The 114564-nt window shown below is 66.5% G+C and carries 108 protein-coding genes (2 of these 108 only partly in view); 59 read left to right on the forward strand and 49 right to left on the reverse strand.

The window, feature by feature from the left end; genetic code table 11:
- Window positions 1-230, forward strand: the end of a protein-coding gene (locus AUL30_RS19185) for a capsular polysaccharide export protein, LipB/KpsS family (protein WP_083507628.1). Its footprint begins 2098 nt before the window's first position; the window shows 230 of its 2328 coding nt (coding positions 2099-2328); the start codon falls outside the window, past its left edge; it ends in the stop codon at window positions 228-230.
- Between the two features lie 408 nt (window positions 231-638).
- Here AUL30_RS19185 and AUL30_RS02845 read toward each other — a convergent pair whose 3' ends face one another.
- From AUL30_RS02845 to AUL30_RS02870, 6 genes are all read right to left on the reverse strand, one after another.
- Window positions 639-1649, reverse strand: a complete 1011-nt coding sequence (locus AUL30_RS02845) for a KpsF/GutQ family sugar-phosphate isomerase (RefSeq protein WP_062226298.1) — start codon at window positions 1647-1649, stop codon at window positions 639-641.
- Window positions 1646-2386 (reverse strand): 3-deoxy-manno-octulosonate cytidylyltransferase, encoded by a 741-nt coding sequence (locus AUL30_RS02850; RefSeq protein WP_062226299.1) that lies wholly within the window; start codon window positions 2384-2386, stop codon window positions 1646-1648. Before AUL30_RS02850 ends, AUL30_RS02845 begins: the two co-directional genes overlap by 4 nt.
- A complete protein-coding gene (kdsA, locus tag AUL30_RS02855; RefSeq protein ID WP_062226300.1) occupies window positions 2383-3210 on the reverse strand; it encodes a 3-deoxy-8-phosphooctulonate synthase in 828 nt (275 codons plus the stop codon). Before kdsA ends, AUL30_RS02850 begins: the two co-directional genes overlap by 4 nt.
- 246 nt (window positions 3211-3456) lie before the next feature.
- Window positions 3457-3744: a hypothetical protein gene (locus tag AUL30_RS02860; protein ID WP_062226301.1), complete on the reverse strand. Its 288-nt coding sequence runs from the start codon at window positions 3742-3744 to the stop codon at window positions 3457-3459.
- Between the two features lie 51 nt (window positions 3745-3795).
- Entirely contained in the window at window positions 3796-4494 is a 699-nt protein-coding gene (locus tag AUL30_RS02865; protein ID WP_062226302.1) for an outer membrane protein, read from the reverse strand.
- A 129-nt stretch (window positions 4495-4623) separates the two neighbouring features.
- On the reverse strand, window positions 4624-5835 hold the full coding sequence (locus tag AUL30_RS02870; RefSeq protein WP_083507629.1) for a polysaccharide biosynthesis/export family protein: 1212 nt from the start codon (window positions 5833-5835) through the stop codon (window positions 4624-4626).
- Between the two features lie 322 nt (window positions 5836-6157).
- Between AUL30_RS02870 and AUL30_RS02880 the strand changes: the two genes are divergently transcribed.
- The 4 genes from AUL30_RS02880 to AUL30_RS02895 are packed head-to-tail and all read left to right on the forward strand — an operon-like array spanning window position 6158 to window position 10231.
- Window positions 6158-7498 (forward strand): capsular biosynthesis protein, encoded by a 1341-nt coding sequence (locus AUL30_RS02880; protein WP_062226304.1) that lies wholly within the window; start codon window positions 6158-6160, stop codon window positions 7496-7498.
- Complete coding sequence (locus AUL30_RS02885; protein ID WP_157069830.1) at window positions 7495-8754, forward strand: hypothetical protein; 1260 nt, start codon at window positions 7495-7497, stop codon at window positions 8752-8754. Before AUL30_RS02880 ends, AUL30_RS02885 begins: the two co-directional genes overlap by 4 nt.
- Window positions 8754-9563, forward strand: coding sequence for an ABC transporter permease (locus tag AUL30_RS02890; protein WP_062226306.1), 810 nt, complete (start codon window positions 8754-8756; stop codon window positions 9561-9563). The genes AUL30_RS02885 and AUL30_RS02890 overlap by 1 nt, the downstream gene beginning before the upstream one ends.
- Window positions 9560-10231: an ABC transporter ATP-binding protein gene (locus AUL30_RS02895; RefSeq protein ID WP_062226307.1), complete on the forward strand. Its 672-nt coding sequence runs from the start codon at window positions 9560-9562 to the stop codon at window positions 10229-10231. The genes AUL30_RS02890 and AUL30_RS02895 overlap by 4 nt, the downstream gene beginning before the upstream one ends.
- Here AUL30_RS02895 and AUL30_RS02900 read toward each other — a convergent pair.
- The gene (locus tag AUL30_RS02900) at window positions 10228-12183 is read right to left on the reverse strand and encodes a capsular polysaccharide biosynthesis protein (RefSeq protein WP_062226308.1); all 1956 of its coding nucleotides are present in this window, start codon (window positions 12181-12183) and stop codon (window positions 10228-10230) included. The two genes, AUL30_RS02895 and AUL30_RS02900, sit on opposite strands and share 4 nt — an antisense overlap.
- 202 nt (window positions 12184-12385) lie before the next feature.
- Between AUL30_RS02900 and AUL30_RS02905 the strand changes: the two genes are divergently transcribed.
- The 3 genes from AUL30_RS02905 (at window position 12386) to AUL30_RS02915 (ending at window position 14231) form a co-directional block, all read left to right on the forward strand.
- A complete protein-coding gene (locus AUL30_RS02905) occupies window positions 12386-12568 on the forward strand; it encodes a hypothetical protein (RefSeq protein ID WP_062226309.1) in 183 nt (60 codons plus the stop codon).
- Between the two features lie 216 nt (window positions 12569-12784).
- Entirely contained in the window at window positions 12785-13711 is a 927-nt protein-coding gene (locus AUL30_RS02910; protein ID WP_062226310.1) for an alpha/beta hydrolase, read from the forward strand.
- Window positions 13712-13817: 106 nt separating this feature from the next.
- Window positions 13818-14231: a DUF3830 family protein gene (locus AUL30_RS02915; RefSeq protein WP_062226311.1), complete on the forward strand. Its 414-nt coding sequence runs from the start codon at window positions 13818-13820 to the stop codon at window positions 14229-14231.
- Window positions 14232-14269: 38 nt separating this feature from the next.
- Here the strand turns inward: AUL30_RS02915 and AUL30_RS02920 are convergent, their stop codons facing one another.
- Complete coding sequence (locus tag AUL30_RS02920; protein ID WP_062226312.1) at window positions 14270-15232, reverse strand: aldo/keto reductase; 963 nt, start codon at window positions 15230-15232, stop codon at window positions 14270-14272.
- A gap of 70 nt (window positions 15233-15302) precedes the next feature.
- Window positions 15303-16004, reverse strand: coding sequence for a GntR family transcriptional regulator (locus tag AUL30_RS02925; RefSeq protein WP_062226313.1), 702 nt, complete (start codon window positions 16002-16004; stop codon window positions 15303-15305).
- Window positions 16005-16237: 233 nt separating this feature from the next.
- Here AUL30_RS02925 and AUL30_RS02930 point away from each other — a divergent pair, with 233 nt between their 5' ends.
- The 5 genes from AUL30_RS02930 (at window position 16238) to AUL30_RS02950 (ending at window position 21058) form a co-directional block, all read left to right on the forward strand.
- Window positions 16238-17230, forward strand: a complete 993-nt coding sequence (locus AUL30_RS02930; RefSeq protein ID WP_062226314.1) for an ABC transporter ATP-binding protein — start codon at window positions 16238-16240, stop codon at window positions 17228-17230.
- Window positions 17231-17257: 27 nt separating this feature from the next.
- A complete protein-coding gene (locus tag AUL30_RS02935) occupies window positions 17258-18550 on the forward strand; it encodes an ABC transporter substrate-binding protein (RefSeq protein WP_062226315.1) in 1293 nt (430 codons plus the stop codon).
- Between the two features lie 70 nt (window positions 18551-18620).
- Window positions 18621-19505 carry an ABC transporter permease gene (locus tag AUL30_RS02940; RefSeq protein WP_062226526.1) on the forward strand — a complete coding sequence of 295 codons (885 nt, stop codon included), beginning with the start codon at window positions 18621-18623 and terminating at the stop codon, window positions 19503-19505.
- A gap of 3 nt (window positions 19506-19508) precedes the next feature.
- A complete protein-coding gene (locus tag AUL30_RS02945) occupies window positions 19509-20393 on the forward strand; it encodes an ABC transporter permease (RefSeq protein ID WP_062226316.1) in 885 nt (294 codons plus the stop codon).
- 5 nt (window positions 20394-20398) lie between these two features.
- Window positions 20399-21058, forward strand: a complete 660-nt coding sequence (locus AUL30_RS02950; RefSeq protein ID WP_062226317.1) for an aspartate/glutamate racemase family protein — start codon at window positions 20399-20401, stop codon at window positions 21056-21058.
- Here the strand turns inward: AUL30_RS02950 and AUL30_RS02955 are convergent.
- The 4 genes from AUL30_RS02955 to AUL30_RS02970 form a co-directional block, all read right to left on the reverse strand.
- A complete protein-coding gene (locus tag AUL30_RS02955) occupies window positions 21055-21648 on the reverse strand; it encodes a DUF922 domain-containing Zn-dependent protease (RefSeq protein ID WP_062226318.1) in 594 nt (197 codons plus the stop codon). The two genes, AUL30_RS02950 and AUL30_RS02955, sit on opposite strands and share 4 nt — an antisense overlap.
- A gap of 61 nt (window positions 21649-21709) precedes the next feature.
- Window positions 21710-22372: an HAD family hydrolase gene (locus tag AUL30_RS02960; protein ID WP_062226319.1), complete on the reverse strand. Its 663-nt coding sequence runs from the start codon at window positions 22370-22372 to the stop codon at window positions 21710-21712.
- A complete protein-coding gene (locus tag AUL30_RS02965) occupies window positions 22369-23853 on the reverse strand; it encodes an FGGY-family carbohydrate kinase (RefSeq protein ID WP_062226320.1) in 1485 nt (494 codons plus the stop codon). Before AUL30_RS02965 ends, AUL30_RS02960 begins: the two co-directional genes overlap by 4 nt.
- Window positions 23850-24686 (reverse strand): DeoR/GlpR family DNA-binding transcription regulator, encoded by an 837-nt coding sequence (locus AUL30_RS02970; protein ID WP_062226321.1) that lies wholly within the window; start codon window positions 24684-24686, stop codon window positions 23850-23852. The genes AUL30_RS02965 and AUL30_RS02970 overlap by 4 nt, the downstream gene beginning before the upstream one ends.
- 146 nt (window positions 24687-24832) lie before the next feature.
- Here AUL30_RS02970 and AUL30_RS02975 point away from each other — a divergent pair, with 146 nt between their 5' ends.
- From AUL30_RS02975 to AUL30_RS03000, 6 genes are read left to right on the forward strand one after another with little or no spacing between them, the layout of a single operon-like run.
- Window positions 24833-25648, forward strand: a complete 816-nt coding sequence (locus tag AUL30_RS02975; protein WP_062226322.1) for an SDR family NAD(P)-dependent oxidoreductase — start codon at window positions 24833-24835, stop codon at window positions 25646-25648.
- 52 nt (window positions 25649-25700) lie between these two features.
- Window positions 25701-26810 (forward strand): ABC transporter ATP-binding protein, encoded by a 1110-nt coding sequence (locus AUL30_RS02980; RefSeq protein ID WP_062226323.1) that lies wholly within the window; start codon window positions 25701-25703, stop codon window positions 26808-26810.
- The gene (locus tag AUL30_RS02985; protein WP_062226324.1) at window positions 26803-27600 is read left to right on the forward strand and encodes a carbohydrate ABC transporter permease; all 798 of its coding nucleotides are present in this window, start codon (window positions 26803-26805) and stop codon (window positions 27598-27600) included. The genes AUL30_RS02980 and AUL30_RS02985 overlap by 8 nt, the downstream gene beginning before the upstream one ends.
- A 58-nt stretch (window positions 27601-27658) precedes the next feature.
- Window positions 27659-28930 carry an ABC transporter substrate-binding protein gene (locus AUL30_RS02990; protein ID WP_062226325.1) on the forward strand — a complete coding sequence of 424 codons (1272 nt, stop codon included), beginning with the start codon at window positions 27659-27661 and terminating at the stop codon, window positions 28928-28930.
- A gap of 53 nt (window positions 28931-28983) precedes the next feature.
- A complete protein-coding gene (locus AUL30_RS02995; RefSeq protein WP_062226326.1) occupies window positions 28984-29859 on the forward strand; it encodes a carbohydrate ABC transporter permease in 876 nt (291 codons plus the stop codon).
- A 58-nt stretch (window positions 29860-29917) separates the two neighbouring features.
- The gene (locus AUL30_RS03000; RefSeq protein WP_062226327.1) at window positions 29918-30727 is read left to right on the forward strand and encodes a BtpA/SgcQ family protein; all 810 of its coding nucleotides are present in this window, start codon (window positions 29918-29920) and stop codon (window positions 30725-30727) included.
- 10 nt (window positions 30728-30737) lie between these two features.
- Here the strand turns inward: AUL30_RS03000 and AUL30_RS03005 are convergent, their stop codons facing one another.
- Window positions 30738-31790, reverse strand: coding sequence for a LacI family DNA-binding transcriptional regulator (locus AUL30_RS03005; RefSeq protein ID WP_244490686.1), 1053 nt, complete (start codon window positions 31788-31790; stop codon window positions 30738-30740).
- A gap of 159 nt (window positions 31791-31949) precedes the next feature.
- Between AUL30_RS03005 and AUL30_RS03010 the strand changes: the two genes are divergently transcribed.
- From AUL30_RS03010 to AUL30_RS03030, 5 genes are read left to right on the forward strand one after another with little or no spacing between them, the layout of a single operon-like run.
- Entirely contained in the window at window positions 31950-33029 is a 1080-nt protein-coding gene (locus AUL30_RS03010) for a sugar ABC transporter substrate-binding protein (protein ID WP_157069832.1), read from the forward strand.
- Between the two features lie 46 nt (window positions 33030-33075).
- Window positions 33076-34062 carry an ABC transporter permease gene (locus AUL30_RS03015; protein WP_244490687.1) on the forward strand — a complete coding sequence of 329 codons (987 nt, stop codon included), beginning with the start codon at window positions 33076-33078 and terminating at the stop codon, window positions 34060-34062.
- 2 nt (window positions 34063-34064) lie between these two features.
- On the forward strand, window positions 34065-35567 hold the full coding sequence (locus AUL30_RS03020; protein WP_062226328.1) for a sugar ABC transporter ATP-binding protein: 1503 nt from the start codon (window positions 34065-34067) through the stop codon (window positions 35565-35567).
- Window positions 35564-36523: an ABC transporter permease gene (locus AUL30_RS03025; protein ID WP_062226329.1), complete on the forward strand. Its 960-nt coding sequence runs from the start codon at window positions 35564-35566 to the stop codon at window positions 36521-36523. Before AUL30_RS03020 ends, AUL30_RS03025 begins: the two co-directional genes overlap by 4 nt.
- Before the next feature lie 30 nt (window positions 36524-36553).
- A complete protein-coding gene (locus AUL30_RS03030) occupies window positions 36554-37345 on the forward strand; it encodes an SDR family NAD(P)-dependent oxidoreductase (protein WP_062226330.1) in 792 nt (263 codons plus the stop codon).
- A gap of 9 nt (window positions 37346-37354) precedes the next feature.
- Here the strand turns inward: AUL30_RS03030 and AUL30_RS19190 are convergent, their stop codons facing one another.
- Window positions 37355-39406, reverse strand: a complete 2052-nt coding sequence (locus AUL30_RS19190) for a bifunctional sugar-binding transcriptional regulator/dihydroxyacetone kinase subunit DhaK (protein ID WP_083507632.1) — start codon at window positions 39404-39406, stop codon at window positions 37355-37357.
- Window positions 39406-40074, reverse strand: coding sequence for a dihydroxyacetone kinase subunit DhaL (gene dhaL, locus AUL30_RS03040; protein WP_062226331.1), 669 nt, complete (start codon window positions 40072-40074; stop codon window positions 39406-39408). The genes AUL30_RS19190 and dhaL overlap by 1 nt, the downstream gene beginning before the upstream one ends.
- A 202-nt stretch (window positions 40075-40276) precedes the next feature.
- Between dhaL and AUL30_RS03045 the strand changes: the two genes are divergently transcribed.
- The 4 genes from AUL30_RS03045 to AUL30_RS03060 all read left to right on the forward strand — a co-directional run bounded on the left by AUL30_RS03045 (window position 40277) and on the right by AUL30_RS03060 (window position 45034).
- Window positions 40277-41260, forward strand: coding sequence for an ABC transporter permease (locus tag AUL30_RS03045; RefSeq protein ID WP_062226332.1), 984 nt, complete (start codon window positions 40277-40279; stop codon window positions 41258-41260).
- 72 nt (window positions 41261-41332) lie between these two features.
- Window positions 41333-42328 carry a substrate-binding domain-containing protein gene (locus AUL30_RS03050; protein WP_062226333.1) on the forward strand — a complete coding sequence of 332 codons (996 nt, stop codon included), beginning with the start codon at window positions 41333-41335 and terminating at the stop codon, window positions 42326-42328.
- A gap of 97 nt (window positions 42329-42425) precedes the next feature.
- Window positions 42426-44006 carry a sugar ABC transporter ATP-binding protein gene (locus AUL30_RS03055; RefSeq protein ID WP_062226334.1) on the forward strand — a complete coding sequence of 527 codons (1581 nt, stop codon included), beginning with the start codon at window positions 42426-42428 and terminating at the stop codon, window positions 44004-44006.
- Window positions 44003-45034, forward strand: coding sequence for an ABC transporter permease (locus AUL30_RS03060; protein ID WP_062226335.1), 1032 nt, complete (start codon window positions 44003-44005; stop codon window positions 45032-45034). Before AUL30_RS03055 ends, AUL30_RS03060 begins: the two co-directional genes overlap by 4 nt.
- 37 nt (window positions 45035-45071) lie before the next feature.
- Here the strand turns inward: AUL30_RS03060 and AUL30_RS03065 are convergent, their stop codons facing one another.
- Window positions 45072-46028 (reverse strand): aromatic alcohol reductase, encoded by a 957-nt coding sequence (locus AUL30_RS03065; RefSeq protein WP_062226336.1) that lies wholly within the window; start codon window positions 46026-46028, stop codon window positions 45072-45074.
- 71 nt (window positions 46029-46099) lie between these two features.
- Between AUL30_RS03065 and AUL30_RS03070 the strand changes: the two genes are divergently transcribed.
- Window positions 46100-46549 carry a winged helix-turn-helix transcriptional regulator gene (locus tag AUL30_RS03070; protein WP_244490689.1) on the forward strand — a complete coding sequence of 150 codons (450 nt, stop codon included), beginning with the start codon at window positions 46100-46102 and terminating at the stop codon, window positions 46547-46549.
- A 25-nt stretch (window positions 46550-46574) separates the two neighbouring features.
- Here the strand turns inward: AUL30_RS03070 and dld are convergent, their stop codons facing one another.
- Entirely contained in the window at window positions 46575-48275 is a 1701-nt protein-coding gene (dld, locus tag AUL30_RS03075; RefSeq protein WP_062226337.1) for a D-lactate dehydrogenase, read from the reverse strand.
- A gap of 149 nt (window positions 48276-48424) precedes the next feature.
- Here dld and AUL30_RS03080 point away from each other — a divergent pair, with 149 nt between their 5' ends.
- The 9 genes from AUL30_RS03080 (at window position 48425) to AUL30_RS03120 (ending at window position 57998) form a co-directional block, all read left to right on the forward strand.
- Window positions 48425-49906 carry an aldehyde dehydrogenase family protein gene (locus AUL30_RS03080; RefSeq protein ID WP_062226338.1) on the forward strand — a complete coding sequence of 494 codons (1482 nt, stop codon included), beginning with the start codon at window positions 48425-48427 and terminating at the stop codon, window positions 49904-49906.
- Window positions 49907-49909: 3 nt separating this feature from the next.
- Window positions 49910-51421 carry a xylulokinase gene (gene xylB, locus AUL30_RS03085; RefSeq protein WP_062226339.1) on the forward strand — a complete coding sequence of 504 codons (1512 nt, stop codon included), beginning with the start codon at window positions 49910-49912 and terminating at the stop codon, window positions 51419-51421.
- A gap of 23 nt (window positions 51422-51444) precedes the next feature.
- A complete protein-coding gene (gph, locus tag AUL30_RS03090; RefSeq protein WP_062226532.1) occupies window positions 51445-52116 on the forward strand; it encodes a phosphoglycolate phosphatase in 672 nt (223 codons plus the stop codon).
- An 18-nt stretch (window positions 52117-52134) separates the two neighbouring features.
- The gene (locus AUL30_RS03095; RefSeq protein WP_062226340.1) at window positions 52135-52974 is read left to right on the forward strand and encodes a MurR/RpiR family transcriptional regulator; all 840 of its coding nucleotides are present in this window, start codon (window positions 52135-52137) and stop codon (window positions 52972-52974) included.
- 47 nt (window positions 52975-53021) lie between these two features.
- Window positions 53022-53726 (forward strand): ribose-5-phosphate isomerase RpiA, encoded by a 705-nt coding sequence (gene rpiA, locus AUL30_RS03100; protein WP_062226341.1) that lies wholly within the window; start codon window positions 53022-53024, stop codon window positions 53724-53726.
- A gap of 228 nt (window positions 53727-53954) precedes the next feature.
- Window positions 53955-55037 (forward strand): sugar ABC transporter substrate-binding protein, encoded by a 1083-nt coding sequence (locus tag AUL30_RS03105; protein ID WP_062226342.1) that lies wholly within the window; start codon window positions 53955-53957, stop codon window positions 55035-55037.
- A gap of 98 nt (window positions 55038-55135) precedes the next feature.
- Window positions 55136-56650 carry a sugar ABC transporter ATP-binding protein gene (locus tag AUL30_RS03110; protein WP_062226343.1) on the forward strand — a complete coding sequence of 505 codons (1515 nt, stop codon included), beginning with the start codon at window positions 55136-55138 and terminating at the stop codon, window positions 56648-56650.
- 28 nt (window positions 56651-56678) lie between these two features.
- Window positions 56679-57680, forward strand: coding sequence for an ABC transporter permease (locus AUL30_RS03115; RefSeq protein WP_062226344.1), 1002 nt, complete (start codon window positions 56679-56681; stop codon window positions 57678-57680).
- A gap of 93 nt (window positions 57681-57773) precedes the next feature.
- Window positions 57774-57998 (forward strand): hypothetical protein, encoded by a 225-nt coding sequence (locus AUL30_RS03120; RefSeq protein WP_062226345.1) that lies wholly within the window; start codon window positions 57774-57776, stop codon window positions 57996-57998.
- A gap of 12 nt (window positions 57999-58010) precedes the next feature.
- Here the strand turns inward: AUL30_RS03120 and AUL30_RS03125 are convergent, their stop codons facing one another.
- The 6 genes from AUL30_RS03125 to AUL30_RS03150 all read right to left on the reverse strand — a co-directional run bounded on the left by AUL30_RS03125 (window position 58011) and on the right by AUL30_RS03150 (window position 65088).
- Window positions 58011-59363, reverse strand: a complete 1353-nt coding sequence (locus tag AUL30_RS03125; protein WP_244490690.1) for an FAD-binding oxidoreductase — start codon at window positions 59361-59363, stop codon at window positions 58011-58013.
- A 96-nt stretch (window positions 59364-59459) separates the two neighbouring features.
- Entirely contained in the window at window positions 59460-60419 is a 960-nt protein-coding gene (locus AUL30_RS03130) for an ABC transporter permease (RefSeq protein WP_062226346.1), read from the reverse strand.
- Complete coding sequence (locus tag AUL30_RS03135; protein ID WP_062226347.1) at window positions 60416-61360, reverse strand: ABC transporter permease; 945 nt, start codon at window positions 61358-61360, stop codon at window positions 60416-60418. The genes AUL30_RS03130 and AUL30_RS03135 overlap by 4 nt, the downstream gene beginning before the upstream one ends.
- Window positions 61357-62853 carry a sugar ABC transporter ATP-binding protein gene (locus tag AUL30_RS03140; RefSeq protein WP_062226348.1) on the reverse strand — a complete coding sequence of 499 codons (1497 nt, stop codon included), beginning with the start codon at window positions 62851-62853 and terminating at the stop codon, window positions 61357-61359. Before AUL30_RS03140 ends, AUL30_RS03135 begins: the two co-directional genes overlap by 4 nt.
- A gap of 76 nt (window positions 62854-62929) precedes the next feature.
- Window positions 62930-63952, reverse strand: coding sequence for a substrate-binding domain-containing protein (locus AUL30_RS03145; protein ID WP_407638254.1), 1023 nt, complete (start codon window positions 63950-63952; stop codon window positions 62930-62932).
- A 110-nt stretch (window positions 63953-64062) separates the two neighbouring features.
- A complete protein-coding gene (locus AUL30_RS03150; protein WP_244490691.1) occupies window positions 64063-65088 on the reverse strand; it encodes a LacI family DNA-binding transcriptional regulator in 1026 nt (341 codons plus the stop codon).
- A 133-nt stretch (window positions 65089-65221) separates the two neighbouring features.
- On the opposite strand from AUL30_RS03150, the gene AUL30_RS03155 reads away from it, so the two are divergent.
- Both AUL30_RS03155 and AUL30_RS03160 read left to right on the forward strand, forming a co-directional pair.
- The gene (locus AUL30_RS03155; RefSeq protein ID WP_062226350.1) at window positions 65222-66286 is read left to right on the forward strand and encodes a sugar phosphate isomerase/epimerase family protein; all 1065 of its coding nucleotides are present in this window, start codon (window positions 65222-65224) and stop codon (window positions 66284-66286) included.
- Window positions 66286-67443 carry a Gfo/Idh/MocA family protein gene (locus AUL30_RS03160; protein WP_244490692.1) on the forward strand — a complete coding sequence of 386 codons (1158 nt, stop codon included), beginning with the start codon at window positions 66286-66288 and terminating at the stop codon, window positions 67441-67443. The genes AUL30_RS03155 and AUL30_RS03160 overlap by 1 nt, the downstream gene beginning before the upstream one ends.
- A gap of 12 nt (window positions 67444-67455) precedes the next feature.
- Here AUL30_RS03160 and putA read toward each other — a convergent pair whose 3' ends face one another.
- Together putA and AUL30_RS03170 are read right to left on the reverse strand one after the other, a co-directional pair.
- Complete coding sequence (gene putA / locus AUL30_RS03165) at window positions 67456-71139, reverse strand: trifunctional transcriptional regulator/proline dehydrogenase/L-glutamate gamma-semialdehyde dehydrogenase (protein WP_062226351.1); 3684 nt, start codon at window positions 71137-71139, stop codon at window positions 67456-67458.
- A 138-nt stretch (window positions 71140-71277) separates the two neighbouring features.
- A complete protein-coding gene (locus AUL30_RS03170; protein WP_062226352.1) occupies window positions 71278-72837 on the reverse strand; it encodes a phospholipase D family protein in 1560 nt (519 codons plus the stop codon).
- A gap of 145 nt (window positions 72838-72982) precedes the next feature.
- Between AUL30_RS03170 and AUL30_RS03175 the strand changes: the two genes are divergently transcribed.
- Complete coding sequence (locus AUL30_RS03175) at window positions 72983-74008, forward strand: hypothetical protein (protein ID WP_192842995.1); 1026 nt, start codon at window positions 72983-72985, stop codon at window positions 74006-74008.
- A 237-nt stretch (window positions 74009-74245) separates the two neighbouring features.
- Entirely contained in the window at window positions 74246-76075 is a 1830-nt protein-coding gene (gene ilvD / locus AUL30_RS03180) for a dihydroxy-acid dehydratase (protein ID WP_062226354.1), read from the forward strand.
- Window positions 76076-76148: 73 nt separating this feature from the next.
- Here the strand turns inward: ilvD and AUL30_RS03185 are convergent, their stop codons facing one another.
- From AUL30_RS03185 to AUL30_RS03215, 7 genes are all read right to left on the reverse strand, one after another.
- Window positions 76149-76916: a Crp/Fnr family transcriptional regulator gene (locus AUL30_RS03185; protein ID WP_192842996.1), complete on the reverse strand. Its 768-nt coding sequence runs from the start codon at window positions 76914-76916 to the stop codon at window positions 76149-76151.
- Between the two features lie 183 nt (window positions 76917-77099).
- On the reverse strand, window positions 77100-77351 hold the full coding sequence (locus AUL30_RS03190) for a hypothetical protein (protein ID WP_062226356.1): 252 nt from the start codon (window positions 77349-77351) through the stop codon (window positions 77100-77102).
- Window positions 77352-77434: 83 nt separating this feature from the next.
- The gene (locus AUL30_RS19195; RefSeq protein WP_083507634.1) at window positions 77435-77743 is read right to left on the reverse strand and encodes a formate dehydrogenase subunit delta; all 309 of its coding nucleotides are present in this window, start codon (window positions 77741-77743) and stop codon (window positions 77435-77437) included.
- Window positions 77740-80616, reverse strand: coding sequence for a formate dehydrogenase subunit alpha (gene fdhF, locus AUL30_RS03200; protein ID WP_062226357.1), 2877 nt, complete (start codon window positions 80614-80616; stop codon window positions 77740-77742). Before fdhF ends, AUL30_RS19195 begins: the two co-directional genes overlap by 4 nt.
- A gap of 14 nt (window positions 80617-80630) precedes the next feature.
- Window positions 80631-82214 carry an NADH-ubiquinone oxidoreductase-F iron-sulfur binding region domain-containing protein gene (locus AUL30_RS03205; RefSeq protein ID WP_062226358.1) on the reverse strand — a complete coding sequence of 528 codons (1584 nt, stop codon included), beginning with the start codon at window positions 82212-82214 and terminating at the stop codon, window positions 80631-80633.
- Window positions 82211-82696, reverse strand: a complete 486-nt coding sequence (locus tag AUL30_RS03210; RefSeq protein WP_062226359.1) for a formate dehydrogenase subunit gamma — start codon at window positions 82694-82696, stop codon at window positions 82211-82213. Before AUL30_RS03210 ends, AUL30_RS03205 begins: the two co-directional genes overlap by 4 nt.
- Window positions 82697-82816: 120 nt before the next feature.
- Window positions 82817-83737 (reverse strand): LysR family transcriptional regulator, encoded by a 921-nt coding sequence (locus AUL30_RS03215; RefSeq protein WP_062226360.1) that lies wholly within the window; start codon window positions 83735-83737, stop codon window positions 82817-82819.
- 126 nt (window positions 83738-83863) lie between these two features.
- Between AUL30_RS03215 and AUL30_RS03220 the strand changes: the two genes are divergently transcribed.
- A complete protein-coding gene (locus AUL30_RS03220; RefSeq protein WP_062226361.1) occupies window positions 83864-84475 on the forward strand; it encodes an alpha/beta hydrolase in 612 nt (203 codons plus the stop codon).
- Window positions 84476-84556: 81 nt separating this feature from the next.
- Window positions 84557-85330, forward strand: coding sequence for an NAD kinase (locus AUL30_RS03225; protein ID WP_062226362.1), 774 nt, complete (start codon window positions 84557-84559; stop codon window positions 85328-85330).
- Window positions 85331-85333: 3 nt separating this feature from the next.
- Here the strand turns inward: AUL30_RS03225 and AUL30_RS03230 are convergent, their stop codons facing one another.
- On the reverse strand, window positions 85334-85957 hold the full coding sequence (locus tag AUL30_RS03230) for a flavin reductase family protein (RefSeq protein ID WP_062226363.1): 624 nt from the start codon (window positions 85955-85957) through the stop codon (window positions 85334-85336).
- Entirely contained in the window at window positions 85957-86526 is a 570-nt protein-coding gene (locus AUL30_RS03235; protein WP_062226364.1) for a nitroreductase family protein, read from the reverse strand. The genes AUL30_RS03230 and AUL30_RS03235 overlap by 1 nt, the downstream gene beginning before the upstream one ends.
- Before the next feature lie 152 nt (window positions 86527-86678).
- Here AUL30_RS03235 and AUL30_RS03240 point away from each other — a divergent pair, with 152 nt between their 5' ends.
- Both AUL30_RS03240 and AUL30_RS03245 read left to right on the forward strand, forming a co-directional pair.
- Complete coding sequence (locus tag AUL30_RS03240; RefSeq protein WP_192842997.1) at window positions 86679-87884, forward strand: hypothetical protein; 1206 nt, start codon at window positions 86679-86681, stop codon at window positions 87882-87884.
- A gap of 4 nt (window positions 87885-87888) precedes the next feature.
- Window positions 87889-89085, forward strand: coding sequence for a winged helix-turn-helix domain-containing protein (locus AUL30_RS03245; protein WP_192842998.1), 1197 nt, complete (start codon window positions 87889-87891; stop codon window positions 89083-89085).
- A 42-nt stretch (window positions 89086-89127) separates the two neighbouring features.
- Here AUL30_RS03245 and thrS read toward each other — a convergent pair whose 3' ends face one another.
- From thrS to AUL30_RS03260, 3 genes are all read right to left on the reverse strand, one after another.
- Entirely contained in the window at window positions 89128-91095 is a 1968-nt protein-coding gene (thrS, locus tag AUL30_RS03250; protein WP_062226365.1) for a threonine--tRNA ligase, read from the reverse strand.
- A gap of 125 nt (window positions 91096-91220) precedes the next feature.
- The gene (gene yidD / locus AUL30_RS03255) at window positions 91221-91520 is read right to left on the reverse strand and encodes a membrane protein insertion efficiency factor YidD (protein WP_407638255.1); all 300 of its coding nucleotides are present in this window, start codon (window positions 91518-91520) and stop codon (window positions 91221-91223) included.
- A 50-nt stretch (window positions 91521-91570) separates the two neighbouring features.
- Window positions 91571-92011: an iron-sulfur cluster assembly scaffold protein gene (locus AUL30_RS03260; RefSeq protein ID WP_062226367.1), complete on the reverse strand. Its 441-nt coding sequence runs from the start codon at window positions 92009-92011 to the stop codon at window positions 91571-91573.
- Window positions 92012-92247: 236 nt separating this feature from the next.
- Here AUL30_RS03260 and folE point away from each other — a divergent pair, with 236 nt between their 5' ends.
- The 3 genes from folE (at window position 92248) to AUL30_RS03275 (ending at window position 94283) form a co-directional block, all read left to right on the forward strand.
- Window positions 92248-92868, forward strand: coding sequence for a GTP cyclohydrolase I FolE (gene folE, locus AUL30_RS03265; protein ID WP_062226368.1), 621 nt, complete (start codon window positions 92248-92250; stop codon window positions 92866-92868).
- A 3-nt stretch (window positions 92869-92871) separates the two neighbouring features.
- Window positions 92872-93270 (forward strand): phosphoribosyl-AMP cyclohydrolase, encoded by a 399-nt coding sequence (hisI, locus tag AUL30_RS03270; RefSeq protein WP_062226369.1) that lies wholly within the window; start codon window positions 92872-92874, stop codon window positions 93268-93270.
- 62 nt (window positions 93271-93332) lie between these two features.
- The gene (locus AUL30_RS03275) at window positions 93333-94283 is read left to right on the forward strand and encodes a patatin-like phospholipase family protein (protein WP_062226370.1); all 951 of its coding nucleotides are present in this window, start codon (window positions 93333-93335) and stop codon (window positions 94281-94283) included.
- A 6-nt stretch (window positions 94284-94289) separates the two neighbouring features.
- Here AUL30_RS03275 and AUL30_RS03280 read toward each other — a convergent pair whose 3' ends face one another.
- Window positions 94290-94727, reverse strand: coding sequence for a CBS domain-containing protein (locus tag AUL30_RS03280; protein WP_062226371.1), 438 nt, complete (start codon window positions 94725-94727; stop codon window positions 94290-94292).
- A gap of 83 nt (window positions 94728-94810) precedes the next feature.
- Entirely contained in the window at window positions 94811-95539 is a 729-nt protein-coding gene (locus tag AUL30_RS03285; protein ID WP_244490693.1) for a rhomboid family intramembrane serine protease, read from the reverse strand.
- 477 nt (window positions 95540-96016) lie between these two features.
- On the opposite strand from AUL30_RS03285, the gene AUL30_RS03290 reads away from it, so the two are divergent.
- A complete protein-coding gene (locus AUL30_RS03290) occupies window positions 96017-96604 on the forward strand; it encodes a transglutaminase-like cysteine peptidase (protein WP_062226373.1) in 588 nt (195 codons plus the stop codon).
- A 124-nt stretch (window positions 96605-96728) separates the two neighbouring features.
- Here AUL30_RS03290 and AUL30_RS03295 read toward each other — a convergent pair whose 3' ends face one another.
- From AUL30_RS03295 to AUL30_RS03305, 3 genes are all read right to left on the reverse strand, one after another.
- Window positions 96729-96944, reverse strand: coding sequence for a DUF3126 family protein (locus AUL30_RS03295; RefSeq protein WP_083507654.1), 216 nt, complete (start codon window positions 96942-96944; stop codon window positions 96729-96731).
- Window positions 96945-96985: 41 nt separating this feature from the next.
- Window positions 96986-97831: a serine O-acetyltransferase gene (gene cysE / locus AUL30_RS03300; protein ID WP_062226375.1), complete on the reverse strand. Its 846-nt coding sequence runs from the start codon at window positions 97829-97831 to the stop codon at window positions 96986-96988.
- 97 nt (window positions 97832-97928) lie between these two features.
- Entirely contained in the window at window positions 97929-98702 is a 774-nt protein-coding gene (locus AUL30_RS03305) for an alpha/beta fold hydrolase (RefSeq protein ID WP_062226376.1), read from the reverse strand.
- A gap of 201 nt (window positions 98703-98903) precedes the next feature.
- On the opposite strand from AUL30_RS03305, the gene AUL30_RS03310 reads away from it, so the two are divergent.
- From AUL30_RS03310 to AUL30_RS03320, 3 genes are all read left to right on the forward strand, one after another.
- A complete protein-coding gene (locus AUL30_RS03310; RefSeq protein ID WP_062226377.1) occupies window positions 98904-99158 on the forward strand; it encodes a zinc-finger domain-containing protein in 255 nt (84 codons plus the stop codon).
- Window positions 99159-99162: 4 nt separating this feature from the next.
- A complete protein-coding gene (locus AUL30_RS03315; protein WP_062226378.1) occupies window positions 99163-100356 on the forward strand; it encodes an FAD-dependent monooxygenase in 1194 nt (397 codons plus the stop codon).
- An 87-nt stretch (window positions 100357-100443) separates the two neighbouring features.
- Window positions 100444-102327 carry an OmpA family protein gene (locus AUL30_RS03320; protein WP_244490694.1) on the forward strand — a complete coding sequence of 628 codons (1884 nt, stop codon included), beginning with the start codon at window positions 100444-100446 and terminating at the stop codon, window positions 102325-102327.
- A gap of 61 nt (window positions 102328-102388) precedes the next feature.
- Here the strand turns inward: AUL30_RS03320 and AUL30_RS03325 are convergent, their stop codons facing one another.
- On the reverse strand, window positions 102389-103114 hold the full coding sequence (locus AUL30_RS03325; RefSeq protein ID WP_062226379.1) for an SDR family oxidoreductase: 726 nt from the start codon (window positions 103112-103114) through the stop codon (window positions 102389-102391).
- A 128-nt stretch (window positions 103115-103242) separates the two neighbouring features.
- Between AUL30_RS03325 and AUL30_RS03330 the strand changes: the two genes are divergently transcribed.
- From AUL30_RS03330 to AUL30_RS03355, 6 genes are read left to right on the forward strand one after another with little or no spacing between them, the layout of a single operon-like run.
- Window positions 103243-104586 carry an ABC transporter substrate-binding protein gene (locus AUL30_RS03330; protein WP_062226380.1) on the forward strand — a complete coding sequence of 448 codons (1344 nt, stop codon included), beginning with the start codon at window positions 103243-103245 and terminating at the stop codon, window positions 104584-104586.
- A gap of 11 nt (window positions 104587-104597) precedes the next feature.
- Window positions 104598-105146 carry an SIS domain-containing protein gene (locus AUL30_RS03335; protein ID WP_062226381.1) on the forward strand — a complete coding sequence of 183 codons (549 nt, stop codon included), beginning with the start codon at window positions 104598-104600 and terminating at the stop codon, window positions 105144-105146.
- Window positions 105147-105155: 9 nt separating this feature from the next.
- Window positions 105156-106058, forward strand: coding sequence for a carbohydrate ABC transporter permease (locus AUL30_RS03340; RefSeq protein ID WP_062226382.1), 903 nt, complete (start codon window positions 105156-105158; stop codon window positions 106056-106058).
- Window positions 106058-106876 (forward strand): carbohydrate ABC transporter permease, encoded by an 819-nt coding sequence (locus AUL30_RS03345; RefSeq protein ID WP_062226383.1) that lies wholly within the window; start codon window positions 106058-106060, stop codon window positions 106874-106876. Before AUL30_RS03340 ends, AUL30_RS03345 begins: the two co-directional genes overlap by 1 nt.
- On the forward strand, window positions 106873-107850 hold the full coding sequence (locus AUL30_RS03350) for a sugar-binding transcriptional regulator (protein ID WP_062226384.1): 978 nt from the start codon (window positions 106873-106875) through the stop codon (window positions 107848-107850). Before AUL30_RS03345 ends, AUL30_RS03350 begins: the two co-directional genes overlap by 4 nt.
- Before the next feature lie 12 nt (window positions 107851-107862).
- Complete coding sequence (locus AUL30_RS03355) at window positions 107863-108954, forward strand: ABC transporter ATP-binding protein (RefSeq protein WP_062226385.1); 1092 nt, start codon at window positions 107863-107865, stop codon at window positions 108952-108954.
- Between the two features lie 20 nt (window positions 108955-108974).
- Here the strand turns inward: AUL30_RS03355 and AUL30_RS03360 are convergent, their stop codons facing one another.
- The 5 genes from AUL30_RS03360 to AUL30_RS03380 all read right to left on the reverse strand — a co-directional run.
- Window positions 108975-109829 carry an isocitrate lyase/PEP mutase family protein gene (locus AUL30_RS03360; protein WP_062226386.1) on the reverse strand — a complete coding sequence of 285 codons (855 nt, stop codon included), beginning with the start codon at window positions 109827-109829 and terminating at the stop codon, window positions 108975-108977.
- Window positions 109830-109884: 55 nt separating this feature from the next.
- Entirely contained in the window at window positions 109885-111072 is a 1188-nt protein-coding gene (locus AUL30_RS03365; protein ID WP_062226387.1) for an AI-2E family transporter, read from the reverse strand.
- A gap of 83 nt (window positions 111073-111155) precedes the next feature.
- The gene (locus AUL30_RS03370) at window positions 111156-111935 is read right to left on the reverse strand and encodes an amino acid ABC transporter ATP-binding protein (RefSeq protein WP_062226388.1); all 780 of its coding nucleotides are present in this window, start codon (window positions 111933-111935) and stop codon (window positions 111156-111158) included.
- A 151-nt stretch (window positions 111936-112086) separates the two neighbouring features.
- A complete protein-coding gene (locus tag AUL30_RS03375; RefSeq protein WP_062226389.1) occupies window positions 112087-113586 on the reverse strand; it encodes an amino acid ABC transporter permease in 1500 nt (499 codons plus the stop codon).
- Between the two features lie 51 nt (window positions 113587-113637).
- Window positions 113638-114564, reverse strand: the 3' portion of a protein-coding gene (locus tag AUL30_RS03380) for an amino acid ABC transporter permease (RefSeq protein ID WP_062226390.1). 264 nt of this gene lie beyond the right edge of the window; the window shows 927 of its 1191 coding nt (coding positions 265-1191); its start codon lies beyond the right edge, outside the window — the gene reads right to left on this strand; its stop codon occupies window positions 113638-113640.

Genomic DNA, 114564 nt, shown 5'->3' on the forward strand with positions numbered 1-114564 from the left:
GCTTCTCACCCTTGCCCAACGCCTTCCCGGATGAGATAAAACGCGACCTGCTCATACGCAATTCTTGGCTGTTTACAGCCTATTATTGGCTGTACAGCCATTTCCTTTCAACTTCAAAAGCTGAGCAGCTATATAATAGACCTAGCCATTTCCTTATGAATGCAAAGCACCCAGCAACGAGGGTTGGACGTGTTCTTTTTTCGGGAGTTATTCGGAAGAAGCAGCTTTGATATTTGAACGCTGGGGATGCAGTTCCCAGATGTCAGAAAAATGACGGAATGGAACTGCCCCTTCCTGCTTAACATGTGGGGAGGGGGGGTGGACAAGTTTAGGTTGCGCCCGGGCGCTCCCATTCTGTTTCACAGGGGTGCTGTCGATACCGCAAGATAATATCTAGCAGAAGAGCGTATTGTCTAGGAATGCAGGGAGGTCACATAGTACGCCTGTGCCTCGCCTATGATACGGCAAATATTGCTAATAGAGCATGTATTCTTAAAGCGATCAACCCGGCCACGTACCAACCTAACCAAGTTTACTCGAAGCTACAATTTTCAACTTTTGATTGAATATATTTGGAATGAAATCCATTTCCTTGTAATATTATATGAGATTGACCATTAGATGGCCAAATGCTATGCTTAAGACAAGCCTCGGGATAGCATCATATGTGTCGTCACGACGCCGATAAGTTTATCGTTGTCAGAAACGATCAGACTTGCCACCTTTTCTTGTGTCATGGTCGCCAATGCCGATGCCGCGAGCATCGTAGGTGAAACCGTTAGCGGGTTCGTAGACATAACGCTCTCGACGGTTAGGGACGTCAAGTTGTCCTGCATATGCCTTCGAAGATCCCCGTCGGTAACGATCCCAAGAACCCTATGGGCCTCGTCAGCCACAACAACGCACCCAAGGCCCAGCGTGCTCATGGCGATAATCGCGGTGCCCATGTCCGCGTCCGGACCGACCGTCTCAATCCGGCTGGCAGGGCGCATGATATCCGCCACGGTCAGGAGGGCCGAGCCAAGCTTGCCGCCTGGATGATAGGTCCGAAAGTTCGCCGGTGTGAACTGCCTCGCTTCCAGAAGCGCGACGGCCAAGGCGTCTCCCATTGCCAGTTGCATCAACGTCGACGTCGTCGGGGCCAGACCGTGCGGGCAAGCCTCCTTTGAACGCGGCATGATCAAGCAATGGTTTGCCGCCCGGCCCAAGGCGCTGTTCGGCTGGGATGTCAGCGCAATCAACGGCACCTGATGACGGTTGCAGTATGTCACCAGGTCTTTCAGTTCCACGGTTTCGCCGGACCATGAAATGGCTAGTACCGCGTCCCGCTCCGTGACCATGCCGAGGTCGCCGTGGCTTGCTTCGCCGGGATGCATGAAGAAGCTGGGCGTTCCGGTGGAGGCGAGCGTTGCGGCGATCTTTCGGCCGATATGCCCGCTCTTCCCCATGCCGCTGACGATGACACGGCCTTCGATTCGCGTGATGACCTGCGCAACAGCGGTGAATGCCTCGCCCAGGTCTCCGCTCATGGCAGAGACAAGGTTCGTCAAGCCCGCAAGCTCGGTGGACAGAGCCTGTTTGCCGCTGTCCAGCATGCGCATGATAGCGTCCGGGGCGAGTTCTTCTCTCATGGCGCGGCCCGTCGTCATGCTGAAACCCTCCCCATCAGTGCCTGTGCATGCTCAAGGTCTTCCGGTGTATCCACGCCGAACGGCACCTCGCCCACTTCCACGGCGTGGATCGTCATGCCGGCTTCCAAAGCCCGGAGTTGTTCCAACTTCTCCCGAAGCTCGAGGACGGATGGCGGAAGTGCGACGAAGCGTTCGAGCGCGTCGCGCCGGTAGCCGTACAGCCCGATATGATGGAACAGCGGCCCATCACCCCAGGGCGCAGTGGCGCGGGTGAAGTAGAGCGCCTTAAAGCGCCCTTCCCCCAGTGTGGACCCGACCATCTTCACGACGCTCGATGCATGGCGCTCGCGTTCCGAGCTGATGGGAGCCACCGCCGTCGAGATGTCGACACCGGGCATGCTGGCCTCGACCAGCACGGCACGGAGCGTTGCCGGCTCGATCGTGGGAAGATCGCCCTGAACGTTCAGGATCACGTCATAGGATTTTTCCGGATCGATCTGCCCGAGCGCCTGATGGATTCGATCGGTGCCGGAGGGTAGCACCGCGTCCGTCATGACGGCGGTTGCGCCTTCCGCGCAAACGCAGTCCGCGATCTCGCGGCAATCCGTGGCAACGACCACCGGGGCAAGGTCCGCCTCACGCGCGCGGTCGAGCACGTGCAGGATGAGCGGGCGGCCGGCAATCAGCGCCAGGGGCTTATTGGGAAGCCGCGTCGAGCCAATCCGTGAGGGGATGACGATAAGCGGATTGGTCACGCCGCCACCCGTCGCTTGGCAAGGGCGTCATACTCCATCAGTTCGGCCACAAGCTCTTCGAACCGGTCGAGGGGGACCATGTTCGGCCCGTCGGAGGGCGCGCGATCGGGATCCTCATGGGTTTCGATGAAGACGCCGGCGACCCCCACCGCGACAGCGGCGCGCGCCAGGACGGGAACGAACTCCCGCTGCCCGCCGCTGCTGCTTCCCTGCCCGCCCGGCTGCTGGACCGAATGCGTTGCATCGAAAATCACAGGCGCGCCGAACGCAGCCATCACGGGAAGGCCGCGGAAATCGGATACCAGCGTGTTGTAGCCGAAGGACGTGCCGCGCTCGGTGACCATGGCCTTCGCATTACCGGCGGAGGTGACCTTCTCCAGGACATTGCGCATGTCCCAGGGGGCCAGGAACTGACCCTTCTTGATGTTGACGGCCTTGCCCGTTCGGGCCGCGGCGAGCAGAAGGTCGGTCTGACGGCAAAGAAAGGCCGGAATCTGCAGGACATCACAGACTTCACCCGCCGCCCGGCACTGATCTTCCGTGTGGACGTCTGTCAGGGTCGGCAGGCCGAACCGTTCCTTGATCTCGGCAAAGACCGGCAATGCGGCGCCCAGGCCCATGCCACGCTGGGCCGACAGGCTCGTCCGGTTCGCCTTGTCGAAGGAGGCTTTGAAGACGAGGCCGATACCCAGGCGCTGGCTGATTTCGTGCAACGCAGCGGCCATGTCGAGGGCGTGTTGCCGGCTTTCCATCTGGCAGGGGCCGGCGATCAGGGCCAGCGGCAATGCCGCGCCGAAGGTCACGTTACCGATTTCAACCGTCATGGCAGGGTCGTCCTTTTGGTGCCGGCGGCCGAACGGTGTTCGGTACGGTCGCGGCGGGCAGTGTTCGAAAGGGTTTTGGACATGGGCGCGGGCGCGGCCGCTTCGGGCCATGCAGGGCCGCGACGGGCTTGTGCGTAAAGGCATGCACCGATGGATGTGCGGCCGCCTGCCGCAACGGTGCAGCGGACGCCGGAGACCGGGCGGCCATCGCGGCGGCCCGTTGGATCCTGTGCAGGCAATCCTGTCTCAACGGCGTTTGATAAAGGCAGCAAGGGCGAAGACCAGAAGTATGGCGAGCGCCGGCAATCCGGCATCGAGGGTGCTTTTCAAGGTCCAGGCGGCGGGGTCGAGGCCGCCCCAGACAGGCATGTTGGCGCGTTTGCCGTGGCCGAAGAGCTGGATCCAGCGATACTCGGCCTGGGCGATCTCGCGGCCCAGGAAGAAGGCCGCCGCCAGAAGACCGCCGACCAGCCACCGCCCCGTGAGGATCCCCGTCACGCATTGCAACAGAACGGCAAAGACGGCGTGGGTCATGGCGCAGGGCGATGGCGGGCGGCATCGCTGCCGCCCGCCATCGGTTCGGACTTAGAACTTGTAGGCGACGCCGGCCTTCAGGGCATGCGTCTGGCTGTCGAAGTTGTAGGTCGCAGCGCCGGTGTTGATGTCCTCATCGCCGTAATCGGCGTAACGGTACTCGCCGCGGATCAGGATCTGGTCGGTCACCGCATGCTCGAGGCCCGCACCGAGCGTGTAGCCAACGCGCGTGGAATCGTTGGAGAAGGCGCCCGTCGGATCGACCACCGTGTATTCCTTGTCGGCAATCGACACACCGGCCGTCGCGAAGACGAGCGTGCGGTCGATCGTGTAGCCCAGACGCGCGCGCAGCGAGCCCTGGAAGCCGGAGTCGACGCCCGTCTCGGCAAAGCCGCGGAAGGTGCTGCGCGTGGACGACGTGTCCGCATACTCGATGTCGGCTTCGACGCCCAGGAGGACGCTGTCGATCGTGTGGTTGTAACCGGCGAAGAAGCCGCCCACGAAGCCTTCCGAACCCGTCAGGTAACGCTCGGAGAAGCTGTCGCCGAAGGCGTCGTAAGCGGTGGCCTTGGTGCCGTAGTCGAAGACGTAGCCGGCCGTCGCGCCGACATAGGCGCCGTTCCAGTCATAGGCCATCGCCGTGAACGGCGCGGCAACGGGCGGGTCGTAGGCGACGATCGCGTCGGCTGCATGGGCCGCCGTTCCGGCGATGGACAGCGACACGGCGCCGGCAATGATGGAAAGCTTCATGGGAGTCTCACTTTGGTTGCGATGTAGATGATGCGATGCACATATATTTACCAGTTTAATCGGCAATTAACATCCTGGATTGTGACCCTTGCGTTCACGCAAAAATGTTTGCCGGTAAACTAAATACGGTCAGAGCGCCGCGACGGATCCACCGACCGCGATGGGCCGGGTGATGAGGTTCAGGAACTTGATGAAGTCGGAAGAAGGGTGCCGCGCCAGGAAGATGACGTCCTTGTTCCGCACGGGGAAGTTCTGCCCGATGATGAAGCTTTGGGGCTGCTCCAGATCCAGCCGGTAGACCATCGGGTAGTTGCCGGTCCGGTCCACCTTCATGCCCTGCGCCACGAGCTCGTTGAAGCGGTCGATGCCGATCACCTCCACCAGGAGTTCACGTGGCTCGTAGCGGAAGACGAAGTAGCCCCGCGCATCGGCATATTCCGCATTGCCACCGCCGGCGAGCGCCGCTGCCTCGATCAGGCTGAGGCTTCCCGTCTCGAAGGGGATGCGCCCTGCCCGCCCCGTCGAGCCGAGCGCGGTGAAGGTCTGCGGATCGTGGCTGACGAAGATCTGGTCGTTCGGCTTGAGGTAGATATTCTCGGTCGGGTTCTCGATGATCGTCTGAAGGCTGATTTCCGCCACGCGCCCGGCGCGCGACAGCGACACCGTCGTATCGAAGGGCGCTTCCGAAGGGCCACCCGCCAGGGCCACCGCTTCCAGGATCTGCGCGCCGTCCAGCGGCAGCGGTACGACCGAGGGGCTGTTCACCTTACCGTTGATGGATACGGAGCGGGACCCGTTCTCCACCAGGGACAGGAGCACATCCGGCTCCACCGCCTTGCCTTCGAGCGCCTGAGTGATCGAGGCACGCACCGTTTCCTGCGTGCGCCCTGCAAAGCGGACCTGCCCGACATAGGGAATGCTGGCGCGGCCGTCCGGCTGCACGACGATCTCGAAGGAGGTGGAACGTGACTGGCTGGACGAGAAGAGCCCGTCCGGGCCCGCCTCGAAGATGGTGATCTGCAAGCGGTCGCCGACGCCGATGACCGGCGTGCCGGCACTGCCCCCAAAGCCGAACGTATGGGCCAGACGCTGCGGGCGGTAGGCGCTGACGATGTTGGCGACCTCGCTGTCGACCTCCACCACGTCGAAGACGAGCGGACGCGCCACACCGTAGCGCGCCGCCTTGCCCGGTGCCGCGGCATCGAACACCGCCGCCGCCTTCGGTCCGTCCGACGGCACGAGCGTGCAGCCGCTCATGAAGCACAGCGCCAGCGCAGCGGCGGACAGAGCGCCCCGGCGTGAGCGCCCGGTCGTCAGGCGGGTGGTGTTGAGGGTCGACATGATCGGCAAGCTGTCTCGCAGAAAGGTGGACCGTCCCGGGGCAGGGACGAATCATATTGGATTGTCATACACACAACCACTGATCACCTTCCAGTTTGTTAAGTTCATCATTGCAACCAGTCAAAACCGGATCCTAGCGTCTGCAACCCTTATAAACATGGGTTTAGAGTCAATGCACCCTGCGGTCGCAGCCACGAAGTTGCAGATGATATTGGTCCCTTTGCAACCTCAAGTTGCCCAAATGTAACAGCTTTTGCGCGCGCAACGGTTTACGCAGAAGTTGGTTCAGCCAGTCTTCGTTCATCCAGCCAAAGGGGTCGCCATGCTTGTGGAGCGTGTTCGTGTCGGCGCGATGCCGATGCCGACGACGGTTTCGGCCGAACAAGCGCCCGCCCTGCATGGCAAAAACCGCATCCTCCTGCTTCAGGGGCCCGTCGGCGGCTTTTTCAGCCGGCTCGAAGGCGAGCTCGAGCTTGCCGGCTGGTCAGTGACGCGCGCCGTCTTCAACCAGGGTGACCAGGCCGATGCCGGCTCGCGCCGCACCGTCGCCTATCGCGGGAGCCTGGCGGCATTCGACCAGTGGCTGCGGCATCTTCTCCTCACACAGAACTATGCCGCCATCATCCTGTTCGGCGCGGAGCGGCCGCTCCATGCGGCTGCGCGGCGCCTGGCCAAGGGTTGGGGCGTTCCCGTCCTGTGCCTTGAGGAAGGCTATATCCGCAGCGGCTACATCACGGCCGAGTTCGGCGGCAACAACTGGCAGTCACCGGTTGCCGGCCATCTGCCGAGCGCCGCGGAACTCGACGCTGCGCTGCGCGCGCTGGGGCCGCAAAAGGGCTACAACTCCTTTCCGGCCATGTGCCTTTCGGCCGCGCGCTACTTCGTGCGCCGGCGCCTCGGCGCATCGCGCCATGTTAAGGGCTGCTTCCACAAGAGCCGGCCGCTCATGGCCGAATGCTTCTATTGGGCGCGCAATTTCTGGCGTTACAAGACGGGCCAGGGACGCAACTTCCGCTCGGTGGAAAAGCTTCTGGAGCATCATGACGGCCGGTTCTTCATCGTGCCGCTCCAGGTGCGGGACGATAGCCAGCTTGGCGCGGCCGCAGCCGGCTGGAACAGCCAATCGCTGATCGACACGGCGCTGCGCTCCTACGCGCAGCATGCGCGCGCCGACCAGCAGATCGTCTTCAAGATCCACCCGCTGGAGCGCGGTCACAGCAACCAGCGGCGTGCCATCCTGCGGCTTGCGGCGGAACTGTCCATTGCCGATCGCGTCCATGTGCTCGACAGCGGTTCGCTCGGGCTTCTGGTGCGCCATTGCGCGGGCATGATCACCATCAACAGCACGTCAGGCTTTTCCGCGCTGGCGCACAACCGCCCGCTCCTCGTGCTGGGCCATGCGCTCTACCGGCACCGCGACCTTGCCGCCTGCTACACCCAGCCGGAGGATATGCACGCCTTCTGGCAGCAGCCGCCCGCCCGCGCCGCACGCCTTGCCAACGGCTATATCGCCTGGATCAAGCAGCACTGCCTCCTGCCGGGGGATTTCTACGTCCCCGCCGGGCAGGCCACGGCCTGCGAAAGCATCGTGACCCTTCTGGCCGAGACGATCCCCGTCGCGCAGGCGCAGACAAGCGACGGCCGGGCCCTGACCGCTGCATGACACAGATGCCCGCAGACCATATGCCCATCCAGAGCCACAGCACGATCGACGCCACCCCCGCGGACAGGCGCGTGGCACCGCCACGACATAGGGGGCCACGGGCCCGCGCAGCCAGCGCCGTGCGGTGGCTGGCGCGGCATATGGGCGTTGTCCTGTTCGGGCTTCTCTTCGTCATACCCGTCACGCTCGTCACCACCTATTACTGGTTCGTCGCGAGCGATCAGTACCGTGTCGAAACGCAGTTCGCCGTGCGCGGCCTCGTCACCTCGCCGCTCTCGACGCTCGGCCTTGCGGCCCTGCCCGGCGCCAGCACCCAGGCGGGTGACTCCTACATCGTGGCCGACTATATCCGCTCGCCGCAGCTCATCATCGATCTGCGCGACCAGCTCGATATCGACCTGCGCCAATACTTCTCGCGCAGCGAGATCGACGTGATGCAGCGGATAGATCCGGACGCCCCCCTGGAAGAGTTCGTCAAATACTGGCGGTGGCGGGTCGATGTCGGCTACAATTCCACGACCGGCAACACGACCTTCGCCGTCTATGCCTTCAATCCGCAGGATGCGAACGCGATCGCCCAATCGGTGCTTCTCGTCTCCGAGCAGCTTGTCAACAACCTGTCTTCGCAGTCCCGGCGCCAGCTCATCGAAACGGCCCAGTCGGAAGTGGCCCGCACGGAAGAGCGGCTGCGACAGGCACGGTCCCAGCTGCAGGATTTCCGCAACCGCGAGCAGTCCTTCGACCCCACCCAGTCGGCAGCGGTGGAAATCGGCATCGTCAGCGAGCTCGAACAGCAGCTCGCCGATCTGCGCACCCGCCAGCGGGCGCTGACCGGCACCATCAACACCGACAGCCCCACCGCCCGCGTGATCGAGCGCAGCATCGAAGCCCTGACCAAGCAGATCGCCGAACAGCGCTCGCGCCTCGGCAGTGGTGGCGAAACCGGGGGCGCGGGCGGCGCCACCACTGCGGACGGGCGCAATCTTTCGGTGCTCCTGGACGAGTTCGTCGGCCTGAACCTCGAGCAGGAATTTGCGACCACGGCCTATACGGGTGCGCTGGCCGCGCTCGAAACGGCCCTGACCGACGCGCGCAAGCAGCAGCGCTACTTTGCGACCTACGCCTCGCCCCGCGTGCCGGAAAGCGCCACCTATCCGCACCGCATCCTGTTCCCGCTCGTCGCCGCTTTCTGGTGCCTCTGCGTCTGGGGCATCGTCGCCTTCCTCCTGCGCTCCGTCCGGGACCACGTGATCTGATGGCCGCGGGCTTGAGCGCGGCGGATGCGGCCCGGCGCTTCCGCCAGGGGCTCGGCACCAAGTGCCGTGTCATCGGCGCCCTGATGCGGCGCGAGACGGTGACCCGCTTCGGCCGCAACCGGCTCGGCTATCTCTGGGCGCTGATCGAGCCCATCGCCTTCGTCGCGCTCTTCGTGATGATCCGCAACGCGATCCACGCCTCCATCCCCTTCGGCACCAGCATGCTCCTGTTCCTGGTGACGGGGCTCGTCAGCTTCCGGGTGTGGCGCGCCATTGCGGGGCGGACGACGCCGGCCATTTCCTCCAACCGCTCGCTCCTGGCCTATCCGATGGTGCGGCCGCTCGACGGGATCTTCGCCCGTATCGTGCTCGAATCCCTCACGATGATCGTCGTCCTCGTGATCTTCTACGGCTTCCTGACGGCGGTGGAGCCGGCGCGCGTGATCGTGCGGCCGGCGGAGTTCACCGCCGCAATCATCGTCACGCTCTATCTCGGCGCCGCCGTCGGCTGCTTCAACGCGGTCTTCACCGTTCTTTCTCCGACCTGGCAGCGCATCTGGGGCATCCTGTCCTTTCCGCTGCTCATTATGTCAGGCATCTTCTACGTGCCGGCGCTGCTGCCGCCGAGCGCCCAGGCCATATTGAGCTGGAACCCCATCCTCCACTGTATCGAGTGGTTCCGCATCGCCATCTATATCGATTACCAGACGCTCCTCGACCGCCCCTACCCGATCGAGTTCGCAACCGCGACCTTCGCCATCGCCCTCGCAGCGGAGCGGCTGTACCGCAACCGGCTTCTGCAGCCATGATCACCTTCGAAAACGTCCGCAAGACCTATCCACAGAAGGGTGGCGCCCGGACGGTCATCCTGGAGGACCTGTCCATGGTCTTCCCGCAGGGGCGCAATATCGGCATTCTCGGGCGCAACGGGGCCGGCAAGTCCACGCTGATGCGGCTCATCTCGGGCGCCGAGCTGCCCGATCAGGGCCGCATCCGGCGCGAGGGACGGATTTCCTGGCCGCTCGGCTTTTCCGGGGGGTTCCACGGCTCGCTAACGGGCCGCCAGAATGTCCGCTTCATCTGCGATATCTACGGCGCTGAGTTCCGTTCGGTCATGGAGTTCGTGGAGGATTTCGCCGAAATCGGCACCTTCATGGACATGCCCTACAAGACCTACTCGTCGGGCATGCGGGCGCGCGTCGCCTTCGGCGCCTGCATGGCGCTCGATTTCAACTATTACCTGGTGGACGAGGTCATCGCCGTCGGCGATGCGTCGTTCCAGAAAAAGTGCAAGGCCGTCTTTGCGGAACGGCGGCAGCGCGCCACGGTGCTGCTCGTCTCGCACAGTGTGAGCCTGCTCAAGGATTTCTGCGATATTGCCGGCGTCCTGCAGGATGGACGCCTGGTCATGTATGACGACCTGGATTCCGCTATCAAGGCGCATACGGCGCAGAACATCAAACCCCGCAAGGCCTAGGCAGCGGCCCCGCCCTCCAGCCGGTCCAGAAGCTCGGCCACATTGCTGCGCATGCGCAGCCCGGACGGGGTGACCACCGTATAGGCGGCATAGCGCACCAGCGCGCAATAGAGGATCACGTCGAGCGAGCGCGCCACCTGGCGGCGGGGCGTTGCCATGCGGTCCTGTGTCAGGCCCCAGCCGGCATAGAAGGGCAAGCCGTAGCAGACGACCCGCTTGCCGCGGATAAGCCCTTCGAAGCCCATCAGCGAGGTCATCGTCCAGACCTCGTCCACCTGCGCCAGCACGCAATCGCTGTCCATGCCGTCGGCCAGGCAATCGGCCAGTTGCAACAGCCTGTGCGGCGCGATGTAGCCGGGCCGGTTGCCGGCCTCCACATCCGGATGGGTCTTGTAGACGATGAAGGCGTCCGGGTTTTCCGCCCGCACGGCCGACAGGAGCGCCCAATTGTCCGCCACCGGGCCGGCGCCGAGGCGCACCGACGCATCGTTCGACACCTGACCGGGCACGAGGATGGCGCGCCGGCCGCCGGGATGGGCCGGAAGCGGCACCTGCGCACCGACATTGTACTTGCTGAGCCCTTCGGCCACGATCCGGCTGCGCAGGAGCGCGGCCTGTTCCTGTTCCCGCCCGGTCAGCGGCACGTCGCGGATCATCCGCTCCAGGGCACTCGGGCGGCTCGGATCGTAATAGATCCCCTCCCCATCCAGCACCAGCGACGAGGGTTGGACAAGGTCCGAGCCCAGCCCGCGCGAGCGCAGGAAACCGTCCTCCATGCGCAGGAGCGGCACGCCGGCCGCCGCGCATTTCTGCACCAGGGCCTCCCGCTCACGCGACGCCCAAACCACGACGCGGCCCCCGCTCGCCTTGGCCTGCCACACGGCATCCTCCGGCTTGCGGGCAAAGATGGGGAGCTGCGCGCCGCAACGCAGGAACTCCGCCACGGTGCGCTGTTTCCACAGGCTCATGCCGACGCAATAGCTGCGCTGCCCGTGGCGCTCCGCCTGCTCCTTCTGGAAATCGAGGATTTCGGCCACGCGCTCGAAGGTCGTCAACCGGTCAGCAAAGGGGTCGTAATAGGTCGGGTACAGAAGATAGGCGGCTGCAAAAACCTGCTCCAGGCTACGGGCAACGCCCCGGCGGGGGCAGGACAGGCGGTCCTGCGTCAGGCCCCAGCCGGCATAGAAGGGCATGCCGAAGACATGCACCGGCCTGCCGGCCATCAGCGCCTCGAAGCCGGCCAGCGAGCTTGCCGTCACCACGGCGTCGGCGGCCTCGAACCAGTCCCAGGCATCGCCATCGGCCTCCACCACGCGCAGATCGGCGATAGCGGTGGCGTCCAGCATGCCGGCACGCTTGCCCACCGACACATCCGGATGCCGTCGCACCACGATCAGCCGCCCCGGATAGAGGTCCCGGGCGGCGGCGATCATGTGGGCCAGCGTCACGTCGCCCGCCGATCCATGGAGGAGCGACAGATCCCCCGCCGTCTGCTCGACGATCACGACGAAGGGCTGCGAGGGCGGCAGCGCTGCCTTGGCGCCTTGCACGGACGGCACATTGTATTTCGACAGGCGCCGCGCGCGCATCATGGCCAGGCCATCGGCGGCACGCGCCAGAAGGGCGGGATCGGCCAGCCGCGCATCGTGAAGGATCAGATCCTCCAGGTCCGAGGGCGTGCCCGCATCGTAATAGATGCCCCGCCGGTCCAGGATGATGCTGAGCGGCGGCGCCCCGTCGACCCCCACGCCGACCGAGCGCAGGAAGCCATCTTCCATCGACAGATGGGGGATGCCGCGTGCCTGCGCCGTGCGGGCAGCCCACGCCCCGGAGCGTTTGCGGCCCCAGCCGACCACCGCATCGGCGCGCCCCATGCCGGTGACGCGCCAGTCCGCCCTTTCCAGGATGCGGCGCAGCAGCGCCTGGCGTCGGATGCCGCGCGGCGCGAGCAAGGAAGGTCGTATTGGATGCATGCGCAACCTATAGGCGAGCCCGCTTGGGCGCGGAAGATGGTATCGCAGACATCTCCGGAAGGGGCAGCACATTGTTATCGCGCCGCAACACCTTATATAGGGTGGAGCGGTACATTCGCCGCATCCGGGTTTTCCGCGCATCCTTGCGCGACCAGATCACACACCCGGCACGGATATTTCCATGACACAATCCGACATCCACCGGCAGCGTGCCGAGCGGCTTTTCCTCCCCGTCGTCAGTTCCGGCGGCGCCAGTTCCGTCACCGTATCGACGGGTGTGGCCGAGACGCGCGCCAAGAGCGCGGCGCTGAAGGAACTGCGCCTTGCACGCGACAAGGCCCTGGCATCCGCGGGCGCTTCCTGACCCGCCTTCGCGAATGGACGGGCGATTGGACACGCTCCGTCTGTGTGGTCGGCCTGATGGCCGTCTGCCTGATCGTCCAGACCTATCTCTAGCCACGCAATCTTCGGCAAGCCGGTGCATCGCCGGGCCGCCTCGCGCGTTGCGATGATGCCGGCCCGGTGGCACTCCCTTCGACGCGCGGCGCCGCTGCAACGCTAAAGATGAGGATATGCCGGAATGGCCAATAGGCGGTTGCGACATGCGTTCCACGCGCGGGCCACGCGCTGCGCAAGCCCCCTTCGACGAGCACTGACCCTGGCGGGCCTCGTTTCCGCAATGGGGCTCTTCCTGGCCGGCTGCGCCAGCCAGGCGGTCGACCTTATCACTCCGCGTTCCGGCTATACGCTGAGCCAGGATCTTGCCTATGGGCCGGACCCGCGCCAGCGCTACGATCTCTACATTCCCGATGGCGCGACCGGCCAGACGCCGCTTGTCGTCTTTATCCATGGCGGTTCGTGGGATTCGGGCTCGAAGGATATTTACCGCTTCCTCGGCCAGGCCTTCACGAAAGAAGGCTTCATCCTCGCCGTGCCGAATTATCGGCTGTATCCCGAAGTCACCTTTCCCGCCTTCGTCAAGGATGGCGCCCGCGCCCTCGCGGCCATCGACACGGCGCTCCTGCGCGGCGTCGATGGCGTTCCGGGCGGGCGGCGTCCGCTGGCGCTGATGGGGCATTCCGCCGGCGCGCAGATCGCCGCGCTCCTGGCCTTCGATCCGCACTATCTGCTGGAGGCGGGTTCGACGCCCCGGCGCCTGTCCGCCTTTGTCGGCCTGGCCGGGCCCTACGACTTCCTGCCGCTGACCGATCCGCGCTACCAGCGCATCTTCCCGCCCGCCACGCGTGCGGCGAGCCAGCCGGTCCGCTTCGCACGCAATGGCGGGCCGCCGGCTCTGCTGATTCACGGCCGCGCAGACGAGACGGTCGCGATTACCAACACGCAGTCCATGGGGCGCGCCATCGAGGCGGCCGGCGGCAGCGTCGAGGTCGAGCTTTTCGACAAGGTAGACCATATCGGCCCCATCGCCTCCTTCGTCACTGCCGTTCCGCTGGGGGACCCTGCCATCCGCCGCGCCGTCTTCGACTTTCTGAAACAGCGGAGCTGACACCGGGGTGTTGGCGGAACCGCATGACGCGGGGCGCTGCACACCGTATGAAGGGCCGACGGGCCGGCCGTTCCGGCGCCGCCTAGGAGTGAAGAGGAGTCTGGGAATGAGCGAATTGGTGGTTGAGATCGACGGACACGTCTTTCCCGCGCGTTTCGAAGAGGCGGCCGCGCCCAAGACAGTCGCGGCGGTCCGGCGCGTTTTGCCCTATAAGGAGCGGATCATCCATGTCCGCTGGTCGGGCGAAGCCTGCTGGATCCCACTCGGGGACACCGATTTCGGCCTCGGCTACGAGAACGCCACGAGCCATCCCCATCCCGGCCAGATGATCCTGTATCCGGGCGGCGTCTCGGAAACCGAGATCCTCGTGGCCTACGGCCCCACCGCCTTCGCCTCCAAGGCAGGGCCGCTCGCCGGCAATCACTTCCTGACCATCACCGGCAATCTCGACAAACTCGCGGAGCTCGGCCGCGAGACGCTGCAGACCGGCGCCAAGACCATCGTCCTGCGGGCCGCATAATCAACGAAAAGCCCGGGCCGGCAGGTTTTTTTTAAGCGTTACGTGCGCGCCTGCCCGCCCGCCTTGGTCAGGCGGTCCATCTCGTCCTGCGACAGGGAGAGGGAGACTGCCCGCGCCAGGCTTTCGACCTGCCGGACGGAGGTTGCGCTCGCAATCGGCGCCGTGACGCCGGGGCGATGGATCAGCCAGGCCAGTGCGATCTCGGCCGGGGCGGCGGCCCTGGCCTCCGCAACCTCGTCCAGCGCATCCAGGATCGCCATGCCGCGCGGGTTCAGGTACTTGCCGACGCTGCCGCCGCGAGCGCGCCCCTCCAGCTGCGATGCATCCCGGTACTTGCCCGACAGAAAGCCGGAGGCCAGGCTGTAATAGGTCACGACGCCGATGTCCTGCTCCTGGCAGAGCGCGCTCAAGGGCCCCTCGAAGGCGTCGCGGTCATAGAGGTTGTATTCCGGCTGCAGCACGCTGTAGCGCGGCAGACCTTCGCTGCGCGCCGTGTCGAGTGCGTCCTGCAACAGCCCCGCATCATAGTTGGACGCGCCGATGGCCCGGATCTTGCCGCTTTCCATGAGGCGCTGATAGGCGCGCAGCGTTTCCTCATGCGGCGTCTGCGGGTCCGGCCAGTGCGAAAAATAGAGATCGATCCGGTCCGTCCGCAGCCGTGCGAGCGAGTCTTCGACCGCCTGCCCGATCCAGCGGGCCGACAAGCCCTTGCGCCCTTCGCCCAGCTCCGAACCGACCTTGGTGAAAAGCGTCACGCGCTCGCGCAGGCCGGGCCGCGCGGCCAGCCATCGGCCGATGATGGTTTCCGATTCCCCGCCCGCATTGCCATCCACCCAGGCGGAATAGACGTCGGCCGTGTCGATGGCGTCGAGCCCATGATCGACGAAGGCATCGAGGATCCGGAAGCTTTCCGCCTCGTCCACGGTCCAGCCGAAGACGTTTCCGCCCAGCACCAGCGGCGCGATGGACAGGCCGGATGCCCCGAGTTTGCGCTTTTCCATGTATGGTCTCCCCCTCGTTGGCATGAAGCAAACTTAAGGTTCCGATCACGCCATGGGTAGGGGCTCCGGATCAGGGATCGATGGAAAGCGCCTGCGCCAGGCCGGACAGGGGCCGCGGGCGCGGGGCAAAATCCAGATCGGCCAGAAGCGCATCGATATGCGCGCGCATCAGGCGCACGGCGCCCTCGCAATCCCGTGCGCGGAAAGCATCCAGCAGGGCAAGATGGGCCTGGTTGTCACACAGGGTCGTCGGCTGTTGCCAATAGAGGGAGATGACGAGCGACGAGCGCGACAGAAGCTCCCCCAGAATGCCGGCCAGCACGGCATGATCGGCCATGGACGCGATGCGCCGATGAAAGTCGGCGGAGTGATAGACGGCCTCACGCGGGTTGTGCCGGTGTGCGGATGCATGTTCGGCGTGAACGGAAGCTTCGAGCGCGGCAAGATCGGACGGTTGCGCCCGCCGCACGGCCATGGCCACGAGGTGCGGCTCGATCAGTGCGCGCGCCTCGAAGATCTGCCGCGCCTCCTCCGGCGTCGGGTGTGCAACGCTCGCACCCTTGTTGCGCTGCAGGGCGACGAGCCCGTCCCGCGCCAACGCCTGGAGCGCCGCCCGCACGACCGTGCGGCTGACGCCGTAGAGTTCGGCGATATCCTCTTCCACGAGCTTGGCGCCCGGCGCGAGCCGGTGGCGCAGGATCGCGCCGAGCAGGCCGTCGTGGATCGTCTGCCAGGAGGCAGGCTTGGCATCCCCATCCGTTTGCGTGTTCACCCGCCTGCCCTTCCGCATGGCGCCGAAAGGCACCTCGAGTTGCCCTGAACATGCCATGGGGCCGACAGTCGGCCAAGCGGCAATCGCACACAATCATTGTGTACAATTTAGTCAGAACGCCTGCCGATGAGGCGGATCAAGTGCCGGGCGGGCCAGACAGGCCGCCTGCCCGGCCGGCCTCCTCATCTGGCACGCTTCCTGCAAGTCCTTTCGAAGGCGAAGGGGAATACGGCATGAAGACTGAAGGCAACCTCGAACTCGTCAAACTGACCAAGCGCTACGGGGCGACCACCGCCGTGGACGCGATCGACCTGCGCGTGCCGGCCGGCACCTATTGCTGCTTCCTCGGCCCGTCGGGATGCGGGAAGTCCTCGACCATGCGCATGATCGCCGGCCATGAAAGCGTCTCGGCGGGCGATATCATCCTGGGCGCCGACAATGTCACCGACCGCGCCCCGGCGCAGCGCGGCACGGCCATGATGTTCCAGTCCTACGCGCTGTTCCCGCATTTGACCGTGCTGGACAACGTCGCCTTCTCGCTGAAGATGAAGGGCGTCGGCCGGACCGAGCGCGTGCGCAAGGCGCGCGCCGTCATGGAACTGGTCGATCTGATCCCCTTCGAAAGCCGGATGCCGGCGCAACTGTCCGGCGGGCAGCAGCAGCGCGTGGCGCTGGCCCGCGCGCTCGTCACCGATCCGGGCATCCTGCTTCTGGACGAGCCGCTATCAGCGCTCGATCCCTTCCTGCGCCTGCGCGTTCGCACCGAGCTCAAGCGCCTCCAGCGCGAGCTTGGAATATCCTTCCTGCATGTCACCCACGGCCAGGACGAGGCCATGGCCCTGGCCGATCTGGTGGTGATCATGAAGGACGGCCGGATCGAACAGGCCGGAACCCCGCAGGACGTCTTCCACCGCCCGGCCACGGGCTTCGTCGCCCGCTTCATGGGCGGGCACAACGTGCTGACCCTGGACGGTCGGACCGTCTCGGTGCGGGCCGATCGCATACGCATGGGCCCCGGCGCGGCCGATATGCGCGCCATGACGGGGGAGGTGCGCGGCGTGGAATATGCCGGCGCGCATGTGACGCTCGTCATCCATGCCGGAGAGGCGGGAGAGATCACCGCCGTCATTCCGGAAGAGCAATTCTATGCCGAGCCGGCCGAACTCGGACAGACCCGCGCCATCCACTGGTCGCGCGGCGACGAATTCACCCTTCAGGCGGCCTGAAACGACAACCGACAGAGGAGACTTTTCATGAGCGACAAGACGAAGACGCCCGGCCTGGACCGTCGGACCTTCCTGAAGAGCGGAACGCTCCTGGCAGCGGGCGCCGCCGTGACATCGGTGACCGGCTTCCCCTATGTGTCCGGCGCGCGCGCCCAGGAAGCCAAGACGCTGCGCTACCTCGGCACGGCGGTGAACCAGTCGCGCGAGATCGCCGACAAGGTGAAGGAAGATCTCGGCATCACCATCGAATACGTGCCGGTGACGACGGACGAAGTCACCAAGCGCATCATCACCCAGCCCAACACCTTCGACATCGTCGATACCGAGTATTTCGCGCTCAAGAAGTTCGTGCCGACCGGCAACCTGATGGGCATGGATGCCAAGCGCATCAAGGAATTCGACAACATCACCACGGTCTTCACCAAGGGAGAGGTCGATGGCCGCACGATCGGCGGCCAGGGCACCGCGCCCTGGAAGGTCCTCTACCTGTCCGGCAACAAGTCCAAGGAATTCTCGGCCACGCCGACGGAGTGGATCTCCCTGATCCCCACGACCTACAATGCCGATACGCTGGGCATCCGGCCGGACCTCATCAAGCGGCCGATCGAAAGCTGGGCCGAGCTTCTGAACCCCGAGTTCAAGGGCCGCGCCTCGATCCTCAACATCCCGTCCATCGGCATCATGGACGCGGCGATGGCGATTGAGGCGAGCGGGAAATACACCTATCCCGACAAGGGCAACATGACCCGGGACGAAATCGACCTGACCATCGACACGCTGATCGAGGCCAAGCAGAACGGCCAGTTCCGCGCCCTCTGGACCGATTTCAACGAGAGCGTCAACCTGATGTCGTCGGGCGAGACGGTCATCCAGTCCATGTGGTCGCCCGCAGTCACGGCCGTCCGCGCCAAGGGCATCGACTGCGTGTTCCAGCCGCTGAAGGAAGGCTACCGCGCCTGGGCCTCCGGCTTCGCCCTGCCCGCCACGCTGGAAGGCCCGAAGCTCGACGCCGCCTACGAGTTCGTCAACTGGTTCCTGTCCGGCTGGGCCGGCGCCTTCCTGAACCGCCAGGGCTACTATGCCGCCGTCCTGCCCACCGCCCAGCAATTCATGGAGCCCTATGAATGGGCCTACTGGATGGAAGGCAAGCCGGCCGAAAAGGACATCCTGTCCCCGCAGGGCCAGGTGATCGCCACTGCTGGCGCTGTGCGCGATGGCGGCTCCTTCAACGAACGCATGGGCGCCGTGGCCTGCTGGAACGCGGTCATGGACGAAGATGCCTACATGATCCGCAAGTGGAACGAGTTCGTCGCCGCCTGATCGCCCATGCGCGGCATGGGGCCAGCCCCGTGCCGCGCAACCTGCATTCCCTCCCCGCATGGAGCCGCGCATGGCCAGGATCGCCCGGACAGGCTGGACCCCCTATTGGCAGGCGGCGCCGCTGGCGCTCGTCTTTCTGCTTTTCCTCGTCGTTCCGCTCGTCTTCATTCTTCTGGTGAGCTTCTGGACCTACGATAACTACCAGATCCAGCCGGTCCTCACGCTGCAGAATTACGCCGATGTCTTCGACCGCTGCATCAGCCGGCTGCCGAGCCTGTGCACCACCTTCCGGACCTATGTCTCGACGCTCGGCTTCGCGTTCCGGGTCTGGCTCATCACCCTCGTCATCGGCTTCACCGTGGCCTACTTCCTGGCCTTCGAGGTGCGCTCCAAGGTCATGCAGTCGGTACTGTTCCTGATCTGCACCATCCCGTTCTGGACCTCGAACGTCATCCGCATGATCTCCTGGATCCCGCTTCTCGGCCGCGAGGGGCTCGTCAACCAGACGCTGCTGGGCCTCGGTGTCGTGGACCAGCCCGTGGACTGGCTTCTCTATTCCGGCTTCTCCGTCACGCTGACCTTCGTGCACCTCTTCACCTTCTTCATGGTGGTGCCGATCTACAATTCGATGCTGCGCATCGACACGTCCCTGATCGAAGCGGCGCGCGATGCCGGGGCCAGCGGCTGGCAGATCCTGTGGAACGTGATCGTGCCCCTGTCCAAGACGGGGATCGCCATCGGTTCGATCTTCGTCATCACCATCGTCATGGGGGATTTCGTCACCGTGGGCCTGATGGGCGGCCAGCAGATCGCCTCCGTTGGCAAGACGATCCAGACGGAGATCAGCTACCTGCAATTCCCGATCGCCGCCGCCAACGCCGTGGTGCTCCTGGCCACCGTCCTGATCATCGTCTTCGCGCTGCTGCGCGTCGTCGATATACGCAAGGAGCTTTGACCCATGGCTGAGCGTCGCTCGCGCGCCTTCTGGCCCCTTGCCATCCTGTTCGCCCTGTTCGTCCTGTTCCTCTATGGGCCGACGCTCACCGTGCTCGTCCTGTCCTTCCAGGGGCCGGAGGGTGGCCTGACCTTCCCGATGAACGGCGTCTCCACCCACTGGTTCGGCGTCCTGTGGCAGGGGCTCGGCGTGGTGGATGTGTGGGCGGCGTTCGGCCGGTCCTTCCGGCTCGGCCTCGTGGTCACGCTCCTGACGGTCGTCATTTCCGTCCTGGCCGGGCTCGCCTTCCGCCGCCGGTTCCGCGGCGCGACGCTCCTATTCTACACGGCCATCGCCAGCCTGATCCTGCCCTCCATCGCCGTTTCGCTCGGCATCGCGCTCGAGTTCCGGATCTTCGACGATGTCGTGAAGGCCTATGGGCTCGGCGGTAGCGGCTATCAGAGCGCGATGGGGCTCTTCACCTCCGCGCTCGGCGCGCATCTCACCTGGACGCTGCCCTTCGGGCTGCTCGTCATGTTCGCCGTCTTCAACAGGTTCGATCCGGCTTACGAGGAAGCCGCGCGCGATCTGGGCGCCACGCCGTGGCAGACCTTCCGCCACGTCGTCCTTCCGATCATCGCGCCCTATCTGATCGGCGTGGCCCTGTTCGGCTTCACCCTGTCCTGGGACGAGATCGCCCGGACGAGCCAGGCGATTGGCGGCCCGAACACGCTGCCGCTGGAGCTCCAGGGGCTGACCACCACGGTGACGAACCCGGCCATCTACGCGCTGGGAACGCTGACCACGGCGGTCTCCTTTCTGGTGATCGCCCTCACGCTCGGCACCGGGCTCCTGCTGCGCGCGCGGCGCATGCGCGGTGCGTCCGACGCCGGAAAGGGAACGCTCTGAACGCCATGCGCATCCTGATCATCAATCCCAACGCGACCGTCTCCATGACGGACAAGATCAGCGCGGCAGCCAGCGCCGCGGCCGCGCCCGGCACGCTGATCCTGTCCGCCACCAACCACGCCGGCCCGCCATCCATCCAGGGCCCGGCGGATGGGGACCGGGCCGCGCCCGGCGTCATCGACATCATCACCCACAACCAGGACGAAGCCGACGCCTTCGTCATCGCCTGTTTCGACGATACGGGGCTGGCGGAGGCGCGCGCGCGGTCCAAAAGGCCGGTCATCGGCATCGGCGAAGCCGCCATGCGCATGGCCGCCGCCCGGCATGGCACGTTCAGCGTCGTGACGACCCTGTCCGTGTCCGTGCCCGTCATCGCGGAAAACGTGGAAAGCTACGGCCTGTCAGCCGCCTGCCGCAGAGTCCGTGCGTCGGAAGTGCCCGTCCTTGCCCTGGAGGAGGACGGGACCAGCGCGGCCGACACGATCGCGGACGAGATCGCCGCGGCCCTGCGGGAAGATGCACCGGACGCGATCGTGCTCGGATGTGCCGGCATGGCCGACCTTGCCGACGCCTTCACCCGGCGCTTCCAGCTTCCGGTGCTGGATGGGGTCGTCTGTGCCGTCCACATGCTGGAAGAGGACGGATTTGCGGAGCGCGGCGCTTAAGGAACGTTGACGAGGTCCAGGATCAGCCGGTGCACATTGCCGCCCGGGCTCATTTCGACAAGGTCGAAATCCCGCCCCCGCTGGCGCTGCTTCTGCGACAGGGCGCCGAGCTTGGCCGTCAGCTCCTCCCGGATACGGCGGCAGGCGGTGTCTCCGGGCACATGCAGCCCGACCGAAACGGCCTCGATCTCGTGCACCATGTCCAGGATGGTTTCGCCATGCACGCGCTCATGCACGCGCATGCCGTTGAGGAATGTCTCCCAGGCCTGCGCCAAAGGCGGTGACAGGCGTTGCGAGGGGCGCGGCAGCTTGTAGATGATCGTGAGGTTGGGGCGGACCGAAACCAGCGTGCACCCGCCATCTCTCGGCTGATAGTCGCGCCGCCAGGTCAGCTTGAAGGTCGTGACGGCGATGGCCCGTGTCGTGCCGACCATGGGCCCGCGCTCGCCGATCGAGCGGTAGAGATCGATCCCCGTCGTGCCGGAGATGGCATAGGGCTCCTCCACCTCGCGGGCCGTCCATCCACCGGCCGCCAGTGCCGGGCCGCAGTACATGAACATCAGGAGGATGAGGGTCGCCGTGCATCGCATGGGCTTGTGATAAGCCAGGCCAGGCGCCCTGCCAACTGCTTGAATTCGCGCCGCCGCTTCCTCAGGCCACGCCGGCCGTAACGGGCTGAAGGTGCCGTATTTCGGCCAGCCGGCGGATCGGCATCAGGCGCGGATCTTTCGGCCATGCCTGCGACGGCGCCCCGATCATCGCCACATGCATTCCGGCAGCCAGCGCGGCGGTAGCCCCGGCGACGCTGTCCTCCACCGCCAGGACGTCCGCCGGCGCAAGGTCCAGCAGCGCCGCCCCGCGGAGGTAGGGTTCGGGATCGGGCTTGCCGGCCGCCACGTCGTCAAGGCAGATCAGACCCGATACGACATGCTGCGCGCCCAGGCGCTTGAGGTTTGCCTGCACGATCCGGCGGGACGAGTTGGACACGCAAACCTGGCCGATGCCGCAGGCAGCGAGCGCCAGCATGGTCTCCGCCGCCCCGTCCAGCGGGGCAAGGCGGTCGGTCCCGCGCACATAGGCATCCTCGACCATCGCCTCGAAGGCCGCGCAAGGGAGCCCCGCCGGCAGGCCGTCCCGCAACGCAAGGAACACGTCCTTGATGTGCACGCCCACAAAGTGCATCGGATCGAGCTGCGTGAGGTCCAGGCCGAGCTGCGCGGCGACATCGACGAGCGCGGCGTGATGCAGCGGCTCGCTGTCGATCAGCGTTCCGTCGACATCCCAGGCGACGCCCTTCCAGCCAAAGCCGGTCATGCAGAGCGGCTCCGCAGCGCCGCATAGGTGGCGCGGAAGCGGGCATAGCCTGCATCATAGACCGGCCGAAGCGCGGTATCGGGCGTAAAATCCGCATCCCGCGTGGTGAAGGCGGAAATGCCGTCCCACTCCGCCGCGCCGGTTCCGACCGCGGCCGTCCAGGCCGCGCCGAGGCAGGAGCCCGGGTGCCCCGACAGGCGAGACAGCGGCGCGCCGAGCACATCGCACACGATCTGCATCCAGACCCCGCTGCGCGCCCCGCCATCCGAGACGAGGAAGCGCCTCGTCGGATGGCCCATATCCTGCAGCGTCTCGACGTGATGGCGAATGGCATAGGCGTAGGATTCCAGGACCGCCCGCCAGATATGGCCGAGATCGTGCGACAGGGTCAGCCCCTCGATCACGCCGCGCGCCGCCGGATCGTGCAGGGGAGTCTTCTCGCCCAGGAAATAGGGCAGCACCGTCAGCCCATCGCTGCCGGCCGGTCGCTCGGCCGCCATGGCGTCCAGGATCGCATGGGGCGAGCCGCCCTGCCCCGACAGATGGCCGGCAAAGGTGGCGACCACCCAGTTCAGCACCGACCCGCCGGTGGACATGCAGCCATTGGGCATCCACAGTCCGGGGACGAGGTGATAATCCAGGAACATGCGCTCATCGGGCACCGGCGTTTCGCTGACCGTCAGAATATCGACGGCGCCGCCAAATTTCAGGAGCACGTCGCCGGGGGCGACGACGCCCGCCCCGAGCGCAGATGCGATCATGTCCGCGGCGCCGCCCACCACGGGCGTGCCGGGATGAAGGCCCGTCAGGGCAGAGGCTTCCGGCGTCACGTGGCCGATCACCTGCGACGAGGCGACGAGCGGCGGCAGCAACCGCGCCGGAAGGCCGGACAGCTCGGCCTGCTGTGGATCCACCTCTCCGGTCGCGACCCTGACGACGCCGGCTTCCAGCGCCCAGTTCTGTTCGATGCCGAGCCGGCCGGTGAGCCGGTAGTTCACATAATCGTAGGAGCCGAGCACGGTATGCGCCTGCGCCAGGATCTGCGGCTCGTGACGGGCGAGCCAGCGGATTTTGGCGCCGACGAGCTGCTGATTGACGCCGTTTCCGGCCGCCGCCAGAAAGGCGGCCTGATCGATGCTCGCCTGCATCTCGGCCACCTCGGCCCCGCAGCGCCCATCGCTCTGCTGGATGGAGCGGCGCAGGACCTGGCCCTGCCCGTCCAGGAGAACGGTGGCCGGCAGCATGCCGGCAACGCCGATGCCGCCGATCTCGGCTGCCGCCGCGCCGGCCGATGCCAGAAGTTGCGGAACGAGGGCGCAGACATTGTCCCACCACTCTGCCGGGTCCTCCTCCGCCCAGCCAGGGTGGTCGGAATGCAGCGTCACGGGGCGGGAGGCGATGGCGAGAACCCGGTTCGGCGGTTCGATCAGGATGCCGATGGTGGAGGTCGTGCCGATATCGAGGCCGAGAAAGAGCGTCATACGAGGTCCTGTACGCGAACGGGTTCGGCAACGGGATCGGCGACGACGAGCCCCGTCCCGGCCTGTTTGAGCGCTTCGACGAGATCGTCCGGCGGCGGCGCGTCGGTCACCACCAGATCGATGTCCGAAAGGCTGGCAAAGCACACGGTCGACAGCCGCCGGAACTTCGATGCGTCGATCAGGAGGATGCGCTGGGCCGCCCGCTTGATGAAGACGCGCTTGATCTCGGCCTCTTCGGGCGCATAGTCGAAGATGCCCTCCTCCGTCAGGCCGGACGCGCCGAGCAGCACGGCGTCGAAGTAGAGGTTCGAATATTCCGCGATCACGGCCTGCCCGGTCAGCGACATTTCCTCACCGCGCACGAGGCCGCCGGGCAGATAGGTGGTGACGCCCGCGCGGGCGGAGAGCTGTGCGACGCGCAGGCTGTTGGTGAAGAGGCGCAGGCCTTTGGGCGGCTTGTCGGAGACGACGCGCCGGGCCAGTTCCAGGACGGTCGTCCCGACATCCATGGCCAGCGTCATGCGGCCGGTCAGGAGCCCGGCCGCCGCCATGGCAATGGCGCGCTTGGCGGGCGCGTTGTGGCGCAGGCGCTGCTCGAAGGCCGGCTCGGCATCGTCGATCACTGCGAGCGGCCCGCGCAGCGGCGCGACGGCGCCGCCATGCACCCGCTCCAGAAGGCCGTTGCGCTCCAGCTCCGCCAGGTCCCGCCGCACCGTCATGTCGGAAATGCCGAAGCTGCGGGCGATCTCGCTTACCGTGATCGAGCCGCCGTCATTCAGCCGGGCGAGGATCGCCTCCATGCGGATCTGGGCCGGGGGCGGGCTGGCTGCCATGATGTCTCCTATCGAACATGCCTGGCCAAATTAGCTCGGACATCAAACAAACACAACAGAACAAAAAATCGAACAAAACTGAACGAGCATCTTGCCAAACGACAGGATTGAAGCCAGTCTGCGGACAGAAGCGAACGGAGTCGATCATGACCGCACATGCATCCCACCCTCATGCGCTTGCGGAACAAAGCCATCCGGGATTGTCCGGAAAGGCCGCCTTCGTGACCGGCGGGGCGACGGGAATCGGCCAGGCGATCGCGACGGCCCTGGCCGCCCAGGGCATGCGGGTCGCGATTGCGGACCTGAACGCAGAGGCTGCAGCGCGCGCGGCGTCCGAGCTCGGCGACGGACATATCGGCCTTAGCGTCGACGTGCGGGAGCGCGCAAGCGTGGACGCGGCTTTTGCCCAGGCGGTAGAAGCCATGGGCGGCATGCATCTGTGCATCGCCAATGCCGGTGTCTCGACCATGCGCCCGGCCCTGGAACTGACCGATGAAGACTGGGCCTTCAACATGGATGTGAACGCGCGGGGCGTGTTCCTGACCAACCAGATCGCCGCCCGGCACTTCGTGGCGCAGGGCAGCGGGGTGATCGTCAATACGGCGTCGCTCGCGGCCAAGATCGGCGCGCCGCTCCTGGCGCATTACTCGGCCTCGAAATTTGCGGTCGTCGGCTGGACGCAGGCCCTGGCGCGCGAGCTGGCGCCGCAGGGCATCCGGGTCAACGCCGTATGCCCCGGCTTTGTGCGCACCTCGATGCAGGCGCGCGAGATCGCCTGGGAGGCGGAGTTGCGCGGCATGACGCCCGACGAGGTCGAGGCGGACTACATCCGGCAGACGCCGCTCGGCCGGATCGAGACACCACAGGACGTGGCAGGCGTCGTCGTCTTCCTGGCATCCGACGCGGCGCGCTTCATGACGGGGCAGGCCATCAACGTGACGGGCGGCGTCTACACGACCTGACCTGCCCGGCGTCGACTTCGCTGCGCATGCAAACCACGATGACGAGGGTCCGGTGACCGCGATCGAGCTGAACGGCATAACCAGGCATTACGGCGGCGACGTCTACGGCGTGCGGAACGTCTCCCTCCGGATCGAGGAAGGCGAATTCATGATCCTGCTCGGCCCGTCCGGTTGCGGCAAATCCACCACGCTGCGCATGATTGCCGGGCTTGAACCCGTGACGGACGGGTCCATCCGCATTGCCGGGCGCGACGTGACGGCGCTGGCGCCGCGCATGCGCAACGTGGCGGTGGTATTCCAGAGCTACGCGCTCTACCCGCACATGACCGTGCGCGACAATATGCGCTTCGGCATGAAGATGCGTGGCACACCCGCCTCCGAGCAGGACCGGCGCATTGCCGAGGCCTCGGACATACTCGGGCTCAACCCCTATCTCGACCGGCGGCCGTCGGACCTGTCGGGTGGCCAGCGCCAGCGCGTCGCGCTCGGACGCGCCATGGTGCGCGAGCCGGACGTCTTCCTGATGGACGAGCCCCTGTCGAACCTCGATGCCAAGCTGAGGGCGGAGATGCGCCAGGAGCTGGTGAAGCTGCATCGCCGGCTCGGCCGCACGACCGTCTTCGTGACCCATGATCATGTGGAAGCCATGACGATGGGCGACCGGATCTGCATCATGAAGGACGGGGAGATCGTCCAGACGGGCGCGCCGCTGGAGGTTTATGCCCGCCCGCGCAACGTCTTCGTCGCGCGCTTCCTGGCCATGCCGCCCATGAACCTCGTGCCCGGCCGGCTGACCCGCTCGGCGGAGGGAACGCGGATCGAGGCCGGCCCGATCGCCGGCATGCTCCCGGCGCGTGAGGCGGCGCTGTTTGCGCATGTGCCTGGCGAGGGCGTCCTGATCGGCCTGCGCGCAGAGGACATCCGCGATACGCCGCGCCCGAACGCCGTGCCCGTCACGGGGCAGGTCGTCACGCGGGAGGCGCTGGGCACGGAAAACGTCGTCGGGATCGATGCCGGTGGAACGGTCCTGCAGGCCCGCGTCGACCGCGATCTTCTGCCCGAACTCGGCACCCGGCTGACCCTTCATGCCGATCTGTCACGCATGCATCTGTTCGATGCGGCGTCCGGCGAAACGCTGCTGCGGGCAAACGGCCATGCGTAGGCTCGTCTCCCATCTCGGCCTGATCCTGTGCTGTGCGCTGATCGTCCTGCCGATCTTCTGGGTGCTGCGCACCTCGCTCGTGCCGGAGCATGCATCCTACAGCCGCGAAATCTTCCCGGAGATCACCTTCGACAATTACCGCGCCCTCTTCACGGAGAAGAATTTCGGGCGCAATTACCTGAACTCGCTCGTCGTCTCCATCCTGTCGGTGGTCGTCGCACTGCCGCTCGCCGCCACGACCGGCTATGCCTTCGCGCGGTTCCGGACCGGCGGGCGCTTCGCCCGATTCGTCACCCTGGCCACGCAGATGCTGCCGCCGGTGGCCCTGGCGCTGCCGACCTTCATGCTGTTCCGCAATATGGGCCTGACCAACTCCCTGACCGGGCTGACGCTCGTCTATGCCGCGGTGAACCTACCCTTCCTGACATGGATCCTGATGGGGTTCTTCGAAGCCATTCCGGCCGATCTGGAAGGCGCGGCCATGACGGACGGCGCCACCTTGTGGGGCGCCTTCTGGCGGGTCGTCCTGCCGGTTGCCGCGCCCGGCATCCTGGCGGCCGGAATCCTCGGCTTCATCCTGTCCTGGAACGAGTTCCTCTTCGCGCTGATCCTTTCGGGCTCGCAGACGGCCACGGTGCCGGTGGCGCTCGCCGGGCTGCAGACCTCCAACGGCGTGGAGATCGCGAAAGTGTCGGCCGGCGTATCGCTGGCCATCCTGCCCCTCATGCTGGCGATGCGCTTCATCCAGAAGCACCTCGTCCAGAGCCTGTCCTTCGGCACCGTCCGATAGGTCCGCATGCCCGATGCCGGGCGACCGGCACCCCCCGCACCAAAGAGGACTGACAGACATGAAACGGAGAATTCTCACCTTCAGTGCCGGCCTCGCAGCCACCCTGTCCGCCACGACGGCCCTGGCGGACGGCGTCACGCTGCGCACCCTCATGGAAGACGTACCGGAAACCCGGATCGTGGAATCCCTTCTGCCCGAATTCGAAGCCAATACGGGCATCAAGGTGGAGATCGAGAAGGTCGGCTACGGCGATATGCACGACAAGCTCGTGGCCCAGCTCGTCGGCGGCCAGAGCAGCTACAACCTTCTGACGGTGGACTTTCTGTGGGCCGGCGAATTCCCGGCGGCAGGCTGGCTGCAGGAACTCGGCCCCTATGTCGACGAGAGCAAGTTCGACCTGTCGGCCTTCATCCCCTCGACACTCGACCTCCTGGGCCGCACCGACGACGCCCTGTACCTCATCCCCATGTACAATTACTCGATGGGGTTGATCTACCGCAAAGACATGCTCGAGGACGCGGCCCTCAAGAGCGCCTATGAGGCGAAGTTCAACAAGCCGCTCGCCATGCCGCAGACCCTCGACGACTACGTGGCGCTCGCCAAGTTCATCAAGGCCGAGGGCAAGGTCAACGGCGCGGCCATGCAGGGCCAGCGCGGCGATCCGAACTCCATGGAGTTCTCCAACTACCTCTTTGCTTCCGGTGGCGAGTATCTGAACGCCGATGGCTCGGTGGCGCTGGATTCCGATGCCGGCCGCAAGGCGCTGGAACTCTACAAGGACGCGATCAACAACGCCGCGCAGACGGGCGCCCTGTCCGCCACGCTGGACGATACGCTGCGCCTGATGTGCGCGGGCGACAGCTTCTCCATGGTGACCTACTGGTGGATGCTGCCGCAGCTCGACGACGCGACGGCCTGCCCAGCCGTGGCCGGCAAGGTCGATATGGCGGTCATGCCCGGCGGCCACGGGGAAAGCGGCGGTTGGGGCTGGGGCATCCCGGCCAATGTCTCGGACGAGGAGAAGGAAGCCGCCTGGACCTTCATTACCTGGGTCCAGTCGCACGACGTCGAGGTGCAGCGCGCGCTGCAGGGCCATGCGCCGGTCCGCGCCGATGTGTTCGACGACCCTGCCGTCCTGGCCAAGTACCCCTTCTATGCCCGGGCCAAGGACATCGTCGCATCGGGCAAGTCCTTCCCGGTCTTCACCTACTCGCCGCAATACGAGGATGTCCTCGGCACACAGCTGTCCCTTGCGGCATCGAACGAGGTGGACGTGCCGACGGCCATCACCGCCGCCGCGACGGGCCTTCAAGAGCTCCTGGCCAAGTAAGCCCGTGCGCCCGGGCCTTCCGCCCGGGCGCCACCCCCTCCAGAGGATGCCCGATGCGCGCCAGAGCCTACGATACCGCCCGCGCCGGCTGGGGTTTTGCAGCCCCCGGCCTGGTCACGCTCGCCATCGTCATGGGCATTCCCCTTGTCTACGCGCTGGCGATCTCGCTCTCGTCCATGACGATGCTGCGGCCGCAGCTTCGCCTGGTGGGGCTGGACAGTTTTGCCGCCGTCATGTCCGAGCCGCTCTTCTGGCACTCCGTCCTCCTGACGCTGCGCTACAGCGCCATGACGGTGATCGGCGAATTCGCGATCGGCCTTGCGGTGGCGCTCATGCTGCGACAGGTCGTGGCGATGCGCGGGGTCTACTTCGCGCTCCTGACCCTGCCCATGGCCATGTCACCGGTTGCCGTGGCGCTGATCTGGCGCATGCTGCTGCAGCCCAACCTCGGCATCGTCAACCAGGTGCTGACCGGCATCGGCCTGCCGGCGGTTGACTGGCTCGGCCGCTCGGACCTGGCGCTCACCACCGTGGCCTGGATCGACATCTGGCAGCAGACATCCTTCGTCGTGCTGCTCCTGTCCGCCGGGCTTGCGGCCCTGCCGAAGGAGCCCTACGAGGCGGCGGAGGTCGATGGCGCGGGCCCGTTCCAGCAATTCTGGTACATCACCCTGCCGCTCCTGCGCCCGGTCGCGACCATCGCCATCATCATCCAGCTCATCAACGAGTTCCGCACCTATGACCTCGTCTATGTGCTGACCAAGGGCGGGCCCGGCGTGTCGACAGAGCTCCTGTCCTACTTCGCCTATCGCCGCGCCTTCCAGGGCCTGGCCGTCAACGAAGGCAACGCCGCCGCCTTCATCCTCCTTCTCATCGTCCTGTCGATCACAGTCGTCTTCTTCTACCTGCTCGAACGACGCAGAGCCTGACACCCCGCTTGTCCCACCAAACCGCAAACGGGCGCCATCGCGCCCGCAGGAGACACTTATGCAGAAGTTCCGCAAACTCTTCCCCGACGTAAAGCCCGTCATTGCGATGGTTCACCTGAACCCCCTGCCCGGCACGCCGCTCTACGACGCAGATGCCGGCATCGACGGCATCGTGGCCGGCGCCGCGCGGGATCTCGATGCCCTGCAGAAGGCCGGGGTCGACGCCGTCATGTTCGGCAACGAGAACGACCGCCCCTACGAGCTGGCGGTGGACGTCGCCTCCACCGCCGCCATGGCCTTCGTGATCGGCCGGCTGCGCGATCGGATCGAGCGCCCCTTCGGCGTGAACGTGTTGTGGGACCCCCGCTCCACCGTCGCCCTGGCGGCCGCGACCGGCGCGTCCTTCATCCGCGAAATCCTGACCGGCACCTACGCGTCGGACATGGGCCCCTGGACGCCCAATGCCGGCGAGGCCATGCGCTATGCGCGGCGCCTCGACCGGGGCGATATCGTCTTCCTCGACAATGTCTCGGCCGAATTCGCCCATTCCCTGGATGCGCGCCCGCTGGTCGACCGCGCCCGCTCGGCCGTCTTCTCCTCGATCCCCGACGCGGTGCTCGTCTCCGGCGCGATTACGGGCGAAGCCGCGCAGATGGCGGATCTGGAAGCGGTCAAGGCCCGGCTGCCGGACGTGCCGGTGCTCGCCAATACCGGCGTGCGGCACGAAACCGTCGCCGATGTGTTGAAGATCGCCGATGGGTGCATCGTCGGCTCGTCCCTGAAGGTGGACGGCAACACCTGGAACCCGGTCGATCCGCAGCGCGCCATGCGCTTCATGGACACGGTCCGCACCGCGCGCGGCGCCTGAGCCCCTTGCCTCAGCCCGCCGGACGGCGATCCGTCGTCCGGCGGGCGATCAGGCGCGCGGGCACCGTCACGCTCATGTCGTGCGGATCCGGCGGCATGTTGGTGGCGGCGTGCAGGATGGAAATGGACGTGTCCACCATCCGCTCGCCGTCATGAACCAGGGTGGTCAACTCGTAGGCCCCCCAGGACGCGGCGGGAATGTCGTCGAAGCCCGCCACCATCACATCCTGCGGTACGCTGCGGCCGTGGGCGCGCAGCGCATCGAGAGCGCCGAGCGCCAGAAGATCATTGGCGCAGAAGAGCGCGTCGAAGTCTGCCCCTTCGGAAAGCAGGCGCTCCGTTGCCGCACGGCCGGACTCGTAGCGAAAATCGCCTTCCGCCACCACGGGCATGGGCAGGCCGAGCGCCCGCAGCCCGGCCTCGAAGCCCTGCCGGCGGTCGATGTTGGCGGGGCTGTTCACCGGGCCCGACACATAGGCGAAGCGCCGCGCACCGCGCTCGTGCATATGGCGCGCCATGAGCTCTGCGGCGCCGAAATTGTCGCAGCTGACCGATGATATCCAGGCGTTGCGGACCGGCGTATTGAAGGAGATGACGGGGATCCGCAGGCTTTCCAAAAGCGCCACCGCCTCTGCCGACAGAAGCGCGAGCGCGCTGACGATGGCGTCCACCCGGTAGCTGGACAGCTTGGGCACCACATCGTCGAAGCTGTGGCCGCTATCCACATGGACGAGCAGCACCTGCCACCCCTCCTCCTGCAGCCGCGCCGTGAAGAGTTCGAGGACGCTCGAATAGAACGGATTGTAGAGGCCACCGAAGACGATCGCCACGAGATGCGAGCGCTGCGTCAGCATGATGCGCGGGATGAGGCTCGGCGTGTAGCCGAGCTCGGCCGCGGCGGCCAGGACCTTGCGCCGTGTCTCGGCCGACACGGACGCGCCCGGCCGGAAGGTTCTGGACACGGCCGATTGCGATACGCCGGCCAGCCGCGCGACATCCGTGGAGGACGCGTATTTCTTGTCCGGTTTCATGCGGTCCGGTTCGATCTCAAGCTTCTGCCCCATGGTCCCCCGCCGCGCCGCAGGCGCGGCGATGCAACATCTTCCTAGCCGCAGAAAAAGGGATTGACGATAAAAACTCGCCCGTGCATAGCTAGTCACAAGAATTGACTAGCTAGTCAATCACATATCGTACTGGGAGGGACGATGATGATGATCCGACATATGCAGACTCAAATTTCGACGACCCGGCGTTCGGTCCTGAAGGGCGGCGTCGGCCTGGTCGGCCTCGGCGCCTTTGCGGGCCTTGCCGGCGGACGCGCCTTCGCGCAGGACAAGCCGACGCTCGTCAACTCGATCCGGTCCTTGTCCAACCCCTACCACGCTTCCTGGAACCAGGGCGGCGAGGCTTTCGCCAAGAGCGTCGGCTGCGAGTATGTCACGCTCGTCACCGAGGGAGACAGCGAGAAGGGCATTTCCGATATCCGCGCCGTCCTGGCGCGCACCGGCGGCAATGCCGTCGTCAACGTCGATCCCAACGATGCGGCCGATGCGCGCCCCATCGTGGAAGCCTGCATCAATGCCGGCGCCCATGTGCTGACGCAGTGGAACAAGCCGGCCGACCTGCACCCCTGGGATCACGACCCCTATTACGTCGCCCATGTCAGCTTCGACGGCCAGCGCTATGGCGAGGAGATCGCCAAGATCCTGTTCCAGACGATCGGCGGCAGCGGCGGCATCCTGGCCCTTGGCGGGACCCTGTCCAACACGGTGGCCATCGAGCGCAAGTCCGGGCTCGATGCCGCGCTGGCCGCGAGCCCGGACGTGGAGCTCCTGGATTTCCAGGTTGCCGACTGGCAGTCGGCCAAGGCCTTCGACGTGGTGAGCGCCTGGCTGACGCGCTTCGGCCCGGACATCAAGGGCATCTGGTGCGCCAATGACGATATGGGCGTCGGCGCTTTGGAGGCGCTCCGCGCCGAAGGGCTGGACGGGCAGGTTCCGATTGTCGGCATCGATGGCATCAAGACCGCCGTGGAAGCGGTCCGGTCGGGCGAATTCGCCGCCACCGTCTCGTCCGATCCGTTCTGGCAAGGGGCGATGGGCCTGTCCATTCCCTACCATGCCCGGATCGGCACCTTCGACGTTGCCAAGGAACCGCGTGATCACCGGGAGTTCTACGGCACCGCGACCGTCGTGACCAAGGACAGTGCGGAGGAGTTCTACCGCACCAATATCGAGGCGACGCCCGAGCTCGACTTCAACGACCTGTGGGGACGCGCCAGCGGCCAGATCCGCGAGGGTTGAACCCACGGGGCGCTGAACCCGTACGTCGCAAAGGGAGTTTGACGCCATGGCATCGACCCATGCCGGTGCGGGTGCCATGGCGCACCCGTTCCTGCCGCTCATCCGCAAGGTGGCGCCGCTGGCGGTGCTGGTGCTCCTGTGCATCGGCTTCGGCCTGGCGTCGGAAAACTTCCTGTCGCTCGGCAACCTGACGCGCATCCTGTCCTCGGCGGCCATCCCGGCAGTCCTGGCCATCGGCGTCAGCTTCGTGATCCTGACGGGCGGGATCGACCTGTCCGTGGAAGGCGTGATCGCGGTTGCCGCCGTGCTTCTGGCCAGCGTGATCGGGGACCAGGCCGGCATCGGCGCCAGCCTGGCGGGTGCCGCCGCGGCGATCCTGGCCGGCGCGGCCGTCGGCCTGTTCAGCGGCACGGTCCATGTTGCGCTGAAAATCCCGTCCTTCATGGTCACGCTCGGTGCCTGGTTCATCGGCATCGGCGCGGCGACGCTCATCAGCGGCGGCGGAACCCTCGCCATCCGGGCGTCTTCCCTGCGCTCGCTGGCGCTGACGCGCCTGGCCGGCCTTCCCTTGAGCGTCTGGATCGCCGTTCTGGCGGTGCTCCTGGCGGTCATCATCCAGCGCCGGACGCGCCTTGGCCGCCGGATCTACGCCATCGGCGGCGGCGAGGATCTCGCCGCCCTGTCCGGCATTCCCGTCCGGCGCACCAAGATCATGGTCTTCATGCTGGCCGGCGCCTTCTACGGGCTCGGCGCCGTCCTGGCGGCGGCGCAGCTCGGCCAGGGCAATGCCGATCTTGGCCAGGGGCGCCTGTTCATGACGATCACCGCCGTCGTGGTGGGCGGCACCTCGCTGCTCGGCGGCCATGGCAACGTGCTGAACGTCATGATCGGCGTTCTGGTCGTCGCCGTTCTGGCCAACGGCATGATCCTTCTGGGCATTCCGCCCTACCTGCAACAGGGCGTGCAGGGTGTCCTGATTATCGCGGCAGTGGCGCTCTCGCTGGACCGCGCCGGCCTGCGGGTGGTCAAATAGCCATGCTGACCGCACAGTCCCTCACCAAATCCTTCGGGCCGGTCCATGCCCTGAAGGGCGTGGACATCGAGATCCGACGCAACGAAGTGGTCGGCCTGGTCGGAGAAAACGGAGCCGGCAAGTCGACCCTGATGCGCATTCTGTGCGGCACGCAGAAGCCCACATCGGGAACGCTGACGCGCTCTGGCAAAGCCATCGCGCTGAGCGGCCCGGCACATGCCAATGCACAAGGCATCGCCATGGTGTTCCAGGAGCAATCGCTGATCCTGAACCTCTCGGTTGCCGAAAACATCTTCCTCGGCCAGGACGACGCCTTCCTGCGCTTCGGACTGATCGACTGGGCCGCCATGAACGCGGCGGCGCGGCGGCAGCTCGACAAGGTCGGCCTGTCGGTCGATCCCGCCATCACCGCATCCAAGCTCAGCTTCGCCCAGCGCCAGATGGTGGAACTCGCCAAGGCCCTGGCGCTGGAAGACCGCGTGGAGGGCGATCTGGTGATCCTCCTCGACGAGCCGACATCGGTCCTCGAACAGGCAGAGATCGACATTCTCTTCGAGCGCATGCGCGCACTCAAAAGCCGCGCCAGCTTCGTCTTCGTTTCGCACCGGCTGGACGAGGTGCTGGCGATCAGCGACCGCATCTATGTAATGAAGGATGGCGGCGTGGTCGCGCATATGCCGGCGGCTGAGGCAAGCCCCGCAGAGCTGCACCGCATCATGGTGGGCCGCGCCGTCGAAGGCGAATACTATCTGGAATCGGCGCAAGGCACTCCAGGCGAGCGCGTCCTTCTGGAAACCCGCAAGCTCGGTGTGGCCGGGGCCTTCCAGGGCGTCGACCTTGCCCTGCACGAAGGCGAGGTTCTGGGCATTGCCGGCGTGATCGGCTCTGGCCGCGAGGAACTCATCCGCGCCTGTTTCGGCTTCGAGACCATCGCCGCCGGCACCCTGCTGGTGGACGATACGCCCGTTTCCCTGGACGGGCCGGACAAGGCCGTGGCGCTCGGCATCGGTTTCATCCCGAGCGAGCGTCGGCTCGAAGGCCTTGTCATGATGCTGCCCATCGCCGCCAACATCACGCTGGCGCGACTCGACAGCGCCGAGGGCCCGTTTGGGATCGACAGGGGCAAGGAGCGCAGCCTGGCGCGCCGCTGGATCGACCGGCTGGCCATCCGGGCGCCCGGCCCTGCCACGCTGTGCGAATCCCTGTCGGGCGGCAACCAGCAGAAGGTGGTCCTCGCCAAATGGCTGACGGCCAAATCCCGTATCCTCATCCTCGATCATCCGACGCGCGGCATCGATGTCGGCGCCAAGCAGGAAGTGTTCCGGCTAATCCGCGAGCTGACCGCGAGCGGCGCGGCGATCCTCCTGATCGCCGATACGCTGGAGGAGACGATCGGCCTGTCGCACAACATCCTCGTCATGAAGGACGGGGCCATCACCGCGCGCATACCGGCCCCGGCCGGCGGCAAGCCTTCGCAGGTCGAACTGATCGAGCATATGGTATGAGTGGCCTCCCCTCTCCCGTCGCCGTGGCGCGCCTGAAGCTTCTGGCGCCCCTGTTCTTCCTGATCTTCGCGGCCGTCGTCGTCGCGGTCCTCGCGCCCGGCTTTGCCAGCGCCTCGACGCTTCTGATCGTCCTGGCGGATACGTCGACGCTCTTCGTCCTGGCGGCCGGCCTGTCCTTCGTGATCATGCTCGGCAGCATCGATCTGAGCGTGCCGGCCGTCGCCTCGCTCGCCAGCGTGTTGACGGCGCTGCTCCTGCCGCAGATCGGCTGGCTGGCCTTCCCGGCGGCCTTGGGCGCCGGGCTTGCCGTGGGCCTGTGCAGCGGGATCGTCCATGTGGCCTTGCGCATCCCGTCCTTCATCGCCACGCTCGCCACTGGCGGCGTCGTGTCGGGCATCGCGCTCTACGTGTCGGACGCCCGTGCCATCGGCATCGGCCAGGCGGAGCGGCAATTGCTCGGCTGGATCTCCGGCGTCAGCTTCGGCCTGCCCAACATCGTCCTCGTGGCGGCGGTCGCGCTGTCGATCGGCGTCTATATCCAGCGCTACACGCGCTTCGGCCGCTACTCCACCGCCATCGGCGCCGGGGAGCCAGCCGCCCGTGCCTCGGGCATCCGGGTCAGCCGGCAGAAGGTCCTGGCCTTCGGCCTGTCCGGCCTCTTCGCCAGCCTGGCCGGCATCATGCTCGCGGCCCGGCTGACCAGCGGCTCGCCCACCGGGGCAAGCCAGCTTCTCCTGCCGGCCATCGCCGCCGTCATCGTGGGCGGAACCGCCATCACCGGCGGGGTCGGCGGCGTCGCGCAGACGCTTGTCGGCGCGCTGATCGTCTCCGTCGTGCGCATCGGCATGACCTTCCTGGGCGTGGATATCTTCGCCCAGCAGATCGTGTTCGGTCTGGTGCTCATCTTCGCCGTCGCGGTGACGATGGACCGCGCCAACATCCTCATTGCCAAATAATACAACGCGAAAAAACAGGAAGGATCACCCGTGGATCTGGGCTTGAAGAACAAGGTCGCCGTCATCACCGGAGGGTCCGTCGGCATCGGCCTCGCCATCGCGGAAGGACTTGCGGCCGAGGGTGTCGATCTGGTTCTGGCGGCGCGCCAGGCCGACCGGGTCACCGCGGAGGCGGAGCGGATCGCCGGTGCCTACGGCGTAAAGGCCGTGGGTGTGGCAGCCGATGTGGCGACCGCCGAGGGAACGCAGGCCGTGATCGCGGCGGCCGAGGACAGGTTCGGCGGCGCCGATATCCTCATCAACAATGCCGGGACCGGGTCGAACGAAACGGTCATGGAGGCTTCCGACGAAAAGTGGCAGGCCTATTGGGACCTGCATGTCATGGCCGCGGTGCGCCTGGCGCGCGGCATCGCCCCCCAGATGAAGCGGCGCGGCGGCGGCGTGATCCTGAACAACGCCTCCATCTGCGCCGTTCAGCCGCTCTGGTACGAGCCGATCTACAACGTGACCAAGTCGGCATTGATGATGTTTTCCAAATGCCTGTCGACCGAACTCGTCCCGGACAATATCCGGGTGAACTGCGTCAACCCCGGCCTGATCCTCACCCCCGACTGGATCAAGACCGCCCGTCAGCTCACCGCGCAAACCGGCGGCGACTACAAGGCCTATCTCCAGGACGTGGCTGACGAGCACGCGCCGATCAAGCGCTTCGGCACGCCGGAGGAACTGGCGCATTTCTTCGTGTTCCTGTGCTCCGACAAGGCGAGCTACTCGGTCGGCTCGACCTATTTCGTCGATGGCGGCATGCACAAGACCATCTGACCGGGGCGCTCAGCCCACCGTCCAGGCGGGCGACCGGCAGGGATGGCCGAGGAGATCGGCCATCTCGTCATCGAGATGCAGGAGCGACAGGGATACGCCCGCCATGTCGAGCGACGTATAGTACGGCCCGATCAGGCTGCGCTCCACGCCGATGCCGCGGGCCTTCAACCGCTGACGGACGCGGCGGTAGATGATGTAGAGCTCCATGGCCGGCGTGCCGCCGAGCGAATTGACCAGCACCGCGACACGATCGCCCTCGGCCGGGCGCATTTCACTCAAGATCCGGTCCATCAGCATGTCGGCCGCCGCATCCGCCGTGCCGAGCCGGTGGCGGAAGACGCCCGGCTCGCCATGCACGCCGACGCCGATCTCCATATCGTCCGGGCCGAGCACGAAGCTCGGCCGCCGCGTCTCCGGCAGGGAACCCGGCTCGAGCGCCAGCCCCATCGTGTAGCTGCGGGCATTGGCGCGCCGGGCCAGCGCCTCGCAAGCGTCCAAAGGCAGCATCCGGTCGGCGGCCGCACCCGCAACCTTGAAGACGAAGACGTTGCCCGCAACGCCGCGCCGGGCGGCGCGCGTTTCCTCGGGCGCGGAGGCGATGTCGTCCGTCGTCACGACGGAGCGGACATCGATGCCTTCAGCGGCGGCAAGTTCCGCCGCCATGTCGAAGTTCATCACATCGCCCGAAAAGTTGCCGTAGAGGTAGAGCACGCCCGCCCCGCCATGCGCAGCCCGCGTGCAGGCCAGGATCGGATCGGGCGGCGGGGCGGAAAAGATGTTGCCCACGGCCGCGGCATCGGCCAGCCCCTGGCCGACATAGCCCCAGAAGCCCGGCTCATGGCCCGAGCCGCCGCCGATGACCAGCCCGACCTTGCCGGGGCGCGGCCCGTTCAGCGCCCGGACGGCGCGCGGCGCCGATGGGATGGGGGCGATGAGGTCCTCATGCCCGGCGAGCGCACCCGCCAGCACCTCGTCCACCACGTCCTGCGGGCGGTTCACGAGCTTCTTCACGCGGGTACGCGCCTGCAGCGGCTTGTCGGCCGCCTGCGCCCCGCGCCGCGGCGTATCCTGGTAGCCTTCCGCCGTCAGGATGCCGCGCCCCGTCACCACATCCGTCACCAGGACATTGGCGTGGCCACCACGCAGCGCGGCCAGAATGGCCGGCACCTTGTCGACGCCGCCCGCCACCGCCATGCGGCGCGGCACGGCCTTGAGCGCGGACAGGTCGATGCCGATCGTCCGGCCGTCGAGCGGGCCGCTCACCGGCTCGCCCCGCGCCGAGATGAAGCGACCGGCGAGGCACCCGACGGCGTCCTGGTAATGCGCATGCTGCGACATGCCGTCGAAGAAGCCGCTCGTATGAATGGTGCTCTCCGGCCGCAGGGACGATATGCCGAAGACGATGCAGGATGCCTCCTGCAACACGGCCATCTGCTCGGCAAGCACAGGCTCCTGCAGGAGCACATCCCGCACCGCGGCGCTCGACACGATGGCCGGCGCCGACAGGGGGATGCATCGTGCGCCGAGCGCCTCGGCCAGCCGCGAGGCGCAGGCCTCCGGCGTCCAGGCGATCTTGGCCGTCGTTCCGCCCGTCGCCTGCACGACGCGCATATCCTGCAGTCCCGCCACCGAAACGGCGTCGGCAAGGGCCAGCATGGTGCGCCCCCAGGTGACGGCGATCGTATCGCCGGAGCGGACGGCATGGCCGAGCGCCTGGGCGCCGGCGGCGCCGAGCCTGGCGATCAGCGAGCGCTCCCCGCCCTCGGTTGGTATGACGAGGCAATCCTGCAGCCCGAAATGATCCTTCAGGGCCGCGGCGATGGACAAGGCGCGGAAACGCTGCGGCTCGATCTCGATGCTGACGAGCCCGCGTGTGCGCGCATCGGCCAGATAGGCATTGACCGACGCGCGCGACACGCCCATCTCGGCCGCGATGTCGCCCTGCGTCATGCCCTCTTCGTAATAGAGCCAGGCTGCCCAGAGCAGCGCGTCGTCGCCGAAGCGCAGCGGCATGGCCGCCACGCCGTCCGCCACCCCTTTGCCGGCGGGCCGCGGCGGCATCAGGCCACCCCGCCATGGCGCAGGAGCGCGGCCGACAAGCCTTCATGAAGCGCATCGATGATGATGACCGCCGATGCCGCGCCTGGGTCCAGATGGCCGATCCCCCGCTCGCCGAGGCGCGCCGCCCTGCCCTTGGAGGCGACCATGGCGCGCGTTGCATCGCGCCCGGCGCTGGCAGCGGCAGAGGCGGCAGCCAGTGCGGCAAGCGGCGATGCGCCCGACAGGCGTGCCGCCGTGGCGGCGCGTGCGGCGGGCGCCCAGGCGTCCATCATGGTCTTGTCGCCCGGCTCGGCCTTGCCACGCTCGGCAATGCCTTCGGACATGGCGATCACCAGATCGACCATGGCATCGGGCGGCAGCACAGTCTGTCCGTCGAAGCGGCGCGCCGCGCGCAGGAACGCGCTGGCATAGAGCGGCCCCGTCGTGGCGCCCACCGCATTCAGGAAGGCGACGGCCGCCGGCCGCAAGATTTCGTCGCAGCCTGCGCCACCCGCCGCGGCCTCCGCCGCCGCGCGCACCGCCGCGGCAAATCCTTCCGCCATCGAGGCGCCGTGATCGGCATCGCCGATCGCGCCGTCGAGCTCTCCCAATTCCACCCGCGCATCGGCGATGCGGCGGGACACGACGCGCAATATGTCGACGAAGCCGTCCGAGTCGATCCTGTCCATGGCGCATGTTCGGCCGAAGGCAGGCCTGGAAGCAAGCCCTTAGAGCAAACGCACCGCCAGCCATCTTGTCATTATTCGAATGGTGATTGACATATGTCAGCCCTTGCGTAGTCTAACCCTGTGGCGATGGAGCGCCACATCAGCCGCCGCAGGCGGTCGCGCGTTCCGGCCGTGCCGGACGGCACGGGGAGGACAGAGGGACATGGTCAGGCAACTGGACCGCCAGCTTGGTTTTCTGGTGAGCGTGAATGCGCTCATCATTCTGGCGGCGCTCGTCCTGGTCGGGACATCCTTCACCGGGCTGTTCAATCTGCAATCCATGGGCGCACAGGTTCCTGAACTCGGGCTCCTGGCGCTCGGCGTGGCCCTTGCCATGATTTCGGGGAATGGCGGCATCGACCTGTCGGGCATCGCGCTGGCCAATCTTTCGGGCGTCATCGCCGTGCTTCTGACGCCCTATGTCGCAACCGCCGATGCCGCCCCGCTCGCCTATACGCTGACCTTCGCCGCCATTGCGCTCCTGACCGGGCTGGCGGGCGGCGCGGTCAATGGCTGCCTGATCGGCTTTGCCGGGCTGACGCCCATCATCGCGACGCTCGGCACGCAGCTCCTGTTCACCGGCCTTGCGGTGGGCCTGACGGGCGGCTCGGCCCAGCCGCTCGGCTTCATCCTGCCGATGGACGATTTCGGAAACATGCCCTATCTCGGCGTGCCGCTGCCCTTCGCGCTCTTTATCGGCCTGGCGGCCATACTGGCGCTGGTGCTGCGCTTCACGGGCTTCGGCAAGCGCCTGTTCCTGATGGGCAGCAACCCGACGGCGGCCTTCTTTGCCGGCATCCCGGTCAAGCGCATGCTCTTCGTCACCTACATGCTGTCGGGCGTGCTCGCCTCCGTCGCCGGTTTCGTGATCGCGGCCCGCACATCCAGCGTGAAGTGGGATTACGGAACGTCCTACGTCCTGATCGCCATACTGACGGTGGTGATGGCGGGCGTGCGGCCATCCGGCGGTTACGGACGCATCCTGTGCGTCGTCCTGTCGGCCATCGCGCTGCAGATGCTCTCCAGCCTCTTCAACTTCATGAACATCTCGAACTTCTTCCGCGACTGCGCCTGGGGGCTTTTGCTCATCCTGTTCCTGGCGACGTCGCGCATCGACCTGCAGCCCTATCTCAGGGCGCGGAACTGACACAGCCCTGCTCGCGCCGTCCCTCGCGCGGGCAGTCGGATCGACCGGGGGACATGTGGAGGATTGATGAGAATGCGCAAGATTTCTGCCCTTCTGGCGACAGTCGCCCTCGGCACGCTGGCCGCAACGCCGCTCGCCGCGCAGACGCAACCGAGCATCGTGACCGTGGTCAAGGTGACGGGCGAGAACTGGTTCACCCGCATGGAGGAAGGCGTCAAAGCCTATGGTGACGAGCATTCCGACGTGACGACGCGCCAGGTCGGCCCGGCCAAGGCGGACGCCGCGCAGCAGGCGGCCATCGTCCAAGACCTGGTGGCGCAGGGTGTCGGCGCCATCGCCATCGTCCCAATGGACCCCTCCTCGCTCGAGGGCGTGTTGCGGCGCGCGCAGCAGCGCGGCATCAAGGTCATCACGCACGAGGCGGACAATCTGCAGAACACGCAGGTCGACCTCGAAGCCTTCGACAATGCCGCCTTCGGCGCGCATTTCAACGAACAGCTTGCGGAGTGCATGGGCGGGGAAGGCAAGTGGACCTCCTTCGTCGGCTCGCTCGGCAGCCTGACCCACGTGCAATGGGCCGATGGCGGCGCGGAGAATGCCAAGAAGCACAGCGGCATGGAGCTCGTTTCGCCCAAGAACGAATCCTTCAACGATGCCAACCGCGCCTATGAGCTGGCGCGTGAGATCCTGCGCGCTCACCCGGACATCAAGGGCTTCCAGGGCGGTTCGGCCATCGACGTGATCGGCATCGGCCGCGCGGTGGAGGAAGCCGGCCTGTCGGACAAGATCTGCGTCTACGGCCTCGGCCTGCCGCGCGACACCGGGCCGTATCTGGAGTCCGGCGCGGTGGACGGCATCGCCTTCTGGGATCCGAAGGATGCCGGCTATGTCATGAACATCCTGGCGCACAAGGTGCTGAACGGCGAAGAGATCACCGACGGGATGGACCTCGGCGTTCCAGGCTACGAGAAGGTCAGCGTCACGAAGGGCCCCGGCGACGGAGTGATCGTGCGCGGCCAGGCCTGGGTCGACGTGACCAAGGAAAACTACAAGGACTACCCGTTCTGATCGCCTGACTGGCAGGGTGCCGCGCGACATGTCGGCGCGGCACCCTGCAACCCGCCCCCCCAACCCGCAGGCGGCCGCGACCTCCGCGCCCCGAAGAATGGATCGAGACGCCTTGCAACACGGCACGGCCCCGCAGACGGCACCCTTCCTGGAGGTGCGGAACCTGCACAAGCGCTATGGCGGCGTACACGCGCTGCGCGGCGTCAGCTTCCGCATCGAGCGCGGGCAGACCTATCATCTGCTCGGCGAGAACGGCTGCGGGAAATCCACCCTCATCAAGATCCTGTCCGGCGCCCAGCCCGCCACCGAAGGCGAAATCCTGATCGATGGCGTGCCGCGGACCGATCTCGACCCCATCCGCGCGCTGCAGGCCGGCATCGAGACGGTCTATCAGGACCTGTCGCTGCTCCCCAACCTGACGGTAGAGGAAAATGTCGGCCTGGCGCGCCAGCTGGTGGAGGGTGACGGCCGCCTGTTCCGCCCGGTTGCGAGCGGCCGCCTGCGCAGCACCGCGCGCGATGCGCTGGCCCGCGTCGGCCTGCCGACCGAGACGAGCTTCCTGACCCGCCGCATCGAGGATCTGCCCATCGCCACCCGGCAGCTCGTCGCCATTTCGCGCGCCATTGCCGGCCGCGCGGGGCTGGTCATCATGGACGAGCCGACCACCTCGCTCACGCGCAAGGAGGTGGAGAACCTCGTCGATGTCGTCCGCACGTTGCATGCGGACGGCGTGTCCGTGCTGTTCGTGACCCACAAGCTGGATGAGTGCAAGGCCATCGGCGGCACCGCCATCGTCATGCGCGATGGCCAGATGATCCGGCAATGCGACATTGCCGAGCCAACCAAGCGCGAGCTCGGCCAGTGGATGACGGGCCGCGACCTGGAGGAAGGCCGCTACCGCCATGCGCCCAAACTTGGCGGCCCACTTCTTGAGGTCGACCGACTGGAGCAGCCCGGCCGCTTTGCCGACATATCCTTTCAGGTGGCGGCGGGCGAGATTTTCGGCATTACGGGCCTGCTCGATTCAGGCCGCAACGAAGTGGCCCTGGCATTGGCGGGCGTCGCGCCGGCCGCGTCGGGCACGATCCGGCTGGGCGGTTCGGCCCTTGCCATCGCCTCCCCCGGAGATGCCAATGCCGCCGGCATCGGCTACGTGCCGGAAGACCGCCTGACCGAAGGCCTGTTCCTGGAAAAGTCCATCGAGGACAATGTCGTGTTGGCGATCCTGAAATCGCTGCGCAACCGGTTCGGCCTTGTCGACCGGGCGCGCAGCGCCAGCGTCGCCTCCGGCTTGATGCAGGACTTGAAGGTCGTCGCGCCCAATATCGCAGCGCCGGTGCAGTCGCTCTCCGGCGGCAACCAGCAGCGCGTGCTGATCGGCAGATGGCTGGCCATCGCGCCGCGGCTCCTGATCCTGCACGGCCCGACCGTGGGCGTGGATGTCGGCTCCAAGGATACGATCTTCCGCATCATCCAGAAGCTTGCGGATGAGGGAATGGCCGTGATCCTGATCAGCGACGACCTGCCGGAGCTTCTGCAGAACTGCGACCGGATCTGCGTCATGCAGAAAGGCCGGATGGTGGCGTGCGAGGACGCGACGCGCCTGACCGAAAATACGCTTTACGACATGATGGGAGCCGCGCTTCGCATCGGCCAGACGGCAAGGACGGACATATGAGCGACGTTTCCGTACAGAACGGGCGCGCAACGACGCCCGGAGCGGGCCGGCGGACCTTGAGTTTCTTCCGGCGGCGCCCCGAAGCCTTTGCGGCCGTCTTGATCGTCCTGATCTGCCTTGCGGTCGGCCTTGCCAACCCGGCCTTCTGGCAGTTGGCCAACCTGTTCGACATTCTGCGCGCGTCGGTCGTGCGTGGGCTCTTTGCGCTCGGGGTTCTCGTCGTGCTCGCGGCCGGCGGCCTCGACGTGTCCTTTTCCGCCATCGCGGCCTTCGTCATGTATGCCGTCACCAAAGTGGTGACGATCTATGCGCCCGATACGGGCATGGCGCTGATCTTCCTGTCGGCGGCGATGGGCGGCGCGCTGCTCGGCACCATCAACGGCCTGCTCGTCAACAGCCTGAAGGCCCCTTCGCTCATCGTGACGATCGGCACGCAATATGCCTTTCGCGGCTTCCTGCTGACCTTCATCGGGACAGCGCTCTTCATGAACATTCCGCCGGCCATGGACCGTTTCGGGCAGATCAGCCTGATGACGCGGACGGCAGAGAACGGCTTCACGGTACAGCTTCCGGCTTTCGTCCTGGTGCTGGCCGTCGCCGCCCTCATCACCTGGGCCATGCTGCGCTTCACCATCATCGGCCGGGCCATCTATGCGGTGGGCGGGCGACCGGACATTGCCGAGCGGCTCGGCTACCGCGTCGCCCGGGTGCAGCTCTTCGTCTTCGCCTGGGCCGGCATGCTGGCGGGGATCGCCGGCATCATCCATGTGTCGAGCAACCGGCTGGCCAATCCCTTCGATCTGGCCGGCATCGAATTGTCGGTGATCGCCGCCGTCATCCTGGGCGGGGCGCGGATTACGGGCGGCTCGGGCACCGTCGTCGGAACGCTGCTGGGTGTCCTTCTGATCACCCTCGTCAGCAACGTCCTGATCCTGGTCGGCATACCGAGCAGCTGGCAGACGGCGATTTTGGGCCTCTTCATCCTGACGGCGGGTGTCTTCTCCGTCCTGCAGCGCAAGGGTGCGTGAGGGGCCGGCCACGCTTGGGCGCCGCCGGCCATAAGGGTCAGCCTTCGTGCGGTGCCTTCACGAGCTCGGCCTCGATCAAGCCTGACAGATCCGTCACCGGGATGTTGTGACGTGCGTTGAATGTTCCGGCCTTCTCCCAGGAAACGCCCCGGCCGATGGCGAAGGCGGCGCGATACTTGCGCATCATGTTGGTCGGATCGCTCGCCAGCTCCTCCATCAGGAAGGGAACCGTCCATACGGACCGCGCGAAGGGGTGCCCCAGCGCCTGTTCCAGCTTGTCGGCCACCTCACCATAGGTGACGGTATCGCCGGCCAGGAAGACGATCTCGTTGGCGATGGTGGGCTCGAAGAACACGATCTCTGCGGTCAAGGCGCCGATGTCGTCCGGTGTCGTCAGCGTCACGGCATTGTCGAGGCTGCCGAGGGCATGGACCTCGCGCTTCTGAAGGTCGACCACGCCGAACTCCGGCTCGAACAGATAGCTCATGAACATTCCGGTGGAAATGATGACCCATTCGGTCCGGTCCTGCGCGCGCAGCAACGCCCGCACATCGAGCTGGGCGTCGAAGATATCCTGCGGGCCGCCACGGCCGATCGCCTCGAAATCGACGCCGAACTGCCATGGGAAGTAGCGCGGAATGCCGGATTGCAGAGCGGCCCTGGCAAGCTTCATCGGCGTGTCGATGCCCGCCGCGTAACCCGCGCAGCCGATCACCGTGTCGTAGCGGGAAAAGACGGCGGCCAGCTCATCGATCGAACTTTGGACGAGGTCGCCCAGCACGATCTCGATCCCTGCATCGCGGATTTCGGCGATGTCGCGCTGCTTGGCCGGATCGACGGACCTGACGGCGCTGTCACGCAGCAGAACGCTGATCCTGGCGCCGTCGATCTGCTTGGCGCGGCGCGCAAGATTGCGCAGGACCGGCATGCCCAGTTCGCCCGCGCCCAGCACAAGGATATTGCGCGACGCGACCTTGCGGAGTGTATCATTCATAGCTCGACCTCGTTTCAATGCGATTGCCGCTCCCATTTGGCAATTCGTGGATAAGCTCGAAAGAAGGGCACATGGGTGATACTGCGGTTTCGACACTGAGCCGGGACGACGTCCTTACCTATTCACAGACGGTGTGCGACGGGCTGCGGGACGATGACGACGGCGTGCGCCGCGAAGTGCTGGCCCATGCGGGCAACCGCTGGTCGCTCGGCGTGATCCACACGCTCGGCATGTATGGGCAATTGCGTCATGCGGAGATCGGCCGCCGCATGCACGGCATCACGCAGCGGATGCTGACACGCACCCTTCGCCATCTGGAGCGTGATGGGCTCGTCCTGCGCTACGACTTCGAGGAGACGGTCCCGCACGTGGAATACGCCCTGTCCGAAACGGGCCTGGAATTCCTCGTGCGGATGGTCCCGCTCTGGACATGGATCGTGGCAAATTCCGACGGCTTCCGCCAGGCGAGGCAGAGCTTCGACCAGGGCGATGCCGGTCAGGAAGCCTCCCCCCGGCCGTAGCCGGCGACGGCCGGACGCCGGCCCGTCAGCACCCGCAATCGCACCCCCAGTTCAGGCGCTTGGACGTCTTGCCGACGCCGGGGTTGAAGCTGTTGGTCGGGTCGAGCTCACGATAGAAGGCGGCGAGCGCTTCGTCGGCGGCATAGAGGTGGCCGACATTGTGCTCGGCAGGGTATTTGGCGCCCCGTTCCGTCAACAGGGCCAGGATGGCATCCTTGACGGCATCACAATCCTCGCCCTTGCGCACAAGATATTCCTGGTGGAGCACGTGGCACAGGAAGTGGCCGCAATACATCTTGAACTCGAGCTTCTCCTCGATCTTACGCGGCAGCACTTCCAGCCAATCGACGGCATTGCGCGGCAGGGCAATATCGAGCGCCACGATGTCTTCCACCGTTCTGGGATGCACGGACCGGTAGCGCACGATGGCGCCGCCAACGGCAAAGCGCGTCAGGAACGCGGCCTGCGCCTCCGTCTCGTTGCATTCGAAGACATCGCCATCGGCTGACGGGAAACGCTCCGCGAAATAGCGTGACGCTTCCGCCACGCCTTCATCGCCCACTTTCAAAAGAAGATGGTGGGGATATCTCGCCCGGAACGCCTCCATGCGCGGCGGCAGGTGATTGGGGAGCACATCGCTGATCCATTGCAGGATCCTGTCCGAGACGGCGGTCCCGAGGCCGAGCCGGGCTGTCACGGCATCGAAGCGGCCCTTCCAGGCATAGGCCTTGGGCACATGGCGCGCGCCGAAGGTGCGGATGAAGAGAAACAGGTCCTTGCCGTAACGCCGGCTCGCATCATAGGCCGTCTCGTGCATGTATTCGCCCGCAATGGGCAGGTGCTCGAAGCGCGTCAGTATATCGGCGCGGATGGCGGCGAGTTCCGCCGGATCGCGGCTGCCGACATAGAAGACGCGCGTCTTGCGATCTGCCGCGAATGTGTCGAGCCGCAGCGCGAAGACGGCCAGGTGCCCGGCCGAGCCGGACGCCTCGTAGAGACGCCGCGGATCGGCATTGTAGCGGGCTGGGCTGGCGGCGGTGACGTCGCGGACGTGCTGGGCATATTCGCGGTCCGAGCCCCAGCGCCCGCCCGCATCGCTCACCCGGTCCTCTGGTATCCGCCCCGCGTCGAGGGCTTTCAGCATCTCTTCCGGCGTATCGCCCAACGCGATGCCGAGATTGTTGACAAGTTCCAGCGTGCCGTCCGGCGCCACGCGCGCATAGAGTGCCATCTGCGTGAAGGCGGGGCCGCGGCGCACCAGGGCGCCGCCCGAATTGTTGCAGATGCCGCCGGTGACCGTGGCGCCGATGCAGGTGGAGCCGATCACCGAATGGGGCTCGCGGCCGATGGGTGCGAGCGCGGCTTCCAGCCGCTCCAGCGTCACGCCGGGCTGGCACACGACCTCCTCGCCCGAGCGGATCAACGACAGATGGTTCAGGCGCAGCGTGCTGACGATGACGACGGGCCGGTCGTAGCCTTCCGCCTGCGGCGTCGAGCCGCCGGTCAGTCCGGTGTTGGCCGCCTGGAAAATGACGATGTGCCGCGCCTCCACGATGAGCTTCAGGGCCGACCACATTTCGAGGAGCGTTCCGGGACGGACGACGGCCACTGCCGCTCCCCCGCCATAACGGTAGCCGCGCCGGAAACGGCGTGTCGCCACCTCCCCTGTCAGGACGTGGCGGGGTCCGACGACGGAGCGGAGCGCATCGACGAGCATGCTGGACATGATGGAATGTTGAACCTGTGCGGTGTGAACGATTATAGCAAAACTACGCCCTACGCCCTTGCACGGTCAAGTTGGATACCGGGCGGCGGGCGCTTGCGTGCGAAAATCCCCTTTGCTAGTAGTATCACTACATTTCGGAGGACAGAATCATGCTCAACCCAGTGGACAGTCCAGTTCCCGGCAGACTTACGGGCGTCCTGTTCATCGATGGGGCGTTCCGGCCCGGGAAGGGCGCCGCCGTTCCCGTCGTCAATCCCGCGACGGGCCAGGAGGTCGGCACGATCCCGGCCACCGAGGTGGACGAGTTGAATGAGGCCGTCGATGCGGCGCGGCGGGCTTTTACGTCTTGGTCGCGGCTGAATGCGCGCAAGCGCGCGGATGCGCTGCACCGGCTGGGCGATGCGATCGCCAGGGATGCCGATGCCATGGCGCGGATCATGACGGCCGAGCAGGGTAAGCCGCTCAACGAAGCGCGCGGCGAGATCCTGAAGCTGGCCGATGCCTGCCACTTCTATGCCGAGGAAGCCACGCGCGTGCATGGCGAGGTCGTGCCCAACGACCAGAACGGCTATCAGAGCCTCGTCCTGCGCGAACCCATCGGCGTCGTCGGTGCGATCACGCCGTGGAACTACCCGGCGGAACTCGTCGGCTGGAAGCTCTGTGCCAGCCTTGCCGCCGGCTGCACCATCATCATCAAGCCGGCCGAGCTGACACCCTTTACGGCGCTCGCCATCGCCGAGAAGACGCTGGAGGCCGGCATACCGGCCGGTGTCGTCAATGTGGTGACGGGAAAAGGCTCCAAAGTCGGTCAGGCCATGGTCGAGCATCCCGGCGTCGACAAGATCGCCTTCACGGGGTCGAGCGCCGTGGGCCTGCACATTCAGCAAAGCTGCCCGCAGGTGAAGCGCCTGTCGCTCGAACTCGGCGGCAACTGCCCGATGATCGTGACGCAGAGCGCCGATCTGGCGCTGGCCGTCAAGGGCGCCGCCCGCCGTGGCTTCCGGAATGCGGGTCAGATCTGCATTGCGGTCAACCGCATCTATGTCGCCCGCCCGCTCTATGAGGATTTCGTGCGCGAGCTCGGTGCCACGGCCGACCGGCTGACCGTCGCCAACGGGCTGGAGACGCCGGACGCCGATCTTGGCGCCATGGCGTCCGGGGAGCCGCTCGGCAAGACGCAGGACCATATCCGCGACGCCCTCGCCAAGGGTGCGCGGCTGGTGGCCGGCGGCGCTGCGCCCGAGGGCGAAGCCTATCGCGACGGCTTCTTCTTCCGACCGACGGTTGTCGCGGACTGCACCCACGACATGAAGGTCATGACGGAAGAGACCTTCGGCCCGCTGGTCGGGGTCATGCCCTTCGACACGCTGGACGAAGCGGTCGCGCTTGCCAACGACACGCCCTATGGCCTCGCCTCCTACCTCTATGCGCGCGACATGGTCGATATTCAGGCCGTGTCCTCCGGGCTCGACTACGGCAATGTCGCCATCAACAATGTCGATGCGGGCATCATGAACGCGCCCTATGGCGGGCGCAAGCAGAGCGGCATCGGCTACGAGCACGGGCGCGAGGGCTTGCTGGAGTATTTCAACTTCAAGCATGTCCGCCTGTTCCACGGCGTCGGCGTCTGACCCATGACGCAGGCGCTCCTCGGCATCGATATCGGCACCTCCGGCTGCAAGGCCCTCGTCCTTAAGCTTGACGGCACGCCCATCGCCTCGGCGACGGCAACCTATCCGCTGGACCGGCCCCGGCCGGGCTGGACGGAACAGGACCCGGCGCTGTGGGTGGACGGCGCGCGCAAGGCCGTGGCAGAGGCGCTTGCAGCCGCCGGCCCGCTCGAGATCCTGTGCATCGGCCTGTCGGGGCAAATGCATGGGCTGGTGGCGCTCGATGCCGGCCACAAGGTGCTGCGCCCTGCCATCCTGTGGAACGATCAGCGCAACGGCGCGCAATGCGCGACCATCACGGAGCGGGCCGGCGGGTTGGAGGCGCTGCTCGGCGCCACCAACAACCGGATGCTGATCGGCTATACGGGCGGCAAGATCCTGTGGATGCGCCAGAACGAGCCCGAACTCTTCGCGCGGATGACGTGCTTCCTGAACCCGAAAGACTATCTGCGCCTCGTCCTGTCGGGCGAAGTTGCCACGGAGGTGTCCGACGCCTCCGGGACGGGCCTGTTCGATACGCGCCGGCGTATCTGGGCGCGTGAACTGACGGAGCGGATCGGCCTCGATCCCGCGCTTCTGCCGCCCTGCTTTGAATCCAGCACCATCTCCGCCCGGGTCAGCGCCACCGGCGCCGGCCTGTTCGGACTGCCGGAGGGCACGCCCATCGCCGGTGGCGGCGGCGACAGCGTCATTCAGACGATCGGCTCGGGCGTGATCGCCCCCGGCGAACTTCAGACCACGATCGGCACGGCCGGCATTCTGGCGGCGGCACTCGACGCGCCGGTCGACAATCCGGATGGGCGCCTGCAGGTCTTCTGCAACGTGGCGCCGGACAAGTGGCACTGCATGGGCGTTTCGCTCAATGCGGGCGGCGCCATGTCCTGGCTGCGCGACACGCTGTGGGCCGATGGCGCACCCGATTACGAGCGTATCGTCGCAGAAGCCGCCGCCAGCCCGGCCGGCGCACGGGGGCTTCTCTTCCTGCCTTATCTCTATGGCGAGCGGTGCCCGCACCCCGACCCGGCCGCCCGCGCGGCCTTTGTGGGCCTGACGGCGCGCCATGGCCGGGCGGACATGATCCGCAGCGTCATGGAGGGCGTCGCCTTCGCCTTTGCCGACATGCACCGCCTGATGGAGCCGCTCGGCATACCGGCCCGGCTGGTCAAGGCCTCGGGCGGTGGCGCGCGTGCGCCGCTGTGGCGCCAGATGCAGGCCGATCTCTTCGGATGCGACGTCGTCACCACGCAAGGCGCCGCGGAAGGCGCGGCCTATGGCGCGGCGCTGGTGGCCGGGCTCGGCGTCGGCGTCTGGCCGGATGCCGACAAGGCGGCCGCCGCGTGCCGGCCCCTCACCCGCGAGCACCCGGACGGCCCGACGGGCGAGCGGATGCAGGCGATGCTGGAACTCTATCGTGGCCTCTACCCGGCCTTGTCACGGAGTTTCGACGCGCTCGCGGCCATGGACATGCAAGCGTGACCCGGGAAGCCAAGGAGCAGATCATGACCGCGACGGTTTACAGCGCCCTCATCTTCGATCTGGACGGCACGCTGATCGACAGCGCCCCGGATATTGCCCGTGCGGTCAATGCCTGCTTCGCTGCACGGGGATGGCCGCAGCTCGAGGTTTCCTATGTGGAGGCCTATATCGGCAACGGTCCGCGCCGGCTGATCGCCGATATCCTCGTCGACCAGGGGCTGCCGTCCGATCCGGCGACGGTGGATGCAGCGATGGCAGGCTATCTGGATGCCTATCGCCAGGACCCTGCCGGGCAATGCCGTCTCTTCGATCATGTCCGCGAGGATCTGGCGGCATTGCACGGAGCGGGGATCCGGCTCGGCATCTGCACCAACAAGCCGCATGAACTGACCGGCCGCATTCTCGACCTTTTGGACCTGTCCCGCTATTTCGATGTCGCGCTCGGCGCCGATGCCGTCCCCGCCTGCAAGCCCGATCCGGCCCATCTTCTGGCGGTGGCGGAGGCGATGGGCCTGGCGCCCGGCAGCTACGCCTATGTCGGCGATACGCGCGTCGACCAGGCGACGGCACGCGCTGCGGGCGTTCCCTTCTTCGTGGTGCCGTGGGGGACGGGGCCAGGCGTCGAGGTGCCGGCGGAAAACCGCCTGTCGCGGCTGGCGGACCTGACCCCGCCTGCCATCATAGCCGCACAGTAACCGGCAAAGGCGCGCCGCATGAGCATGAGCCTTTTGCAACGCATCCTCGTCGAAAAGCCGACCATGGCCGCTGCGGAACAGCGTGTCGCCGCCTTTGTCAGCGCCTCGCCGGCCGAAGTGGTGCGCATGAGCATGGCGCGCCTGTCGCAGGCCTGCTCGGTCAGCGACCCCACGATCCTGCGCTTCTGCCGGCGGTTCGGCTTCGATGGCTACCAGGAGTTCAAGCTGCAGCTCGCCCAGAGCCTGGTGCCGTCCGCCCCCTTCTCCTACGAGCAGATTGTGGCGGCCGACAGTATCGACAATATCGTGCGCAAGACCTGCCGCAACTCGCTCAACGCCATCCAGCGGCTGCTGGAAGATTTCGACGCCCAGCAGATCGGCATCGCCGCCGAGCGCCTGGCCGAGGCGAACTGGATCGGCATCTACGCGACAGGCATTTCGGAGGTGACGGCACTCGATGCCGAGCACAAGTTCCAGCGGCTGGGGCTGCGCTGCCAGGCCCTGCTCGGACCCAAGACGCAGTGGATGCACGCGGAAAGCGCCCGCCCCGGAGAGGTCGCCCTGATCTTCTCGCAGTCGGGCCACACCAAGCAGATGGTGGAGGTGGCGATCGCCGCACGCGCCGGTGGCGCCCGGGTCGTGTCCATCGCCGCCGGCGACAGCCCGCTGGCGCGCGTGTCGGACGTGACCGTGGCCGTCCTGCCCTATGACCGCACGGAACTGATGACGCCGCTTGCCTCGCGGCTGAACCACCACCTCGTCATCAACATGCTCGTCACCGCCATTGCCGTAACGAGCGGCAGCGAATTCCCCGATCAGTTGCCTGCCCTGGATTCCTGGCAGACCGACAAGATCTGACGATCAACCTGACATGAGCCGCGGCCGCGGCACGGGAGCAAGACAAAATGAGCACACAGGACGAAGCCAAGAAGGTCGCCGGCCGCCGCGTCATCGCGGATTTCGTGAAGGACGGTATGAAGCTCGGGCTTGGCTCCGGCACGACGTCCCACTTTTTCGTGCGTGAACTCGGCAAGCTCGTGGCCGACGGCCTGCAGGTGACCTGCACCACCACCTCCCGCTCGACGAACGATGTCGCGCGCGAGGTCGGCATCGCCATCACCGACCCGAACGAGATCGGGCTGATCGACCTGACCGTCGATGGCCCGGACGAGGTCGACCGCCAGTTCAACATGATCAAGGGCGGCGGGGCCTGTCTTCTGTGGGAAAAGATCATCGCCCATTCCTCGCGGCAGATGATCTGCGTCTGCGACGAGACGAAGATCGTCGACAGACTGGGCGGCTTTCCCCTGCCCGTCGAAGTCGTCCAGTTCGCCTGGAAGCAGACGCAGCGCCAAGTGGCGGACGTCCTTGCGGCGCACGGACTGGCGGGTGTGGAAATGGTGCGCCGCGCCCGTGACGGAACGCCCGTCGTGACCGACAGCGGGAACTTCATCCTGGATTGCCGCTGCATCGCCATCGAGGACCCGGCCCGGCTGGAAACCGAGCTGAACCGAATCCCCGGCGTCGTCGAAAACGGGCTCTTCACGCGTGAAGCGGCCGGGATGGTGGTCGGCCGCTTCGACGGCACGTCCTACATTCAGATGCGCTGACGTAGTAAAACTTGCATTCTGTGGCTGCCCACTCATCACCGTGGGACGCCAGGCGGCGCTGCAGGGCCGCTACGTGCTATCTGCGTTGAAATCAATGCAGATCAGCCCGTAGTGCCGGCTGCTCATGGAAGCGTTCCAGACTGTTCGTTCGGGGAACAGCGCCTTGACACGGCGGTGGTTTGTAGCAAAACTAGATACCAGGATCAGCCTGGCTGAGGGAGGAAAGACATGACGCGAATCAAGGGAATGAACCGCCGCAACGTTCTTGCCATGGGTGCTGCGCTGGGCGCGGGCATGCTGGCGGCGCCGAGCGCCTTTGCGCAGGGACGGAAGTTCATTCCGTTCTCCAACAAGAGCCTCGACTACTACTTCTTCGTCATCGAGGAAGAGGCCGTGAAGCGCGCCGTGCAGGCGCAGAGCTTCGAGTTCCAGGCCACCAACGCCAATTTCGACAATACGCGCCAGCTCGAGCAGTGGCAGAGCCTGATGCTCTCGCAGCCCTCTGCCCTGGTGGCCGATCCCATCGACAGCCAGGCCATCGTCAGCGCCATTCGCCGCTACAACCAGCGCAACATTCCGGTGGCGGTCATCGACACGCCGTCCGATGGCGGCGATGTGGCGATCACGGTGAGCTTCGACAATTTCCAGGGCGGCGTCATGGCCGCCAACGAGATCATCGACCGGCTGAAGCAGAAGTATGGCAGCCCGCGCGGCACGGTGCTCAACTGCTACGGGGCCCTCGCCTCCGTTGCCTGGCGCCTGCGCAAGGAAGGCATGGAATCGGTCTTCGCGCAGTATCCGGACATCAAGTATCTGGCGCGGCCGACCGAAGGCCAGCTCGACCAGATGCTGGCCGTCACCCTGTCGACCCTGTCGGAGTTCCCCGAACTCGACGCCGTACACGCGCCTTCGGACTCTCCGTCCCGCGGCATCGTCACGGCCCTTCAGCAGCGCGATCGCTGGAAGAAGGTGGGCGAGGAAGGACACGTTATCTTCGTCAACATCGACGGTGAGCCCGTGGCCCTGAAGCGGATCCAGGAAGGCTACATGGATTCCTGCGTGTCCCAGGATCCCATCGCCTATGGCGAGATCGCCGTGGAAATGCTGATCAAGCACTCCCTGAACGGCCAGGCCGTGCCGATCGGCACCTACGAGAACGACAAGTACTTCTGGCAGAAGGGCGAGATCGTGGAGGGCAAGACCGGCCCGACGCTGATCATCCCGGCCTTCGTCATCAACGGCGACAATGCGAATGACCCGCGCCATTGGGGCACCGTCGCCGAGAAGGACTGGGGCATCGCCTACACGTGAGCCAAGGGCGGATGGCGGCCGGAGTACGGCCGCCATTCCCCTCTGTCCAGGCGCGCCCGGAGCGGCGCCCGTCGAGGTCAAGAAGGACTGGCGCGACCATGCAGATTGCCGACAAGGCGTCCGTCCCCGCCCATGGGGACACGATCCTTTCCATCGAGAACGTGTCCAAGAGCTACGGCCCGGTCAATGCGTTGCGCAACGTATCGCTGACGATACGGCGCGGCACGATCCACGGCCTGCTCGGGGAAAACGGTGCCGGAAAGTCCACCCTGGTCGGCATTATCTCCGGCCAGCGGACGGCGACGTCCGGCCGCGTGTCCATGGACGGGGTGGAGGTGCACGGCGCCGATGTGAAGGCCATGGAAAAGGCCGGCGTGTTCCTGGTGACCCAGGAGCCCATGATCATCGACAATATGTCGGCCGCCGAAAACCTGATGCTCGGCATCTGGCCCGAGCGCAGCGGCTTCGTGGACTGGAAGCGGATGCGCGCGGAAGCGGCCCGGATGCTGGAAGGCTCCGGCATTGCGGCCGATGCCATTGCAGGGCGCCTCGATGCCGTCGCCCGGCGCAAGCTCAACATCCTGCGCGCCATGTATTCGGGCGGGCGTGTCATCATATTGGACGAGCCGACCGCCGCGCTCACCGTCGCCGATCGGGACATTCTGTTCGACTTCATGCGGCGCTTGAAGCGTGAGGGCGTCACCTTCGTCTTCATCTCGCACTATAATGACGAGATCCTCGACATTTGCGACGCGGTTTCCGTCCTGCGGGACGGCGCCCTTGCGGGCGGCAGCGAAGACCTTTCGCAATTGACCTCGGCCGGCCTGTCGGAACTGGTGCTCGGGCGAGGGCTCGACCTGTTCCAGCGGCAGCGCACCGCGCCGCCGGCCACCGAGCCCATCGTGGTCAGGAATGTCGCCGGCAAGGGCCTGGCGCTCGAAAGCCTGTCGATCCGGCCGGGGGAGATCGTCGGCTTCACCGGGCTGCCCGGCTCGGGCGCCAAGGAACTGGCCCGCGCCATATTCGGCTTCCTGCCCGGCGTATCGGGGACGATCCGCTTCGGCACGCAAGGTGAGACCCCATTGCCGCGCTCCCCGCGCGATGCGTTCAACACGGGCATCGCCTATCTGTCGGACGACCGCCGACGGGACGGATCGGTGGGGCAGCTCCCCATCGGACAGAACATCGCCATGTCGTCGCTGGAGCGGCGCAGCCGCGGCGGCTTCATCGACGCAAGGGCCGAAGGCGGCGTGATCGACCGCTTCTTCAAGGCCATGGGCATCAAGGCGCCAAGCCCGGACTATGCGGTCGACACCTTGAGCGGCGGCAACCAGCAGAAGGTCTGCCTTGGCCGGGTGCTGGCCACCGAGCCGCGGCTGCTTATCGTGGATGAGCCGACACGTGGCATCGATGTCGGCGTGAAGCAGGACGTCCTGCGCATCCTCGACGAATTGAGCCGCAAGGGCGTGGCCATCATCATCGTCTCGACCGACAGCGACGAGCTTGCCCGCGCGGCCGACCGTGTCTGCATCTTCGGCGGGGGCAAGGTCGTCCACGTGGTCGAAGGCACCGATATCACGTCCGACACCTTGCGCCGCCTGGCGCAGATGTGACGCGGGCGAACCTCTACAGGAGACTGCCATGAATGAAGCAATCGCGACCGCCGCGCCAGCACCGAGCCCGGCCGCGAAGACGCGCCGGGGCCATGTCCTCCTGGGCTGGGTCCTGCACAATGTGGTCTGGATCTGGCTCGTCGCGCTGGTCGTTCTGTTCGGATCCTTCAACGAATTCTTTTTGACGGTCTTCAACCTCCAGAACATCATGGTCCAGGCGACCGTGCTCGGCATGCTGGGCCTGGCCGTCGCGCTGCCGCTTCTGGTGGCGGAGATCGATCTGTCGATTCCGGCCAATCTGGGCTTCTCTTCGGCCATCGGCGCCCTCGCCTATTCCGATCTCGGCCTGCCCTGGTTCGTGGCCATGCTGGCCGGCGTCGGCGTGGCGACGGCGATCGGCTTCTTCAACGGCCTGTGCATCACCCGGTTGCGCATGGTCTCGCTCATCGAAACGCTGGCCATGATGATCATCCTGCAGGGCGCGCTTCTGGCGCTCACGCAGGGCAAGACGCTGACCAACCTGTCCGACGGCTATATCTGGATCGGCCAGGCGACGGTCGGCGGCTGGCCGATCATGCCGCTGGTCTTCGTGGTGGCGTTGGTGGCCATGGGCATCATGCTGACGCGGACCGTCCTCGGCCGCTCCATCTATGCCGTCGGCGGCAATGCCGTGGCATCGGCCGCAGCGGGCATTCGCGTGGCGCGCACGAAGGTGATCGCCTATACCCTGTCGGGCTTCCTGGCGGGTGTCGCCGGCTTCCTCCTGGCGTCGTGGCAGATGGCCATCACCTCCAACCAGGGGTCCAGCTACCTGCTCTATGCCATTGCGGCCCCCATCATCGGCGGCGTCAGCGTGTTCGGCGGGCGCGGCAACGTGACGGGCATTCTGGGCGGCGTCCTGCTCCTGACGATCATCCAGGTCGGCCTGGCGATCATCTCCGTTCCGTCCTTCTATGTCGGCATGATCGGCGGCTTCATGATCTTCATCGCCGTCGCGATCGATGCGGTGCGCGTGCGCTACTTCAGCTAAGGGCTGCGACAAACTGACTGCGGCGCGGCCGGCTGGACCGCGCCGCATTCTTGCCTAAATTCTTTCCGGAGTGTTAATTCCGGAGGAACGGCTTTGAGTATTCAGTCCGAACTGCCTTCCGATCTTTGCATCGTCCCGGACGAAGTCATGGTGCGTCGGCGCGTCCTGCCGGCCGGCACCTATTGCGGCCGCCACGAAGGGCCGAGCTTCCGCATCATCCTGACAGACGAGGATGCCCGCCGCTTCGGCTACCGCCGCCCGGCGCTGGACGTGACCGAACTCGTCGAGGACGGATATGTGGAGTGGCGCCCGGCCTGAGCGGGGCCGCCATCACCCAAAGAGGACGCCCGGATTGAGGATCGCATGCGGATCGAGCGCCTGCTTGATGGACCGCATGACCGAAAGCTCGGCCGCTGAGCGGGATAGCGGCAGCCATTCCCGCTTGAGCCGGCCGATCCCGTGCTCGGCCGAGACAGAGCCGCCCAGCGCGCCGACGGCCTGGTAGACGATCGATTCCATGGCGTGGATGGCATTGGGACCGGCGGACGTGTCGTGCAGCACCACATGGATGTTGCCATCTCCCAGATGGCCGAAGAACAGCGCGCGCGCGTCCGGACAGGCTGCGTGTATCCGTTCGCGACACCCTGAAACGAAAGCGGGGATCTGCGGCAAAGGCAGGCTGACATCCAGATTGTGGAGGCCGGGCAGCGCATCGTCGAGCGGCAGGCACTCGCGCACGTCCCAGAAGCGGCGCGCATCGGCCAGCGAGCGGGCCAGTAGGGCGTCCTCGATGAGCCCGTCCTCGAAAGCGCGCTCCAGGAAAGGCTCCAGCGGCTCCTCCGCTTCGATCAGCAACACAATCCCGGCGGGTTCATCGAAGAGTTTCAGCCGGCAGAGCTGCTCGGACAATTCGAAATAATCCGGCCACATCGCCTCGAAGGCCGCAAGGCGCAGCGTGGCCCGTGCCGCCGCCAGAAGCGGCAGGGCGGCTGCCGCGCCTGGCAGGGCGCACAATGCCGTATGGCGTTCGGCCGGCTGCGGCCACAGGCGGATCACCGCACGGGTGATGACGCCGAGCGTCCCTTCCGAACCGATCATCAGCCCGGTCAGATCGTAGCCCGTATTGTCCTTCACCATCGGGTTCAGATGCGACAGGACGCGCCCGTCGGCCAGCACGACCTCCAGGCCCAGGACGTTCGACCGCGTCGTGCCGTAGCGCACCACGCGCAGGCCACCCGCATGGGTGGCAAGGACCCCGCCGATCTGCGCCGAGCCACGGGCGCCGAGATCGATCGGGAAGACGAGGCCCGCTGCTGCCGCCGCATCCTGCGCGTTCTGGAGGACGGTGCCGGCCCGCACCAGCATGGTACCCGCCACGGGGTCGATCGCCTCCACCCCCGCAAAGCGGGCAAGAGAAACGGCAAGGTGGTCTTCTGCTCCGTTGGCGCCGCCCGCCAGCCCGGTCAGCCCGCCCTGCATGACGACAGGCTGGTGCCGGGCATGGCATGCAATAAGGACGGCGGAGAGTTCGTCGACGGTGGCCGGAGCCAGCCATGCGGCCGGCATGTGACGCCCCGTCCGGCTTTCGTCCGACCGTGCGCCAGCCGGCATGTCAGGCCCCATGCGCATCCCGCCGGGTCCCAGAATGCGCAGAAGTTCGGCGACGAAATCCGGGTCGAGCACGGCGGGCCATCCTTTTGAGGCGCGCGAGGGCCAGGGGCACCACGGCGCGCTCCCGCCTAGCATCCGGCGCAGCGGCGCGCCAGACGTGCGGCCGGCTCAGACGCGCAAGGCGGCCTGCCGGCCGTAGAGCGTCAGGAGCGCCAGGAGCGTCAGCCCGAAGATCACCTGCCGCGCCCAGACATCCAGATTGAGCGTGATGAGGACGCTCTGCAGAAGGGTCAGCACGACCGCGCCGGCGACCGTGCCGAGATAGCCGCCGGAGCCGCCGGCCAGCGACGTGCCGCCGATGACCACGGCGATGATGGACGGCAGGACATACTGGTTGCCGACGCTGATGAAGCTTGTCCCGGTATAGCCGATGACGAAGAGCCCGGTCAGTCCGGCGAAGAAGCCGGACAGGCCGTAGATGAGGATGCGCACCAGCGTGACGCGGACCCCCGTCAACGCGGCGGCGCGCTCATTGGCGCCGATGGCATAGACCGAGAAGCCGAAGCCGGTCCGCCGCAGCATGAAGAGCATGATGGCGGCAATCGCCGCCCAGGCGAAGAGAATGCCGGGAATGCCGAGGAGGAAGGGCCGGTTGACGAAGGCCGACAGGATGGGCGCCGCATTGCCGGACGGCACGCCCTGCGAATAGACGACGAGCGCGCCCTGGATGACCGCCGTCATGCCGAGGGTCATGACCAGTGGCGGGATGCGCAGGAGCGTGATGCCGCAGCCGTTGATCAGGCCGATCAGGAAGGGAATGCCGGCAGCTGCCAGAAGCGCCAGCGGAATGGCCGTGTTCTGCCCGTCCATGACGTTGCCGGCCAGCACCGCGCCGAGCGAGATCATGGCCCCGACCGACAGGTCGATCCCCTCCCGCCCGCCCAGGATGACGAGGTTCTGCCCGGCGGCCACGATGCCCAGGATCGCCGCCACGGTCAGAAGGCTGACGATCTGCGAGCCGCGTGCGAAACCCGGTGACAGGATTTCCCCAATGGCGAGCAGCGCCACGGCGGCCACCAGGGCCAGCGTCAACGGATCGGTGGCGAGCGAACGAAAGGAGCGTGTCATGCGGCGCGCCTCGTGACCAGAACGCCGCCGGCCAGCGCCAGCAGCACGATGAGCCCCTGCACCAGTGTCTGGTACTCGAAGGGCAGCCCTGCAAAAAAGATGACGTTGCCGATAAGCCCGAGGACGAGCGCGCCGATCACCGTCCCGGCGACGCCGCCCTGCCCGCCCGACAGCGCCGTGCCCCCGAGCACGACCGCCGAGATGGAGGACAGCGCCAGCGTGCTGCCGAGCAGCGGATCACCGGATGCGGTCTCGCCCGTCAGGCACAGGGCGGCCAGGGCGGAGAAGAGGCCGGACAGGCCATAGGCCATGACGCGCAGCCGCACGAGCGGAAGGCCCGTCTGGAAGGCGCCGGCGCGATTGCCGCCGACCGCCAGAAGATGTGCGTAGAAGATGCTCCGCGCAAGGATCGCCGTGGCAATGGCCGCGCCGGCCAGGATCAGGACGACGGTCGGCACGCCGAACAAGGCGCCGGCATAGCCCATCCAATAGGCATCGGGCACCGGCAGGCCCGCCTGCGGCAGGACCCAGATGGCCGCCCCGGCCAGGACGATGCCGGTGGCGAAGGTCGTCACGATGGGCTGCAGCCGCAGAACCGCCACGAGCACGCCGTTGATAAGGCCCGCCGCAAGCCCTGCGGCAAGGCCGGCGGCCATGCCGTAGGGTATGGCATCCGGCCCATTGCCGAGGCTTGCGAAGACCGACACGGTGACCACGTTGCTCAAGGCCACGACGCTGCCGACCGACAGGTCGATATCGCCCGCCAGGATGACGTAGGTCTGGCCGATCGCCACCAGGATGAGTGGCAGGAAGGTGGTCAGGTTGGATTGCAGGACGCCGGGCTCGATGAAGCTCGGCTGCAACCAGGCGTTCACGCCGGCCAGCAACAGGAAGACGACGAGGGTGATCAGCCAGGGCTGTTGCCGCAGGATCCGCGTCATGCCGCGTCTCCATAGGCCGCGCGGGTCAGGTTGACGGCGTTCATGCGATCGCCGGTCAGCTCGGAGACGATCCGGCCGCCATTGAACACGATGCAGCGGTCCGTATGGTCCAGCACTTCGGAATCCTCGGAGGAGTAGAACAGGATCGCCGCGCCGCCATCGGCCAGTTCCCGCATGAGCTTGAACAGGTCGGCCTTGGCGCCAAGGTCGATCCCCTTCGTCGGATCGTCCAGGAGCAGCAATTGCGGCTGCGTGGCCAGCCAGCGGGAGATGAAGATCTTCTGCTGATTGCCGCCGGACAGGGAGCCGATCGGGGCGTCGAGGTCGGAATATTTGGTGGCGAGCTGCCGGGCGGCGGCCTCTGCGCGGCGGCGCAGCGGCTTGGCGCGGATAAGCCGCGTGCGCTCGCGTGAAAGAATTCCCGCCACGAGATTCTCGAAGATCGATCGGCCATGCAGGGCAGCGTCACGCCCCCGGTCGCCCGAGACATAGGCAAAGCCCCGGCGGACGGCGTCCTGCGGGCGGCGTATGCTGATGGGCTGACCCTGCCAGCGCAGCGTTCCGCGCCGGATGGGCTCGGCACCGAACAGAGCGCGCAGCAGTGCCGACTGGCCCTGCCCCTGCAGGCCCGCCAGGCCGACGACCTCGCCCGGGCGCAGCGCCAGGGTCACATCGGTAAAGCGCGCGCCGGACACATCTTCCAGAAGGAGCAGCGGTGCGACGCCATCCCCGGGAGCGCGGCCGCGCCCTGCCGGCGCGGACACCTCCCCGACCATATGGTGGACCACCTCGGCGCGGTCGGTTGCCGCCACGTCGAGGCGCGCCACGGTGGCGCCGTTGCGCATGACGGTGATCCGGTCGCAAATGGCGAAGACTTCATCCAGCCGGTGCGAGATCATGATGGTGGAGACGCCTTCGGCCCGACGCGCGGCCAGGATCTCGAACAAGCGCGCCGACTGGCGGCCGTCGAGCGCCGCCGTCGCCTCGTCCATGATCATCAGCTTGGGATCGGCGGCGAAGACCTTCAGGATTTCGACGATCTGGCGCTCATCCGGCGACAGGTCCGCGACCAGCGTCTGCGGATTGAGGTTCGGCCCGACGACGCCTTCGAAGAGCGCGATCAGTTCGGCCGCGCGGGCGCGCATCCGCTTGCGGTCGATGAAACCGCCCCGGCTCGGCTCCCGCCCCAGGACGATGTTACGCTCCACCGAAAGCTGAGGAATGAGGCTCAACTCCTGATAAAAAAGCGATATTCCGGCGCGTTCGGCATCGTGCGGGGAACTGAAGCTGCGGTCCTGCCCGTCGAAGCGCAGCACGCCCGCATCGGGGCCGAGCGCGCCGGCCACCACCTTGCACAGCGTGCTCTTGCCGCAGCCATTGGCGCCCAGAAGGGCGTGGATCTCTCCCCGCGCGACGGTCAGATCGCCCTTCACCAGTGCGCGAACGGCACCGAAGGACTTGGCGATTCCGGCAGCTTCCAGAACGGCCGACATGGCGCCTCCCGCATTCTCGTGGCTGGGACATGGAGCGGGCCCGGCACGCGCTCGGCGCGCCAGGCCCTTCGCAGTCTTACTTGAAGAAGGCTTCGGCCTGTTCGGGCGTGACGGTCGCCGTCACCGACCAGTAGCCTGGCTTGTCCTTGGCCGCTTCCAGATTCTCCGCCAGATTGTCATTGTCGACGAAGGGGATCGGGATGTAGATCGCGTTGCCGTTCGGCCCGCCGAAGACGCCTTCCTTGAACTCGCGCCCCTGCAGGGCCAGGACGGCCACATTCAGCGCACTGGCCATGACGCCCGGAGGGTTGACGGAGGCGGCCGAGTTCAGCTTCTCGCGCTCCCAGCGGGTCATGAAGTCTTTGCGGATCTCGCCCGTGGCGGCGATGGAGTCCTTTTTGCCGGCTGCCTCGATGGCGCGCCAGGCGCCATCGGCCATGCCATCCTGAACCCACACGCCCTGGATATCCGGGTAAGTCGCCAGAAGGTTCTGCATGGTCTGCTGGCCCTGGGCCTGGTCCCAATTGGCATTCGCCTCGTTCAGGACCTTGATGTCCGGGAACTGGGCGAAAACCTCCTTGTAACCGGCCACGCGCGCTTCATTGGCGGGGTTGCCGGCAATGCCGTTGATGGTCACCACATTGCCCTTGCCGCCCAGCGTTTCGGCGAGCCAGCGGGCCGACTGCTCGGCCCAGGCCTTTTGGTCGATGCCGACATAGATCGCATCGCCCGAGGCGACTTCCGCGTCCGTCGCCACGACGAGGATGTCCCGCGCCTTGGCCTGCGCGAAGACCGGGCTGAAGGCTGTCGGGCTGCCCGGGTTGATGATGATGGCGTCGACGCCCTGGTTGATGAAGTTGCGGATGTGGCCGATCTGGCCCTGCACGTCCACGTCGCCGCTCTGCACGACGACCTCGACATCCACACCCTTGTCCTTCCACGCGGCGGCGGCAGCCTGCGCTTCCTCGATCATCTGGGTCCGCCATTCGGACCCCACGAAGCTGTTGGACAGCCCGATGCGGAGCGTCTCCGCATGTGCCGCACCCGCCATCAGCGCGCTTGCGACAGCGGCGCACACCATAGTCCGGATCATGCTCATCCTCCCAAGATCTCCCAACCCGAAGTTGAAAATGTAATCGATAACATACGCCTATGCAAACGGGATTTTAGGCCTGCGCCAGACGGCGCCGGGCGCTTGCCGGATGGCCGTCAGTGGCCGAGGGGCGCCGTCGAAGCGCGGACGACGAGGGTGACGGGGATGATCGTCTCCTCGTCGAAGGCCTCGCCCTGCAGAAGGCCGAGCATCCGCCGTGCCGCCGCTTCTCCGATCACCTCGCGCGGCTGGCAGATGGTGGTGAGTGCGGGTGTGACGTGCCCTGCAAATTCGATATCGTCGAAGCCGACGACGGAGATGTCGCCCGGGACCTGCAGGCCGAGGATCTGCAATTGCGCGATCAGGCCGCAGGCCATTTCGTCATTGTCGCAGACGATGGCCGTCGGGCGATCCTGCATGGCGGCCAGGCAATGGGCCGCGGCCTGCCCGCTGCCCAGCGTAAAATCCCCCGCAAAGGACCATTCCGGGCGCAACTCGAAGCCGCGCAGGCGCATGGCCTCGGTGTAACCAGCCGTTCGTGCCTGCGTCAGCCGGTTGTCCGCGGGGCCGGACAGATGGCCGATCCGCCGGTGCTTCAACTCGGCCAGATGCGTCACAGCCATGGCGGCGCCGCCCGCATTGTCGGCCAGGATGCGCGGCGCATCCAGCCCGTCGATCCATTCGCAGGCCTGCACCACGGGCGGGGCCGCGCCGGCAGATAGAACCTCGGCGGGAATAGATCCATCCAGGACGATCAGCCCGTCGGTGCGCGAACGTCCCGCAAAATCCAGGAGGCGGCCACGCTCGTCGGGCATCATCCGCGTATCGGCGACGAGGAGGTTCACCCCTTCCGCCCGCAGGACGGCGCCGATGCCGGCCAGGATCCGGGAGAAGAACGGATTGGCAAGGCTCGGCACCAGCGCCAGCACGTTGCCCGTCCGGTTCTGCCGCAGGTTCCGGGCTGCGATGTTGACCGTATAGCCCGTCTGCCGGATCGCGTTTTCCACCGCCGCGCGCGTGGCGGGCGATACGAGTTCGGGATTGGTCAGGGTACGACTGACCGTGGCCGTGGACACACCGGCGATCCGGGCCACGTCACGCACACGTGGCGGCTTGCCCTCGGCCTGTCTGTCGTCGCTCACAGTCATTCCCGACCCCGATGGAAAAACGGCCACAATGCGGGCTTCCCTCCGCTTGTAAAGCCATGCTGCTTTTGCCAGAGTGCATGAAATCGATTACAAAAGCCATGAACATGGTTTCATCTGGGAGGGTCGGATGAAGACGCTGAAGGGGCCGGGTCTGTTCCTGGCGCAATTCGTCGGGGGCACAGCGCCCTTCGATTCGCTGGACGGGCTGGCGGGATGGGCAGCCGGCTGCGGCTATATCGGGCTCCAGGTCCCAACCGGGGATTTGCGCCTGATGGACGTGGAGCGCGCCGCCACCTCCCGCGATTATGCGCAGGAGCTGGCCGGCAGGCTCGCCGCACATGGCACCTGCTTCACCGAACTCTCCGCCCATCTGCAAGGCCAGCTCGTGGCCGTGCATCCGGCCTACGATACGCTCTTCGACGGCTTTGCGCCGGCGCATCTGCATGGCCGCCCGGCGGCCCGCCAGCAATGGGCGGTGGACCAGCTGCGCAAGACCCTGTCGGCCGCGGCCAATCTGAACCTGCCCGCCATCGCCGCCTTTTCCGGCGCCCTGGCCTGGCCCTTCGTCTACCCCTGGCCGCAGCGCCCGGCCGGGCTGATCGAGGCGGCCTTTGACGAGCTTGCCGCGCGCTGGCGCCCGATCCTCGACCATGCGGAGGATGTCGGCGTCGACATCTGCTTCGAAATCCATCCGGGCGAAGACCTGCATGACGGCGTGAGCTACGAGATGTTCCTGGAGCGGGTGGGCAACCATCCGCGCGCCAGAATGCTCTACGATCCCTCGCACTATGTCTTGCAAGGCCTTGATTACCTTGCCAATATCGACATTTACCATGAGCGGATCGGGATGTTCCACGTCAAGGATGCGGAGTTCAATCCAACCGGGCGCCAGGGTGTCTATGGCGGCTACCAGTCCTGGGTGGACCGGGCCGGCCGGTTCCGCAGCCTCGGTGACGGTCAGGTGGATTTCAAGGCCGTCTTCTCCAAGCTGACGCAATACGGCTTCGGCGGATGGGCCGTGGTGGAATGGGAGTGCGCCCTGAAACATCCGGAGGACGGTGCGCGTGAGGGCGCCGCCTTCGTGCGCGAGCATATCATCCGCGTGACGGACCGCGCCTTCGACGATTTCGCCGGCGCGGGGACGGACGCGGCGCGCAACCGGCAGATACTCGGCCTCGGGAGGGAACAGTAATGGACGACATTGCCCCCATTCGCCTCGGAATGATCGGCGGCGGCAGTGGCGCCTTCATCGGTGCCGTGCACCGGATCGCGGCGCGGCTCGACGGGCATTACACGCTGGTCGCCGGCGCCCTCTCCTCCACGCCCGACAAGGCGCGGGAGAGCGGCCTGGCGCTGGGCCTTTCGCCCGAGCGCAGCTATGACGATTTTCGCAAGATGGCCGTGGCAGAGGCGCGCCGGCCGGACGGCATCGAGGTGGTCGCCATCTGCACGCCCAACCATATGCACCTTCCGGTGGCGGAGAAGTTCCTGAAGCGCGGGATCCACGTCATCTGCGACAAGCCGCTGACGGGAACGCTCGCCGATGCCAGGCGCATGTGTGCCGCTGTGGGCCGGGGCACGGCCCTCTTCGTGCTGACCCACAACTATTCCGGCTACCCGCTGATCCGCCAGGCGCGGGCCATGGTGGCCGATGGAGCCCTCGGCGCGCTGCGCGTCGTCCAGGTGGAATATGCGCAGGACTGGCTGACCGAGTCTGTCGAAACGCAGGGCTCCAAACAGGCGGAATGGCGCACGGACCCCGAGCGCGCGGGGCTGGGCGGTGCGCTCGGCGATATCGGCACCCATGCCTTCCACCTGTCGCGCTACGTATCGGGCCTGACCGTCGAGAGCCTGGCGGCAGACCTGTCCTCCTTCGGGGCCGGACGGACCCTTGACGACAACGCCCATGTGCTGCTGCGCTATGATGGCGGTGCCAAGGGCATGTTGTGGTGCTCCCAGGTCGCGCCCGGCCATGAGAACGATCTGCGCCTGCGCCTCTTCGGCGACAAGGGCGGGCTCGAATGGCGTCAGGAACAGCCCAACGTCCTGCGCTTCACACCCTATGGCGAGCCGACGCGGCTCATCACCCGCAACGGTGCCGGCTCCGACGCCGCCTGCGCGGCGGCGGCGCGCGTGCCGGCGGGCCATCCGGAAGGCTATCTGGAGGCCTTCGCCAACATCTATTCGGACGCTGCAGCCATGATCCGCGCGGCCCGCAGCGGGCCGGAGGCGATGGAGGCCTCCGGCATTCTTCCAGGCGTCGCCGACGGCGTCGAAGGTGTCTCCTTCGTCGATGCCTGCGTGCGATCCTCCCGCGCGAATGGCCGTTTCGTCACGCTTCGAAGCTGACGCCGGCCCCCTTCAGGAAATGGCCATCAGGCTGGCATTGCCGCCGGCCGCCGCCGTGTTCACGCTGATGGAGCGCTCCTCCACCAGCCATTCGAGGTCGTAGGAGGCGCCGGAGGCGATCTCCTGCGGCGTCAGCGCCTGCACGATGGCGAGCCCGCCATCCTTGTCGCTCAGGCGCCGCTGGATATGCGCCACGCGCTCGGCGCTGCCTTCGATCAGCACGGCCGTGACCTGCGCGGGAATGGCGCCATCCTTCAGGACCACCGGCCGCAACTCGGCCGGCAGCCGATCCAGCGCAAAGCGGGTCATGTCGCGGGCGGGCACCGCCACGCGGTTGCCAGCCGCCAAGGCAGCGCCCATCTGCACGGCCAGCCCGCGCTCGGTTTCGCCCAGCAGGAGCACCATGCCGCGCGGCTGGATCTCGTAGCTGTTGCGCTCGCCCACCGGGCCGGGCAGGTCCGCGCGGTAGCCGAGCGGGCTCGTCTCGGCGGCGGCCCGCACCGTATCGGCAGCGCTTGCCTGGCCGATCTGCACCAGCCAGTTGGCAAAGGCGGCGAAGGCCGGCGGTGCCGCACCCACGAGGACCGGTTCGCCTTCGGTCTGCATCAGGCGGCGCAGATAGAGCGGCCCGCCCGCCTTGGGTCCCGTTCCGGACAATCCGCGCCCGCCGAAAGGCTGCACGCCCACGACAGCGCCGATCACGTTGCGGTTTACATAGACATTGCCGACATCGATGCCCGACAGGACCGTGTCCACCGTCTCGTCGATGCGCGTGTGCAGCCCGAAGGTCAGCCCATAGCCCGTGGCGTTGATGGATTCCAGAAGCTGCGCCAGCCCATCGCGCCGATAGCGCAGCACATGCAGGACCGGGCCGAACACCTCGCGCCCCAGCTGAGCGATATCGTCGATCTCGATGATGGTCGGTGGCACGAAGGTGCCATGCGCCGCGTCCGGGCCGAGCTCAGCCTGCGTCACCCGGTGGCCTTTGCCACGCATCTCCTCGATATGGGCGAGGATCGTGCCGCGCGCTTCCTGCGTGATGACCGGCCCGACATCGGCCGACAGCCTGTCGGTACGCCCGATGGCCAGTTCCGCCATGGCCCCACGCAGCATGTCCAGCGTGCGCTCCGCCGCCTCGTTCTGGACGCACAGGATGCGCAGCGCCGAGCAGCGCTGCCCCGCACTGTCGAAGGCCGAGGCGACGACGTCGCCCACGACCTGCTCGGTCAGGGCCGAGGAATCGACGATCATCGCGTTCTGTCCGCCGGTTTCCGCAATGAGCGGAGCGATCCGGCCATCGGCCGTGCGGCGGCCCGCCATGGCGGTTTCGATCAGCCGCGCCACTTCGGTCGAGCCGGTGAACATGACGCCGCTGACATCGGCATGGGCCGTCAACGCGGCACCGACCTCTCCCGCGCCCGGAACGAAGATCAGCGCATCCTCCGGAACGCCGGCTTCGTGCAGGAGCTGCACTGCTGCAAAGGCCGTCAGCGGTGTTTCCTCGGCCGGCTTGGCAAGGACGCCGTTGCCGGCGGCCAGGGCCGCGGCGACCTGCCCGGTAAAGATGGCCAGCGGGAAGTTCCAGGGGCTGATACAGGCGACGACACCGAGTGGCCGCATCGCCCCGCGGGCGGCGTGGCCGCGAATTTCCGCCGCGTAGTAGCGCAGGAAATCCACCGCTTCGCGCAGTTCGGCAACGGCATTGGGCAGGGACTTGCCTGCCTCTCGCACCACGATGCCCAATAGGCGTGCGGTATGCTCTTCGAACAGGTCGGCCGCCCGGTCGAGGCACGCGGCACGCGCATCGGCGCCCTGCGCAGCCCAGCCCTTGGCGCCTCCGATCGCCCGGGCGACGACCGGATCGAGCCGGCCGGCATCGGTCACCTCGACCGATCCGACCTGATCGCGCCGGTCGCCGGGGTTGGTGATCGGCTCGTAGGTGCCGGTGCGCGCCTCGACCGGGGCATCGGCCCGGCAGGGCGTCGCGGCGCTGGCGCGCAGCCCCTGCGCCAGTTCCGCAAGCACATGCTCGTCGGCCAGGTCGATGCCGGCCGAGTTGCGCCGTGCCGAACCGTAGAGCGCGGGCGGCAGAAGGATGGCCGGGTTCGTCGCGCCAACCGGGTCGAGCGCGCGCACCGCGTCCGCCGGGTCAACGGCCAGTTCGTCGACGGGCACCGCTTCGTCGGCGATGCGGTTGACGAAACTGGAATTGGCGCCGTTCTCCAGAAGGCGGCGGACGAGATAGGCCAGCAACGTCTCATGCGTGCCGACCGGCGCGTAGATGCGGCAGGGCCGGTCCAGGCGTTCGTTGCCGACGACCTCCTCATACAGGGGCTCGCCCATTCCGTGCAGGCACTGGAACTCGTACTGGCCGCGCCGATACTGTTCCGGCCCCGCCATGACGTAGATGCTCGCAAGGCTCTGCGCATTGTGGGTGGCGAATTGCGGGAATACGGCATCGGGCGCCGCGAGCAGCTTGCGGGCGCAGGCCAGATAGGCGACGTCCGTATGCGCCTTGCGGGTATAGACCGGGAAGTCGGCCGCGCCGTCCACCTGCGCACGCTTGATCTCGGCATCCCAGTAGGCACCCTTGACCAGCCGCACCATCAACCGGTGCCCGCTGCGGCGGCCGAGGTCGATCAGCCAGTCGATGACGGCCGGGCACCGCTTGCCATAGGCCTGGACCACGAAGCCGATGCCGTTCCAGCCGGCGAGCGAAGGCTCGAAGGCCAGCTCTTCCAGAAGGTCGAGCGAAAGCTCCAGCCGGTCCGCCTCCTCCGCATCGATGTTGAGGCCGATATCGTAGCGCTTGCACAAGGCGGCGAGGTCCCGCACGCGCGGATAGAGCTCATCCATCACCCGCTCGGCCTTGGCCCTGGCATAGCGCGGATGCAGGGCCGACAGCTTGATGGAGATGCCGGGCCCCTCATAGACGCCCTTGCCGTCGGCAGCGGTGCCGATGGCGTGGATCGCCTGTTCGTAATCACGGTAATAGCGCTGCGCATCGGCGGCGGTCATCGCCGCCTCGCCCAGCATGTCGTAGGAATAGCGGAAGCCCTTGCGCTCCATCGCGCGGCTCTTCTTGAGCGCCTCGTCGATGTTCTCGCCCCGCACGAACTGCTCGCCCATCAGCCGCATGGCGATGTCCAGGCCCTGGCGGATGACCGGCTCCCCGAACCGGCCGACGAGGCGAGACAGCGCGCGCGACAGCCCGGCCTCGCTCACCGTAGAGGTCAGCCGCCCCGTCACGAGAAGGCCCCAGGTGGCCGCGTTCACGAAAAGCGAATTGTCGTCATCGATATGGGCGCGCCAGTCCCCCTTGGAGATCTTGTCGCGGATCAGCGCATCGCGCGTCGCACGATCGGGAATGCGCAGCAGTGCTTCGGCCAGGCACATGAGGGCGATCCCCTCCTGGCTCGACAGGGAGTATTCATGGATCAGGCCGGGAATGCCGCTATTGGACGCCTTTGCCCGCAGATCGCCGACCAGCTTTCGCGACAGGGTGCGGATGGCCTGCGCATCCTGCGGGCTTTGCGTGGCGGCCGCCAGGAGCGGCTCCATGCATTCCGGCTCAGGACGGCGGGTGGCCTGCGTAATGGCCTTGCGCAGCGGCGTTTCGGGGCGCACGCGCCGGTCGAAGCGGCTGAAGGGGGCGGACGCGTCCGCCACAGCATCCACGCTCTGTACAATGCCCATGATCGTCTCCCCGCATCTGCGCCGCGGCGCCGGACTATCTTCGTCAGATAGGCCGGAATACGCCGAAATTAAACGGCGATTATGGCGTCCACGCCGCACATTCTTCGGCTTACGAGCGGACAGGCGGTGTCGATCCCGTCAGAGCTGGGACTCCAGCGGCAAAAGCCCGACCAGTGTGGCCAACGCCTTGCGGCCGAAACTCGCTTCCGGCTCGTCCTCGAAGCGCTCTTCGAGCCCGTCCGAACGGCCCCGCCATTCGAGTGCGCCATCCGCGTCGAGCGACAAAGCGTAGCTCATCTCGGGCTGGATCTCCGCCTCGAAGATCGCGTCCATCGCCTGGACGAGGCCCGGCACGGCAAAGAGAACCCCCATTTCCGTGTTGAGCGATACCGAGCGCGGATCGAAGTTGAGGGAGCCGACGAACCCGGCCTCCCCATCGCTGGTAAACGCCTTGGTGTGCAGGCTGGCCCGGCTGGAGCCGCGCAGGCGCAAGCGTTCGCGGCCGGCGGTGGGTTTCAGCTCATAGAGCTCGACACCGTGGATCAGGAGGCTTTCACGGTAGGGAGCGTAGCCGCCATGCACGGCGGCCACGTCCGTCGCCGCCAGGGAGTTCGTCAAAACGCGGACCCTGACCCCCTTGCGCACCAGCGCGGCGAAGAAGTCGGCGCCGCGATCGCCCGGGATGAAGTAGGGCGAGGTGACGTTCACCTGCCGCTGGCTGGCCGCTAGGAGCGGCACCAGTTCTTCCAGTAGGCGGTTGTGCCCCTTCCCGCCGCCACCGGACGCCTTTTGCGGCGGATCGGCGACGATGCGCGCATCCTGCGTCCAGAAGACATGCTCGTCCGCCACCAGCCGGTCAACGGAGATGCGTTCGCGCAGGCGGCGGATATAGGGCGCGGCCTGCGGCGAGCGGGCCAGCCGCTCGATCCGGCCGCGCAGGCGACCAAGGCGTACGGGGCGCCGTCCCGCCAGCGCCCGCACCGGCAGCGCGACGCCGCTGTTCCAGTATTCGTCGAAGACGCGCTCGGTCTGACCGGCCAGTTCCCCCACCCCGACAATGTCCATATCGCGAAAGTTCGAGTTTTCGCCCGCGTCGAAATAGGCGTCGCTGATATTGCGCCCGCCGACGATGGCGATCTGTCCGTCCACGACGAAGGCCTTGTTGTGCATGCGCCGGTTCACGCTCAGCATGCGCAGCGCCATTTCCACCCCGCGCCGGAACGGCTTGTCGCGCGCATGGGTAGGGTTGAACATCCGCACTTCGATGTTGGGATGCCGGTCCACCGCCAGGAAGGTGCGGTCCGACAGGGAGACGCCGATATCGTCTACCAGCAGCCGCACCCTGACCCCGCGATCGGCTGCCCCGAGCAGCTCGCCGAGCATGAGGCGCCCGGTCAGGTCGTCACCCCAGATGTAATACATGGCATCCAAGCTTCGCCCCGCGGCGCGGGCCGACAGGACGCGCACGGCGAAGGCGTCGAGGTTGGATGCGATGAGCGCCAGGCCGCTGCCGGCCTCCCGGCCGGCCCGCAGCCGGTCCGCGATGCGGTCTGCCTCCGTGTCCGGCCCCGAACGCGGCAGGGCATGGGATGGCTTGCCCCGTGCCGCCTCGGCAAAGCGGCCATAGGCGTAGGTCGCGGCCAGAGAGGCCAGCACGAAGACGATGATGACGACCAGCGCGACCGCTAGATATGGCATGGCATGACTGAACCCGAACCGGTCGAGACAACCGACCGCGCAGTGGCCAACTTAAGCGTCCCGGCCGACGGTTCCAGACGCAAGGGTGCCGATTGAGCCTCTACTCGGGACCCAACGCGCCCGGCAAGCATCTCTAAGGAACGTGATGATGCGTCACTATGACGCGGAGGCCGCTGCTCGCGAGCGATACCCAAGGTTTAACAACCGAAAGATGTACAGCGGCTGCGGGCCCTGTACATCTTTGGCGGGAAACCGCGCGCCGCATGCTCACCCGAACGACTGCGGAGACACCACCACACGCAGTGATGCATACTCTTCTGCAATAATTTCAGTTCACTACAGTCATTCAGTGGGGCTTGCTGCCCTGCGGCTGGCCGCAGTATCCTGCGGGCATTTCAATACGTTTATCTCATATCTCATACATTACATCTTTAACATTGAAAACCGTATGTCAGCCATCTCACCTGGCCCGATCAAAGATGCCGCGCATCTGAACGCTTCCGTCGGCACAACCGATTTTGCGGCGGCCGTCCGCTCGTCCGTGCTCGAGCTCGTCTCCTCGGCCCGCATGCTCGGCAAGGCCGAAATGCTGTGCGAGCTGGATTCCGACGCGGACCCGTCGGTGAAAGCCGAGTTCGAGCTGCGCGTGAAGCAGGCGCGCGCCAGCCTTGAACTGCTCATGACCGGGGAAGGCGACAGCCTGCCGCCGACCATCCAGGCCGATCTTCCGGCACCTTCACTGCCTGCTGCTTCATCCAATGCGACCGTGGCGCCATCGCCTGCCGTAGCTCGTGCGGCCCCGGCGGAAACCGTGAAACCTTCGGCTGCCGCTGCCGTTGCGCAAAGCCTGCCCAAGCCCGGCGTCGCGCCGGGTGCGGCTGCCGCCGGCTTCAGTGACTGGGATGAGGAATCACGCGTCGGCCTCGGGCCGATCATCCTCGTGGCGCTGGCCGCGCTGGGGCTTCTGGGATGGTACCTCCTGCACGGGGCGCCCGGAACATCCGGGGCATTTCAATACTACCAGCAGCGCGAGCGCTGCCTGGCGGTGTCCGATGCCCTCCTGGACATGCGCAATGGCCGCACGCCCCGACTGAACGACAGCCGGGAGCAATTGCAGCGGGAAGCCACCATCTGCGACGCCAACGGCATCGACACCGCCCCGCGCCGCTGAGCGCTCCGGTCCGGCAAAGCCGTCAGACACGCGGCAGGCGCCGGCTGGAACCGGATCGCCGGCCCATGGATTTCCCTCAAGCCAGCCATGGGCTGGTCAAGATGGGCCGCGAGGCGTAACTTGCGTTACGGAAAGCTTGTTCCCATTCTAGATTCTGTCGTATGACGCGATCCAAAGTCGCCGCGACAGGCAGCCGCCTGGCAGAAGGCGGGACAAGAGGATCAGAGGAAGCCGGACATGCCCGCATATCGTTCCCGAACGACCACGCATGGTCGAAACATGGCTGGAGCTCGCGGCCTGTGGCGCGCCACCGGCATGAAGGACAGCGATTTCGGCAAGCCGATCATCGCCGTCTGCAACTCCTTCACGCAGTTCGTGCCGGGCCATGTCCATTTGAAGGATCTGGGCCAGCTCGTCGCGCGGGAGATCGAGCTGGCGGGCGGCGTTGCCAAGGAGTTCAACACCATCGCCGTCGATGACGGTATCGCGATGGGCCATGACGGCATGCTCTATTCCCTGCCCTCCCGCGAACTCATCGCGGACAGCGTGGAATACATGGTCAACGCCCATTGCGCCGATGCGATGGTCTGCATCTCCAACTGCGACAAGATCACGCCTGGCATGCTCATGGCGGCCATGCGGCTGAACATCCCGGTCGTCTTCGTGTCCGGCGGACCGATGGAAGCCGGCAAGGTGACCTGGGAAGGCAAGGACAAGAAGCTCGATCTCGTCGATGCCATGGTTGCGGCCGCCGACGAGCGCATCTCCGATGCCGAGGTGCAGGCCATCGAACGCTCGGCCTGCCCGACCTGCGGATCCTGCTCGGGCATGTTCACGGCCAACAGCATGAACTGCCTGACGGAAGCTCTGGGCCTGTCCCTGCCCGGCAACGGCTCCACCCTCGCCACCCATGCCGACCGCAAGCGCCTCTTCGTGGAGGCGGGCCACCTGATCGTCGATCTGGCGCGCCGCTACTACGAGCAGGACGACGAGAGCGTCCTGCCGCGCTCCATCGCCAGCTTCGCGGCCTTCGAAAACGCCATGACGCTCGACATCGCCATGGGCGGCTCCACCAACACGGTGCTGCATCTCCTGGCAGCCGCCCACGAGGCGGAGGTCGACTTCACCATGGAGGATATCGACCGCCTGTCGCGCCGTGTCCCGGTCCTGTGCAAGGTGGCGCCGGCCGTCGCCAACGTGCACATGGAAGACGTGCACCACGCGGGCGGCATCATGGGCATTCTGGGAGAGCTGGATCGCGGCGGGCTGATCGATACGAGCGCGGGCTGCGTGCACGCCGCCAGCATGGCCGATGCCCTGGCCCGCTGGGACGTGAAGCGCACGACAAGCCGTTCGGTGACGGAGTTCTTCCGGGCCGCGCCCGGCGGGGTGCCGACCCAGGTGGCGTTCAGCCAGGACCGCCGTTTCGACGATCTGGACACGGACCGGGAAACCGGCGTCATCCGGGATGTCGCGCATGCCTATTCCAAGGATGGCGGGCTTGCGGTCCTGTACGGCAATCTGGCCGAACTCGGCTGCATCGTGAAGACGGCCGGCGTCGATGAAAGCATCCTGACCTTTTCCGGCCCGGCGCGCATCTTCGAAAGCCAGGATGCGGCCGTCTACGGCATTCTGAACAAGAAGGTCGAGGCCGGGGACGTCGTGCTGATCCGCTACGAAGGGCCGCGCGGCGGACCGGGCATGCAGGAGATGCTGTACCCGACGAGCTACCTGAAGTCGAAGGGCCTCGGCAAAGCCTGCGCCCTCGTGACGGATGGCCGCTTTTCCGGCGGTTCCTCCGGCCTGTCGATCGGCCATGTTTCTCCGGAAGCGGCGGAGGGCGGCACGATCGGCCTGGTCCGGGAAGGCGACATGATCACCATCGACATTCCGAACCGGATCATCCGGCTCGACGTCTCGGACGCTGAACTCGCCAATCGCCGGCTGGAACAGGAAAAGCTCGGCTGGCACCCGGCCGAGCCGCGCAAGCGCCGGGTCACGGCAGCGCTGCGGGCCTATGCCTCCATGACCACCAGTGCCGCGAAGGGCGCCGTTCGGAACATCTGAACCGGCCTGAAGCCAGGTTCGATAAGGGTCCGGCCACAGCGGCCGGGCCCTTTTTCGTGCCCGCAGCCATACGTTACGTCAGCGTGAAGTGGCGCAGGCGGCGGCCATTGTCCTTCATGTGCAGGTAGGCACCGTCGAACTGCGCCATGCCACGCAGCTTCTGCCAATCGAGGACGATGGCCTCGCGGTTCGAAAAGGCCACGATGTTTTGCGCCTTCAGATCCTGCAGCACGCGGTTGACGTGGACGACCGACAGCCCGACGGCGTCGGACAGGTCGGACTGGGTCAGCGGGAAGGGAACGCGGCCGGCTTCCACCAGACCGACATTTTCGAGCCGCACGGCCAGTTCGCAGATCAGATGGCAGATGCGGCGGGGGCCGGGGCGGCGGCCGACATTGACGATCCATTCGCGGAACATCGATCCGTCGATCAGCGTATCGCGCCACAGGAGGTTGGCGAGGTGCGGATGCTGGCGCACCCACTTGCGGAAGGTGGAATGCGGCACGAGGCCGAGCTGGCACGGCGTTGCGGCCGCCAGGCTGTGATCCATCACATCCACATGCAGGCTGTAGAAATCCGGGAAATCGCCCGGTGTGTGGAAGGACATGATCTGGCGTTTGCCATCGACCAGGATCTTGTAGCGGCAGGCCAGTCCCGAGATGATCAGGCAGCAGTGGCGCGGGCTCGATCCTTCCGCCGCGATGACATGTCCGACGCCCACATTCTGCACGGTCATATCCAGCGCCGCGATCGCAGCTTCGTCCTCGGGCAGCAGCGTTCCGATGCCCGTCAGCTTGCGAGCCATCATCTGGGCGCCGACCGCCTGGGGATGCATGTGCATGTGCATGTGCATGCCGTCACTCCGCGCATAGGACGAACCGGCAGACGTGGGGCGTCTGTCATTGGCGTCGATCATTCAATGTGGCCCGGCGGAACTTATGAACAGGTCTTGACTATGGTGCGCCCTGCCCCGCTCCGAGCATATCATCAGAACGGTGAAGCGCATTACGCCTATCGACGTATGCTATCGCACGACATAGACGGGCTGGTAGACGACGAGCGGATCGTCCAGCGCGCGCAGTTGCGCACGGCGATCGGCATCGCGCGCCAGGTCGATTCGCTGCAGGCAGCCGGCGAAGGCGTCGGTGCCCGCCTTGAACCCGTAGGACCGGCACTGCGCCTCGTCGGCGGCACGCAATTGTTCGGGGGTGATGGTCTGGCAGCCGGCAAGGCTGGCAAGGGCTGCAATCATGCAGGCAAAGCGCGGCAAGTTCATTCATGGCCCCCCTCCACAGGGGCCATTGGACAGTGCACCGCAGACGCTTTCCAGGCAAGCGCGACCGAACGGGCGGACCGGCGTCAGCCGGCGTCGCTGCCGCGCTCCGTTCCCACTGAAACGCCGCCGTGCGCTTCCAGCGCTTCCGACACGCGCTTGGGCGCCCGGTCCCGCAGGATGCTCAAACCCTGTGCGGCGAGTGGGCGAAGGCCGTCCCCACCCGCGTCCAGATGCGCCAGTATGTCCTGGCGCATGCGCCGGCTCCAGAAGGCCGCGACATGGTCGGCAAAGCCGAGGGCGGAGGATTCGTGTTCCTGACTTTCGAAGAACCGTGCGATCTGGTTGGCCATCCGCACCAGGGTGGCCGAGGTATCGTGCCGCACGCCGCTCATTCGGCCGGCTCCGCGGGCGCGATGCGGCGGCTGGCGCTTGCCAGGGCCGAATATTCCTCCTGCCAGGCGCTCGGCCCGTTCGACGGCGAAACCTGGACCGCGGTCACCTTATATTCCGGGCAGTTCGTGGCCCAGTCGGAATAGTCGGTGGTGACCACATTGGCCTGTGTCAGCGGATGGTGGAAGGTCGTATAGACGACGCCCGGCGCCACCCTGTCGGTGATGCGGGCCCGCAGGGTCGTCTCCCCGGCCCGGCTGGCGACACGCACGAAATCACGCTCCTTGATGCCGCGATCCTCCGCATCCTGCGGGTGGATCTCCAGGAGGTCTTCCTCGTGCCAGAGCACATTGTCGGTCCGCCGCGTCTGCGCGCCCACATTGTACTGGCTGAGAATGCGGCCGGTCGTCAGGAGCAGCGGGAAGCGCGGCCCGGTGCGCTCGTCCGTCGGGACATATTCGGTCAGGACGAAAAGCCCCTTGCCGCGCACGAAGCCCTCCATGTGCATGGTCGGCGTGCCGTCCGGCGCGGCCTCGTTGACCGGCCATTGCAGGGAGCCGTGCCGATCGAGCGCGTCGTAGGTCACGCCGCGGAAGGTCGGCGTCAGCGCGGCGATCTCTTCCATGATGCGCGCGGGATGGCCGTAATCCATCGGGTAGCCGAGCGCGTTGGACAGGAGCTGGGTGATCTCCCAGTCGGCATAGCCGGCCTTGGGCGCCATCACGCGCCGCACCCGCTGGATGCGCCGTTCGGCATTGGTGAAGGTGCCGTCCTTTTCCAGGAAGGTGGAGCCCGGCAGGAAGACATGGGCATGCACCGCCGTTTCGTTCAGGAACAGATCCTGCACGACGACGCATTCCATCGCATCGAGCCCCGCCGCGACATGGCGCGTATTGGGATCGGACTGGAGGATGTCCTCGCCCTGGATGTAGATGCCCTTGAAGCGCCCGGCCACGGCCTCGTCCAGCATGTTGGGAATGCGTAGGCCCGGCTCCTCGTCGATGGGCCGGCCCCAGGCCGCCTCGAACAAGGCGCGGGCCGCATCGTCCGAAACGTGGCGGTAGCCGGACAGCTCGTGCGGGAAGGAGCCCATGTCACAGGCGCCCTGCACATTGTTCTGGCCGCGCAGCGGATTGACCCCCGCCCCCGGCTTGCCGACATTGCCCGTCGCCATGGCCAGATTGGCGATGGCCATGACCGTCGTTGAGCCCTGGCTATGCTCCGTCACGCCCAGCCCGTAATAGATGGCCGCATTGCCGCCGGTGGCGTAGAGGCGCGCGGCCGCGCGCAGCGAGGCGGCGTCCACGCCCGTGCGATGTTCGACCGCTTCCGGGCTGTGCCGTTCCTCCGCCACGAAGGCCGCCCAATCGGCGAAGGCGCCGAGATCGCAGCGGGCGCGCACGTAATCCTCGTCCACGAGGCCTTCCGTCACGATGACATGCGCCATGGCGGTCAGCACCGCGACATTGGTCCCCGGTCGCAGAGGCAGGTGGTGGGCTGCCTCGACATGCGGCGTGCGCACCAGATCGATCCGCCGGGGATCGACGACGATCAGCTTGGCGCCCTGCCGCAGCCGCCGCTTCATGCGCGAGCCGAAGACCGGATGGCCGTCCGTCGGGTTGGCGCCGATCACCATGATCACGTCGGACGCATCGACGGAATCGAAATCCTGCGTCCCGGCTGAGGTGCCGAAGGTCGTCTTCAGGCCATAGCCGGTCGGCGAATGGCAGACACGGGCGCAGGTATCGACATTGTTGTTGCCGAAGGCGGCGCGCACCAGCTTCTGGACGAGGAAGGTTTCCTCGTTCGTGCAGCGGGACGAGGTGATGCCGCCGACACTGTCACGCCCATAGCGTGCCTGAATGGCCTTGAACTGTCCGGCCGCATAGGAAATGGCCTCTTCCCAGCTGACCTTCTGCCAGGGATCGGAGGTGGAGGCGCGGATCATCGGCGTGGTGATCCGCTCGCCATGGTTGGCGTATCCCCAGGCAAAGCGGCCCTTCACGCAGGAATGGCCGTGATTGGCCTTGCCGTCCTTCCACGGCACCATGCGGACCAGCTCCTCGCCCCGCATCTCGGCCTTGAAGGTGCAGCCCACGCCGCAATAGGCGCAGGTCGTCACGGCCGAGTGCTCCGGCTGCCCGATCTCGATCACCTTGCGCTCGGTCAGGGTGGCGGTGGGGCAGGCCTGCACGCAGGCCCCGCAGGACACGCATTCGGATGAAAAGAAGTCTTCCGACTGGCTGGGGGACACCCGGCTGTCGAAGCCGCGGCCGGAAATCGTCAGCGCGAATGTGCCCTGGACTTCCTCGCAGGCCCGCACGCAGCGCGAGCAGACGATGCATTTGGACGGGTCATAAGTGAAGTAGGGATTGGATTGGTCCTTCGGCAGAAAGGCGTCGTTGTGCGCGCCGTCCTGCAGCGCATGAACGTGGTTGGCGCCGTCCTGGCCGTAACGCACCTCACGCAGGCCGACAGCGCCGGCCATGTCCTGCAACTCGCAATCGCCATTGGCAGCGCAGGTCAGGCAATCGAGCGGATGGTCCGAAATATAGAGCTCCATGACGCCACGGCGTAGCTTCTTCAGCCGCTCGGTCTGGGTGCGGACCACCATGCCGTCCATCACGGGCGTCGTGCAGGAGGCCGGCGTGCCCATCCGCCCCTCCACCTCCACGAGGCACAGGCGGCAGGAGCCGAAGGGCTCCAGGCTGTCCGTGGCGCAGAGTTTGGGAATGGCCGTCCCCATCTGCGAGGCGACGCGCATGATGGAATCGCCGGCCTCTGCCGTGACGGTCACGCCGTCGATCGTCAGGCTGACCGTTTTGCCGGCTTTGCGGGCGGGTGTGCCATGATCGGTTTCACGCAGGAGCGACATGGTTCAGAACCTCCTCAACCGGCCGCTTCGAGCGGCGCCGGAAGGGCGCGCGCGGCAAGGTCGAAATCTTCCGGGAAATGGGTCATGGCGCTGGAGACGGGGTATGGCGTGAAGCCGCCCAGCGCGCAGAGCGAACCGAACTTCATCGTCTCGCATAGATCGGCCAGGAGCGTGAGCTCCGCGCCGACCGGGGCCCGCGTCTGCCGCGCGGCAAGGATCCGGTCCATGACCTCCTGTCCGCGCACCGCGCCGATCCGGCAGGGCGTGCACTTGCCGCAGCTTTCCACGGCGCAGAATTCCAGCGCGAAGCGCGCCATCCGCGCCATATCGACCGTATCGTCGAAGACGGTGATCCCGCCATGGCCGATCAGCCCGTCCCGCGCCGCGAAGGCCTCGTAATCGAAGGGCGTATCGAAGAGATGGGGCGGGAAATAGGCCCCGAGCGGCCCGCCGACCTGCACCGCGCGCACCGGCCGGCCGCTGGCCGTGCCGCCACCGATGCCGAGCACCAGCTCCCCGAGCGTCATGCCGAAGGGCACTTCGCAAAGGCCCCCGTAGCGCACATTGCCGGCAAGCTGCACCGGCATCGTCCCGCGCGAGCGGCCCATGCCGAGCGCCTGGTAGCGTTCCGGCCCCTCGGCAAACAGCGCCGGCACCGTGGCCAGGCTCAGGACGTTGTTGATGACCGTCGGGCAGCCGAACAGGCCCTGAAGCGCCGGCAGCGGCGGCTTGGCGCGCACGATGCCGCGCTTGCCCTCGATCGAGTTCAGGAGCGAGGTTTCCTCGCCGCAGACATAGGCCCCCGCCCCGACCCGGACCTCCATGTCGAAGGCCTGGTCCGATCCTCCCACGCGCTGGCCCAGCCACCCGGCCTTCCGGCTTTCGACAATGGCATGTTCCATGGCGGCGATGGCGTGCGGATATTCCGACCGGATATAGACGTAGCCATAGGTCGCGCCGACGGTGACGCCGCAAATGGCCATGCCCTCGATCAGCCGGAAGGGATCGCCCTCCATCAGCATCCGGTCGGCAAAGGTGCCGCTGTCGCCCTCGTCGGCATTGCAGACGACGTATTTCTCCGGCGCCTGCGCCTTGAAAACGGTTTCCCATTTGATGCCCGTCGGGAAGCCCGCGCCGCCGCGCCCCCGAAGGCCGGAGGCTTTGACCGTCTCCACCCGTTCGGCCGGCGCCTGGCGCAGGGCGGCGGCAAGCCCCGCCCAGCCGCCATGCTTCGCATAGTCTGCCTGCGAGCGCGGATCGACGATGCCGCACAGCGCGAAGGTCGGCCGGGTCTGGCAGGCCAGGAAGGGATGCTCCTCCGGCCGGCCGATGCGCAAGGCGTGATCGCCACCGTCGAGGAAGCCGGCCGCCATCAGATCGTCCAGCGCCTCCACGCCGACCGGGCCGTAGCCGATGCGCCCTTCCGGCAGCTCGACCTCCACCAGCGGCTCCAGGAAATGCGCCCCGCGTGAGCCGTTCCGCACGATCTCGATGGCGCGGCCCTCACGCGCCGCCAGCCCTTCGAGGGCAGCGGCCACGGCATCGGCGCCGACGGCGACAGCCGCGGCATCGCCGGGAATAAAGATACGGCGGATCATCGGATCACCTGCGTCAGAAGCTCGTCGAGCCGCGCCTCCGACAGCCGTCCATGCAGGCGGCCGTCGATCATGGCGGCCGGCGACAGGGAGCAAAGGCCGAGGCAGTAGACGGGCTCGAGCGTCACCGCCCCATCGGCGGCGGTTGCATGCAGCGGCAGGCCGAGCCGGCGTTCGGCATGCTCAGCCAGGGCGTCGGCGCCGCGGGCCTTGCAGGCTTCGGCCACGCAGAGCTTGACGACATGGCGGCCGGCCGGCTGGCGGCGGAAATCATGATAGAAGGTCACCACCCCATGCACGTCGGCGCGCGACAGATTCAGCGCCTGCGCGATATCGGGCACCATGGCGTCGTCCACATAGCCGAACTCGGCCACCACCTCGTGGAGGATGGGCAGGAGCGCACCCTTGCGATGACGGTGCGCTTCCAGGATCTCGGCCAGCCTGCCGGCGTCGTAGCCGCCGGTTCCCCGCGTCCTGTCCAGCATGTCCGTCTTCTCCTCCCGGCCCGTCCGCCGGATCTTGCCGCATACGATGCGACGCGGAGAGTCCGCCCAAACTTAGAATCAGTCAAATAGTCAGCGCCTGTCTTTGATAGACGGCGTCTATCAGGAAACGCCGCCGACCTCAGCTAGGCGGTGGCGAAGCTGGCTCGAACGCCCGCAGGACAGAGCGAGCCTTGCCATGACGGAGCTCGGATGCCGGTTGGGGACGACGAGCCCCACGCCTTGAGGGCGCGCCGGCCTGTCGAAGGCAAGGACGCGGAAGGCCGGATCGGCCGCGACGGTCTGCGCATAGGTGTGCGGCATGATGCAGGACAGGCCGGCCATGCGCACCATGGACAGGAGTGCCGCATAGGAGTTGGCCATGGCGACGGGCCGCACGACAAGGCCGAGGCTGGACAGGTGCGCATCCAGGATGCGGCGGTTCTGCATGTCCGGCGCCAGAAGGCAGAGCGGCTGCGCCACGGCCTCTGCCCAGCCGATGGTGCCTTCGGCCGCAAGCGGCCCGGTGGCGGCAGTCGCGAAAATCTGCGTCTCGCGGTACAGCGTAACGGAGATGACATCCGGCAGCGGCTCGTTGTCGAGATATGTCAGGCCGACATCGATCTCGTAGCCGCCGAGCGCGCGCTCGATCTGCCGGGAGGTCAGGGCCGCGATCTGCACCGTGACCTGCGGATGGAGTTCCCGCAGCGCCGCCACGAAGGCGCCGCAGACCGGCATGGCGGCAGGGATGATGCCCATGCGCAGGACGCCCGTGACATCGCCGCCGACCGGCATCTGCGTCGCATCCCGCAATCCGCCGACATCGGCCAGAAGCTGCTGGGCCCAGGGCAAGGCGGCCTCGCCCTCGGTCGTCAGCCCGGCAAAGCGCCGGTCCCGCAGCACGAGCCGCACGCCGAGCTCGTCCTCCAGCGCGTTGATGCCGGCCGACAAGGTGGGCTGCGTCACCCCGCACAAGGCGGCGGCGCGGCCGAAATGCCCCTCGCGCGCCAAGGTTACGAAATACTCGATGGTCCGCAGCTGCATGCCGTTCCCCCTTACGCGTGCCAAGTGAACCCGGCGGCGAAGCACCGTCAACCGGCAGAGCCGTGGCAGCCTGCGCAAAGGATCGCTACGTTGGCGCCGACTTGACGTTGCGAGGGAAGAGGCTCGATGACCACGCCGGACACATTCATCCACCAGTTCATCCCGGGCGACGGAACCGTGGATCGCCCCCTGCTCCTCCTGCACGGAACGGGCGGCGACGAGAACGATCTGATCGACCTTGGACGCACCCTTGCGCCGGGCGCCCCGCTCCTGTCGCCGCGCGGCAAGGTGAGCGAGAACGGCATGCCGCGGTTTTTCCGGCGGCTGGCGGAAGGCGTCTTCGACGAGGATGATGTGCGCTTTCGCGCAGGCGAACTCGCTGCATTCGTGGCGGAGGCGCGGACGGCCTATGGCATCGGCGCACCGATGGCGCTCGGCTTTTCCAACGGCGCCAACATTGCGGCCGCGCTGCTGCTGCTCCATCCTGAGGTGCTGACCGGCGGGGTGCTGCTGCGGGCCATGGTGCCGCTGTCCCGGATGCCCTCGCCCGATCTGTCGGACAAGCGGATCTTGTTCCTGAGCGGCGCGCTGGACCCCATCATCCCGGCCGACAATGCCGCCATGCTGGCAGGCCACCTCAAGGCCTGCGGCGCGCAGATCGAGCACCACAGCTTGCCGACAGGCCACGGCCTTTCCCAGGCCGACCTACGCTACGCGCACGCCTTTCTGTCGGCCTGATAGCCCTTCGGCGGGTTTGACACGCCGATCCGATGACGTAGGAATGGTCGCATCCGGTCAGAATCGCGCCGGAGCGGAACGTTGCGAGGACCCATTCCCACTTTCGCATTCCTTGCTTCGGATACGCCGGAGGCCCAGTCGGCACTGCATCGGTTGAAGGCGCTCTATGGCGACCTGGCCGCGGCGGATGCCGACATCATCGTCGCCCTGGGCGGCGACGGCTTCATGCTGCAGGTGCTGCACCAGTACATGAACAGCGGCAAGGCCATTTACGGCATGAACCGCGGCACGGTCGGCTTTCTCATGAACGCCTATCGCGAGGAGGGGCTGGAAAACCGCCTCTCCATCGCGCTGCGCAGCGTGATCCACCCCTTGCGCATGGAGGCGCGGGACGATGCCGGCGCCACTTACGAGGCGCTCGCCATCAACGAAGTCGCCCTGTTCCGCCAGTCCTTCCAGATCGCACGGCTGAAGATCAGCATCGATGGCAAGGTGCGGCTGGACGAACTGGCCTGCGACGGCGTCATGGTGGCGACGCCGACCGGTTCGACGGCCTACAACCTATCGGCCGCCGGGCCGATCATCCCCATCGATGCGCCGCTCCTGGCGCTCACTCCGGTCAGCCCCTTCCGCCCGCGCCGCTGGCGCGGCGCCCTTCTGAACAACCGGCAGGAGGTGGAGATCGAGGTGCTGGAGCCCGGCAAGCGGCCGGTCAACGCCGTGGCGGATCATTACGAGGTCAAGTCGATCCGCCACATCACGATCCGCGAGGCGCGCAACTCCCGCTGCACGCTCCTGTTCGACCGCGATCACAGCTGGGATGAGCGCATCCTGGCCGAGCAGTTCCGATACTAAGCGTCAATCCACGTCGCTCGCGTCCGGCGCCGCCGGTCGGAACAGTTCGAACACATCGCGCGTGACGGCGTAGTCCATGTAGCCGAGGCGCGACAGCGGCTCCGCCAGCTCCATCCGCACGCGCCCGTCCCGAAGGATCGCCTCGTCGATATGCACCCCGACGACCTGGCCGATAACCACCACATTCTCGCTGACCGGACCGGCCAGGCTCTTGGGCCGAAACCATTCGGTGACACGGCATTCCAGCGCGGCCGGGCTTTCCGCAACACGCGGTGCGGCGACCAGCCGGCATTCGGCCTCCGTCAGCCCCGCTATGGCGAACTCGCTGACGCCGCGCGGCGCGGGCGCCGAACTGCGGTTCAGGGCCCTGGCCAGCGATGCGGTCGCCAGATTGCAGACGAACTCCCCGCTTTCGATGGCGTTGGCCGCCGAATGCTTCATCCCGACCGATGAGAACATGACGAGCTTCGGCCGGTCCGACAGAGCGTTGAAGAAACTGTAGGGCGACAGGTTGACCGTGCCGTCGGCCGCGCGGGTGGAAATCCATCCGATCGGCCGGGGCGACACGATCGCCTTGAACGGATCATGCGCCAGGCCGTGCCGGTTGTCCTCCGTCTCGTAGAACATCAGCCGGCAGCCTCGGTCACGACCTCGGCGAGGTCGGGCCGCGGCCGCTCGGAGCGTTCCTCGGTCGGCGTGCCGACATAGAGGAAGCCGGCCACCTTCTCGTCCGGCGCAATGCCGAGCGCGGCCTTGGCCGCGTCGTCATAGGCCGGCCATTCGGTGATCCAGGTGGCCGCATAGCCATAGGCTGCCAGCGCATGGACGAGGTTCATGGTGAGCGCGCCGGCCGACAGGACCTGCTCCCATTCGGGAACCTTGAAATGCGGTGCAGCCCTCGACACGACCGTGATGACCAGCGGCGCCCGGGTGAAGCGCTCGAGCTCGTAGGCGCGGCGGCCATCCGACAGCGGCCCTTCCCTGTCCTCGGCGATCTGCGTCAGCGCCTGACCGAGCCTGCCCGCCGACGCGCCGCGGATCAGGACCAGGCGCCAGGGCGCCAGCTTGCCGTGGTCGGGAACGCGCAGCGCGAGGCGCAGGATCTCGTCCAGTTCGGCGCCGGATGGCGCAGGTGCGGCCAGGGCGGGAATGGAAACCGAGCGGCGGCTGGCCAGATGGTGCTTGAGGTCGGGCATTGGAAACTGAAAATCCTTCGGAACGGATCGGTCATGCGGGGGCCGATCAATTTTCGGCCCCAAACTTAAGGTCCTGCTTGCGCGAACGCCAGAAGGTCAGCCATACCCGACGCGTCGATCCAATGCCAATATCGCAAGGACATCCATTCGCGGTGACGATACGGTCCGCTCTCATTCTCTTCCTGTCCCTGGCCCTTGCCGGGCCGGCCTTCGCCCAGGGTGGCCCGCCACCCGGGGGCGGCATGGACGAGGACGGGGGCAGCGCCTACGCCTCGCCGTCCGGCATTCCGGACGGCATGCAGAACGAGAGCCTCGGCATTCCCTTCGGCAACGGCCGCGGCCCGCAGCAACGGATCGACCTGCCGACACCGCAGGACGGGCTAAGCAGCTTCGCCGTTCCGAACCTGCCGGACATCCCGGGGGATCCCCTGCCCGAGCTCGGCAAGATCGTGCCCGACACCGCCCTGACCCTGAATGCGCGCATGGGCGACGATGGCGACATGATCCCGGACGGGCTCGTCTGGCGCCTGTTTTCCACCCGCCTGAACCGGGAGGGAAAGCTGCAGCTCATCGGCCTGCAGCGCGGCGGCGAAGTGAAGTTCGCCATCCCGGCCGGCTCCTACCTCCTGCATGTCGGCTACGGCCGGGCGGGACTGACCAAGCGCATCGAGTATAATGGGCGCGGCACCACCGACACGGTGATCCTGGAAGCCGGCGGCCTGCGCCTGACCGCCAGCAGCGGCGACGGCCAGCCCATCGAATCCAAGCTTCTGACCTTCGACATCTTCACCCAGGGCGCGACGGCGCAGGACCGGCGGCTCATCGCCGAAAAGGTGCCGGCCGGCATGATCGTCCGGCTGAATGCCGGTGACTATCACATCATTTCCAACTACGGCGCCGTCAATGCCGTGGCGCGGGCCGATATCAAGGTCGAGACCGCCCGCGTGACCGATGCCCGCCTGACCCAGCGTGCGGCCGAGGTGACCCTCAAGCTCGTGCGCGAGGAAGGCGGCGAAGCCATGGCCGATACCGCGTGGTCCATCTCGTCCTCGCAAGGGGATCTGATCCGCGAAAGCGTCGGCGCCTTTTCCTCCATGGTGCTGGCCGAAGGCGAGTATCTGATCGTCGCCAAGAACAAGGACCGCATCTACCAGCGCGTCTATACGGTCCAGTCCGGCCATAACGAAGAGTTGGAGCTCGTCGCCAACGGCAACGGCCAGCCGGAAAGCGCCATCGACGGATCGGGCGACCACCCGCCGGCAGAGCCTCTGCCCGGCTTCGACGAGTTGGAAGGCATTGCCGGCGCCATCGACGATCCGGGGCTGCCGGACGATGCGCAAGCCGGTTCGGGCGATTGAGGCCATGGACGGTCCGCCGGCCGCCTCGCGCGTGAGCGAACGGATCGGCATCACCGCCGCACGCCGGATCGCACTGGCGGCGCAGGGCTTCGGAACGACGCGCCCGGACGTGGTGAACCAGGGGCATCTGCGCCGGACGCTCGGCCGGCTCGGCCTTCACCAGATCGACAGCGTCAACGTCGTCACCCGCGCCCATTACATGCCGGCCTTTTCCCGGCTGGGCGCCTACGACACGGCCCTTCTCGACAGCGCGGCCTGGGGCAAACGCGGCCAGCGCCGCATGTTCGAATACTGGGCGCATGAGGCGTCCCTGCTTCCGCTCGACCTGCACCCGCTCCTGCGCTGGCGCATGGCAGAGGCCGACCGCGGAGATGTCGGCTATGCCGGCATGCGCAGGGTTGCGCGCGAGAGCCGTGAGGCTGCCCTCACCCTGCTGGAGCGCATCCACCAGGAAGGCCCTCTGACGGCGTCCGCCTTCGAATCCAGCCGCACCGGCTGGTGGGAGTGGAGCCAGTCCAAGCACATGCTGGAATGGCTCTTCTATGCCGGCCATATCACGACGGCGACGCGGCGGCGCAGCTTCGAGCGTGTCTACGACCTGCCGGAGCGCGTCCTGCCGCCACACATCCTGGCCCTGGAAACGCCGGCCGCGGACGTTGCCCGGCGCGCGCTTGTCGAGATCGCCGCCCGCGCGCTCGGCATCGCGACGCTCGCCGAGCTGCGGGACTATTTCCGCCTGCGCCCGCAGGACGCGACTGCCGCCGTGACCGAACTGGTGGAGGATGGCGTCCTGTTGCCGGTTCAGATCGTGAGCTGGCCGCAGGCCTACCTACACCGCGATGCGCGGCGCCCCCGCCGCATCGAGGGCCAGGCGCTGCTGGCGCCCTTCGACCCGCTCGTCTGGGAGCGCGCGCGCGCCGAACGGCTGTTCGGCTTCCGCTACCGGATCGAGATCTATGTTCCGGCGCACAAGCGGCAGCACGGCTATTACGTCCTGCCCTTCCTCCTGAACGAGGCGATCGTGGCGCGGGCGGATGTGAAGGCAGATCGGCAGGCAGGCATTTTGAAGGTGCATGCGGTGCACCTGGAGCCGGATGCGCCGCCGGACACGCTCGATGCGCTGCAGGCGGAGCTGGCGCTGATGGCAAGCTGGCTGCAGTTGAACGGATGCACCATGCCGGACCGGATCGACCGGGATTGAACGAGCGGCGCGGCCGGACGGAGCCGGCCGCGCCTTCAGGCGTTACGGATGATCGCGCAGACGCCGCAGATCCGGCGGCACCGCTTCGTCGGTCAGAAGTTCGATCGCCGCAGCAAGGTCGAGCGACTGCTGGTCCCGTGAGCCGAGGCGCCGCAGGTTGACGGTGCTTTCCTCTGCCTCGCGCTTGCCGCAGACCAGGATCACCGGAACCTTGGCCAGCGAATGCTCGCGGACCTTGTAGTTGATCTTCTCGTTCCGAAGGTCGGTTTCCACATGAAGCCCCGCCTTGCGCAGGCGGGCGGCGACATCGCTCGCATAGGCGTCGGCATCGGAGGTGATCGTCGCCACGACGACCTGCACCGGCGCCAGCCAGAGCGGGAAATGCCCGGCGAAGTTCTCGATCAGGATGCCGAGAAAACGCTCCATCGAACCGCAAACGGCACGATGGATCATCACCGGCTGGCGCTTCTCGGACGACTGGTCGATGTAGAAGGCCCCGAACCGCTCCGGCAGGTTGAAATCCACCTGCGTCGTGCCGCACTGCCATTCGCGGCCGATCGCATCGCGCAGCGTATACTCGAACTTCGGCCCGTAAAACGCGCCCTCGCCTGGCAGAACGCCCGTCTGTATGCGGCCGTTGGACTGCAGCTTGATGGTTTCCAGCACCTCGCCCATCACGCCTTCGGCCCGGTCCCACAGCGCGTCCGAACCGACCCGCTTTTCCGGCCGCGTGGATAGCTTGAGGGTGATCTCCTCGAAGCCGAAATCACGGTAGACGGACAGGATCAGATCGTTGATGCGCAGGCACTCGGCCGCCATCTGCTCGTCGGTGCAGAAGACATGCGCGTCATCCTGCGTAAATCCGCGCACCCGCATCAACCCATGCAATGCGCCGGACGGCTCATAGCGATGCACGGAGCCGAATTCCGCAAGCCGGATTGGCAATTCGCGGTAAGACTTCAAGCCATGCTTGAAGATCATGACGTGGCCGGGGCAGTTCATCGGCTTGAGCGCAAAGACGCGATCGTCCTCGATCTCGTCGTCGGCGACCGTCACCTTGAACATGTTGCCGCGGTACCAGCCCCAGTGGCCGGAGGTTTCCCACAAGGAATGGTCGAGAACCTGTGGCGCGTTCACCTCTTCATAGGTGCCGGCCAGGCGGCGGCGCATATAGGCGACGAGCGTCTGAAAGATGCGCCAGCCCTTGCCGTGCCAGAAGACGACACCCGGCCCTTCCTCCTGAAAGTGGAACAGGTCCATCTCTCGGCCGAGGCGACGATGGTCCCGCTTTTCGGCTTCTTCCAGCATGGTCAGGTAGGCGCTGAGCTGATCGGCCGTCGCGAAGGCCGTGCCGTAGATGCGCGTCAGCATGGGGTTGCTGGAATCCCCCCGCCAATAGGCGCCTGCCACCTTCATCAGCTTGAAGTGCTCGCCGATCTGGCCCGTGGAGACCATATGCGGGCCACGGCACAGATCGAACCAGTCGCCCTGGCTGTAGATCTTCAGGTCCTGGCCTGCGGGAATCGCATCGACCAGTTCCACCTTGTAGGACTCACCCTTAGCGGCAAAGACTTCGCGTGCTTTCTCACGCGACCAGACCTCCTTGCGGAAGGCGGCGTTGCGGCGGATGATCTCCAGCATCTTGCGCTCGATGACCGGCAGATCCTCCGGCGTGAACGGCGTTTCGCGCGCGAAATCGTAATAGAAGCCGTTCTCGATCACCGGGCCGATGGTCACCTGGGTTCCCGGCCACAGCGCCTGCACCGCCTCTGCCATGACGTGGGCGGCGTCATGCCGGATCAGTTCCAGCGCGCGCGGATCCTCCCGCGTGAGGATCTCCAGCGTGCCGCTGCGCCCCACCGGATCGGCAAGGTCGCGCAGCTCGCCGTCGAGCGCATAAGCGACTGCCTTCTTGGCCAGCGACTTGGAGATGCCGGCGGCGATGTCGGCGCCGGTCGTCTCCGGCGTGTATTGCCGTACGGAACCATCGGGGAATGCCAGGTCGATCATGTCTTGTCCTTTCCGCTCACCCCCGCCTACCCTGCGGGAAAGCCCTATCGATCGATTGCACGGGCGCTCGGCCCGGCAGACAGCCTTCTAGCTCCTGCGTGGCGGGATGCAAGGAAAAGGGGCGATCAGCGGTGCGGAGGCCGCCAGGAGAAGCGCTCGGGCACGGGATCGTGGCCTGCACAGCCGAAGGGGCCGCAACGTGCCACGCGCCGCCCCGTCAGAAAGCTCCCGGCCACGAGCCCGTGGCGGGCCACGGCCTCGTAGGCATATTCGGAGCAGGTCGGTACGTGGCGGCAATGACCGCCCACCAGCGGCGAAAAGGCGAGCTGATAGGTCCGGACCAGACCGAGCCCCAGGAGGCGGCCCGGCGTCTTGCGGAAGGGGCCGGGCCAGTTGCGGCCCAAGGTCTTCGGGGATGGGCCCAAGGTCCGGGAGGGGCCTGGTGTCTTTTGGCCCGGCGGCGGTTTGCCCATGGTCAGGCCGCCTTGCTGCGCCCCTCGATCTCGTCGAGGGCGGATACCACGGCGTCGAAGGTCAGCATGGTCGAGGCATGGCGCGCCTTGTAGTCCCGCACCGGCTCCAGGAAGCGCAGTTCGGCAAAGCGGCCTTCGGGCGGCGGCCCGTTTTCCTTCAGCATGTGCAGCATGGCCTGGCGGGCGGCGCGCAGTTCCGCCGGGCTGGCGCCCAGGATCGCCTTGGCCATGACGGCGGAGGATGCCTGCCCCAAAGCGCAGGCCCGCACGTCATGAGCAAAATCGGTCACCACGCCGTCGCCCAGCACGATGTCCACCGTGACGGTGGAGCCGCACAATCTCGAATGCGCGGTGGCCGTGGCCTGGGGGGCTTCCAGGCGGCCGATCCGGCCGATATTGCCGGCCAGCTCGAGGATGCGGCTGTTGTAGACATCGTCGATCATGGCTTGTCCTCAAAACCCGGCCTGCATCTACCCACCGGCGGGCGGAAACCGTATATAGGGGGAAGGCCGCGCCTGCAAAAGTCTGCAGGCGACAAGGCGGCCCGTTTGCCGGCTGGCAACGGGCGCCCTGCCGGGCGCATTGGCGGAGCTAGCCGGCCCGCCGGCAGGACGGGCCAGGCCCGCCCGTTGCGTCGAGCGAGGTCGGTTCGCCGCAGGGCGACGGGTAAGGGTTGGAAATGGACGCCACTGTCAGGAGTTTTCCCGGTCTTGCGGGGCAGGAAAAGCCACCCCGCCCGACGCGGGAAGAAGCGCAGGCCGCGGTCGAAACGTTGATCCGCTGGGCGGGCGACGATCCGCGCCGCGAGGGGCTAATCGAAACGCCGGCGCGTGTCGTGCGTGCCTATGAAGAGATTTTCGCCGGCTACCGGATCGATCCGGCCGACGTTCTGGTGCGGACCTTCGAGGAAGTGTCCGGCTATGACGACATGGTCCTGGTGCGCGATATCGACTTCGTCTCCCATTGCGAGCATCACATGGTGCCGATCATCGGCAAGGCGCATGTCGCCTATGTGCCGGATGGCCGCGTCCTCGGACTGTCCAAGATCGCCCGCGTGGTAGACCTCTACGCCCGCCGCCTGCAGACGCAGGAGGCCATGACGGAAGAGGTCGCGGCGATCATCGACGGGGCGCTCGCCCCGCGCGGCGTGGCCGTGCTGATCGAGGCCGAGCACATGTGCATGTCGATGCGCGGCATCCGCACGCGCGGCGCCGTGACGACGACCAGCGCCTATTACGGCGTGTTCAAGGACGACAAGTCCGAGCGCGACCGCTTCCTGTCCATGATCCTGCACCGCTGAACCATGGCCAGCCACGAGATCGAGGAAGGCGCGCGCCTTCTGCCCCGCTTCGACGCCGCCGGCCTGGTGACGGCGGTGGTGACCGACGCCGAGCATGGTGGCGTATTGATGCTCGCGCATATGAACCGCGAGGCGCTCGACCTGTCGATTGCCACGGGCATTGCGCATTATTACAGCCGCTCGCGGCAGGCCCTTTGGAAGAAGGGCGAAACGTCGGGCGCATTTCAGACCATCGTCGAAATGCGCGTCGACTGCGACCAGGATGCCGTCTGGTTGCGCGTGGCGGTCGCCCGTCCGGACGAAACCTGTCATACGGGACGCACGACCTGCTTCTATCGTCGGGTCGAACTTGGTCCGGGCGGTGGCGGGCTCACCACCCTGTCGCCCCGCGGGCACGAATAGTCGGAACGGTTCGGGGGGCCGACGCCAGGCGCGCCGGCCGGCAATCCAGGTCGCAAGGCAGCATGTTCCAAAAGGTGTTTCGACGGGGCGCATCCATCCGGCAGGGGCCGCCGCCTCCCCTCGCGGATGGCGGCAGCCGCCGCGGAGTCGCGCTGGCGCTGGGCGGGGGCGCGGCGCGCGGCTGGGCGCATATCGGCGTCTTGCGCGCGCTGGACGAAGCGCGCATCCCCATTTCAATGATCGCCGGAACCTCGATCGGCGCGCTTGTCGGGGGCTGCTACCTGGCAGGCAAGCTGGACGAGCTGGAAGCCTTCGCCTGTTCGCTCACCCGCCGCGGGCTGATCCGCTTCCTGGACTTCTCGATCAGCGGGGCCGGGCTGATCGGCGGCATGCGCCTGAACCGCCGCCTCACCGAAGCCCTTGCCGATACCCGCATCGAAGACCTGCCGCGCCGGCTCGTCTGCGTGGCGACGGAATCACGCTCCGGGCATGAGGTCTGGCTGGATTCCGGCTCGCTCGTCCTGGCCATGCGCGCCTCCTACGCGCTGCCGGGCGTGTTTTTGCCCGTCGCCTGCTCCGGGCGCACGCTGATGGACGGGGCGCTGGTCAACCCGGTGCCGGTGGCCGTCTGCCGCGCCTATGAGGAACCCCTGGTCGTGGCCGTGAACCTGAATTACGACCTGTTCGGCCGGGCCGCCGTTTTGCGGCTGCGCGCCGGCAATGGCGCGGGCGACACGGCGCTTCCGGCGTCCGAGGACGATGCCGTCAACGACAAGCGCGGCAAGGCCGGGATCGCGCGGTCGATGGTCGACGCCTTCGGCATCATCCAGGACAGGATATCGCGGGCGCGGCTGGCCGGCGATCCGCCGGATCTGTCCTTGCAGCCCCGCGTGCGCGATATCGGAATGTCCGAATTCTTCCGCGCGCGTGAGACGATCGAACTCGGCTATGCCGAGGCCAGCCGGCAGATCGCCGAGATCCGCCGACTGTCCGAAAGCCTGCCGCGGCGCTGAACCGGCTTAGCCGGCAACCGTGTGGATATAGGCGCGCATGTCGTCGGCCTCGCGCTCGACATCCTCGATCCGCCGCTTCACCACATCTCCGATGGAGATCACCCCCACGAGGCGCTCGTCCTCGCAGACGGGCAGGTGGCGGAAGCGGCCACGGGTCATGAGGTCCATCAACTGATCGACCGTCATATCCTCACGCGCGGTCACGACCTTGGTCGTCATGACCTGCGCCACGCGCTGCGACAGAGCGGGGCCGCCGTCCCGCCCGACCACGCGGACGATATCGCGCTCGGACAGGATGCCGGCCACACGCCGATTGTCGCCCAGCACCACGAGCGCACCGATACGCTTCTGCGACAGGATCGCAGCCGCGTCCGACAGCGAGGCGTCCGGGCCGATGGTTTCGACCTCCCGCCCTTTCTGCTCCAGGATCTGCTTGACCGTCATCGTCTCCTCCAACAACGCGCTGCCCACGAAAGGCAGGGTGCGTCAGGAACGCGGTTTGAGCAAGCCGGATGTCGATATGCGGGTCAGGAACGCGTCGCCCGCCAGGGGACCGGATCGAAAAAGCCGAATGTCAGGAAGCCGATGGCGAAGCCGCCCAGATGCGCCTCCCAGGCGATGGTCTCGCCCGCACCGGCAATGCCGATGGAGCCGATCGCCAGATTGCTGCCGAAGAAGATGAGGATAAAGACGAGGACGGTCCGGTTGGTCAGGCTTTCCATCAGCGTCATGCGCGGTGCGAGCGCCAGCGCCCCCGAGGTGAGCGGCCCCCGGCCGCCCAGCGCGAAGCGGCAGGCCCCGCCCATCAGCGCGGAGACGACGCCCGAGGCCCCGATCATCGGCTGCAGGAGCGTGGGGTTCATCGCATAGAAAAGCCCGGCGCCGCCGAGCGCCCCCGCCAGGCAGAACAGGACGTAGCGGCGCGCGCCGAGCCGCCGGGCGACCGGCGTTCCAAAAGCCACGAGCCACAGGGCGTTGGCGCCGAGGTGCCCCCAGCTCCCGTGCAGGAAGGCGTGCGTGACCGGCGTCCACAGGTCGGCCCCGGCGGGCCGGGCCAGACATTCCGGAAAGGGCACATTGTAACAGGCCGGGATCAGCGAAAAGTCGACCAGCACCATGAAGTCCGTGTCCGGCGACAGGACGAGTGTGCGGAAAGCATGAATGCCCACCAGGACCAGGAGGGTCGCCATGACCGCGCCGGGTATATTGAAGGCCGGCGGATTGGCCGGCTGCATCCCGAACCTGTCTGGCGTCACGCGCGCATCCTTCCAAAAGGCCACCCCGGGGGCCGGATAAACGATCCGGAAAGGCTGTTTTACGGCCGCAACAGGCAAATTTCAGCCGTTTTGCGCCCGAAACGCAGCTTTTCCACCGCCCCCGTTAACCCGGCACTAGCACGCCGTTAAACGAGGTTCCGCCTGCGTTTACCGTTTCGGCGACCGCCCGGCGAGGGCAAAGTTAACGCGCCGCGCCATGGCCGGCCGGCGACCTTAACCTTTTGCCCCCGCCGCAGCGGGGTTCGGACGCCGCCCCGTCAACCAGTTTGAATTCACGAATGCGCAAGCTTCACAGAGCCTTACCGAAGCCGCTGCAAATGCGCTGCAAGGCTTCAAACGGCTGCAAGGACGAGTCCTGAACGGGGGTGCCGGGATTTGAGACAGATTGCGACGCCGGTTTTGGAATGCCGGTAAAGCGGCCCCGTCATTCTACCCTCGAAGACGGGGGACGAAGCCGTGAAGACCATTCTGAAGACGATCGCGACACTGATCATACTGGCCACCGGCGCGGCATCCGCCAAAGCCGACATGCCCGTGACCGGGCCGACCAGCCAGCCCGTCGGGCATTATGTGTTCTGCCAGTCCTACCCGGACCAGTGCGTGCCCAATGCCAAGGTTCGCAAGGCGCCCATGAACGACGCGACGTGGCGCCTCCTGCTCGAGGTCAACAGTGTGGTGAACACGTCCATCACCCCCAAGACGGATATGGAAATGCATGGCGTGCCGGAACTGTGGTCCTATCCGGAGACGGAAGGCGACTGCGAGGATTTCGCCCTGCTCAAGCAGTTCATGCTGGAGCGTGCCGGCCTGCCCCGCTCGGCGCTCCTGATCACCGTGGTGCGCCAGCCCAATGGCGAAGGCCATGCCGTGCTGACGGTGCGCACCGATGCCGGTGACTACATTCTCGACAATCTCGACGAGCGGGTCCTGGCCTGGAACGACACGCCCTACCGCTTCCTGAAGCGCCAGTCCGAGGGCGACTGGGGCCAGTGGGCCGGCATCGCCGACGACCGCGACATGATGCTGGTCGGCAGCGTCCGGTAATCCGCCGCCGGCCGGGACAGATCGTCCCCCCGCCCCGGCCGGCAGTTGGATGCGGAAATGAGAAAGGCCGCCGGGCGGAGAGCCCGGCGGCCTTTCTCATTTCTTGCTTGGGGGACCGGTCGGGTCAGTCTTCCAGATCGATATCCAGGATCGTCATGGTGAAGTGGTAGGACAATTCGCCCTCATCGGTATCCTTGGAGATCAAGCCGACGAACTCGTCATTGACATAGACCTCGGCCGTATCGCCGCTCTTCTTGGGCAGCGCCCGGACCTCGATGTCCGAACCCTTGAACTGCCTTTTCAGGTAGGATTCGATCTTCCTGATCTCGTCACCCTTCACGGGCATCTCCTCGTTTTGGACGTCCGGCTGGCCCGGACATTTCAATTGCGCTTGGCAGGCTCTTCCGCGTCGCGGCCGAAGCACTGGTCCATGCTGCGCGCGGGCTCGGCGCAGCCGGAACTTCCGATGATCCGCGCCGGTATGCCGGCGACGGTGGAGTTGGCGGGAACCGGCTTCAGAACGACCGAGCCGGCCGCGACGCGCGAGCAATCCCCGATCGTGATGTTGCCGAGGATCTTGGCGCCCGCGCCGATCAGGACGCCGTTGCCGATCTTGGGATGGCGGTCACCGAACTCCTTGCCGGTGCCACCCAGCGTGACATCCTGCAGAATGGAGACATTGTCGCCGATGCGGGCCGTGAAGCCGACGACGAGCCCTGTCGCATGATCCAGGAAGATGCCGCGCCCCATGCTCATGGCCGGGTGAATATCCGTCTGGAAGGTGACCGACGAGCGTGATTGCAGGTAGAGCGCAAAATCCTTGCGGCCCTGGTGCCAGAGCCAATGCGCCAGCCGATGGGTCTGGATGGCGTGGAAACCCTTGAAGTACAGCAGCGGTTCCAGGTAGCGCTGGCAGGCGGGGTCGCGGTCGAATACGGCCTGCAGGTCGATGCGCAGCGTTTCGGCAAAGGTGCCGTCCTGCGCGGCCATCTGGGCGAAGGCGTGGTCGATCAGCGCCGCCGGCACGTCCGCATGGTCCAGCCGCTGGGAGATGCGATGGGCCAGCGCCGCCTCAAGCGTGGCATGGTTGAGCACGGTCCCGTAGAAGAAGCCGCTCAGCACCGGCTCGCTCTCGGCCGCGGCCTGGGCTTCGTCCCGGACGCGCGCCCAGATGGGATCCACGGCCTGGAGCCCGTCCCGATGCTGTTTCCCGATGGCACTCATCAATTCGTTCCCGTGCTTCGATGGTCTCGCGTCGAAGGCCTGTTGCAAAGGTAGGGTCGCCGGCGCGATTGCGACAGCCTTGGGCTGCGGAATTAGCCGTTTAGGCCGTGCGCGTGAACCCATGCGCATGGAGAAAGCTTACCACGGCCGCCTTGAAGCTGCGATCACCGACCGCCAGCATGTGATCGCGCCCCTCGATGGCAAAGGCCTCTGCCTGCGGCATCAGCGCGGCCAGGCGCTCGGCGGAGCCGGCGATATCGTCCCTGGTGCCGACGCCGATCAGCGCGGGCACCTCCAGCGCGGCGACGGTGGCCTGGCTCGGCTCCTGCCGGTTGGCCTCGATACAGGCGGCCAGCGCGAAGCGATCGCTGCGCGTGCGATCGGCGAAGGCGCGGAACATGCGCCCGCGCGCATGGGTGACGACATCGAGCGACGGCGCCAGAAGCGCCTCGGCAATCGGGCCCCAATCGCCGACGCCCTCCACCAGCCCCCAGCCGAGCCCGCCCAGGATCAGCGCGCGAACGCGCGGGGCGTGGTCGATGGCCGCGAAGACGGAGACACGCGCCCCCATGGAATAGCCGAAGAAGACCGCCTGCTCGATGCTCAAGTGGTCGAGGAGCGCGATGCAGTCGCCCGCCATCTGGCCAGGCGTATAGAGTGCGGAATCATGGGGCTTGTCGGACTGGCCGTGCCCGCGATGATCGAGCGCCACGACACGGTGGCCGGCCCCGGTCAGGACGTCGATCCAGCCGGGCTCGATCCAGTTGACCTGGGCTGAAGAGGCAAAGCCGTGCACCAGGAGAATCGGGAAACCATCGCGCGGGCCTTCGTCCAGATAGGCGATCCGAAGATCGTCATGGGTAAAGAACTGCATGGGTCGCGCTCCGGACTGCGGCGTGGAAAGGCAGTCCCATAGCGCCTGAGGGCCGGAAAGGACAGTCCTGCCCCTGGATGGCTCCCCCACCCCGATGCCGGCAACGGACCATCGGGGGCAGGCTTCCCGGGATTGCCAGACAGGGGCCCCATCCCATAATGTCCGCGCCAAATCAGCAGTCCTTAAAATGGAGACGGTCTCATGGCCGGACATGCCACCCCCCACTTCCAGAACGACGAAGGCCATGCGGCCATCGAAATCGGGGTGAAGGAATTCATGTGCGTCGGAGCGCAGCCGCCCTTCGATCATCCGCACATCTACCTCGACATGGGCGAGGAAACCGAGAAGGTCTGCCCCTATTGCTCGACCCTCTACCGGTACAATGCGGCGCTCGCCCATGACGAAACCGTGCCTGCCGGATGCTTCTACGAGGATCCGCGCGCGAAAGCCGCCTGATCGCATGACAGGCTCGATCGCCGTGGCCGGTGCGGGCGTCGCCGGCCTGACGATGGCGTTGTGCCTGGCACGGACCGGCAGGACCGTCAGCCTCTACGAGCGTGCGGCGCAGATCGAGCCCGTCGGCGCCGGCATCCAACTGTCACCGAACGCCTTGCGCGTCCTGACCGGGCTTGGCCTTCTGCCGGCGCTGGAAGCGCTCGGCGTGTCGGCGCGGCACGTCACCCTGCGGGATGGCCGGACCGGCGCCCGCCTGGCCGACATACCCGTGCTGGCCGGTGACGGAACGCCCTATCTGTCCATCCATCGGGCCGATCTGCAGGAGGTGCTCCTCGGTGCGGCACGGGCGGAGCCGCGTATCACGCTGAGCTTCGGGGCCCGGCTCACCGGCCTTGTGCCGGGCAGCGACGGGATCGACCTTTCGCTGGAGACGGCGGACGGAACGCTGGCGCGCCGGCACCCGCTCCTCGTCGCGGCGGATGGGCTCAACTCCGCCGTTGCATCGGCTCTCGGCCTGCCGGGGCCGCACCGCTCGCGCTATGCCGCCTGGCGCATCCTGGCGCCGGCGCAGGACGGCGCCGCCCTCTCCGGCATCGAGGCCTATCTGCATGCGCGGTGGCATGCCGTCGTCTATCCCGTCCATGGGGGGCGGACCACCAATCTCGTCCTGATCGCGCCGGTGGACAGCCTGCCGCCATCGAACGCGGACAGAGCGGCGTTAAGCGCCGCGCTGGCCGGGGCAGCCCCGGCGCTGGGGGCGCTCGTGGAGCGCGGCACTTTCGTGGGATGCTGGCCCATGGCCGCCGCGCCGCAGAACCGGCCCTACACACATGGCGACCGGATCGCCCTTTTGGGCGACGCTGCCCATGCCATGCTCCCCTTTGCCGCCCAGGGCGCGGCCATGGGAATCGAGGATGCGGCCGTCCTGGCCGCCGCCCTGTCAGCGACGCCCGACACCGGCGCGGCGCTGCGGCGTTACGAATTCGAACGGCGGCCAAGGCTCGCCCGCGTGCTGCGCCGTGTCGCCTTTCATGACCGGGTCTATCATATGGGCCCGGCGGGTGCGCTGGCACGCAACCTCGTCATGCGGCTGACGCCGCCGGCCCGTCTTTCGGCGGGGCTGAGCTGGCTTTACGACTGGCAGCCACCGGAAATTCGCGCCGTGGCCTTTGAAACACCACCATCGACGCCTAGCTGACACTCGACCGGCGGGTCATGGACGGGACGACAGAAGCCCGAACAGGACCAGCATTATCTGCAAGGGACAGATTGAGAAGGTCGTTTCGTGTCAACAATCAGACGAGCCGCACGCCTGGCCTGCATAGGCGCCCTCGCCGCTTCCACGGCGCTGTCCGCGCCCCTGGCCGCCTTGGCCCAGGATATGCAGCCGCCGCCGGCCGGTGCCGGCGAACAGCCGCTGCCGCCAGAGGCGGCCCCGACACCCGAACCGGAAGCCGCACCGGCGCCGCAGCCCGAGCCCGAACCTGCACCGGCACCAGAGGCGGAACCGGCGCCCGCGCCGGAACCGCAGATGGAGGCACCGCCGGAGCCTGAGCCGCCCGCGCGACCCGAGCCCGCACCGGAACCGCAGCAGGCACCGCCCCAGGTAGAGGAGCCGCCCGCCCCTCCGGTCGAAGCGCCGCCGGCCGAAGAGCCCCCCGCACCATCGCCGCCGGTCGAGGAACCACCTGCCGCGCCGCAGGAGCCTCAGGAGATCGTACCGCCGACCGAGCCTACCCCGCCCGCGCCCGAAAGTTCCGTGCCACCGGCTTCCGAAAGCCGGCCCGACCCGGACGCGCCCGTCGGCGACCCGTCCGAACTGCCGCTCGACCAGGGAACCGAAAGCGACGTCCCGCCACAGTCCACGGCCCCGGCCGTCCCGGCGCCTGGCGCGGCCAATCCGGCTGAGGCTCCCGCGCCGGCGCAGCCGGACCAGATGCCACCGCCGGCTGCTGCCGAACCGGCGCCCGCGCCGGACGCACAGGCCCCGAGCGATCCAGCGGCTGCACCGGGCGCGCCAGCGACAGACCCTCAAGGAACCCCGGCCGCTCCCCCTGCAGCGGAAGCCCCGCCGCCGCCCCCCGCCGGCCCTCCGGCAGAAACGCCAAGCCCGGTCGATGCCGCCATCCAGACCGCACCGGTGGAAGCGGGCCAGGTGGGTGCAAGCGATGCGCGCGTTCAGCAGCTCGCTGCGCCGGTCGATATCCGCCCCATCCTGGAGGCGACGGGCCAGCGCGTGGAAGCGGCACCGGCGCCCGTCCTGCCGCCCAATGTCGAAGTGGTGGAGCGCAGCGGCAACCGCGATATTCTGACGATCGTCGGCGCCGGCATCGCCGGTGCGGCGGCGGGCGCAGCTGTTTCCTACTTTATCCGGCCGGACGACCGCCAGCGCCTGCAACGCAACGCCACCGACTATTATGTGGAACAGCTTCCGCGCGGCATGACGCGCGAAACCGTTGTCCGGGACAATGGCGTACAGGTGGTCACGATCACCAACGAATATGGCGACGTGATCCAGCGTTCCCGCATCCTGCCCGATGGGGAGGAAGTCGTCCTCTTCTACGATCCCTATGCCGAGGACGACACGCGTGCCGGCTATGCCTACGACCCAGGTGTTGACCTGCCGCCGCTGCAGGTGGCGATCCCGCGCGACCGCTACATCGTGGATGTCACGCGCCCGGACGAGCGGCTTTATTACGATACGATCGTCGCGCCGCCCGTCGAGACGGTGGAGCGGATCTATTCGATCGACGAGGTGCGCCGCTCGGCCCGCATCCGCGACAAGGTCCGGCGGATCGATCTGGCGACGATCAATTTCGGCTTCGGCTCGGCCGAGATCGACCAGGAGGAAGTCGGCAGCCTGCAGGCCCTGGCCGACGCCATGGCCCGCGTGATCGAAGAGAACCCGGATGAATCCTTCCTTCTGGAAGGGCATACGGATGCGGTCGGCAGCAACATTGCCAACCTTGCCCTGTCCGATCGGCGGGCCGAATCGGTCGCCGTGGCGCTGACGGAATATTTCGACATTCCGCCGGAAAACATCGTGACCCAAGGCTATGGCGAAGAGCAGCTCAAGGTAGACACGCAGGCCGCCAACCGCGAAAACCGCCGCGTCACGGTGCGTCGCATCACGCCGCTGGTAAAGCCGGTCTCCGTCAGCAGCCGCTAGGGCGCCGGACAAACCGCGCGGGGCCGGCCAAGCGCGGCCCCGCTGCTACCGCCTGCCCCGCTCAGACCGCCGTGAAGCCGCCATCGACGGGCAGGCAGACGCCGTTGATCATGCCGGAATGGGGTCCGATCAGCCAGGCGATGGTTTGCGCCACCTCGACCGGCTCGACGAAGCGGCCGGTCGGAATGCGCGCCAGCATGGGCGCCGACTTGGCCTCGTCGCTCCAGGCCTTCACGGCCATGGGCGTCAGGGTCACGACCGGGTTCACGCTGTTGACGCGAATGCCGTGCGGCCCGAATTCCAACGCCATGACGCGCGTTGCGGCATCCAGAGCACCCTTCGTCGCACAGTAGACGAGGTGATCGCGGATGCCGACGCTCGATGCGATGCTGGACACGTTGACGATGGCGCCCGTGTCTCCCCGATCGATGAGCTGCCGGGCGAAATCGCGGGCCAGGGCCATCGGCGCCCGGACATTGACGGCGAAGAGATCCTCGAACGTGGCAGGCGAAAATTCCAGCGCCGATTCCAGCGTCGTCGTACCGGCACAATTGACGAGGTCATCGAGCGGGCCGGCCTCTGCGACGATCCGGTCCACCGCGTCCATGTCAGCCAGTTCGCACAGGATGCTGCTGCAGCCCGTCTGCGATTCGAGGCTCTCCAGATCCGCTGAGTTGCGGCCGACAGCCACGACCTTCGCGCCCTGCTCCGCCAGATAGACGGCCGTCGCCCGACCAATTCCCTTGCCTGCGCCTGTTACCAGAACGCGCCGCCCCTCAATCGCCATCGCTTGCTCCTCCGCCTCGCTGATGAAATTTTGTATTTCAGATATTACAAAATCTCTTCCCTGGATCAAGATTTCGTCATAGTCTGAGAATCAGGCGCCTGAGGAGAGGCGTTTTTGGGGAGGTTTTCATGAGGAAGTTTCTGCTGGCTTGCGCCAGCCTGGCGGCGCTCGCCTGTGCCGCGCCGCAGGCTTTTGCACAGGGTGATGGCTGGACGCTGGAAAAGGCGGCCGAGCCCTACAAGGGATCGGAGATCAACGTGATCTTCCTGGATCGCCCGGGTTACCGCGCGATCATCGATCTCTTGCCCCAGTTCGAGGAAAAGACCGGGATCAAGGTCAATTACGAGATCGTCCCTTACGAGAACACGCGTGAGCGCCAGGTCCTGAACTTCACCTCGCAGGGGGATCTGACCATCGCGCTCGTCGATCTCGTCTGGATCGGCGAATTTGCCGAGAACGGCTGGATCGTTCCCGTCGACGAATTCACCAACGATGCCGAGATTACCGATCCGAAGCTCAACCTGGAGGGCTTCTTCCCGCTTCTTCTGAACGCCTTCGGCACCTGGAACGATACGGTCTACGGCCTGCCCTTCGACAATTATTCGGGCCTTCTCTTCTACAACCGCTGCATGCTGGAGGAAGCCGGCTTCGACGGGCCGCCGAAGAGCTGGACGGAGTTGAAGGACACCTATGGTCCGAAGCTGACCAAGGACGGGAAATACGCCTTCGCCCTGCAGTCCCGCCGCGGCGAGACGCAGTCGGCCGACAGCTTCATGCGCGTCCTGTGGCCCTTCGGCGGCTCGCTCCTGAACGCGGAATTCAAGTCCAACCTGATGAGCGAAGGCAGCCAGGCCGGCCTGAACTTCCGCCAGGAACTCATGCAGTACATGCCGCAGGGCATCGTCAGCTATGACCATGCGGAGGCGGTCAACGCCCTGGCCCAGGGCCAGGTGGCGATGATCACCGAATGGTCGTCCTTCTACTCGACGCTGACCGACCCGGCCACGTCCACGCTGGGCGATTGCCTGGCCGTGGCGCCGGAGCCGGAAGGTCCGGCAGGCCGTCTGCCGGCACTGGGCGGCTTCTCGCTCGCCGTCGCGGCGCAGGCGCCGGAGGATCTGCAGAAGGCGTCCTGGCTGTTCATCCAGTGGGCCACGTCCGAAGACATCGCCCGCGCCTATGTGGATGCCGGTGGCGTTTCCGGCCGTACCGCCGTCTATGAAGATGCCGATGTGAAGGCGAAGTACAAGTTCGTCGAGCCGATGGTCGCTTCCTGGCAGGCGGGCGTTCCGGAGTTCCGCCCCCGCTTCCCCGCCTGGCCGGCCATCTCCGAGATCGTCGCGGAATGGGGTAGCAAGATGATGCTGGGCGAAGTCACCGTGCAGAACGGCGCCGAGGAAATCGGCCGTCGCATGGAAGAGGTGCTCGACCAGGAAGGCTATTACGGCGGCGACAAGGCCCTGCTCCAATAGGACCCGGACCCATGCCCGGACCTTACCGGCAGGCGCTCGCCGAAATCGGCAACGCGCTGGATGGCGTGGACGAAGGCGGCTTTTCCGCCTTCGTCCATGAACTCGCCACGGCGCGGCGGATTGCCCTTTACGGCGTCGGCCGCGAAGGGCTGGCGATCAAGGGCCTTGCCATGCGCCTCTTCCATCTTGGGCTCGATGCCCATGTGGTGGGCGACATGACCACCCCGGCGCTCGGGCCCGGCGATCTTCTGGTCGCCTCCGCCGGTCCGGGCGGGTTCGAGACGGTCGACGCCCTGATGCGGGTATCGCGAGGCGCAGGCGCACGCGTGGCGCTCGTCACCGCCGTGCCGGACGGCAGCGCCGCCCGCCTGGCCGATACGCTGCTCGTCATCCCGGCCCAGACCATGGCAAACGACATTGGGGGCGCATCGGTTCTGCCGATGGGCTCCCTTTATGAAGGCGCTGCCTTCGTGCTTTTCGAAATGGTCGTGCTGGCGCTTCAGGCAGACCTGTCCGTCGCGGCAGAGGCCATGCGGGCACGGCACACGAATCTCGAATAGGGGAGCCGGATGGCTGAACAAACGCGCGTGCCGAACAGGGGTTACGGCCGTTGGACGCCATTGTGGTTTCTGGCGCCCTCCGTCTTCGTCCTCCTGGCTGTGGGCATCTACCCGCTGATCTTTGCGTTGGTGACATCGTTCCGGCGCTACAACATCACCCGGCCACGGGACGGCTTCCCCTTCATCGGGTTCGACAATTATGTCGCCGTCTTCAACGATTCCAGCTTCTGGAACGCGCTGCTCCTGACGCTGCGCTTCTATCTGACGGCGCTGCCCATCCAGATCGCGCTCGGCCTGTTCATCGCGCTTCTCCTGAGCCGGCCCGGGCTCGGCTTCCTGCGGTCGGTGGCGCGCGTCTCGCTCGTGGTGCCGCTGGCGACGACCTACGCCGTGGTCGGCCTGATCGGACGGCTGATCTTCAACGGCGATTTCGGTGTCGCCAACCAGCTCCTGAGCTGGATCGGCCTGTCTGGCTTCGACTGGCTTGGCTCACCCACAGGCGCCTTCACGGCCATCGTGTTGATGGATATCTGGCAATGGACGCCCTTCTGCGCCCTCATCTTCCTGGCGGGCCTGTCGATGGTCCCGCTCGAGATCGAGGAAGCGGCCCGGCTCGAAACGCGCTCCAAGCTTGCGCTTCTACGCCATGTGCAGCTTCCCTACCTCATGCCCGGCCTGACCGCGATCCTGATCCTGCGCTCGGCCGATGTGTTGAAGCTCTTCGACATGGTCTTCGTCATGACGCGCGGCGGCCCCGGCTCGGCGACCGATCTTGTCTCCGTCTATATCCAGCGGGTCGGCTTCCGGGTCTTCGACATGGGCATGGCGTCGGCGCAGGCCATCATCCTCCTGATCCTGACCATCATCATCAGCCGGCTCTACATCCGCCTCTTCTACCGGGAGATCGAATAGTGAACACGCCGCTTTCCCGCGCGTTGCACGCGCTCGGCCTCCTGGCCGTCATCCTCTTCACCCTGTTTCCCTTCTACTGGATGGTGTCGTCCAGCCTGAAGGACCAGGCCGATCTGCTCGCCTCCCCGCCCCTGTGGATCTTCAACCCGACGCTGGATCACTACCGCGCCGTCCTGTCGGACGCCCGGGTCCTGTCCTCCATCGGGGACTCGCTCATCGTCGCCACCATCACCACGGCCATCGCGGTCCTGCTCGGCGCCCCGGCGGCCTATGCGCTGGCGCGCTTCGAGTTCAAGGGCAAGTCCGACCTGTGGTTCTGGTTCATCTCGAACCGCATGATCTCGCCCATCGTTCTGGCGCTGCCGGTCTATCTCCTGGCCAACCAGCTTCGCCTGCTCGACACCTACGCCGTTCTGATCCTGATCTATCTGACGTTCAACCTGCCCATCGTGGTGTGGATCTGTACCGATCAGTTCCGATCCATTCCGTCCGAGCTCGAACAGGCGGCGCGGCTGGACGGGGCGAACCAGTTCACCATCTTCCGCCGGATCTACCTGCCCCTGGGCCTGCCCGGCATCGCCGTCTCGGCCATCTTCAGCTTCATCTTCTCGTGGAACGAGCTGATGTATGCGCTGGTGCTGACCCGGCGGAACGTGCAGACCGCCCCCGTCATCGCCACCAGCTTCATGTCGGGCTACGAACTGCCCTGGGGCAAGATCATGGCCACGGGGACGCTCATCGTCCTGCCGGTGACGATCTTCGCGCTGTTCGTATCGCGCCACATGATCCGCGGCCTGACCATGGGCGCCACGAAATGACAGGGCCGGATGCGCTCGTGGAGGATGGCTCCGCCGACTCGGGCGAAATCAACGCCCGCGTCGTGTGGCACTATTACGTGGGCGGCATGACCCAGCAGCAGGTGGCCGAGCAGTTCGGGCTGACCCGGGTCCGGGTCAACCGCATCATCGGGCAGGCTCGCTCCGAGGGGCTGGTGCGGTTCGACATTCGCATGCCGATCGCCAATTGCATCAGCCTGGCAGAAGAGATCCGGTCGCGCTACGGCCTGGACGATGCGATCGTGGTGCCGTCCCTGCGCCAAGCCGAGGAAACCCAGCGTGTCGTGGGCGAAGCGGCTGGCAGCCTTCTGGACGGCATGCTGCGCCCCGGCATCAGCCTGGGCGTGGGTTGGGGGCGTACGCTTTCGGCAGCTCTGCGGTCCCTGTCGTCCCGCCGGCTGGCGGACGCCAATGTCGTTACGCTGATGGGTAGCCTGACGCGCGGCCCGGGCACGAACACGATCGGGGTGGCGACCGCCGTCGCCAACCGCATCGCGGCCGAATGCCACTACCTCGCCGCGCCCATCTACTGCCCGTCCACCGAGATCCGCGCTGCGCTCCTGTCGCATCCGGGCTTGGAAGAGGTCATGCACCGCGCCGCCAATGTGGACATCGCCTTCATTTCCTGCGGCGATCTGTCCGCCCGCTCCATCCTGACCTCCACCAGCATCGTCAGCGGGGAGATCGAGGAACTGGAACGCATCGGCGCGGTGGGCGATATCCTGGCGACATTCCTGGGCCCTGACGGAACGCCCGTGGATCACAAGCTGCGGGACCGCGCCGTGGGTCTGTCACCGGACATGTTTTCCCGCATCCCCGTCCGCATCCTGGCATCCGGCGGGCTGCACAAGCTGCCCGTCATCAAGGCCGTGCTGAACGGCCCCACCATCACTCATCTCGTCACCGACGAAGCCGTGGCCAAGCGCCTCGTCGGCCATGACGCCAACCGCTCCTGAGAGGCTGAAGCCATGTCGTTCCTGGCGCTCGAGAATGTCACGAAGAATTACGGCGACCACGAAGTCATCAAGGGCGTGAGCTTCACGGCCGAGAAGGGAGAGTTCGTGGTCTTCGTCGGCCCGTCCGGCTGCGGCAAGTCCACCCTTCTGCGCATGATCGCGGGGTTGGAGGACATCACCGGCGGCGATGTCCAGATCGACGGCAAGGTCGTCACCCATGTCGAGCCGGCACTGCGCCAGGTGGCGATGGTGTTCCAGAGCTACGCGCTCTATCCGCATATGAGCGTCTTCGACAACATGGCCTTCGGCCTGACCATGGTGAAGACACCGAAGGACGAAATCCGGCGCCGGGTAAACGAGGCCGCCCGGATCCTCCAGATCGAACCTCTGCTCGACCGCAAGCCAAGGCAATTGTCCGGCGGCCAGCGCCAGCGCGTGGCCATCGGCCGGGCCATCGTGCGCAACCCCAAACTGTTCCTGTTCGACGAGCCCCTGTCCAATCTGGATGCCGAACTGCGTACTCAGATGCGGGTGGAGATTGCCCGCCTGCACCGCTCGCTCGGCGTCACCATGGTCTATGTGACGCATGACCAGATCGAAGCCATGACCCTGGCCGACCGCATCGTCGTCCTGCGCGGTGGCATCGTCGAACAGGTCGGAACGCCGACCGAGCTCTATGACAGGCCTGCCAACATCTTCGTGGCCGGCTTCATCGGTTCGCCCAAGATGAACTTCCTGGCAACCGAGGTCGCGAGCGTTGCACCCGGCGCGCTGACACTGCGCCATCCCGCCTTTGCGGGCGGCACGCTGACGCTGGACCGGGACACGTCGGGCCTTGCTCCCGGCGCGGCGGTGACGGTCGGCCTCCGCCCGGAACACCTGCATATGGATGGCCCGGCAACCTTGTCGCTGACGGTGGACTTCTGCGAAAATCTCGGCGGCGCCACGCAGATCTATGCCCGCCCCGACGGCGGAGAGACGATCACCGCCGTCGCGCCCGGGCGGCCCGAGCTCGCGGCCGGCAGCCCCGTCGGCTTCCGCGTGGCGCCGGAGCACATCTATCTTTTCGATGCGCAGGGCAAGGCCATCGCCGCGCCGCGCTGACCCGCGCCTTGAGCCGAAGGTCAGTCGCCGGGACGATGCCAAGCCATCGTCTCGCGCATGAAGCCTTCGGCCTGCGCTGCGGACAGGGCATCCGCCGCATAGGTGAAGGTGCCATGCTGGGCGATCTCCTGGGCGGCGCGCATCAGCCCACCCAACGCGGCGCGGGCGAGCGATCCACCAACGCTGATCCGTCGCACGCCGCAGGCCGCCAGCTCGTCCACCGTGTACACCGCGCCCTTCAACCCCATCACCACATTGACCGGGCTGCTGACGGACGCACACAGGGTCCGGATATCCTCAAGGCTCGTCAGGCCCGGGGCATAGAGCACCTCCGCTCCGGCTGCCTCGAAGGCCTGCAGCCGGCGGATCGTATCGTCCAGATCCGGACGGCCCCAAAGGTAGTTTTCCGCCCGCGCCGTCAGGACGAAGTTGCAGCGGCGGCTTTCCTGCGCGGCGGCCGCCACGCGTTCGACCGAAAGGGAGAGATCGTGGATGGGGCACGAAGGATCGCCGGTCGCGTCTTCGATCGAACCGCCCACAAGGCCGTGCTCGGCCGCAGCCGCTATGGTCTGCGCGACAGAAGCGGGATCTTGTCCGAACCCGTCTTGCAGGTCGGCCGAGACGGGAAGATGGGTTGCGTCTACAATGGCGCGGGCATTAGCCAGAAGCACGTCACGCGGCATGGCTGACAGATTGTCTTTCAGTCCAAGGGCGAACGCCAATCCGGCGCTCGTCGTGGCCAATGCGGGGAAACCCAGCGCCGTCAGGATCCGCGCGGAACCCGCATCCCAGGGATTGGGAATGACGAATGTGCCGGGCCCGTCATGCAGGCTGCGGAACCGCGCCAACTTCCCCTCGCGCGAGACGTCGACCATCACCTGCTCCCCTTCCTTTCGGTGGGAACAAATAAAGAACATTCGCGCTGCTGGGTCAACTGGCCTGGGGGCCATCCTGTGCGGGCGGGGCACGATCCGAGGCCAGGAAATTGCCGATCGGCCCCAAGGCTTCGACATGCAGGGCGAAGATCTTCACGCCGACCATGATCGGCACGGCGAGGAACATCCCCGTCACGCCCCAGATCCAGCCCCAGAAGGCGACCGACAGGAATACGGCGGCAGCGTTCATCTCCAGCCGCCGGCCAACGATCATCGGCGTGAGGAACTGGCCTTCCAGGGTGGTGCAGGCAAGATAGAGCGCGACAGGCACCAGTGCCGCCGTCACATCGCCGAACTCGGCCAGCGCGATGATCCCGACGAGCCCCATGCCGAAGATGGCGCCGACGTAAGGGATATAGTTGAAGATTGCGGCCAAGGCCCCGAAGACGGCGGGCGTCGGCATGTCCACCGCCCATAGAACACAGCCGATGACGACGCCCAGGCTAATATTGATGAGCGTGATGGTGAAGAGGTAGCGCGACAGTTCCTTTTCGATCGCATGCGCGATCGCGAGCGCCTTTTTCTTATCGGAAAAGCGGGGAATCGACTGGACCAGCTTGGCGTGGAACAGATCGCCCGACGACAGGAGAAAGAACAGGAAGATGAGCGCGAAGCCGATAGCGGCGAGCATCTGAGGAGCGCTGTTGGCCGCAGTGTCCAGAAGCGTCGGCGAGCGGACGACGACCTCCTGCGGCGCTTCCTGGGCATCGGGATTGGGCGGCTGCTGTTCGGCCGCCGACACGCCGGGCGCCACGTCCTGTACGTCCTGACGCACGCGCGTCAGCCGCGCGAACTGTTCGCGGACCGACGACACTTCCTTGTCGATGGCAGCGGCATAAGATGGCGCGTTGCGCACGATCTGGGTAAGCGGTTCGCTGAGCGAGTAGAACAGGGCCGTCAGCCCGATCAGTGTGCCGAGGACCAGAAAGACGGCCGTGATCGGCTCGGGCAGTTTCAACCTTCGGCGGGCGAAGCGGACGATCGGGCTCAGCACCAGCGCAAACAAGAGGGCGAAGACGACCGGCAGAATGAAGCTCGCCGTCAGATAGAGCATTCCCCCGAACAGAATAAGGAAAATGCCGATCACCGCCCAACGCGGCCCGGACTGGACCGTCTGCCGGTTCACCAGTCCGATATTGGGCGCGACGATCATCTTTGGATCGCCGCCGCTCTCCGTCGTCATCGCCTGCACGCTCCCCTGCCCTCAGACAGACGTAACGCGGCAAAACCGCGCGCCGTTCCAGACGGACCGGCGCGCGAGCGAACTTAATGAAGGATCTGCGACAGGAAGAGCTTCGTGCGCTCATGCCGCGGATTGCGGAAGAACTCTTCGGGCACGTTCTCTTCCACGATCTGGCCGGCATCCATGAAGATCACCCGGTCGGCGACCTGCCGCGCAAAGCCCATTTCGTGCGTGACGCAGATCATGGTCATGCCTTCTTCGGCCAGGCCCACCATGACGTCGAGCACTTCCTTGATCATCTCCGGATCGAGCGCCGATGTCGGCTCGTCGAAGAGCATGACCTTCGGGCTCATGCAGAGCGAACGCGCGATCGCGACGCGCTGCTGCTGGCCGCCGGAGAGTTGGCCGGGATATTTGTGCGCCTGATCCGGAATCTTCACCCGGGTCAGGTAATGCATCGCGATTTCCTCGGCCTTGGCCTTGGGCATCTTGCGCACCCAGATCGGCGCCAGCGTGCAGTTTTCCAGGATCGTCAGATGCGGAAACAGGTTGAAGTGCTGGAACACCATGCCGACCTCGCGGCGGACGACATCGATCTTCTTCAGATCGTTCGTCAGTTCCACGCCATCGACGATGATCTTGCCCTTCTGGTGTTCTTCCAGCCGGTTGATGCAGCGGATCATGGTGGACTTGCCCGAACCCGACGGGCCGCAGACGACGATGCGCTCGCCCGTCCGAACCTTCAGGTTGATGTCACGCAGGACATGGAATTCGCCATACCACTTGTTCACATCGATCAGCTCGATGGCGACTTCGGTGGACTTCTGCGGCCGTGCCGCGACGGCCGATGTTTCAACAACCATGCCGAAACTCCTTTTGAAATTCCCGGACGGCAGGCGCGGTCCCGGAAGGTCGGGCGCCGGCGACGATGCAGCTTTGCCGATCCGTCGTCCTGGCGCAAGTTGATGTGAAAGCGCACGGAAAAGGCGGCGCCGCGCACGGCGCCACCCGGCGCTAATGCTTGTGGCCGGTGCTGAGGCGCCGCTCCATGAAGATGGAATAGCGCGACATGGCGAAGCAGAAGAGCCAGAAGATGAAGCCGGCGAAGACGAGTCCGGTAGCCGGTGTCGACGGGGTGATCCAGGTCGGATCGTTGAAGCCACGCCGCACCGTTCCAAGAAGATCCGCCAGGCCGATGATGTAGACGAGGCTCGTATCCTTGAAGAGGCCGATGAAGGTGTTGACGATGCCCGGGATCACCAGCCGCAATGCCTGGGGCAGGATGATCATGCGCATCTTCTGCCAGTAGGTCAGGGCCATCGCGTCGGCACCCTCGTACTGGCCCTTCGGAATGGCCTGGAGGCCGCCGCGGATCACCTCCGCCATATAGGCCGCGGCAAAGAGCGACACGCCCACCAGCACGCGCAGCAACTGGTTGAAGGTCACGCCGGCCGGCATGAACAGGGGCAACATGAAATTGGCCATGAACAAGACGGTGATCAGCGGCACGCCGCGCCAGAACTCGATGAAGACCACCGAGACCAGGCGAACCGCCGGCATATGCGACTGGCGACCCAGCGCCAGGAGAATGCCGATCGGCAGCGATGCCACGATGCCCACCACGGCGACGACGAGCGTTACCAGGAGCCCGCCCCACAGATTGGTGGGAACATGAGCGAGCCCGAAGTGATGGGTGAGAACCAGCGTGAAGGCCGCGGCAACGACCGGCGGCACGATGAGGGACAGAGCGGCCGACCGCCGCTCCGCCGTCAACGCCACGGCCGCCATGCTCAGTATATTGGCTGCCACGGCCGCCAGGAACGCCACCGCGGACAACTGCGTGAAGCGGAAGGTCAGCATGGTCACCCGGCTGGAGCCGATCAGCCAGTTGGCGAGGAAGGCCAGGATGGCGATGGCCAGCACGATGCGGGCCGCCTTCATCAGGACATGGCGGTTGACGGTCGGGCTCTTGGCGATCGCCTGGAACAGGGCAACGGCGCTTGCGACAAGGAAGAAGAGCGCAATCGTACCGCCCGAAAGGGAGAAGCGGCCGCCCGTCAGAAGCACCAGCGCGACCGGCGGAAACACCGCCAGGAACAGTGTGGCGAGGATCTTCTTGCCCGGCACGCGCGGCACGGCGATGGCCACCAGCAGCACGGCAAAGATGCCGAAGACCCAGTCCACCCGCCAGCGCTCGGAGATTGGGTAAAGCCCGTACATGAATTGGCTGAACCGCGCCCGCACGAAAGCCCAACATGCGCCGACCTCCCGCCCGTCCGTGGACAGGCAGGCCGTACGGTCTTCGCCGGTGAAGACCGCATTGACGACACCCCACAGATACAGGTTCCAGAGAACCCAGGCGGCGAGCAGCGACAGGATAATGGTCAGGACGGAATCGAAGGGCGTGGCAAAGAGATGCGTGCGCGCCCAGCCATAGACTCCACCTTCGGCACGGGGTGGCGGCAAGGCTGCCTTCGGCGCGCGCGACACATAGCCGGAAACCTGTTCTTCCATAGATTCAGGCTCCCTGAATGAGAATGATGTGACGATACATCCGGGTTCCCCTCACCGCTCCACGAGCTTCATGCTGCGGTTGAACCAGTTCATCAGCACCGAAACAGACAGGCTGATGCCCAGATAGACAGTCATCCAGATGACGACGACCTCGATCGACTGCCCGGACTGGTTCAGGACGGTGGATCCGACGGCGACAAGTTCGGGGTAGCCGATGGCGAGGCCGAGGGACGAATTCTTCGTCAGGTTCAGGTATTGGCTTGTCAGCGGCGGAATGATGACCCGCAAGGCCTGCGGAACCACGACGAGCCGCAGGGCTAGGCCGCGGCGCAAACCCAGTGAGGCCGCAGCCTCGTTCTGCCCCTTGGAGACGGCGAGAACGCCGGCACGGACGATTTCGGCAATAAAGCTTGCCGTATAGACCGACAGTGCCAGGAAGATGGCCAGGAATTCCGGCTTGATCTGGAAGCCGCCCGACAGGTTGAAGGTCCCGCGCGTCGGCGTTTCGAGCGTGGCCGGAAGCCCGGTGGCAAGGAAGACCACCAGCGGCAGACCCACGATCAGGCCGAGTGCGATGGGCCAGAGGCGGCGGCGGCGGCCGGTCTGCATCTGCTGGCGGCGAAAGATGCGGGCGGTCACCAAGGTGGCGACAAGCCCGGCAATGAGAGCAATCCCGGTGGCCCAGGCCAGTTGCCCCCAAATGAGGATGGGCGTCTGCAGGCCACGATTGGACAAGTAGCTTTCGAAGGGCAGTTCGATCGCCTGGCGCGGCAGCGGCAGCACGGCGAGGACGCCGAAATACCAGAACAGGATGACCAGCAGCGGCGGCAGGTTGCGGAATATTTCCACATAGGTCGTCGCGATGGTGCGGATGACGAAGTTGTGCGACAGGCGGCCCAAACCGACGATAAAGCCGAGGACGGTCGCGAAGGCGATGCCCGTTACGGCGACGATCAACGTATTGGCCAGGCCGACGAG

It is taken from the genome of Aureimonas frigidaquae (genome assembly GCF_001463905.1).
In the GTDB taxonomy this organism is placed as follows: Bacteria; Pseudomonadota; Alphaproteobacteria; order Rhizobiales; family Rhizobiaceae; genus Aureimonas; species Aureimonas frigidaquae.

Coding starts and splice junctions, on each gene's coding strand:
- AUL30_RS03235 (WP_062226364.1), bottom strand. CDS start 86,526: ATGCCCGACCTCAAGCACCATCTGGCCAGCCGCCGCTCGGTTTCCATT.
- AUL30_RS03220 (WP_062226361.1), top strand. CDS start 83,864: ATGACCACGCCGGACACATTCATCCACCAGTTCATCCCGGGCGACGGA.
- AUL30_RS03330 (WP_062226380.1), top strand. CDS start 103,243: ATGAGGAAGTTTCTGCTGGCTTGCGCCAGCCTGGCGGCGCTCGCCTGT.
- dld (WP_062226337.1), bottom strand. CDS start 48,275: ATGTCCAGCATGCTCGTCGATGCGCTCCGCTCCGTCGTCGGACCCCGC.
- AUL30_RS02870 (WP_083507629.1), bottom strand. CDS start 5,835: ATGTCGACCCTCAACACCACCCGCCTGACGACCGGGCGCTCACGCCGG.
- AUL30_RS03335 (WP_062226381.1), top strand. CDS start 104,598: ATGCCCGGACCTTACCGGCAGGCGCTCGCCGAAATCGGCAACGCGCTG.
- AUL30_RS02890 (WP_062226306.1), top strand. CDS start 8,754: ATGGCCGCGGGCTTGAGCGCGGCGGATGCGGCCCGGCGCTTCCGCCAG.
- AUL30_RS03375 (WP_062226389.1), bottom strand. CDS start 113,586: ATGGAAGAACAGGTTTCCGGCTATGTGTCGCGCGCGCCGAAGGCAGCC.
- AUL30_RS03025 (WP_062226329.1), top strand. CDS start 35,564: ATGAGTGGCCTCCCCTCTCCCGTCGCCGTGGCGCGCCTGAAGCTTCTG.
- AUL30_RS03325 (WP_062226379.1), bottom strand. CDS start 103,114: ATGGCGATTGAGGGGCGGCGCGTTCTGGTAACAGGCGCAGGCAAGGGA.
- AUL30_RS03360 (WP_062226386.1), bottom strand. CDS start 109,829: ATGGTCGACGTCTCGCGCGAGGGGAAGTTGGCGCGGTTCCGCAGCCTG.
- AUL30_RS03210 (WP_062226359.1), bottom strand. CDS start 82,696: ATGCTGGACAGGACGCGGGGAACCGGCGGCTACGACGCCGGCAGGCTG.
- AUL30_RS03310 (WP_062226377.1), top strand. CDS start 98,904: ATGGCCGGACATGCCACCCCCCACTTCCAGAACGACGAAGGCCATGCG.
- putA (WP_062226351.1), bottom strand. CDS start 71,139: ATGGGCATTGTACAGAGCGTGGATGCTGTGGCGGACGCGTCCGCCCCC.
- AUL30_RS02865 (WP_062226302.1), bottom strand. CDS start 4,494: ATGAAGCTTTCCATCATTGCCGGCGCCGTGTCGCTGTCCATCGCCGGA.
- AUL30_RS03130 (WP_062226346.1), bottom strand. CDS start 60,419: ATGACACGCTCCTTTCGTTCGCTCGCCACCGATCCGTTGACGCTGGCC.
- AUL30_RS03000 (WP_062226327.1), top strand. CDS start 29,918: ATGCAGAAGTTCCGCAAACTCTTCCCCGACGTAAAGCCCGTCATTGCG.
- AUL30_RS03095 (WP_062226340.1), top strand. CDS start 52,135: ATGAGCATGAGCCTTTTGCAACGCATCCTCGTCGAAAAGCCGACCATG.
- AUL30_RS02930 (WP_062226314.1), top strand. CDS start 16,238: ATGAAGACTGAAGGCAACCTCGAACTCGTCAAACTGACCAAGCGCTAC.
- kdsA (WP_062226300.1), bottom strand. CDS start 3,210: ATGACGGTTGAAATCGGTAACGTGACCTTCGGCGCGGCATTGCCGCTG.
- AUL30_RS03370 (WP_062226388.1), bottom strand. CDS start 111,935: ATGGTTGTTGAAACATCGGCCGTCGCGGCACGGCCGCAGAAGTCCACC.
- AUL30_RS02885 (WP_157069830.1), top strand. CDS start 7,495: ATGACACAGATGCCCGCAGACCATATGCCCATCCAGAGCCACAGCACG.
- AUL30_RS02995 (WP_062226326.1), top strand. CDS start 28,984: ATGCGCGCCAGAGCCTACGATACCGCCCGCGCCGGCTGGGGTTTTGCA.
- AUL30_RS03355 (WP_062226385.1), top strand. CDS start 107,863: ATGTCGTTCCTGGCGCTCGAGAATGTCACGAAGAATTACGGCGACCAC.
- AUL30_RS03010 (WP_157069832.1), top strand. CDS start 31,950: ATGCAGACTCAAATTTCGACGACCCGGCGTTCGGTCCTGAAGGGCGGC.
- AUL30_RS03160 (WP_244490692.1), top strand. CDS start 66,286: ATGGACGACATTGCCCCCATTCGCCTCGGAATGATCGGCGGCGGCAGT.
- AUL30_RS03245 (WP_192842998.1), top strand. CDS start 87,889: ATGGACGGTCCGCCGGCCGCCTCGCGCGTGAGCGAACGGATCGGCATC.
- AUL30_RS02955 (WP_062226318.1), bottom strand. CDS start 21,648: ATGCGATGCACGGCGACCCTCATCCTCCTGATGTTCATGTACTGCGGC.
- thrS (WP_062226365.1), bottom strand. CDS start 91,095: ATGATCGACCTGGCATTCCCCGATGGTTCCGTACGGCAATACACGCCG.
- fdhF (WP_062226357.1), bottom strand. CDS start 80,616: ATGTCGCTCCTGCGTGAAACCGATCATGGCACACCCGCCCGCAAAGCC.
- AUL30_RS03050 (WP_062226333.1), top strand. CDS start 41,333: ATGCGCAAGATTTCTGCCCTTCTGGCGACAGTCGCCCTCGGCACGCTG.
- AUL30_RS03205 (WP_062226358.1), bottom strand. CDS start 82,214: ATGATCCGCCGTATCTTTATTCCCGGCGATGCCGCGGCTGTCGCCGTC.
- AUL30_RS03260 (WP_062226367.1), bottom strand. CDS start 92,011: ATGATCGACGATGTCTACAACAGCCGCATCCTCGAGCTGGCCGGCAAT.
- AUL30_RS02985 (WP_062226324.1), top strand. CDS start 26,803: ATGCGTAGGCTCGTCTCCCATCTCGGCCTGATCCTGTGCTGTGCGCTG.
- AUL30_RS03280 (WP_062226371.1), bottom strand. CDS start 94,727: ATGACGGTCAAGCAGATCCTGGAGCAGAAAGGGCGGGAGGTCGAAACC.
- AUL30_RS02960 (WP_062226319.1), bottom strand. CDS start 22,372: ATGACCGGCTTTGGCTGGAAGGGCGTCGCCTGGGATGTCGACGGAACG.
- AUL30_RS03170 (WP_062226352.1), bottom strand. CDS start 72,837: ATGCCATATCTAGCGGTCGCGCTGGTCGTCATCATCGTCTTCGTGCTG.
- rpiA (WP_062226341.1), top strand. CDS start 53,022: ATGAGCACACAGGACGAAGCCAAGAAGGTCGCCGGCCGCCGCGTCATC.
- ilvD (WP_062226354.1), top strand. CDS start 74,246: ATGCCCGCATATCGTTCCCGAACGACCACGCATGGTCGAAACATGGCT.
- AUL30_RS03275 (WP_062226370.1), top strand. CDS start 93,333: ATGTTCCAAAAGGTGTTTCGACGGGGCGCATCCATCCGGCAGGGGCCG.
- AUL30_RS03230 (WP_062226363.1), bottom strand. CDS start 85,957: ATGTTCTACGAGACGGAGGACAACCGGCACGGCCTGGCGCATGATCCG.
- AUL30_RS02950 (WP_062226317.1), top strand. CDS start 20,399: ATGCGCATCCTGATCATCAATCCCAACGCGACCGTCTCCATGACGGAC.
- AUL30_RS02915 (WP_062226311.1), top strand. CDS start 13,818: ATGAGCGAATTGGTGGTTGAGATCGACGGACACGTCTTTCCCGCGCGT.
- AUL30_RS03185 (WP_192842996.1), bottom strand. CDS start 76,916: ATGCACATGCATCCCCAGGCGGTCGGCGCCCAGATGATGGCTCGCAAG.
- AUL30_RS02910 (WP_062226310.1), top strand. CDS start 12,785: ATGGCCAATAGGCGGTTGCGACATGCGTTCCACGCGCGGGCCACGCGC.
- AUL30_RS02990 (WP_062226325.1), top strand. CDS start 27,659: ATGAAACGGAGAATTCTCACCTTCAGTGCCGGCCTCGCAGCCACCCTG.
- AUL30_RS02935 (WP_062226315.1), top strand. CDS start 17,258: ATGAGCGACAAGACGAAGACGCCCGGCCTGGACCGTCGGACCTTCCTG.
- AUL30_RS02975 (WP_062226322.1), top strand. CDS start 24,833: ATGACCGCACATGCATCCCACCCTCATGCGCTTGCGGAACAAAGCCAT.
- AUL30_RS03155 (WP_062226350.1), top strand. CDS start 65,222: ATGAAGACGCTGAAGGGGCCGGGTCTGTTCCTGGCGCAATTCGTCGGG.
- AUL30_RS19195 (WP_083507634.1), bottom strand. CDS start 77,743: ATGAGCGGCGTGCGGCACGATACCTCGGCCACCCTGGTGCGGATGGCC.
- AUL30_RS03105 (WP_062226342.1), top strand. CDS start 53,955: ATGACGCGAATCAAGGGAATGAACCGCCGCAACGTTCTTGCCATGGGT.
- AUL30_RS03055 (WP_062226334.1), top strand. CDS start 42,426: ATGGATCGAGACGCCTTGCAACACGGCACGGCCCCGCAGACGGCACCC.
- xylB (WP_062226339.1), top strand. CDS start 49,910: ATGACGCAGGCGCTCCTCGGCATCGATATCGGCACCTCCGGCTGCAAG.
- AUL30_RS02920 (WP_062226312.1), bottom strand. CDS start 15,232: ATGGAAAAGCGCAAACTCGGGGCATCCGGCCTGTCCATCGCGCCGCTG.
- AUL30_RS02895 (WP_062226307.1), top strand. CDS start 9,560: ATGATCACCTTCGAAAACGTCCGCAAGACCTATCCACAGAAGGGTGGC.
- AUL30_RS03115 (WP_062226344.1), top strand. CDS start 56,679: ATGAATGAAGCAATCGCGACCGCCGCGCCAGCACCGAGCCCGGCCGCG.
- AUL30_RS03045 (WP_062226332.1), top strand. CDS start 40,277: ATGGTCAGGCAACTGGACCGCCAGCTTGGTTTTCTGGTGAGCGTGAAT.
- AUL30_RS03110 (WP_062226343.1), top strand. CDS start 55,136: ATGCAGATTGCCGACAAGGCGTCCGTCCCCGCCCATGGGGACACGATC.
- AUL30_RS03350 (WP_062226384.1), top strand. CDS start 106,873: ATGACAGGGCCGGATGCGCTCGTGGAGGATGGCTCCGCCGACTCGGGC.
- AUL30_RS03070 (WP_244490689.1), top strand. CDS start 46,100: ATGGGTGATACTGCGGTTTCGACACTGAGCCGGGACGACGTCCTTACC.
- AUL30_RS03175 (WP_192842995.1), top strand. CDS start 72,983: ATGATGCGTCACTATGACGCGGAGGCCGCTGCTCGCGAGCGATACCCA.
- dhaL (WP_062226331.1), bottom strand. CDS start 40,074: ATGGACAGGATCGACTCGGACGGCTTCGTCGACATATTGCGCGTCGTG.
- AUL30_RS03340 (WP_062226382.1), top strand. CDS start 105,156: ATGGCTGAACAAACGCGCGTGCCGAACAGGGGTTACGGCCGTTGGACG.
- AUL30_RS03140 (WP_062226348.1), bottom strand. CDS start 62,853: ATGTCGGCCGTTCTGGAAGCTGCCGGAATCGCCAAGTCCTTCGGTGCC.
- AUL30_RS02880 (WP_062226304.1), top strand. CDS start 6,158: ATGCTTGTGGAGCGTGTTCGTGTCGGCGCGATGCCGATGCCGACGACG.
- AUL30_RS02970 (WP_062226321.1), bottom strand. CDS start 24,686: ATGGCAGCCAGCCCGCCCCCGGCCCAGATCCGCATGGAGGCGATCCTC.
- AUL30_RS03020 (WP_062226328.1), top strand. CDS start 34,065: ATGCTGACCGCACAGTCCCTCACCAAATCCTTCGGGCCGGTCCATGCC.
- gph (WP_062226532.1), top strand. CDS start 51,445: ATGACCGCGACGGTTTACAGCGCCCTCATCTTCGATCTGGACGGCACG.
- folE (WP_062226368.1), top strand. CDS start 92,248: ATGGACGCCACTGTCAGGAGTTTTCCCGGTCTTGCGGGGCAGGAAAAG.
- AUL30_RS03135 (WP_062226347.1), bottom strand. CDS start 61,360: ATGACGCGGATCCTGCGGCAACAGCCCTGGCTGATCACCCTCGTCGTC.
- hisI (WP_062226369.1), top strand. CDS start 92,872: ATGGCCAGCCACGAGATCGAGGAAGGCGCGCGCCTTCTGCCCCGCTTC.
- AUL30_RS02905 (WP_062226309.1), top strand. CDS start 12,386: ATGACACAATCCGACATCCACCGGCAGCGTGCCGAGCGGCTTTTCCTC.
- AUL30_RS03305 (WP_062226376.1), bottom strand. CDS start 98,702: ATGCAGTTCTTTACCCATGACGATCTTCGGATCGCCTATCTGGACGAA.
- AUL30_RS03215 (WP_062226360.1), bottom strand. CDS start 83,737: ATGCAGCTGCGGACCATCGAGTATTTCGTAACCTTGGCGCGCGAGGGG.
- AUL30_RS03315 (WP_062226378.1), top strand. CDS start 99,163: ATGACAGGCTCGATCGCCGTGGCCGGTGCGGGCGTCGCCGGCCTGACG.
- AUL30_RS19190 (WP_083507632.1), bottom strand. CDS start 39,406: ATGCCGCCGCGGCCCGCCGGCAAAGGGGTGGCGGACGGCGTGGCGGCC.
- AUL30_RS03145 (WP_407638254.1), bottom strand. CDS start 63,952: ATGAGCATGATCCGGACTATGGTGTGCGCCGCTGTCGCAAGCGCGCTG.
- AUL30_RS02945 (WP_062226316.1), top strand. CDS start 19,509: ATGGCTGAGCGTCGCTCGCGCGCCTTCTGGCCCCTTGCCATCCTGTTC.
- AUL30_RS02860 (WP_062226301.1), bottom strand. CDS start 3,744: ATGACCCACGCCGTCTTTGCCGTTCTGTTGCAATGCGTGACGGGGATC.
- AUL30_RS03080 (WP_062226338.1), top strand. CDS start 48,425: ATGCTCAACCCAGTGGACAGTCCAGTTCCCGGCAGACTTACGGGCGTC.
- AUL30_RS02940 (WP_062226526.1), top strand. CDS start 18,621: ATGGCCAGGATCGCCCGGACAGGCTGGACCCCCTATTGGCAGGCGGCG.
- AUL30_RS02965 (WP_062226320.1), bottom strand. CDS start 23,853: ATGACGCTCTTTCTCGGCCTCGATATCGGCACGACCTCCACCATCGGC.
- AUL30_RS03065 (WP_062226336.1), bottom strand. CDS start 46,028: ATGAATGATACACTCCGCAAGGTCGCGTCGCGCAATATCCTTGTGCTG.
- AUL30_RS03005 (WP_244490686.1), bottom strand. CDS start 31,790: ATGGGGCAGAAGCTTGAGATCGAACCGGACCGCATGAAACCGGACAAG.
- AUL30_RS02845 (WP_062226298.1), bottom strand. CDS start 1,649: ATGACGACGGGCCGCGCCATGAGAGAAGAACTCGCCCCGGACGCTATC.
- AUL30_RS03060 (WP_062226335.1), top strand. CDS start 44,003: ATGAGCGACGTTTCCGTACAGAACGGGCGCGCAACGACGCCCGGAGCG.
- AUL30_RS03365 (WP_062226387.1), bottom strand. CDS start 111,072: ATGACGACGGAGAGCGGCGGCGATCCAAAGATGATCGTCGCGCCCAAT.
- AUL30_RS03190 (WP_062226356.1), bottom strand. CDS start 77,351: ATGAACTTGCCGCGCTTTGCCTGCATGATTGCAGCCCTTGCCAGCCTT.
- AUL30_RS03015 (WP_244490687.1), top strand. CDS start 33,076: ATGGCATCGACCCATGCCGGTGCGGGTGCCATGGCGCACCCGTTCCTG.